Here is a 113514-nt window from a genome sequence, read left to right on the forward strand (position 1 = left end):
GCATCAGGGTGCCATAAACGAAAACCAGATCCGACATCGTGCCCTTCAAACTGTAAAACCCTGATCCGCAGGCGGATCGTATCGCCAAATGCGCGTCCACTGCACATTCATTTGCGCGATCCCTGCGCTATATTATGCGGGAATCATGATCGCGATCACGGGATATGTCATTGGACCACGCCGCCGCCGAACTGCGCCTGGATGCCGACGAGGTCGATCCGGTTCATGACCTGAACCCGGACAGCGCCTCGCCCTTCCTGTTCACCAGCGACCATTATGGCCGCATCATCCCGCGCATGCTCGGCGATCTCGGATTGCCTTCCAGCGAGCTCACCCGACACATCGCCTGGGACATCGGCATCGCCGGTGTGGCCGAGCGCGTGGCGACGGCGATGAACGCGCATCTCATCGCCCAGCGCTATTCGCGCCTGGTGATCGACTGCAACCGGCCGCCGGAGGCCGTCAGTTCCATCCCGCTGATCAGCGAGGCCACCACGATTCCCGGCAATGATGGCCTCACACAGGAGGCCAAAGTGCGCCGGCGCGAATTGTTCTTCGATCCGTATCACCAGCGTATCGATGCGGTGATCGATGCGCGGCTGGCGGCGGGGCAGCCAACGGTGCTGATGTCGCTGCACAGCTTTACGCCGGTCTATGCCGGCATCCAGCGCCCCTGGCACATCGGCACGCTGTATCAGCATGACCGCACGCTGCCGCCTTTATTGCTGCAGCATCTGCGCGCCGAGGGCGATCTGGTGGTGGGCGACAACGAGCCCTATGCGGTCTCCGATGCCACCGACTACACGATCCCCGTCCATGGCGAACAGCGCGGACTGATGAATACCGGCATCGAGATCCGGCAGGACCTGATCACGGATGAGAGCGGCCAAGTGGAATGGGCCGAGCGATTGGTCCGCATCTTCACCGAGATCGAGGCGACGCTGGTGACGCCGCGGGCATCGCACGCGTGATCAACGCGCCCGTGTGAGCGCCAGCCAGACGCCACCGCCGATCATGAAGCCGCCGGAGATGCGCGACAGCAATCGCGTGCGCCGCGCCGAGAAGAATTTTCGCGCACGGCCGGCGGCGACGGCGTAGATGACATCGGTGACGCCAGCGGCGACCATGAAGGTGGCGCCGAGAATGCCGACCTGCAGAAAGTGGTTCTGGTCGAGATCGACGAATTGCGGGATGAAGGCGCCGAAGAACACCAGCACTTTCGGATTGCTGAGCAGGACCGCCAGCCCCTGCAGGAAGAAGCCGCCACGTGGCGGTGCCGGCGGCGCATCGGTATCGATCCCTTCGATGGGCGCACGCACCAGCTTGATGCCGAGCCAGACGAGATAGGCCGCGCCAAGGAAGCGCACCCAATCGAACCAGTAGCCCATGGTGGCCATCATGGTGGTGAGGCCGAAGGCGACGATGGCGATGACCACAGCAAGACCAACCTGCGTCCCCGCGATGGTCACCAGCGCCGCGCGCGTGCCGTAGCGCAGGCCATTGGCGATCACCAGCGTGACATTCGGGCCGGGCAGCAAGGCCAGCGCGATACAGGCGACGACAAAAGTGAGATAGACTTGCAGGGACATCGGCGTTTCCGGTCGGCCTTGTTATCACCCAAGCGTAGCAGACCCTGAAGCCGACGCAAAACGCCTTGCGGTCCGCGCTTTCATTTGCTTGCCTGTCGCCGCGACCAGGGGATGGATGCCATGATCGATACCGCAAAGTTCACGCCCGCCATCGTCTATACCATCTATATCGCATCAACGCCGGAGCAGGTGTGGCAGGCGCTGACATCGGCCGAATTCAGCCGGGCCTATTTCCATGGCTTCGATGTTGTCGTGGACGAGACAGTCGGCGGCGCATTTCGCGTGCTGATGCCGGATGGCGCGCTGCATATCGGTGGCGAAGTGATTGAATATGATCCACCGCACAAGCTCACTGTGACGTTCGACGTCAACTGGCCCGGGCTCGTCGAGGCGCTGGGATCAACGCTGGTGAGTTATGAGATCGAGCCGGCCGGCGAGGCCGTGAAACTGACGCTCACGCAGTCGCAGGACCGCGCGCTCAGCGACGACATCCTATCCGGCGGACGCTCCGGCTGGCCGGCGATCCTATCGAACCTGAAGAGCCTGCTGGAAACAGGCCGTGTTGCGAGGATCGACATGGCTCCGCCAACACGCATGCTGGCCGCGTTGAAGGCGCTGGGGATCAAGCTGCCGGGCGAGTGAACCTATCCCCTCGCCCGCAATTCCCTGCGCAGCACCTTCCCTGTCGCGGTCATCGGCAGTGACTCAGCAAACGCCACGTGACGCGGATATTCATGGGCCGCGAGTTGCGATTTGACGTAATCCTGCAGCTCGCGGGCGAGCTTGTCGCCGGGCTCATAGCCCGGCCGCAGCACGATCCACGCTTTCACGGCCTCGGTCCGGATCGGATCGGGAATGCCGACCACCGCTGACAACGCGACGGCGGGATGTTTGAGCAGCGTGTGCTCGATCTCCGACGGACCGATGCGATAGCCGGCGGAGGTGATGACATCGTCCTCGCGCGAGACGTACCAGAAATAGCCGTCATCATCCTGGATGCCGAGATCACCAGTGAGCAGGAATTCGCCGGCATATTTCCTGGCGGTGCCTTCCTCATTCTGCCAATAGCGCAGCATAGTACAGGGATGGGGCTGGCGCACACCGACGATGCCGCGCTCGCCACGCGGCAATTCCTCGCCCTGCTCATTGACGATGCGGACATCGAAGCCCGGTGTCGGCTTGCCCATGGAGCCGGGCTTGATGGGAAACAGTTTTGCATTATTGCCCACCACGAGATTGCATTCGGTCTGGCCATAGATCTCATGCGCATCGATGCCAAATGTCTTGCGCACCCAGTCGAGCAATTCCGCACCGAGCGACTCGCCGCCGGTGAGGATGCTGCGCAGCTTGACGCCGGGATGTTTCACATCGGCCTGCCGCATCAGCTTCAGCGCGGTCGGCGGCAGGAAGACGTTGCGCACGCCGTGATCGGCCATCAGGCGCATGGCGGCATCCGGCTCGAATTTCTTCGCGCGATAACCGACCACGGGAACGCCGTGATACCAGGCCGGCAACAGCGCATCGAACAACCCGCCGATCCAGGCCCAGTCCGCCGGTGTCCAGTAGACATCGCCGGGCTTGGGGAAGAAGCCATGCACCATCTCCACATTGGGCAGATGGCCGAGCAGCACGCGATGCGCATGCAGCGCGCCTTTGGGATTTCCTGTGGTGCCCGATGTGTAGATGATGATGGCGGGATCGTCGCAGGACGTATCGACGGTCATGAAATCGTCGGATGCGGCTTCGATCGCCGACCAGAAGGATGTCGTTCCCTCTGGCGGCTTGTCGGCAATGACATAGATCGCTTCGAGCGCCGGCAGCCTGTCGCGAATTTTCTTCAGCTTCTCATAGCCGCCGGCATCGGTGACAACGGCCCGCGCGCCGGAATCGTTGAGGCGGAATTCCAGTGCGTCTTCGCCGAACAAAGTGAACAGCGGCACCGACACCAGGCCGGAGCGGAATGCGGCAAGATGTGCGACGGGAAGCTCGATGGACTGCGATAGAAACACCGCGACGCGGTCACCGCGCGCGAGGCCATCGGCCTTCAGCACATTGGCGAAGCGGCGCGAGAAAGAGGCGATCTCATCGAAGGAGAGTTTTCGCGTGCCAAGGTCCTCGTCCACATAGATCAACGCCAGGCGGCCGGAGCCATCGGCATGGCGATCGCAAGCGACGTCAGCGATATTGAAGCGCGCCGGGACATCCCAGCGGAAGTCCCGATAAAGGGCGTCGTAATCGGTGGTCTCGGTGAGCATTCGCACTCCCTGCCTCATGGTGAAGAGCGCGGCTTGCGCGTTTCGAACCATGAATGTGTTGCCCCCCTTCGAGACGCGGTCGAAGACGACCGCTCCTCAGGGTGAGGCCTTGGTTTTGACCGCGATTGTAGGAGTCAAACGGGAGGAACTGCAAACTCCGGCATCGTCCCGCGCCCAAAGTGCCTTGAATTTCGCGCCCCGGCATGGTCTTCAGGCGTCCAGGTTCCGCGCTCATTTCCCCGGTAGAAAAGATTCATGGCCCGCAGGTTTTCGTCCGCCTATCAGTCGGAGCCGATGTCCAGCCTGGCGCTGTGGGCGCGGCGGCTGGCGGTGTTCTCGGCCATCGCGGCACTTGTCTCCATCATCATCGTGCGGTTCGGGTTCCTCGAGGTGAAGCCGGCGCTGATGACCTTTTTTGGCGCGCTCGGGCTGGCCGGCCTGTCGATCCTGGTGGCGCTCGCCGGCTTTGCCGCGATCTGGCAGAACGGCTCGCGCGGCATGAGCGCGATCCTGGTGGCGCTGCTGCTCGATGCCGTGATCCTCGCTTATCCCGGCTATCTCGCTTACCAGTACAAGAAACTGCCGAAGATCCACGACATCACCACCGACCCCATCGATCCGCCGCACTTCGAGGCGCTGGCGCGGCTGCGCAGCGGCGACGGCACCAATTCCGCGGTCTATGCCGGCCTCTATTCGGCCGAGCAGCAGCGCAGCTTCTATCCGGATATCGAGCCGATTGAGCTGGAGGTGCCGGTGCAGCGTGCCTATGAGGTGACGCTGGCGCTGGTGAACAAGCGCAAATGGCTGGTCATCGATGAGCGCCCGCCGCAGCCGCCGCGCCGCATCGGCCGTATCGAGGCGGTAGCGCGCACCCCTATCATGGGTTTTCGCGAAGATGTCTCGATCCGTTTCGTGCCCGACGGCGAAGGCTCGCGCGTCGATATCCGCTCATCGTCGCGTTACTTCGAAGGCGATCTCGGCAGCAACGCATCGCGCGTGACGAAGCTGATCGAGGATATCAATACGGCCGTGGACAATGCGCCGAAGCCGAAGGCGACCCCGGCCGCGAAGGCGGCGGTGAAGGGGAAGAAATAGCGGGGCGGCGCCAGATACCGCTGGCCAATTTACGCAAGCAACCTTAAATTGCATTCATGGGGAAAGCTGCGAGAAACGAACAGAAAAAGCTCAAGGCCACATGGTGCAATTCAATTTCGGCCGCGTTGATATCGGTCGGACTGCTTGGCCCACTGGTCGCGCGCGTTCTTGGTGCCCTGGCTTCGCCGATCGATATTTCTCTGATAATATTGCTAGCAATGGGGTGCCTGACGGGAAGTGCCCTGCTTCATCTCGCCGGACAGATTCAACTCTGGGAGTTGGAAGATTGACACTTATTGATGTCGCCGTTGTTCTATGGCCACTAGTCGGCACGCTCCTCATTCTCGCATTCATGCGGTTTGACTCACGCAGGATGCGCGCTGAACACGACCGCGAGCGCCAAGCCGAAAAGCTGGCCGAGCAGCAAAAACCTCACGCCACCCGATAGCGTCCACCGATCACCGGATCGCCTTCCGTCGCGACCACGCCGCGGGAGACCAGATCCTCCAGATGCGCCAGCACGGAATAACCGGCAGCGCCTGAAAGCCGCGGATCCAGCCCGATATAGATCGCCCGCACGATGGTCGGGATATCCGCCTCGCCTTTGCCGAGTCGATGCAGGATCGACGCCTCGCGGGCCTTGCGGTGGCGGATCAGGAAACGGACGAAGCGCTGGGCATCGGGAATGTCCGGGCCGTGGCCGGAGAAATAGAGATCTTCCGGCCGCGCCGCGAGCTTTTCCAGCGACGCCATATAGTCGATCATCGATCCATCGGGTGGTGCGACGATGGACGTGGACCAGCCCATCACATGGTCCGCGACGAACAGCCAGTTCTTCTCGCGCCAGGAAAACGCCATGTGATTGGCGGTGTGGCCCGGCGTAGCCACGCCTTGCAGCGCCCAGCCATCGCCCTCGATGACATCGCCATCGCGCACGAGCACATCCGGCTTGAAGTCGCGATCCGCGCCGGATTCCGGCGAGTGCTTTTCGCTCTCGAAGCGCGGGCGCGAGGCGCGGTGCGGGCCTTCGGCATAGACGGTGGCGCCCGTCGCGGCCTTGATGCGCCTGGTGTTGGGCGAGTGGTCGCTATGGGTGTGGGTGACGATGATATGCGTCACCGTCTCGCCCTTCACGGCCTCGAGCAAGGCCTGCGCATGGGCCTCGTTGTCCGGGCCGGGATCGATGATGGCGACCTTGCCGGTGCCGACGATGTAGCTGTTGGTGCCGGTGAAGGTGAAGGGCGACGGATTGTTGCACAGGACACGGCGCACGCCGGGGCGAACATGATCGACCACGCCGGGCTTCAGCGGATAATCCCGGTTGAACGGGATGTCGTCGCTGGCACTGTTGTCCTTGTCGCTCATGGTCGGTCCTTCCCGGTGTTCTTGCCCATGATGACTAGCAAGACGGCATCGGAAAGCAAACGGCGCTGCAACGCGCCTGCCATGCGCGACGCTCAATCATGCACATGCGGCTTCCGTTTCCCGCCGGCCTTCTTGCCCGTCGGCATCATCACCACGCGGCCATATTTCACCCCACGCTCGGCGATGATGTGGTCCGCGAAATGCTGCACATCCTTGCCGGCGCCGCGCAGTGCCGTGATCTCCATGCAATTGTCGCTATCGAGATGCACATGCAGCGTCGCCAGTGAGAGATCGTGGTGATGATGATAGGTGTCCACCAGCCGGCGTGACAGGTCGCGCTGGGCGTGGTCATAGACATAGACCAGCGCCGCCACGCAGTCGCCGGACTTGCCCTTCTCCTGCGCGGCCTGCTGGATACCGGCACGGGCGAGATCGCGGATCGCCTCCGAGCGGTTCTGATAGCCGCGCTCGACGATCAGTGCATCAAGGTCGTCCATCAGGTCATCGTCGAGCGTGATCGTTATGCGTTGCATGCATCCCCCAGAAAGTATGACGAATCTTTGACTTCATCACACTCGCCATGTCAGTGTGTTCCGGTTGACACCAGCATAGCCCGGCCGACCGACCGATGCATCGCTCTCTCTTTCTATCGACGGGTACGGTGCTGGCCATCCTGCTGACCGTGCCGGCGATATCGCTGGCGCAACCGGCCATCACCCTGTCGCCCGTCGAGGTGGATGCCCCGAAGCCGCGCATTGCCTCCGCCGCAAGACAATCATGGTCGGCAGCCAAGGGCCGACGCAGTGCCCCGCGCACTGCCGCGCCTGCCGCTGCCGCCAGCGGCATCAATCCCGGCGCCAGTATCGCGCAGCTTCCCGTCGGCGCGGCTAGCGAAAAGAACGTGAGCGGCGATGAGGTCAATGCGCGGCCGCTGTCCCGCCCCGCCGAAGCGCTCGAAGTCGCGCCCGGCCTGATCATCACCCAGCATTCCGGCGACGGCAAAGCCAACCAGTATTTTCTGCGCGGCGTGAATCTCGATCACGGCACCGATCTCGCCATCTCCGTCGATGGCATGCCCGTGAATATGCGCACCCATGGCCATGGTCAGGGCTATGCCGACATGAATTTCCTGATCCCGGAACTGATCAACGTGGTCAATGTCCGCAAGGGTCCGTATTTCGCCGATGAAGGTGACTTCTCCTCGGTGGGCGCCATCCATGTCAGCCTGATCGACAGCGTGGCCAGGACCATGGCGTCGATCACCACCGGCAGCTTCGGCTACAATCGCGCGTTCGGTGTGACGTCCGGCAAAGCGGGCGACGGCAATCTGCTCGTGGCCGCCGAAGCGAATATCTATAACGGCCCGTGGGACGATCCCGACAAGCTCAAGAAGCTCAATGCAGTCGTGCGCTACAGCCAGGGCACGCCGGAAAGCGGCCTCTCGCTGACCGGCATGGCCTATGCCAATCGCTGGAACTCCACCGATCAGGTGCCGCTGCGTGCGATCACATCCGGCCAGATCGGGCTCTATGGCGCGCTCGATCCCACGGATGGCGGCAATGCCGAGCGGTTCTCGATTTCGGGTCGTTACCGCGACAGCGACAGCAGCAGCGCGACGAAGATCGATTTCTACGTCATCAAGAGCAAGCTCAATCTGTGGAACAATTTTACGTTTTTCCTGAGCGATCCCGAAAATGGCGACCAGTTTCACCAGCATGACGACCGCGTACTGGGCGGCATCAATGCGTCGCACATATTCAAAGGATATGTCGGCGGTTTGCGCACAGAAACCGAGATCGGCGTGCAGAGCCGCTACGACAATATCCGGGTCTCGCTCGGCAACACCGTACAGCGGCAGTATCTCTCGGCCACGCGCAGCGACCTCGTCAGGGAAGGCAGCGCCGGCATCTTCGTGCAGAACACCACATGGTGGACCGACTGGCTGCGCAGCAATGTCGGCTGGCGCGGCGACTATTACAATGCGAGCGTCACTTCGCTGTTCAATGTTGCCAATTCCGGCACCGCCAATGCGACCATCGGCAGCCCGAAAGCCGGTCTCGTCTTCGGACCGTTCGCGAAGACAGAGCTGTTCATCGATGCCGGCGAAGGCTTCCACAGCAATGACGCCCGCGGCGTGACTATCAAGGAGTCGCCCTCTGACCGTTCGCCTGTGGACTCATCGCCGTTCCTGGTGAAGACGCGCGGTGCCGAGATTGGCCTCCGCACAAAGCTCATTCCCGGCCTCACCAGTTCAATCGCGCTGTTCACGCTGGAGTCGGCGTCGGAAATCCTGTTTGTGGGCGATGCCGGCGACACCGAGGCCAGCCGGCCAAGCCGACGTGTCGGCTTCGAATGGACAAATGACTATCGCCCGGTCTCATGGCTGAGCGTCGAGGCCGACCTCGCGATGACCCGCGCGCGTTTTCGCGGCAGCAATGCGGATCAGGCCGCGGCCTATGCCGAGCTCGACGGCTATCCCGCCTCGCAGATCGGTAATGCCCCCGGCAATTTCATCCCCGGCGCGCCCAACATGATCGCCTCTGCCGGCATAAGGATTGGCGAGGCCAAAGGCTGGTTCGGCGCGTTGCGCTATCGCTATTTCGGCCCGCGTCCGCTCACCGAGGATGCCGCCTTCATTTCACCGGCCACCGGCCTGCTGAACGGCCAGGTCGGCTATCGCTTCGACAATGGTTGGCGCATCCAGCTCGATGCCTTCAACATCCTCGATAGCAAGTCGGACCAGATCACTTACGCCTATGGCTCGCTGTTGAAGACGGACTCGCTGTTCGCGGCCTGTTTTCCGACCGGCGGCGGCGCACCGACCGCGCCTGCAGCCGTCTGCCAGACCGGCATTATGGATCGCACCCTGCACCCAGTGGAGCCGCTGGCGCTGCGCCTCACCGTTGCCGGCGCATTCTGACTTTGCCGCAGCGCAGCTTGCGGATAGGCAGGTTGCGTATCATCATCGCCCCAATCAAAAATATCAGGGGGACAAAATGCATGCACGCAAGGCACGTCATCGGGTCGGCATTGTGGTTGGCATCCTCGCGGGATTCGCAATGAGTTCAGCCAGCGCCGCGACGTTCGTTTATGTGGGCAATGCCGATAGCCAGGATATCAGTGTCCTCGAGTTGAAGCCGAACGGAGATCTGTCGGCGGTCGAGACGGTGAAGGTGCCGGGACCAACGAAGCCGGGCGGCTCGCTGCCGCTGGCGATCAGCCCGGAGAAGCACAGGCTTTATGCGGGCCTGCGCAACGAGCCCTATACGGCCGTGACCTTCGACATCGATGTCAAGACGGGCAAGCTGAAGCTTGTGGGTCCGGGGCCGCTTGCGGACTCCATGGCCTATATCGCCGTGGATCGCACCGGCCGCTTCCTGCTCAGTGCCAGCTATGGCGGCAACAAGGTCACAGTGAATGCCATCGGCCCCAATGGCGTGATCGCAGCGCCGCAGCAGACCGTCGATACGCAACCCAATGCGCATGCCATCATCGTCGATCCCACCAATCGCTATGTGCTGCATACGAGCCTGGGCGGCGATGTCGTCTATCAGCAGAAATTCGATGCCAAGGCGGGCAAGCTGACGCCCAACGAACCGCCGACCGTGAGCGTGAAGGCCAAAGGCGGCCCGCGTCATCTGGTGTTCTCGCCGGACAAGAAGTTCGTCTATCTGCTCAATGAACTCGATGCGGCAATCTATGTATTCCCGTGGGATGCCACGACGGGAACGCTGAAGAAGGAGACGCAGGTCGCCAGCGCCTTGCCGAAGGAGTTTGACGGCAAGCCCTGGGCGGCGGATATCCATCTGACGCCGGACGGCAAATTTCTCTATGCCTCCGAACGCACCAGCAGCACGCTGGCTGTGTTCCGCGTGGATGCCAAGACCGGTGCGCTGACCTCGATCGGCTCTTACGCGACGGAGAAACAGCCGCGTGGTTTTGCGATCGATCCGTCGGGGCGTTATCTGCTGGCAGTCGGGCAGCTCTCCAACAGCATGACAAGCTACGCCATCGACAAGAAAACCGGTGCGCTGACCAAGCTGCAGGATATGCCGATGGGGAAGAATCCGAATTGGGTGGAGATTGTGAGTTTGCCGTAACTCCTGCGTCGTCCCCGCGAAGGCGGGGACCCATACACGCTGGAGAAGCCGTAAAACGCTGTGGTATTAACTCTGCGTTTTCACTGGCTCGACGGAGGCTATGGGTCCCCGCTTTCGCGGGGACGACATGCGCGTCAAGCTCGTTTCCCCACATTCGCGATCCGCTCCGGCACGCCGAATTCCTTCCGGCACACATCCGCCAGCACCGCAATGCCTTCGCGGATCTCCGCATGCGTCGGGCTCGCAAAACAGATGTGGCTGTGGGCATAGGCCTTGTCCACCGACCATTCCGGCCCCGGATTGATCGAGACGCCGGCCTTCAGCGCCGCCTGATAGAGCTGCATCGCGTCCACATTGGCGGGCAGTTTCACCCACAGGAAGATGCCGCCCTTGGGCTCTTCAAACTCTGCCGCCGTGCCGAACTGTTCGTTCAGCGCATCCATCAGTGTATCGAGCTTGGCGCGCAGTCCGCGTATGGCCTTCGGCACATGGGTGGCGAAATGTGGCACGCTGTATTCGGCGAGCACCATCTGCTCCAGCGCGCCTGATCCCGCATCGGTCTTCAGCGCCAGCATGCGCGACATGATTTCCCACGGCGCCACGATGTAGCCGACGCGCAGAGCCGGCGCGACCGACTTCGAGAACGAGCCGATATGGATCACGCACCCCGTCGTATCCAGCGCGTGGATCGCAGGCGGACGCTTGTGATCCCAGATCAGGTCCGCATAGCAATCGTCCTCGAACACCGGCACGCCATATTGCGCCGACAGCTTTAGCAATTCACGGCGATTGCTCTCGGGCATGATCGTCGCAGTCGGGTTCTGCACGGTGGGGATCGTGTAGATATATTTCGGCCGGATGCCTTTGGCTTTGAGGTCCGTCAACGCAGCCGCGAGCGCGTCGATCCGCATGCCGTCGCCATCGAGCGGAATGCCGACGATATTGACGCCCATCCGGGTCAGCCGGTTGATCGAGCCCTGATAGCAGTCGCGCTCGATGATCACGGTGTCGCCGCGGGCGAGCAATGCCTGATTGACCAGATCGAGTGCCTGCAGAGAGCCGGACACCATGAGGATATCGTCCGCCGTGCAGGCCATGCCGGCATCACGCTTGAGCTTGTCGGCGACAAAATTGCGGAGCGGGAGATAGCCCTGCGGCCCGCTCGCCAGCCCGTAGGTCGCGAGCGTATGCCCTTCGCGGGTCAGCACAGCGTCAGCCGCAGCCTTCAAGTCGGCCACCGGGACCTGCTCGGCATCGTTGTTGCCGCCGACAAAGCTGTATTTGGCGAGACCCGTCCATCTGGCCGCCGCCGCCGGCAGACCGGCGGGCAGAAGTGGTGCGTAATCGAACCGTGCGGATGTCATGGACGTCGTCTCCCTCGAGCAATGTTGTCATCTTCGGGCCGCCTCGTTGGACGGCCCGGTCGTGCAATGTCAGATAGCCGGATTTACCCCTTTGCCCGCACGCGCTGCACCATTACAGTGCCGCGCGAAAAGCTAGATTTGGCAGGGGCATGCACGACCTTATCCGCGATATCACCCTATGTATCCTGTTTGCATGGGCCATCGGGCTGGCTGCGCATTTCTTCCGGCAACCGCTGATTCTTGCTTATCTGGTCGCCGGCTTCATCATCGGACCCTACGGCAGCGGATGGGTCAAGTCGGACGAGTCCGTCGCCACGATCTCCGAACTCGGCCTGATTTTCATGCTGTTCATGATCGGGCTCGAGATCGATCTGAAGAAGATCATCCGTGCCGGTAAGGTCATCCTGATCGCGGCCGGGGCGCAGCTGGTTGCCGGCTGCGTGCTGGGGGCCGCGTTCTTCATGGCGCTCGGGCTCAAGCTCGGCGGCGGCGGTTTCGATGCGCTCTATCTCGCGGTGGCCTGCGCGCTGTCCTCGACGGTCGTGATCGTCAAGGTGCTGTACGAGAAGCGCGAGCTCGACACGCTGCCCGGCCGCATCACCCTCGGCGTCCTGGTGATCCAGGACATCTTCGCCATCATGTTTCTGGCGATCCAGCCCAGCCTCGACAATCTGCAGATCGGCGTCGTGCTGCTGTCGGTGGGGCGCGTCGGCGCGCTGGTGGCGATTGCATTCGTGCTGAGCCGCTATGTGCTGCCGCCGCTGTTTCACCAGATCGCGCGTCAGCCGGAACTGGTGATGCTGGGCGCCCTGGCCTGGTGCTTCCTGATCGGCGAGATCGCCGAGCGCCTGCATCTGTCGCGCGAAATGGGCTCGCTGGTGGCCGGCGTCGCGCTGTCGACTTTCCCTTACGCGCTCGACGTCACTGCCAAAGTGACGACATTGCGGGACTTCTTCATCACGCTGTTCTTTGTGGGCGTCGGCATGACAATTCCGGTGCCTGACCTGGCCACGGTCAAGCTCGCATTGGTGATCGCCATCTTCGCGGTGGTCAGCCGTCTCCTCACCACGTTCACGCCGCTCTACCTGATGAAGCAGGGCCTGCGCGCCAGCCTGCTGCCGGCGCTCAATCTGGCGCAGATCAGCGAATTCTCGCTGGTGGTGCTGCAGACCGGCATCGCGGCAAACCACATCACCAAGGAAACATCGAGCGCGGCATCCTTCGCCTTCGTGATGCTCGCAGTGCTCTCGACCTTCGCCATGATGCAGAGCGACCGGATCACCCGCTGGTTCATCCCGGTCTGCAAAGGCTTTGGCCTGCGCGATCTCGATCACGGGCAGCCCGGCGAAAGCGAGCATGCGGAGGGTCATGGTGCATGCCGCCGCATCGTCATCCTCGGCTTCTTCCGCACCGCCTCGGCACTGCTCAGCCAGATCGAGCAGGAGAACAAGGAGCTGCTCGACCAGATCAGCGTGGTGGACTTCAATCCGAACGTCTATCGCACCCTCGTGGCGCGCGGCCTGCATGTGGTTTATGGCGATATCAGCAATGTGGACACGCTGGTCCATGCCGGCGTCGGCCATGCCGAGATCATCATCCTCAGCGTGCCGGATTCCCTCCTCAAGGGCGCCAATAACGAGAAACTGGTGCGCCATGTCCGCTCGATCAATCCGACCGCGAAGATCATCTCGACGGCGGATCTGCTGCGGGACGTCGAGGATATCTACGCGGCCGGCGCGGATTACGTCACCGTCACCCGCCTGAGCGACGCCAAGGCGCTGTATGAGGTGATCGAGGCGGTGGACCAGGGCCTGCTCCAGGCCAAGCGGGCGGAAATGGATACGCAGCTGGCGGAACGACGGGAAGTACTGCCGTAGGCTTTCGCTGCCACTCTCTGTTGTCACCACCCGCGAAAGCGGGTGGTCCAGTAACCACCGGCAGTCCTGATGACCCACAGCCGCTGCCGTGGACTGGATCGCCCGGTCGAGCCGGGCGACGACAAGTTGTCCCCCATTCCGCACTGCGAACCCGCAGTTCCGGGCCCCATTTCCGCGGGTTGCACCGCCCCCCGCTCTGCGCCATATCACTGGCCACAACGAATGAGAGCATCCCGATGGCCGATCCGATTTCTGACGTTCTGAAGGCGTTCGCCGCTGGCGAAATGGTCGTGGTCACCGATGACGACGATCGCGAGGGCGAAGGCGATCTGATCGTCGCGGCACAGTTCTGCACCCCGGAGAAGATGGCCTTCATCATCCGACACACCTCCGGCATCGTCTGCGCGCCGATCACCGTCGAAGACGCGCGCCGCCTGCGGCTCGATCCGATGGTCGTCAACAATGACAGCAATCACACCACCGCCTTCACGGTGTCGATCGACTACAAGCCCGACAACGGCACCGGCATCTCCGCCGAAGAGCGCGCCTCCTGCTGCCGCGCGCTGACCAATCCCAATGCCGGCGCCAATGATTTTGCGCGCCCCGGCCACATCTTCCCGCTGATCGCCAAAGATGGCGGCGTGCTGATGCGCTCCGGCCATACCGAAGCGGCCGTCGATCTCTGCAAGCTGTCGAACCTGTCGCCGGTTGGCGTCATCAGCGAGCTGATGAATGACGACGGCTCGGTGATGAAGGGCCAGCAGGTTGTCGACTTCGCGGCCACGCACAAGCTCAAGCATGTCACCATCGCCGACATGATCGCCTATCGTCAGGCCCGCGAGAAGCTGATCGAGCGCGTCTCGACCTTCACCACCGAAAGCCCGATCGGCACCCTGCAGGGCTATTCCTACCGCTCGCCGTTCGACCCGATCCACCACGTCGCCTTCGTCTATGGCAGCGTCGGCGACGGCAAGAATGTGCTGACCCGCTTCCACAAGCCGAACATCGTGCGCGACACGTTTTTTGGGCCGGCGAAGATGAATGTCATCCTGGAGCGCTTCAAGAAGAACGGCAGCGGTGTGCTGGTATATCTGCGCGATGGTGCCGCCGGTGTTCCCGTCGAGCCGCTGGATACGCCGAAGTCGGCGGAAGCCGACCGCAACCGGCAGTGGCGCGAGATCGGCGTCGGCGCGCAGATCCTGCGCGATCTCGGCGTCACCTCGATCCGCCACCTCACCTCGTCGGCCCATGACTATAAGGGCCTGTCGGGTTTCGGCATCGAGATCGCCTGCAACGAACAGCTTGAAGGCTAAAGGTCCAAGACTTAAAGTACTGGACCTAAAATACCGCATTCCACATAGGCCAGAGCAGCTCCGGCGGCGATGGCCTATGTGAGACATCACGCATTGGCAAGGAAACAAAAAGCCTGCGTGCCATTCACCACGATATGAAAGGGACTTCGATGAGCGTTAAGGGTAAGGACAAGCCCGCTGCGAATTTTCAGTGGGACGATGCGTTCCTGCTCGATGGGCAGCTCACCGAAGATGAGCGCATGATCCGCGACACCGCGCGCGCTTATGCCCAGGACAAGCTGCTGCCGCGCGTCACCGACGCCTATCTCAACGAGCACACCGACCGCGAGATCTTCAACGAGATGGGCGAGCTCGGCCTGATCGGCGTGACGCTGCCCGAGGAATATGGCTGCGCCAATGCCAGCTATGTCGCCTATGGCCTCGTCAATCGCGAGATCGAGCGCATCGACAGCGGCTATCGCTCGATGAACTCGGTGCAGTCATCGCTGGTGATGTATCCGATCTATGCCTATGGCAGCGAAGAGCAGCGCAAGAAGTATCTGCCCAAGCTCGCCACCGGCGAGTGGGTCGGCTGTTTCGGCCTCACCGAACCCGATGCCGGTTCCGATCCCGGCGGCATGAAGACCCGCGCCGAGAAAGTGTCGGACGGCTACAAGCTCACCGGCTCGAAGATGTGGATCTCGAATGCGCCGATCGCCGACGTGTTCGTGGTGTGGGCGAAGTCCGCCGCCCATGACAACCAGATCCGCGGCTTCGTGCTCGAAAAGGGCATGAAGGGACTGTCGGCACCGAAGATCGGCGGCAAGCTGTCGCTGCGTGCCTCCATCACCGGCGAAATCGTCATGGATAACGTGATCGTGCCGGAAGAGAACCTGCTGCCCAACGTGTCGGGCCTCAAGGGTCCGTTCGGCTGCCTCAACCGCGCCCGCTATGGCATTTCGTGGGGCGTGCTCGGCGCTGCCGAAGACTGTATGTCCCGCGCCCGCCAGTACACGCTGGACCGCAAGCAGTTCAACCGTCCGCTCGCCGCCACCCAGCTGGTGCAGAAGAAGCTCGCCGACATGCTGACCGAAATCTCGCTCGGCCTGCAGGGCTCGCTCCGCGTCGGCCGCCTGATGGACGAAGGCAATTTCCACCCGGACATGATCTCGGTGGTGAAGCGCAACAATTGCGGCAAGGCCCTCGACATCGCCCGCGTCGCCCGCGACATGCATGGCGGCAACGGCATCCAGATCGAATATCAGGTGATGCGCCATGCGCAGAACCTGGAAACCGTGAACACCTATGAGGGCACGCATGACGTCCATGCGCTGATCCTCGGCCGTGCCATCACGGGGATCCAGGCGTTCGGTTAAGCGCCTGTATTTGGAATGCGAAATGCCCGGCTTAGGCCGGGCATTTTTGTTTTGTGCTCATGCGGATGACGTCCCTCGCCGGAGCGCAGCGAATGGGGAGGATCCGCCGCCAAGCGGGGGTCTCTCCCCACGTGGCGTCGGAGTCTGGGGAAGCACCCCGCCCGTCACTCGCCATAACGAAGCTTCGCTTCGTCAGGCTCGTGCCACCCTCCCCGCTGCGCGGCTTCGCCGCTTGGGAGAGGGAAAGAGATCAATCCCAATCGGGTGCGAAGGCGGGCTTCACCAGACGCTGATCCTTTGGCAATCCAGCAATCACCTTGCGATCCTCGTCATCCAGCGTGACCTTCCACGCATCGAGATTGGCCTGCTGGCTCTCCTTGCGCGATGCTTTCGGGATCGCCGCGACACCATCCTGATCGAGCAGCCATTTCAGGGCGACCTGCGCAGCGCTCACGCCGTGCTTCGATGCAATCTGCTTCATCGCGTCATTGTCGGCGAGACGGCCCTGCCCCAGCGGACAATAGGCCACCAGCGGGATCGACTTCGCGCGCAGATAGGTCAGCAGTTTCGTCTGGTCCAGCAGCGCGTGATATTCGACCTGATTGCAGGCGACGGGCGCACCGATCTCCTCCACCGCCTGCTTCATCAGCGCCACCGGGAAATTGGCGACGCCGAGTGCGCGAATGCGGCCCTCGTCCTTGAATTTCAGCAGCGTCTCGAAAATCGCCGGCAGGTTCATGCCTTTCGACGGCCAATGCACGAGATAGAGGTCGATGACGTCGAGGCCGAGCTTGGTCTGGCTGGCATCGAAGGCACGCTTGATGGCGTCCGGTGCGAGATTCTCGTGCCAGACCTTGGTCGTGACATGCAGCTCGCCACGCGGCAGGCCGGCGGCCTTGATGCCGGCGCCAACCTCGGCCTCGTTGCCGTACATTTCGGCGGTGTCGATATGGCGGTAACCGAGCTTGATCGCGCTTTCGACGCCGGCAATACAGGCGTCGCCGGTGAGCTTGAAGGTGCCGAGGCCGAGCTTCGGCACGGTGATGCCCTGGGTTTCGATCGATTGCATGAGATCTCCTGAATCTTGTTACGGAACATGACCAGATCCGGAGACCGGTCTGCACTTTCCGGGGTCATGCTCTGGGGCAGCCCGCCACAGGACGGCGCCTGCGCGATCTGATACGCTGCCCGCACATCAACAGGAACTCACATCCCGGGGAGATGTTCAAGGTGGAGAAAGCGCTTCGTGCATGGCTGGATTCGCACGGCCTGCTTGCCATTACGCTGACCGTTGGCGGCATTATCGTGACGCTGGCGGTCGCGCTGGTCCTCGGGGGATTCTGGCTGGCGCGATGACATGAGACGCGGATGTAGGATGGGTTGAGCGTTAGCGATACCCATCACCACATGCGCCCAGCCTGATGGGTATCGCTTACGCTCAACCCATCCTACGGCTTCGGCGACTAGTATCCCCTTGCCCGATCCACCGTATCTTTCGGCTTCAAGCCTGCCTGTACCGCCTCCGCCGTCGCGCGGATCGTACCGCCGACAGCAGCCATGGTGACGTCGCAGGCGTCGTGCGGCGTCAGCAGCACCTTCGGATGGCTCCAGAACGGGCTGTCCTTCGGCAGTGGCTCGATCGGGAAGACGTCGATGGACGCGCCGGACAACTGACCACTGTCGAGGGCCGCGAAAATGTCCTGCTCGACCATATGGGCGCCGCGGCCCACATGGATCAGATAGGCGCCGCGCCGCAGCTTGCCAAAAAGCGAGGCATTGAGCAGGCCGCGGGTCTCGGATGTCAGCGGCAGCAGGTTGATCAGCACCTCGGTGTCGTCGAGCATCCGGTCGAGGCCGTCGCCGCCATGGAATCCAGCGATGCCTGCGGAGGTCACCTTTGGGGTGCGGCTCCAGACCTTCACGGGAAAACCCAGCATCGACAGATCCGACGCCACGCGCGCGCCGATGGCACCGTAACCGAGGATGCCGACCGGCACCTCGCGCGCGGCGCGCTGTGGCAGGCGCTTCCAGACCTTGTCGCGCTGCTGCTGGCGATACACACCCATCCGGCGCTGATGATAGATCGCGTTCCAGATCACGAAGCCCGACATCATCTCGGCCTGGGCCGGTTCGATCACCCGCACGATATCGATATCATCGCGCATGCTCGGGCAATGCAGCAGACTATCGGCGCCCGCCGCGATCGAGCACGCAGCCTTGATGTTCGGATAATGCGTGAAGGCGTCCGCGTGCGGGAACCAGCCCACCGCCATCTCCACGTCAGCCGCATCGCTGCCATCGAGATGATCGACGAAACTCACGACGCCATCCAGCCGCGCGATCTCAGGCGCGAGATAATCGCGCAGGTCGATGGTGGTGCTGAGAAGGACGCAGCGCGTCGTCTTGTTCGGCATCGGGGATCAGGCGGCCTGTGATGGCGAGCTCTGGCCGGGAACGGCGCTGAGGAGCTCGCGGGTATAGGGATGTTCGGGCGATGCAAACAGCTGCGCGGTCGGCTTCAGCTCGACGATCTCGCCACGCTGCATCACCGCGATGCGATCGCAGATCTGGGCGGCGACGCGCAAGTCATGGGTGATGAACAGCATCGAGAGGCCAAGGCGGGCCTTGAGGTCCTCCAGCAGCTTCAGCACCTGTGCCTGCACCGACACGTCGAGGGCGGAGACGGCTTCGTCGGCGACGATGATTTCCGGGTCCATCGCAAGCGCACGGGCGATGCCGAGGCGCTGGCGCTGGCCGCCGGAGAATTCATGCGGATAGCGATCGAGCGAGCCGGCATCGAGACCGACCATGCCGAGCAATTCGCGCGCGCGCGCCATCGCGACCTTCGGATCGGTGCCGTGGGAGATCGGACCATCGGTGATGATCTGACCGACCTTGCGGCGGGGATTGAGCGAGGCGAACGGATCCTGGAAGATCATCTGGATGCGATGGCGCTGCTGACGCAGCGCCTTGCCCTTGAGCGCGGTGAGATCGACATCGCCGATCCGGACAGTACCACGATCGGCTTCGATCAGACGCATGACGAGACGGGCGACCGAGGACTTGCCGGAGCCGGACTCGCCGACGAGACCGACGGTCTCGCCCTTGAGGATCGAGAAAGTCACCTCGTTGGCAGCCTGCACACGGCGATCCGGCTTGAACCAGCCTTGCGGCGTCACATAGGTCTTGTCGAGGCCGATGACATCGACGGCCTTGTTGGCTTCGTCGAGCGGCACACGCGCGGGCGGATCCATCGACGGCACGGCGGCGAGCAGCGCCTTGGTGTAATCGTGCTGCGGATTCTTGAACACCGCATCGATCGACCCTTCTTCCACGATCTTGCCGTGCCGGAGCACGACGACGCGATCGGCGATATCGGCGACGACGCCGAAATCATGGGTGATGAACATCACAGCCATATTGCGGCTGCGCTGCAGGTTGCGGATCAGCTTGAGGATCTGCGCCTGGGTGGTGACGTCGAGCGCAGTGGTCGGCTCGTCGGCGACCAGCACCGATGGCTCAAGTGCCAGCGCCATGGCGATCATGGCGCGCTGGCGCTGGCCGCCGGAGAGCTGATGCGGATAGGCGCGGATGATGCGCTCGGGATCGGGCAGACCGACTTCCTTCGCCAGATTGAGCGCCTTGGCGCGGCGCTCCTTCGGCGTCAGCAGATTGTGCGCCTCGAACATCTCCATCATCTGGTCGCCGATGCGCATCAACGGATTGAGCGCAGTCATCGGCTCCTGGAACACCATGGCGATGTCGCGGCCGCGGACCTCGCGCCAGCCGTCTTCGCTGAGCTTCAGAAGGTTCTTGCCGTTGAAGGCGATTTCACCGGCCTCGGTCTTGACCGTATCGGGCAGCAGACCCATCAGCGCATGCGCGCACATGGACTTGCCCGAGCCGGACTCACCGACCAGACAGACGATCTCGCCGGGGATGAGATCGATAGACACGCCCTCAACGGCATAGGAGCGCTCACCGCTCTTCGGGAGTGCGATCTTGAGGTTCTTGATGGCAATGGCGGGCGCTTTGGACATCAGCGGCTATCCTTTGCCAGGCGCGGATTGAGCGCGTCGTTGAGGCCTTCGCCGATCAGGTTCATGGCGAGCACCGAGAGCAGAATGGCAATGCCGGGGAATACGGTGATCCACCAGGCCTGGCGGATCACCGTGCGACCGGCGCCGACCATGTAGCCCCAGGACATCAGATTGGGATCGCCGAGGCCAAGGAAGGACAGCGAGGATTCCAACAGGATCGCATTTGCGACCATGAGCGAGGCGAGCACAATGATGGGCGAGATCGTGTTGGGCAGGATCTCGCGCCAGATGATCCAGCCATTGCTCTGGCCGGTGACGACCGCGGCCTGCACATATTCGCGCGTGCGCAGCGACAGCACCTCGCCGCGGACGAGACGCGCCACCGGCGGCCACGACACGATGGCGATGGCGCCGACGATGGAATAGATCGAGGGCTGCAAGATCGCGACCAGCACGATGGCCAGCGCGAAGCTTGGAATGGTCTGGAAGAATTCGGTGCCGCGCATCATCGCGTCATCGACCTTGCCGCCGAAATAGCCGGCGATGGCGCCGACCGGCACGCCGATGGTCAGCGCCACCGTGGTGGAGACGAGACCGACCAGCAGCGACACCCGCGCGCCATAGATCAGGCCGGCGAACACGTCTCGGCCGAGCGCATCGGTGCCGAGCGTCACCATCGGATTGGTGAAGGGCGGCAGGAACGGCCGCTGCACCATGCGCCATGGCGAGGTGGGGAACATCATCGGGCCGAACACGGCGATGATGACGGCGACGGTCAAGAGGATCAGACCGATGACGCCGCCGGGATTGCGCAGCATCAATTTCCAGAACTTCTTCATTTGGCAAACTCGATGCGCGGATCGACCAGACGATAAACGAGGTCGGTGACGAGGTTGAAGATCAGCACCATGGCCGAGCAGACCGTGAAGACGCCGAGCAAGAGGTTGTAATCGCGTTGCAGCAGCGCCTCATACAGCAGACGGCCGATGCCGGGCCATGCGAACACCGTCTCGGTGAGCACGGCGCCGCCCACCAGCGTGCCGGAATGCACGCCGGCCAGCGTCACCACCGGCAGCAGCGCGTTGCGCAGCACGTGGCGGCGCTGGATGATGTTGTCGGCGAGGCCCTTCGCACGCGCCGTCTTGACGAAGTCGAGACGCTTCACCTCGAGCATCGAGGCGCGCGTCATGCGCGTATAGGTGGCCATGAAGAACAGGCCGATGGTCATCGCCGGCATGATCAGATGCAGGCCAACATCTTTCACATGCGCCCATCCGGTGTAATTGGCGCCGATGGTCTCGTAGCCGAAACTGGGCAGCCAGCCGAGATAGACGGAGAACAGCAGGATCGACATCAGCGCGACCCAGAAGATGGGCGTCGCATAGAACAGCAGTGCCGAGACAGTGATGGCGGTATCCGCCCATGTCCCCGCAAATCTTGTGGCCAGCGTGCCGAAAGTGATGCCGAGCGCCAGCGAGATGGCAAAGGCCGTCAGCGTCAGCAGCAGCGTCGCCGGCAGGCGCTCGGCGATCAGCTTCGACACCGGCATCTGCTGGCGGAACGAGAAGCCGAGATCGAGCTGAACGACGCCCTTGACGTAAGTGAAGAGCTGCTCGGGCAGCGGCTTGTCGAGCGAGAATTTTTCACGGAGCTGCTGGACGAACATCGGATCAGACGCGCCGGCCTCGCCGGCCATCACCGAGGCGGGATCGCCCGGCGCGAGGCGGATCAAAAAGAAATTCATCACGACGATCGCAAGCAGGACGAACACGCCCTTCACGATCCTCTGGGAAACGAATGACAGCATCGGCGATCCACCGCAGTCGGAGATAGAGCAAAAGAAAACCCGTGACGATCGTGTCGATCGTCACGGGCATTGAGCGGCGTTACTTACTTGTCGATCCAGGCGTCGCGGAAGCCGTCATTGACGCCGATACCGGTGGTGATCAGGTTCTTGACCTTGCAGTTCATGATGGTCGGGAACTGCAATTCGAGCAGCCACGCCACCGGAACGTCTTCGACCAGGATCTTCTGCACCTTGTCGTAGATCTCCTTGCGCTTCGAATCCGGCGTCGCAACGGCGCCGTCCGCGAACAGCTTGTCGACCTCGGGGTTCGAATAGCCTTCGAGATTGTTGAAGAGCTGGCCCTTCACGATCTGGCTCGAGACATAGTTACGACCGACGCCGAGGGCCGGATCACCGTACTGATAGAGATAGGTGAAGGAGATATCGAAATCCCATTCGCTGTTCTTCTGGTTCGAGCCCGGCACGTCGGTTGCAATCGTCTCGATATTGAAGCCGACATCGACAAGGTTCTGCTTCACAGCTTCACCCCAGCGCGACCATGTCTCGCCATAGGGCAGCGGCATGATGCGGATCTTCTCGCCCTTGTAACCGGCTTCCTTCAGCAGCGCCTTGGCCTTGGCCGGGTCATAGGGATATTTCGGCACGTCATCGGTGTAGAATTTGATGGTCGAGGCCGACGGGCCGGTCGCTACCTTGCCAAGGCCGTTCCAGATCACGTCCTTGGCGAATTCGCGGTCCACCGCGAACATGATGGCCTGACGGACCTTCTTGTTGGCGAGGATCGGGTTGCGGTTGTTCAGCCACATCCAGGCCAGCGGCGAGAAGAACTCCCAGCCTTCGCCAGTGACGCAGGTGTTCGGCAGCTTGCTGACGCGCGGCACGTCGAAGTTCTCGATCGAACCGCCGGGCAGCACATCGACCTTGCCGGTCTCATAGGCCACCGAGCGCGCAGCGGCGTCCGGAATGACCTGCCAGTAGATGCCGTCGATATAGGGCTTGCCCTTGACGTGGTAGTTCGGGTTCTTCACCAGCTGGATGAAAGAGCCCTTCTTCCACTCCTTGAGCATGAACGGACCGGTACCGATCGGCGTGTTGTTGGCCGGATTGGTCTTGACGTCGGTGCCTTCATAGATGTGCTTCGGGATCATCGGCATCGAGCCGACTTCGAAGATGCCGATGAAGGGACCGAACGGCTGCTTCAGCGTGAAGACGACGGTGTAATCGTCCGGGGCCTCGACCTTGTCGAGCTGGACGAGATTGCCGCGCGCGCGGGCGTGGGTCACCTTCAGCGTCTCGATGGAGAACAGCACGTCGGCCGAGGTGAACGGCTTGCCATCGTGCCAGGTGACGCCCTGCTTGAGCTTGAAGGTATAGGTCTTGGCATCCGGGCTGATGGTCCAGCTCTCGGCAAGACCTGGCTGCGGCTCCAACGTCTTCGAATAGCGCAGCAAGCCCTCATAGATATTGCCCGACACCATCTGGGTCGGACCGTTCTGAACCAGTGCGAGCATGAGGCCCGGCGGTTCAGGCTGAATCACGGCATTGATGGTGCCGCCGAGCTTCGGCTCCTGCGCCAAAGCGAATGTGCTCACACTGCTGAGCGCGAGAGCCAATACCAATTTTTTCAACATATCTTTCCCCTCAGTGCCGAACGGCACGTAACCCGGAACAGTTGACGACGTATGATGCAAATCGGATCAATTCTTGTAATCGGGATCGGTGCGATCGAGCATGCGCTTGAACGCATCCCATTCGCTGTCCGGCTTTCCTTCCGCATGCACCTTCGTATAGCCGCGGTCATACTGGCCAGCGGTGTGCGAGGCAATGGCATGCGACGGACGAATGACTTCGGCACCGGTTGAAAGAATCGCCAGCTGCGCGCGGCAGGAGCGCTCCATATTGAACATCAGCTTGAACGCCTCGCCGACCGAGCGGCCGCAGGTGAGCAGGCCGTGATTGCGCAGGATCAGGACCATCTTGTCGCCGAGATCGGCAACGAGGCGCTCGCGCTCGGAGAGATCCAGCGCGATGCCTTCGAAGTCATGATAGGCGATGCGATCCGTGAACTGCATCGACCACTGGTTCAGCGGCTGCAGACCATCCTTCAGACACGACACGGCAACACCGGCAACAGTGTGCGTGTGCAGAACGCAATTCGCATCATGACGCGCCATATGCACGGCGCTGTGGATGGTGAATCCGGCCGGGTTGATGCCGAGGCCAAGCGGATCGTCGATCACCTTGCCGTCGGTATCGACGGTGACGAGATTACCGGCGGTCACTTCCTCGAAGCGCATGCCATAGGGATTGATGAGGAAGCGATCCTGCGTGCCAGGGACGCGAACGGAGATATGCGTGTAGATGCTGTCGTCGAGGCCATGACGATGGATCAAACGATAGGCAGCGGCGAGATCGACACGGACCTGCTTGGCGGCATCGAGGTTCGGCGTCAGATTGGCGTGCATATTCACAGGCGTACTTCCCGGTTTTTACGATGCCGAAAGCAACCACAAACGCATGGCAGGCGGCAAGATTAAACTGTCGACAATCGACGCTTAATTCTTGTACACGGCATGAAACGGGTTTTTTCCCCTATGCGTTTGATGTCCCCCCCTGTTGGTTTGACGGCTCTCGCCGATACCGATCTCGTCGGTCAGGTGGCGCGCGTTCTGACTCAGGCCGTGGTTAACGGGCAGCTCGCACCCGGTGCGAAGGTCGTCGAGGCCGGTATCGCGCGCGAACTTGGCATCAGCCGCGCGCCGGTGCGCGAAGCCGCCCGGTTGCTCGAGCAGCAGGGGCTGCTGGTCTCGCATCCGCGCCGCGGCTTCTTCGTCCGCAAGCTCGAGGCGGGCGATATCGACGAGATCTACGATCTGCGGATTTGCGTCGAGTGTCACGCGGCTGTCCTTGCGGCAAAGAACCTCACCCCCGCCAATCGCGACGCACTGCGTCGACAGATCGATGTGCTGCACAAAACAGCAGAACTCGAAGATCACGCCCGGCAGGTCGAAGAGGATTATCGCTTCCATCGCATGATCGTCGAAATGGCAGGCAGCCAGCGCCTGTTGAAGGTCTTCGACGACCTGTCGTCCGAATTGCGCATGGTGATCGGCCTGATCGGCCGGCTGTATGATGATCCGCATCGCATCGCGCAGACGCATGAAGCATTGCTCGATGTGCTCGAACAGGGCGATCCCGACATCATCGCCGCGCGCTTCGATTATCACATCGGTGCTGCCTGGCGCGAAGTCGGCAAGCTCGTCCGCGAAATTCCAACATCAACCAACGGAGTCGCCACGTGAAGGCAGTTTATTCCGACAAGCACAGCGCACACGATCCGCAATTCTATCTCGTGCGTGGCCAGATCCGCAAAACGACGGAGCAGCCGGAGCGCGCGGTGCGCCTGCTCAAAGGCCTCAATGACGGCAAGCACACGATCGTGGCGCCGACGGAATTCGGACAAGGACCTCGCGCGCGGGTGCATTCGCCGGAATATCTGCGCTTCCTCGAAACCGCCTGGGACGAATGGATCAAGCTGCCGGACTACGGCACCGAGATGATCCCGAACATCCATCCGAACCGCGTGCCGGGCAGCTATCCCAGCCATATCGTCGGCAAGCTCGGCTGGCATACAGTCGATACGTCGGCACCGATCGGCCCTGGCACCTGGGCCGGCGCCTGCGTCTCCACCGATACGGCTGTGACGGCAGCACAGATGGTGATGGATGGCGAAGACGCCGTCTATGCGCTGTGCCGCCCGCCCGGCCATCACGCCTATCGCGATCTCGCCGGCGGCTTCTGCTTCATGAACAATTCGGCGATTGCCGCCGAGCATCTGCGCACCAAGCATGAGCGTGTCGCCATTCTTGATGTGGACGTGCATCACGGCAACGGCACCCAGGGCATCTTCTATTCGCGTCCGGATGTGCTGACAGTCTCGATCCATGCTGACCCGACCGGCTATTACCCCTTCGTGTGGGGCTATGCGGATGAGAAGGGCGAAGGCAACGGCCTTGGCACCAATCTCAATATCCCGCTTGCCATCGGCACCGGCGACGACGGCTTTGTCGACGCGCTTGCGCTGGCCGAGAAGACGATCAAGTCGTTTGCGCCCACTGCGCTTGTCCTGGCGCTTGGCCTCGATGCCTCCGAGCACGATCCGCTCGCGGCGCTGAAGGTCACCACGCCGGGCTTCAACCGCATCGGCCAGGCCGTTGCGCGCTTCGGCCTGCCCACCGTCATCGTTCAGGAAGGCGGATACCTGTCCGACATCCTGGGCGCCAATCTCACCTCCACGCTCGCTGGCTTTGAGCAAGCGCGCTGAACATCTTTCGTAGGATGGGTTGAGCGTCTTCGCGAAAACCCATCATCCCACGCGCGAAGGCGATGGGTTTTCGCTTCGCTCAACCCATCCTACGACCCTGTCTCCAACACCCAAGAAAAATCGAAGGACCAAACTCGAATGGCAACCAATGCAGAAATCTTCGCCCGCCGCGAAGCCGCCGTGCCCCGCGGAATCGGCCACTCCACCCCGATTTCCGCTCAGCGCGCGCTGAACGCGGAAGTCTGGGACGTCGAAGGCAAGCGCTATGTGGATTTCGCGGGCGGCATCGCCGTGCTGAACACCGGCCACTGCCATCCGCACATCATGGCCGCCGTCAGGGCGCAGATGGAAAACTTCACGCACACCTGCTTCCAGGTGCTGCTGTATGAATCCTATGTCACTCTCGCCGAGCGCCTCAACAAGCTCGCGCCGATCGACGGCGACACCAAGACCGCCTTCTTCACCACCGGCGCCGAAGCCACCGAGAACGCCATCAAGATGGCGCGCGCGGCCACCGGCCGTGCCGGTGTGATCGCCTTCACCGGCGGCTTCCATGGCCGCACCCACATGACCATGACCATGACCGGCAAGGTGTTCCCCTACAAGAAGGGCTTTGGCGCGTCGATGCCGGAAGTCTGGCACGTGCCCTTCCCGGCCGCGCCGCTCGACGTCACGGTTGAAGAATCGCTGAAGTATCTCAACTTCCTGTTCAAGGCCGATATCGATCCGGCGCGCGTTGCGGCGATCATCATCGAGCCCGTGCAGGGCGAAGGCGGCTTCCACCAGGCGCCGCCGGAGCTGATGCGTGCGCTGCGCAAGATCTGCGACGAGAACGGCATCGTCTTCATCGCCGACGAAGTGCAGACCGGCTATGGCCGCACCGGCAAGATGTTCGCGATGGAACATTACGACGTGAAGCCGGACCTGATCACCGTGGCCAAGAGCCTGGCCGGCGGTTTCCCGCTGTCGGGCGTGATCGGCAAGGCGAAGATCATGGATGCTGCCGATCCGGGCGGCCTCGGCGGCACCTATGCCGGCAACCCGCTGGCGATCGCCGCGGCGATGGCTGTGCTTGACGTGTTCGAGAAGGAGAAGCTGGTCGACCGCGCCAATCATGTCGGCGAGCGCATCACCACGCGCCTGAAGAAGATGCAACAGCGCAACGACCTGGTGCCGATTGAAAGCATCCGCAATGTCGGCGCGATGATCGCCTTCGACATCGTCAAGGAGCGTGGCTCGGACACGCCGGACGCGGAGCAGACCAAGAAGGTGACCCAGAAGGCCACCGAAGAAGGCCTGATCCTGCTCTCCTGCGGCGTCAACTTCAACACCATCCGCGTGCTGGTGCCGTTGACCGCCCAGGACGAGATCCTGGACGAAGGCATGGAAAAACTCGAGCGCGCGCTGACGGCTTGATCTTTTTCACCTCTCCCCGGTGGGGAGAGGTGACACACCGACCCAGCAAATTTTCAAGAAGGACACACCCATGGCTCTCGATCCCGCTCTCCGCGACAAGATCATCGCCGCCATCGACAAGGGCTTTGATGCCCAGGTCAAGTTCACCCAGGATATGGTTCGCCACGCCTCGACCCGTGGCAACGAACACACCATGCAGGACTTCATGTTCCGCGCCATGCGCGAGCGTGGCTACAAGATGGAACGCTTCGAGATGGACCGCGCCGCGCTCGGCCATCATCCCGGCGCCGGCGCCTGGGACGAGCTGCATTCGACCGCGCCGATCGTGGTCGGCACGCATTACCCGCGCGAGGAAAAAGGCCGCTCGCTGATCATGCAGGGCCATGTGGACGTGGTGCCGGAAGGCCCGCTCGATATGTGGAGCACCCCGCCTTACGATCCCGTCATCCAGGGCGACTGGATGCAGGGCCGCGGCGCCGGCGACATGAAGGCCGGCTGCGCCTCCAACATCTTCGCGCTCGACGCGCTGAAGAGCCTCGGCCTGCAGCCGGCGGCAACCGTCTATCTGCAGTCGGTGGTGGAAGAGGAATCCACCGGCGACGGCGCGCTGATGACGCATCTGCGCGGCTACAAGGCCGATGCCGTCGTCGTCTCCGAGCCGTCGCACGAGACCATCACCCGCGCCAATATCGGCGTGGTCTGGTTCCAGGTGGAAGTGCGCGGCGTTCCAGTGCATGTGCAGCGCATGGGCACCGGTGCCAATGCCATCGACGGCGCCTATCGCGTGGTCGGCGAGCTGCGCAAGCTGGAAGCCGAGTGGAATGCCACCAAGAGCGAGCATGAGCACTTCAAGAACATCGAGAAGCCGGTCAACCTGAACATCGGCAAGATCGCCGGCGGCGACTGGGCCTCGTCGGTCCCGGCCTGGTGCAAGATCGACTTCCGCATCTCGCTGCTGCCCGGCAAGACCGCGGAAGCTGCGAAGAAGGAGATCGTCGACCGCGTCGCCGCCTTCTCGCGCCAGGACTCGTTCCTGTCGAACATCCCGCCGACCGTGACCTTCAACGGCTTCCAGGCCGAAGGCTACGAGCTGAAGCCGGGTTCGGATGCCGAAGCCACGCTGGCCGCGGCGCATGAAGCGGTGTTTGGCCAGAAGCCGAAGCCGGAGATCTCGCTCGCCTATCTCGACAGCCGCGTCTATGCGCTGTTCGACAAGATCCCGACGCTGAACTACGGCTGCATCTCGCGCGGCGTCCACGGCTTCGACGAAGGCGTCAACCTGCCCTCGCTGAAGAAGACGACGACCGCGCTGGCGCTGTTCATCGCGGAATGGTGCGGCGTGGAAGAGATCAAGGCCTGATCCCCCTTTCCTGCAACCTGAACAAAGCAAAACGGCGACGCAGTGCGTCGCCGTTTTCATATGCGCGCGAGAGCTGGCTCACCGCTGCCAGTTACAGATGCCGCCGGTTCGGCACGGCCATGTCTGGATCCGCGTATCCGCCGCATTGGCGTCGAGCGGATTGCTGCGCGGGCGTGCGACGCGGGTACGTGCGGGCGGCTGTGGGCGCGCCGCGACATTGCGTTGTGGCTTCGCCACCGGCACGGCCTTCTGTGCCGCAGGCCTGTCGGCCGCCGCGTCGATCTCGTTCTTGGCATCGGCACGCGCCGTTATCGGGTAAACCTCGAACTGCGCGCCGGGCCCGAGCGGCTTCGGCGACAGCAATGCCTTCGACAGATCGAGGGTCAGGAATTCACTGGCCTTGTATGTCGTCGCGGCAGGTTCGGCCTGCGCAACCGCAGGTGCCGCCAGCAATGCAATGCCGACCATGCCCGAAATCAAATATCTGAACGTCATCTACGCCTCCCGAGGCCACGTTCCGGCTTCTGGAAATGACAATGTTTCCAATCTATGGACGAATAACCGGGAATCCACCCCGGCTGTTCCCCGGAAAGAGCTGCAAGACAGGCATTTCTGCCGGTAAGCCTAACTTTCCCCGCCGCAACCGCCGATTGATCCACAGCAATGCGGGACCGCCCGATCAGAACGACCCTGCAGACAACATTGGTCAACTGCAGGAGATCGCGATGACGCCCGCCCAACCCTATCCCGTGGTCAGCTATCTGATCGATCAGCTTGGCGACTGGCTCAAGCAGCGTCGCCAGCTGAACGAACTCAACGAGCTCGATCGCGGCGAATACCGGCGCATGGCTCATGAACTCGGCCTGACGCCGAGCGACCTCGACGCTCTGGTCCGCCGCGGCGTCGATGGCGCATCAGAACTTCCGCAGATGCTGCGGGCGCTCGGCTTCGATGAGGCGGCGATCAACAAGATTGCACCGCCGCAAATGATGGAGATGCGCCATGCCTGCGCCGGCTGCGCCCACAAGCATGCCTGCCACGTCGATCTCGCGGCCAAGACCGCAGCCGCGAACTATGAAGATTACTGCGCCAATGCCAACGAAATCACGCTGATGCGTACAAAGCGGGATCACGCAGCAAATTATTCTCCGACTCTGGCGGAATTGTTCAAAAAGCCGGCCTAGTAAGCCTAATCGGTTAGGTTAAGATTTGAACTAAGTTGCAGCGAACACAGCGTAATATACCGTCGATCCTGTGTCGTGCAGCGCGGATGTGGAAGTCGCTTTCCCCTCCACGAATTTCAATGCCCGGCACGGGACCGCCGTTTTTACCTGCGTCGGCGGTCCCACCCCTTGGGGCTTTTTCAAACAAACATTCAAACACCGTTCGCATGGACTGGAAGTGCGGACATGCTGCACATGCTTGCAAGTCGCTTCGCATGGATCGCTTGATCGAAATGCACCACGCGATCATCGCGTTGCAACAGAAGCTGCGAGCACAACGCATCGCGATTTAACGCTCAGCAATGTGTAGCTCACGCAATCATCCTTGACTTGCGTATAAAGCAATTGGCAGTCTGCTCTCATACAAAAAGCATCGGGCAATGACCCAGATGCAAGTCTAGGGAGAGATACCATGAGCTCATTTCTGAGGCCGCTTGCGGCTGCCAGTATGATCGTTGCTGGCGCCCTTGCTTCAACAGCGCCAGTGATGGCGCAACAGCCGATCAAGATCGGCCTTCCCACATCGATCCAGTTGCAAGTCGGCCGTGACACCCAGAACGCGGCGAAGATGGCGATCGAGGAGATCAACGCCAAGGGCGGACTGCTCGGTCGCAAGCTGGAAATCGTCGTTGCCGACGAGACCGAAAATCCCGAACAGGGCATCGCCGCGATCAAGAAGCTGACGGCCGATGAGAAAGTGGATGTGCTGATCGGCGGCTATACGTCGGGCGTGACGCTCGCACAGCTGCCGCATATCGTAAACGCCAAGACGATCTATCTCGGCGTCGGTGCGGCCTCCCCCGCCATCACCGCCAAGGTGAAGACGGATTACGAGAACTACAAATATATCTTCCGCGTCTCGCCGATCCATGCCGGCCATCAGGCCCGCGCGCTGGTGGACTTCATCAATGGCAAGCTCAAGGGCGAGATGGGCTTGAAGAAGGTTGCCATCGTCGGCGAGAATGCCAAATGGGTGCAGGATCTCGTTCCGATCCTGAAGAAGGGCGCCGTCGAAGGCGGCACCGAGGTGCCACTGTCGGAATTCTTCGACACGTCGACTTCAGACTTCTCGCCGCTCTTCGCCAAGGTGAAGAATTCCGGCGCGCAATATCTGATCGTCATCCTGTCGCATGCGTCGAGCGATATCTTCGTCAAGCAGTGGCATGACGCCCAGGTGCCGATCCCGATCGGCGGCATCGACGTCAAGAGCCAGGATGCGGACTTCTTCACCCGCGTGAGCGGCAAAGCTCTCGCCGAGACCGTGGGCCTGTTCGCCACCCGCGCCGAGCTGACGCCAAAGACCATTCCGTTCTGGGATGAGTTCGTGAAACGCTTTGGCACCGCCCCGGTCTATACCGGCGTTGGCACCTATGATGCGGTTCACGTCTATGCCGAAGCGGTGAAGCGCGCCAATTCGGTGGAGCCGGCGGCCGTCATCAAGGAACTGGAAAAGACCGACTATGTCGGCATCGCCGGCAAGATCCAGTTCGACGAAGTGCATGACGTGAAACAGGGGCCAGGCCTGCAGAACCTGCTATTCGCGCAGTGGCAGAAGGACGGCGCCCGCGTCGTCGTCTGGCCGAAGGACTCCGCAAAGGGCCCGATGATCCCGCCGCCGTGGATGAGCAACTGAGGTCAGCGCCTCACACGCTGGTTGTCATCCCCGCGCATGCGGGGATCCAGTAGACACTGCCGCTTCGGATTGAACCGCAGCACCTCCGTTTACTGGATCACCCGCTTTCGCGGGTGATGACAAGCGGCGAAGCTTCCACCGTCCTGCCCTCCACCAGCGGAATGTCATGCTCCAGATCCTGATCTACGGCGCCGTGTCGAGCGCTATCTATGCCATGCTGGCCGTCGGCTTCACGCTGATCTTCGGTGTTGCCCGCATCCTCAATCTCGCCCATGGCTCGTTTTATGCGCTCGGCGCCTATTCGGCTTATGTCTTCACCTCGCTGCTCGGCTTCCCGCTGCTGATTGCAGCGCCGCTCGCCGTGCTGCTGGTGGCAGGCTTCGGCGTCATGATGGAGCGCTTCCTGGTGCGCCCGCTGCGCTCGTCGCAACTCGCGGTGCTGATGATTACGCTCGCCGTGTCGCTCGCCGTCGAACAGGCGCTGTTCATCACCTTCGGCTCCGAATATCGCAACGTGCCCTCTTTTGTCGCCGACAAGCTGACCATCGGCGGCGTCGATATCGGCGGCCAGCGCCTGCTGGCGCTCGTAATGGGCGTGCTGGTCCTGCTGCTGCTGTGGCTGTTCATCCAGCGCACGCGCCTCGGCGCTGCGATCCTTGCGGTGTCGCAGGATCCGGAAGCCGCGCAGTATATGGGCATTCCGACCAACCGCATCTTCTCCATCGTAATGGCGATCTCGGCCGGCACAGCGGCGCTGGCAGGCATCCTGGTCTCGCCCTTTCTCACCGTGCAGCCGACCATGGGCCTGCTGCCGATGGTGAAAGCCTTTGCCATCGTCATCGTCGGCGGCCTCGGCTCCATCCCCGGCAGCATCATCGCTTCGCTGATCCTCGGCTATTCCGAGACCATCGTCGCCTATCTCATCTCCACCTCATGGACGGAGCTGGTGTCGCTCGTCGCCGTCGTGATCACGCTGATGATCCGCCCGGCAGGCATCCTCGGGCGGCGGGCGGCATTCTGACATGAAACGCATCGCCCCCATCGACATCATCGGCGGCCTCGTCGTCATAGGCATCCTCGCTGCCATCCCGGCCGTCACCGGCAGCAACTATCTCACCGGCGTCCTGACCGTGTGTGTGGTCTACGGCATCTGGGCCGCGAGCTGGGACTTCATGTCCGGCCTGACCGGCCGCGAGAATTTCGGCCACTCGCTGTTCATCGGCGCCGGCGCCTACACGGCCGGCTTCCTGTCATCGCTCTGGGCGGCAAATCCCTGGTACAGTCTGCCGCTGGGTGTGGTGGTCGCGGTCGCCTTCGCCGTCCTGGTCGGCTTCCCGACGTTGCGACTGCGCGGGCCCTATTTCGCGCTCGCGATGCTGTCGACCTCGGCGATCCTGCAGCGCCTCTGCCTGATTTTCTGGGAATATACCGGCGGCGAGGAAGGCATCTATGGCCTCGACCCGCTGATGAAATCACCGCTGCATTACTACTGGTTCGCACTCGGCATCCTGGTCGTCACCGTGATTGTGCTGACCTTGCTGGCGCAATCGCATTGGGGGCTGCTGCTGCGCGCCATCCGCGGCGATGAGGCCACCTGTCAGGCCGCCGGCATCAATGTCACTTTCTACAAGATCGTGTCGCTGATGATCTCCGCCGGCTTTGCGGGCCTCGGCGGCGCGCTTTACGCGCATTATCAGCTGCAGGTGTCGCCGCCGCTATTCTCCGTCGTCGTCTCCATTACCGTCATCATCATGGTCTATGTCGGCGGCATCGGCTCGATCTACGGTGCTGCCGTGGCTGCGATCCTGCTGACGCTGCTCACCGAGATGCTGCGCGGCTTCGGTGAATACCGGCTGTGGATCTACACGCTGACGCTGATGCTGATCCTGTTCTTCCTGCCCAATGGTTTGATCGCGCCGCTCTGGCGCCGGATGACGGAGCGCCTGCGATGAGCGATCTCCTCGAAGTCAACGGCGTGACAAAACGCTTCGGCGGGCTCACCGCCGTGAAGAATGCCAGTTTCACCCTCAAGAAGGGCGACTTCACCGGCATTCTCGGACCCAACGGCGCCGGCAAGACCACACTGTTCAACATCCTCACCGGCTTCATGCAGCCGACCACGGGCACCATTCACTTCAATGGCGAGCTGGTGCGTGAGCTCGCGCCATACAAGGTGGTCAATCGCGGCATGGCCCGCACCTTCCAGCTGACGCGGCCATTCATCGGCATGAACCTGCTTGAAAACGTGCTGGTGGCCTGCATGTCGCCCCGCGCGAGCCAGGATAAAGACAAGGAGGAGCGCGCGCGTCACTTGCTTGCCCAGGTCGGCCTCGGCGGTCGCGACAAGGAGCCGGTGGAGACGTTGCCTTATGGCGACCTCCGCCGCCTCGAAATCGCGCGTGCGCTGGCCACGCGGCCTGATCTCCTCCTGCTCGATGAGCCCTTCGCTGGCCTCGGCAGCAGCGAGATCGAACAGTTGGCGCAACTGATCCGTCGGCTCCATCGCGAGGAGAACCTGACCATTCTTCTGATCGAACACAAGCTGCGCGAATTCATGGCACTGGTCTCGCGCGTCATCGCGATGAACTTCGGCGAGATCATCGCCGTCGGGCCGCCCGAGGAGATCGTGAAGAACGAGAAAGTCATCGAGGCCTATATCGGCAAGACGGAGGACGCCCATGCCTCTGCTTGAAGTCAAAGACCTCAAGGTCAGCTATGGCAAGGCGCTGGCGATCGAATCTGTCTCCATCAGGGTCGAGAAAGGCGAGTTGGTCGGCGTGCTCGGCCCCAATGGCGCCGGCAAGACGACGTTGCTGAAGGCGATCTCACGCTCGATCGCAGCGCAAGGTACGCTGAATTTCAAGGATGCCTCGCTGCATTCCATCGAACCCTACAATGTCGTCGCCAAAGGCATCTGCCATTGTCCGGAGGGGCGAAAGCTGTTTTCCGAACTGTCGGTGCTGAAGAATCTTCAGCTCGGCGCTTATCTGCGGAAGAACAAGGGCGAAATCGATTCCGATCTCGAACGCGTGTTCACGCTCTTTCCAGTGCTGCGCGAGCGGCAGTGGCAGCAGTCCAGCACACTGTCCGGCGGCGAACAGCAGATGGTCGCAATCGGGCGTGCGTTGATGGGACGGCCGGAGTTGCTCTTGCTGGATGAACCCTCCGTCGGCATTGCACCGCGATTGAAGGGATTGATCTTCGATTCGATCACGCAAATCAGGAAAGACGGAACGGCGATCCTGATCGTCGAGCAGGATGCGACTTCGACGCTGCGGATTGCCGATCGCGTTTACGTGCTGGAGCATGGCCGCACCGTGCGTGAGGGCACCGCGCAGGAAATCGCGGGCGATAAATATATTCAGCAGATTTATCTGGGGGTGTAGTTTCTGCCTTCTCCCCGCTTGCGGGGAGAAGGTGGCCCGGCGTAGCGCAGCGAAGCCGGGTCGGATGAGGGGGACTCTCCGCGGTGACGGAGTTTGTGGAGAGTCCCCCTCACCCGCCTCCCACATGCTTCGCATGTGAAAGGCGACCTCTCCCCGCAAGCGGGGAGAGGTTAGAAATCACTGCTTCCGCGTATACAGATGGAACCCGCCATAAATCCCCGAGCGATCCTGCGCGAGTCCCTGAGCGCTGCGTTCGGGATCGCGCTGCCAAGTCTGGCGCAGCGGGGCGTGGATCTCTTCTTCCAGCGGCGATTCGGCGCCGGCGGTGCGGAAGATCACCCGGATGCCGTCATTGCCGGCGCGATCGATGGCGTCCCACAGCGCCCGGATTTCATCGGGCGCCATCCAGTCCTGCGAATCCAGCAGCACCACGGCGTCGATCGCGCGCGCCGGCAGGCTCTCGATGAACAGACGCAGATTCGCATGCACCGGCGTCACCAAAGCAGCACGGCTCGACGTATCGGCATAACGGCTCTGCTGCAGATAAGGGGGCAGGCAGGTGTCGCCGGGGCCAACATAGCTGCGACTCAAGGCCTGCCAGGCGAAGTAGTTGTTGGCATTCGGATGCACGTCGATCAGCGCCATGGTGCGCTGATACAGCACCTCGTTGAGCGGCTGGTCGCCGGCCAGCAGCGTGCGCTGTTGAGGCGGGATGCCGAGGCTGAACACCAGCGCCGGCGTGCGCGTCAGCAGCTTGGCGAACCAGGAGTGATAGACGCTGTGCAGCTTCTCCAGCGCCTGTTTGCGCGCGGGCGAGCCGGCCTCGCATTTCAGCAACGCATCGAGATCAACGCCTGTGACTTTCGCAATCATGTGGCCGAAGCCGATGAAGCGGCCGAGCGCACCATGGCGATAGAAGCCGTCGGTGAAATAGCCATAACGCGGGCGGCCGATACCAAAGAAGGTGCGCTCATCCCAATAGCCGCGTGCTTCTTCATCGAGATAAGGGCGCAGGCGCTCGCGATAGAGCTGGGCATTCGCCTTCGAATGACCTTCGCCAAAGAACGTCCAGAAGTCCTGATAGTTCGGCAGCGCGCGCAGGCCGGCAAGCTTCAGCTTCAGCAGCGACAGATGCGCCTCGTTGAGATCCACCGCATAGACATGCGCCGGTTTCGCCGCGAGATAGGACAGCGCATTGCAGCCGCCGCTGGAGATGGTGACGATCGAAGAACCGGGCTTCAGCTGAAGCGCAGCCATATCGGCTTCCGGATCTTCCCAGATCTGCGTATAGACGAGCCGTCGGAACCAGAAGGCGAAGAGAGAATCCCACACCGTTGCTTCGTCGCGGGAGCGGCTGTTGCGAACGGCGTCGGCGATCAGTTGGGTGTTCATAGCGGTCCTTTTGACGGCCCCAAATCGACAATCTGAAATTTTTATCAACCGCAGACTGCAGTTTTGCGACAGACCTTCTCCGAACCAGCCCTCTCGCATGACAAATCCACTGTCACATCGTCGTCGTCTTCGCCTGACAAGGGTGCGATTCAATCCGACATCCGACGAGGTGCATCGTGACGATTGTCTCCGAAGCCGAAACCACTCCTGCGACCTGGCCGAGCGACGCCACCCATCGCATGAACCGGATGTATCGCTGGCAGCGCTTCATCTATGATGCCACGCGCCGCTATTACCTGCTCGGCCGTGATCAGCTGATCCTGGACCTTAAACCGGCGGCAGGCGCACAGGTGCTGGAAATCGGCTGCGGTACCGGCCGCAATCTTATCCAGGCCGCGCGCCACTATCCGGCGGCGCAGTTCACGGGCATCGATGTCTCGACGGAGATGCTGACCACGGCGCTCGGCTCGATCAAGCGTCACGGCCTGGACGGACGGATTCGCGTTGCTCATGGCGATGCGACCGATTTCGATCCGATCAAGATTTTTGGCGTCGCGCCGGATCACATCGTGATTTCATACGCACTCTCCATGATCCCGGATTGGCAGGGCGTGCTCAATGAAGCGGTGATGCGGCTGAAACCGGGTGGCCGGCTGCATATCGTCGATTTCGGCAATCAGGAGCGCCTGCCCGCCAGCGCACGCCGCGTGTTGCAGCACTGGCTATCGCTGTTCGACGTGACTCCGCGGAGCGATCTGCAGAATGCGCTCGTCACGCTCGCCGAGCGTCATCAGGCCCAGCTCGACTTCAAGCGACCGTTTCGTGGTTATGCGCAATCGGCCGTGCTGAAGCTGAAGAAATAGAGGAAGCGTAGGGCGGATGAGCCGAAGGCGTCATCCGCCGGCCGAATTCATGGAGGAAACGCCGCGGCGGATGACGCTGCGCTCATCCGCCCTACGGCCGAGCTCTTATGCCAGCTTCTTCTGCTTCACCACATTCCGATACGCCTCCACTCCGCCGAACAGCGCGAGGGAGAGGATGAACGGGATCAGGTGATAGAACAGGCGGAACAGCAGCAGCACCGCGAGCAACTGCTCCGTATGCTCACCGCCAAGCCCGATCAGGATCGTCGCATCGAATACGCCGATGCCCGCAGGCGCGTGGCTGGCGAAGCCCAGCAATGTCGCGGCGATGAACACCACGATCACCTGCTCGATACCCACATTCATCGTCTCCGGAATCAACACATACATCGACAGCGCCGCAGCTCCGAGATCGACAAGGCCGATACCGATCTGCAGGAACACATTACGGCCGCTCGGAACCGGAACCGACCACTGGCCACCGCCGATGCTACGGGTACCGTTCCAGGTCCAGAATACATAGCCGACGATGCCAAGCAGGATCGCGATGGCAATGGCACGGTTCACCTCGGGTGCGAGTTGGTCGATCTTGCTGATGGCATCCGGCGCATGGATCGTGCTCAGCGCCAAGGCGGTGAGATTGCCGAGCCAGAACGTCAGCCCGGTGAGGAAGCAGATGCGCGCGACACCGCCGGGGCCGATCCCATACGGTGCATAGATACGATAGCGCACCGCAGACGAGACCAGCAGGACGGCGCCGGTTCCGTGAGAGATTGGATAGCTGGTGAAATTGGCGAGTGCAGCGATGCGATAAGGCAGATCCCCTCGCCCGATCATTTTTAGCGCCAGCCAGTCATAGAGCGTCAGGCTGCCATAGGAGATCGCAACAAAGGTCAGCGACAACGCGATGGCCATGGGTTCCACCATGCTCATCGCAGCGAGTACCTTGTCCGTATCGACACCCTTGAGCGCCTTGCTCAGCGCCAGGAACGCAATAACCGCAATCGCAAGGCTCACGGCGATGCCAAGCAAGCGCAAAGTGAGGCGATGGCGCATCACCGTGATGATATTTCGTAATACGGGTGGCACGCCGCTCCGCTTTTCTCTAGAGATGGGCGAGACGTGATTCGCGCCCGCAGTAAGCGCGCTTATGTGACACGTCCATATGACAGCCGCGCTAAACGAGCGCGAGGGCGTCAGACAACAAATAAACCAGTGAGCTCCAAATTCAGCCGCAAGGTTGTCGCAAGGGATTCATGCGAACGCCGTAAGCGGCCAACGCCAGTTCACTCACGCAAATATTACGAAGCAGAAGACCATGTTAACCGAGACCGATTTTCAACTCAGTGCCAATCAATGGGAGCTATTGCGCGCCCTCCGCCCCGGTGCACCCGCAATCCGGCTGAACCGCTATATCCTCGATCAATTGATCGCCCTCGACCTGGTGTCGCTGGTCGACGACGTACCCGCCTTGACCACAACCGGACGTACCGTCGTGCTGCGTGGTTGCCCGAAATTGTGGGATCTGGCCGCCTGACCGCCAAAGCCGCTTGGCTAGGCCTTATCTGGAGCCGATAGGTTGTCGTTTTGCGCGACCGGTTCGCCGTCAGTCCAGGAGGGGTCGATGCTCAAAATGGCCATGCCGATCAGGCTGGCCGTGGTCGCCGCCTCAAGCAGGTCTGCCTCCGCCTTGGCTGCCATCAGACGATTTAGCAGCAATCGTCTCGTCTGGTCCGGCGGCAGTTCCGCCATGGCAATCTCCCATCGACCTCGCGTCGCGCGGCTGATTGCGATCATGGTGCGGACTACGGCAGCAAGCGTCACCCATTTGGGTGATGGCTCATCTCGTGCAGTTAGGTCAGATAGCTTTATCAGCGAGTTACATCGCTGAGACATCAAGAAACTTGGCCCCGGATTCTCACCGTTCCCGGGGTTATTTTTTTGTGATGACACGTTTTAGTGGATACCGACGCCAACAAGGCGATCGATCAAGCCGTGATCACTCTTCAGTGTTTCGGGCGTGCCGGTCCAGCTGGCGCGGCCGCGCTCCATCACCATGACGCTGTTCGCGAAATCGAGCGCACGTTCGATCTGCTGTTCCACCAGAATAATGGTCATCTCACCGGTGGCGGCGAGTTGCACCAGCATGGCCATCAACTCGTCGCAAATCACAGGCGCCAGACCTTCAAGCGGCTCGTCAAGCAGCAGGATTTTCGGCTTGCCAAGCAGCGTGCGGGCCATGGAGAGCATCTGCTGCTCGCCGCCGGAGAGCTGCTTGCCGAAATTGCCGCGTCGCTCGCGCAAGCGCGGAAACATCGCATAGGCCTCGTCCAAGGCGGACGGAGGCCGACCCTTGAGGCCGGCACGCAGGTTCTCTTCGACCGTCAGCGAGGTGAAGATATCGCGCGTCTGCGGCACGTAGCCGATGCCGAGTTCGGCACGCGCCGAGGTTCGCCGGCCGGCGATATCCTGATCGCCCAGCCTGATTTCGCCACCGTGACGCGTCGTCAGCCCCATCAAGGTTGCCAGCAGTGTCGTCTTGCCCATGCCATTGCGGCCGAGCACAGCAAGGCGATCGCCCGCACCGACATTCAAGGAGATGTCTTCAATGATGCGCGTGGGCCCATAGCCGGCGCGCAGATTGCGGATCTCAAGCGCTGTGGCGGGCATCGGCATAACTCCCGAGATAGGCACGGCGCACTTCATGATCGGCGGTCACATCCGCCGGCGATCCCTCGAAGATCAACCGTCCAGCGGCCAGCACCAGCACGCGCTTGGCGAATTTGAACACAAGATCCATATCGTGCTCGATCATCAGCACGGCGATATCGGCCGGCAAGCGATTGATGGCATCGAGAATTTTCGGCGCTTCGTCATGGGGCACGCCGGCTGCAGGCTCGTCGAGCAGCAGCACCTTGGGGTGCAAGGCGAGGCCGATGGCGAGCTCGATCAGGCGTTGCTGGCCATAAGCGAGTTCGACCACCTTGCGATAAGCGAGACGATCGAGACCGAGATGCGCGAGAATCTCGCTCCATTCGGCTTTCACCTCGGGCAGTTCTGTGGAGCTGGTGAAAAAACGGCGGGTGATGCGTTTCCGCTGCATGATCGCCAGCGCAACATTGTCGGCAACGGTGAGATTGGCAAACAGCCGCGTGGTCTGGAACGTGCGCACCAGACCGCGACGGACTCGCTCGGGAATGCTGAGCCCGGTGATATCATCTCCGGTCATGAAGAACTGGCCTTCGCTCGGTGCGATATCGCCTGTGATCAGATTCACCAGCGTCGTCTTCCCGGCGCCGTTGGGGCCGATCAGCGCCACGCGATCGCCGGCTGCGAGCTTGAAATTCACGTCGCGGGTGACGTGCAGGCCACCGAATGACCGGGAGACGCCACGGGCTTCGAGGAGATCGGTCATGCCGCCTCTCCCCTGCGCGCGAACTTCACCCAGAGCGACATCACCGGCGCGATCAAGCCACGCGGCGCGAACACCACAATGAGAATGAGCAACAGGCCTACAAGGGTCATCCAGTGAAACGGATTGGCCGCAGCGACGATATGCTCGAAGATCATGAAGATGACCGTGCCGGCAAGCGCCCCCCAGAGATGCCCGGCGCCACCGAGCACCAGCATGACAAGCACTTCGGCCGAGCGTTCGAAGCTGACACTGTCGAGGCCGACCACGCCGGTGCTCATGGCCGTCAGCGCGCCGCCAAGGCCTGCGACGGCGCCTGAAATACCGAACATCAGCACCAGCCGCGGATAGATCGAAACGCCGATCATCTTGGCGCGGAGATCGTCGTCCTTGATGCCGCGGCACATCAGGCCGAATGGCGAATTCACCAGCCGCTGCAGCAGCACGAAGGTGATGACCAGAACACCGAGCGAAAACAGGAAGGCGGTGCGGCTATACATATCGAAGCCGAATATGCCGAACACCTTGCCGGGCGTGACACCCGACAATCCATCGCTGCCGCCGGTCAACCATTGCAGCTTGTTGGCGAGGCCCGCCACGAGCTGGCCGACCGCAATCGACAGCACCAGTTGCGGCAGCGCCCGGAACCGGGTGATCAGCGCACCCGAAATCAGGCCCATCATCGCGCCCGCCACCATACCGATGAGCAGCAGCGCGACCGGATCGGTGATGCCACGGACGCAGCAGATGCCGACGGCATAGGCGGCAACGCCGAACTGCGCCGCATGGCCGAGGGTCGCAACACCGCAATAGCCGGTGACGAGATCGAGCGAGAGCACCAGGAAGGCAATTCCGATCAGGCGGGTGAGAAATGCGAGATCGTCCGGAAACATGAAATACCCGAGCGCGCCGATCGCAAGAATTGCCAGCGCGCTGGCGAACTCACGCGCAAATGGGACAGCGCGCTTCGTGGCTACCTGCGGAAAAGCGAGATCGCTCATGCGTGCGCCTTTCCGAACAGGCCATGGGGGAACAGGAACACGATGACGATAACCGCAAGATAGAAGAAGAACTCGCCAAATTCCGGCGCCAGATATTTGCCGGTCGTATCGGCAAGGCCGAGCAGCATGGACGCCGAGAGCGCGCCGAAAATGGAGCCGGCGCCGCCGACCGAGACCACCACAAGGAACGTCACCATATAGCGCAGCGCATAGAATGGCTCGATCGGAAGGATCTCAGCGCCCACCACACCGCCGAACGCACCGAGGCCGATCGCCAGCGCGAAGGTCGCCGCATAGATGATCTCGGTGCGGATGCCGAGCGCATCGGCCATGCCGCTGTGATCGACCGAGGCGCGCAGCTTGATGCCGAATTCGGTTTTCTCCACCAGCCACCACAGTGACAGCGCAGTGACGACCCCGCAGGCGACGACGAACAGACGATGGGTCGGGATCGACCGGAAGCCGATATCGAGCGGCCCATTGAGCAGCGGTGGCAGCGGGATGGGCTTCAGCGTGGGACCGAACACGAAATTGACGATGCCGATGATGAAGAAGGTGATGCCAATGGTCATCAACACCTGGATCAGCGGATCGGCATTGCGATAGATCCGGCGATAGAGCAGCAGTTCGAACGGGATCGATACGATGATGGCACCGACCACCGCGATCAGGATTGCCACGCCGTAATGCACGCCGAGATCGCGCAGCGCATAGGAGGCCAGATAGCCGCCGATCATGGCGAAAGCGCCGTGGGCGAGATTCACGACACGCATCAGGCCCATCATGATGGACAGGCCGATGGAGATGATGAACAGCACCATGCCATAGGCCAGGGCATCGGACAGGATGCTGAAGATGATGCTCATGCCGTTTCCCTTGCCGAACCCGTAAGCGCGTCCGGCACTTGCTGCGCCAGAGCGTCATGGACGATCTGGCCGCGCACGATCGTGAGCAGAACCTGCATGCCCTTGAGTGCCGGCCCATCGGCCACGAAAGGATCGCGGTCGAGCGCGATGAGATCGGCAGCCATTCCCGGCATCAGCGTGCCACGCCAGCTCTCCTGCTTCATCGCGATCGCACCGCCGACCGTATAACTGTGAATGGCTTCGCGAATATCGATCGTCTCCGCAGGCCCGATCGCCGGGCCGCTGTCAGACGCCCGATTGACCGCATCCGCAATGCCATCCCATGGCGACCACGATCCGGTTGGCGCATCCGAGCTTGCAATATAGGTCACGCCGGCATCGATCACCGAACGTCCGGGATAGCAGCGCTCCGCGCGCGGACCGAAGGCGCCGGCGATCGAGCGGCGCATGCGGGTCAGAAAACTGGGCTGCGTAACGACCAGCGCCCCCAGCACCTTCATGCGTTCGAGGCCGCCCTTGGGCGGCACGAAATAATGCTCGATTCGATGCCGCGCATCGTCGCGCGACGATGCCGCCTGCGCCATCTCATAAGCTTCGATGATACATTCGATGCCGCGATCCCCGGTGCAATGCACGGCGACCTGCCAGCCGGCGGCATGCGCGTCAACGATCACGCGCTGCAGCTCGGCCTCGTCGCGCATGAACATGCCGCGCGAGGGTGTATCGAAAAAGTCTTCGCTCACGGCCGATGTCCGCGCACCGACAATGCCATCAGCGAAATATTTCAACGTCATCGATTGCCAGTCGGCATCCCGCATCGGCGTCAGACCGCGCTCGGCTGCTTCGACCGGATCGAGCTGGTTCATGAAGCCAAGCCGCATCGGCGATGCGCCACCCTGCTTCAGTTCGTTCCAGATGGCGTATTCGTCGTCGAAGCCCACCGTAAATCCGACAGCCGCTTCGACCGCGGCAACCAATCCCATCGTCGTGCTCTCAGCGATACTGGCGCGCAGTGCGGCGACCAGATCGGCGCGATCAAGCGGCGGCACCGCGCGAAAAATCTGCTCGGCGGCACTTTCCAGCGCGCCGCCATCGAGGCGCCCCGCAGCATCGCGGCCGAAACTGCCGCCCTCGGGATCGCTGACGGAATCGTCGATCCCAAGCAGCCGCAGCGCCGCACTGTTGACCACGGCGACATGGCCGCAGAAGCGGCGAATGAGAACGGGGTGATGGGGAATGACCGTATCGATCTCTGCGCGTGTCGGCAGGCGACGCTCGGTCAGGCCGTTCTCATCGAGGCCGGCAGCATAGACCCATTTGCCCGATGCAATGGCGCCCGCTCGCGCGACGATCAGATCCAGCACCGCAGCGATCGTCGTCGCATCGCGCGGCGTGACCGGCACCTGCAGCCGCGCATGGGCAATGGCGAACAAATGGATATGAGCGTCTGTCAGGCCGGGAATAACCGTGCGGCCACCGAGATCGATGACGTCGTCGGCTGTCAACGCGTCAAGGCTGGTGCCCAGCGCAGCGACCTTGCCATCGCGAAGCAGGACGCACTCCGCAGGCGTGGTGTCCCACGCCGAACGATAAATTCGACCATTGGTGAGAAGAAGGGAGCGTGTGGACGGATTCATCGACAATCATTTCGGGTGTCCCGTTCGCATGCGGCCAATGCCGCACGCGAACGAGAACGACGCGGGGTTTTCTTACTGCTTGCTCAGCGCCCAGTCGGGCTGATCGGCGAAGACCTCACCGGTCTCCTTGTTGATCAGCTTGCCATCGACTTTCTCGACGGTGCGCAGATAAACATTCTGACGAATGTGACGCGTGTCGGGATCGATCGACACCGGACCGCGGGGGCTTGTCCACTTCATGCCCTTCACTGCATCCACCGCCTTGGCCGGATCGCGCTGGCCGTTGGTGGCCTCGATCATCTTGTAGATGACGCGCGCACCGTCATAGGCGGCAATGCCGGTCATACCCACATCGTCCGGACCTGCGCCCGCTTTGGTCATCGCCTCGAGGAACGCCTTGTTTTCCGGCGACTGATGCGACACCGCATAATGATAGGTCGAGAGCACGCCGAGGCTCGATTCACCGATGCTCGGCAGATCGATTTCGGTGACGATGTCGCCCGTCGACATCAGCTTGACGCCGGCGGCCTTCAGGCCGTTATCGATATAGGCCTTGAAGAAGCCGAAGGTCGGCGGGCCGGACGGCAGGAAGCAGAAGATAGTGTCGGCACCGGCCGCCTTGATCCGCTGCATGATCGGGCTGAAATCGGTGGTGTTGAGCGGGATGCGGATCGCTTCGACCACCGCGCCGCCATCGGCCTCGAAAGTCTTCTTGAATGCGGCTTCGGCATCGATGCCCGGACCGTAGTCGCTGACGGCGATCGCCACCTTCTTCGATCCGTTCTTGATCGCGGTCTTCGCGGCCGGCACGGTGTTCTGCCACATGGTGAACGAGGTGCGGACGATATAGGGGCTTTTCTCGACAATGGCCGAGGTCGCGGCGTTCATCACGATGAGCGGCGTCTTCGACTCTTCGAGCAGCGGCGCAACGGCCATCGCGTTCGGCGTGAAATAGATGCCGGCGAGATACTGCACCTTGTCCTTGACTAGCAATTCCTGCGCAAGCGCTTTCGACTTGGCAGGGTTCGGGCCTTCCTCGTCCTTGTAGACGAATTCGACGGTGTGATTGCCGACCTTGTTGCCGTTCTGCGCAACCCAGGCATCAATGCCCATTTTGAAATTCTTGCCGAACAGTGCGTAGGGACCGGAGAAGGTGCCGATCACACCGACCTTGATGACGTCGGCGGAAGCTGCCCCGGTCATCAGGCCGAGAACGGCCAGTGCCAGGATCGATGATGAGCGTTTGGTCATGTCGTTGTCCCCGTTACGAAGTTAAAAAGCTATGCGGCAAACCTGTATTCAATAAACGTGCCGAGTTCCGATATGCGACCGCGGGTGTGCGCTATCGCCACGGCACATCGAGAATCAGAACATCTCGAAATATTCGCGCTGCTCCCAATCAGAGACCTCCGCCTGGAAGCGGTCGATCTCGGCATTCTTGATGTGGGTGTAATAGTCGACCATGGTCGCGCCCATCTTCTCGCGGAAGAACGGATCTTCCTTCAGCGCGAAGGTGGCCTCGCGCAGAGACTTCGGCAGCAAATCGGCGTTGGTCTCATACGGCGTATCGGCGGATGGCCCGGGATCGAGCTTGCGATCGACGCCATCAAGGCCCGAGAGAATCTGCGACGCCATATAGAGATACGGATTTGCCGCGGGCTCACCGACGCGGTTCTCGATGCGCGTGGCCGAGTCGTTCAGGCCGCCCAGGACACGGAGCATCGCACCGCGATTGTCGCGGCCCCAGATCGCGCGGTCCGGCGCCAGCGAATAGGAGCGGTAGCGCTTGTAGCCATTGATGGTCGGCGTGGTGAACACGGTCGCCGCGCGCGCATGCGCCAGCAAGCCGGCGAGATAGCCCTGCCCAAACGGCGACAGCGGCTGCGTACCTTCGGTCGGCATGAACGCGTTAGCGCCGGTGGCGCGCGATACGATCGATTGATGCAGATGCCAGCCTGACGACACGACATTGGGAATCTTCGGCCGGCACATGAAGGTGGCGTGATAGCCGTGGCGATGCGCGATCTGCTTCACGGCGCTGCGGAACAGTACCATGCTATCGGCGGGCGTCAGGCCGACCGTCGGCTGAAAGGTGAATTCGCACTGGCTCGGGCCGTATTCGACCTCCACAGAACGCAGCGGCAGATTGAGCGCCAGCACATCACGCCGGATGATTTCCAGCACCGGCTCCATCTGGTCGTAGCGCTGCTCGGTCAGATAGTTGTAGCCATGCGAGAGCAGGCTCACGTCCGGCGGATTACCAGGTTGGCCCGCATCCTCCGGCTTCATCCTCTCGTTCTCGACGCGGAAGATATGAAACTCGACTTCGAGGCCGGCGATGAAATCGTAGCCGCGCGTTTCCAGCTCGCCGAGCACCTTCTTGAACAGGTTGCGCGTGGCGAACGGCACCGGACGGCCATCGGCGAAATGCACGTCGCACAGGACCCAGCCGGTTTCCGGCGCCCATGGCAGCACGCGGAATGTGGAGGGATCAGGGATCATCAGGACGTCAGCGGCGCCCTGCATTTCCGGGATGCCAAACCCACCGCCCGCGGTGAACACCGGAAACACCGTCTTGTGCGACGTATCCTTGGCAAACATCGTCGTGGTGATGGAGCAGCCGCTTTCGAGGCAGCGCAGTGCCTCGCTCGCGATCAGCGTCTTGCCGCGCAGGATGCCGTGCTGGTCGGGGAACGAGAGCCGGATCACCTCCAGCTTCTGCTCCTCGACAATGGCGCGAAGCCGCTTCGCTGCGTCCTTCTGCTCTGCGGACCACAAACCGTGACGTTCAACGAAGCTCAACGCACTCTCCCGCGAATTTCTGGAAACTTACTCTGCCGCCGGCAGATGAACGACATTCGAGCCGGGCTCGGTCTGATCGAGCGGCACCTTCGCCATCCATGGCGCGCCGCGGCGACGGGCAACATCGACCTCCATCCAGTAGGTTTCCCAGCCCTTGCTCGGCCCGATGCCGTCCATGGTGCCGGGGCCCTGGATACTCCGCGCGCTGTCCGCATCGAGGAACAGCAACGGCTTCTGGCCGCCGGCGACTTTCTCGATCTCGGCGCGCAACAGCTTGCGATAGGCGATGATGGCCTTGTCGCTCTGGCCGAGATGCTCGCGGGTGCGATCCTGGATCTTGCCCATGGATTCCACGGCCCACTGGTCGTGCACGTTGATATCCGCACCCATGCCCGTATAGGTCTCGTGCTTCTGCTCGTGCGGATCGAAGCCATAATCGTTGCGCTTGTTCTTGCGCGAGGTGTAGTTCGGCAGCTCGTAGAGTTCGAGCCGCTGGTCCGTCATCTTCTTCTTGTCCACCGGCTTGGTGTAGCTGGTGAAGATTGCATACCAGTAGCAATTCTCGTCATCGACCGGCACATGCCACTGGGTGATCGTCATTTCCGCGCTCATGGGAATGACAAAACCATGCGGGAACAGCTGGTTGGTGACGCGCACATGGGTGCGCTCCTCGTCCAGCTCGCGCAGCGCGATCAGGCGCAGGCCGTATTCGGTGGATTCCACATTGATGATCGGGCGATCATATTCGCGCAGGATCTTGGTCATCGGCACTTCCGTGCCGGCCGAGGCGCCACGGAACTGCTTGCCATAGGACGCCTTGACGTCCTCGTCCTCGAAGAAGCGATGCAGGAACGAGGCATGGGCCGGATCGATGCCGACCTCCAGCGCCTGCAGCCAGTTGCATTCGAACAGGCCCTTGAAGGCGAAGGTGTATTGTTCGGGCGCTGCGAAACAATCGATTTCCGGGAAGGCCGGCGGCTCGCCTTCGCCGAGATAGGTCCAGAGGATGCCGCCTTTCTCCATCACAGGATAAGCGCGTTGCTTGATGCCCTGGCACAGGCGCGAATTCTTCGGCTCCGCCGGCGTCTCCAGGCACTTGCCTTCGACGTCGAACAGCCAGCCATGAAACGCGCAACGCACGCCGCCGCCTTCGAGGCGGCCGAAAGCGAGATCGGCGCCACGATGCGGGCAATCGCGATCCAGCAGGCCGTAGCGGCCCTGCTCATCGCGGAAGAGCACAAAATCTTCGCCCAGGAGACGCACCGGGCGGATCGGTCGCTCGCCTTCCAACTCGGCGGTGAGCGCGGCGGGCTGCCAGTACATGCGCATCAGCTTGCCGGCGGGCGCCTTGGGTCCGATTCGAGTGATCAGGTCGTTTTGCTCTTGGCTCATCATGGCAAGATTTCCTTTGTGACTCTGGCGATGCGCCGCTTAACGCTGAAATACAATCTTGCCGCCGACCATCGTCATATCGGCGGTGATGTCCTTGATCTGGTCGTCTGGCACCGTCATGAAGTCGGCGGAGAGCACCACGAGATCAGCAAGCTTGCCAGCCTCCAGCGTCCCCTTCCGCGTTTCCTCGAACATGTAGCGCGATGCCGCGCTGGTATAGAGGCGAAGCGCCTCCTCACGCCCGATTGCTTCGGACGCGCCGTATACCTGGCCGGTGGGGTCCTTCCGTGTCACCATGATATACATCGTGAGAAACGGGTTCAGTGGATTGACCGGAAAGTCGGTGCCGGCACCGAGATTGTCCAGTCCCATTTTCTCGATCAGGGTGCGCGTCGGCACCGCACGATCCGCTGTTGGCCTGCCGAGAAAACGCGCCACCGTGGCCGCCTTGTCCCACATGAAGGCATTCTGGAAATCGATCCGCGCGCCGACGCGGCGCGCTCGCTCCATCTGTTCGGGGCGGATCAGGCTGGCATGGATCAGAATGAAACGGCGATCCTTGATCGACTTTTCTTTGTCGGCGGCTTCGAACGCATCCAGCACCTGATCGACGCCGAGATCGCCGACGACATGAACGCCGACTCGCCAGCCACGAAGATTGGCGATCGACACCAGTTGCTTCAGCCGCTCGGGCGTGACCTGCGCAATACCATGATAATCGTCATGCGAGTCCGGATAGGCGTCGCGCATCATGGCCGTCTTCAGGGTCATGCCGCCATCGTAGAAGATCTTGATGCCGCCGAGCTTCAGCCAATCGTCGCCAAATCCCGAGGTGGCGCCGTTGCCGCTCATGATGGCATCCCAACCGGCGGAATCCGCGGGAGGCTCCGGTCGAAACATCGTTCCGACCCGCACGGTGGCCTCCCCCGCTACAGCGAGCTTCTGCAGGATCTGCGTGTCGCGTGAACTTGTCGCCCCCTCGACGACGCTGGTGATGCCGAGGCGGTTGAGCGCGGCTTCGGCAAGACGATACTGCCGCAACTCTTCTTCTTCGGTGTAGGGCGGCACGATATTCTCGACCAGCGGGATCGCCGTCTCGACCAGCACGCCATTAATGTCGCCGCTGGCGTCCCGCTCAAACGCGCCGCCGGCTGGATCCGGCGTGCTCTTGCCGATGCCCGCCTTCTGCAACGCCAGTGAATTGGCCATCGCAAAGTGACCGACGGTCCGCAGATAGACCGGATTGTTCGGAGAAACGCTGTCCAGCTCTTGCCGGGTCAAATAGCGCTTTTCCGCAAGCTGCGACGGCGGATGCCAGCCGCCGGTCGTGATCCATGCGCCGGGCTGCTTCTTCGCGACGAACGCCCTGATCAGCTCAAGCGCGCCGGCCACGTCCTTGGCGCCGCCGAGATTCACCACGTAGTCGCCGAGGCCAGCCGCCTTGAAGTGAGCGCGGGTGTCGATCAGGCCGGGGACGACCGATTTCCCGGCGAGGTCGATCACCCGCGTCTGCGATCCCGCCAGCAGCTTGATCGCGGCGTCGCTGCCGACCGCGAGGATCTTGCCGTCGCGAATGGCCAGCGCTTGCGCAACGGTCGATTGGCCGTCGAGGGTGAGGATCTTGCCGCCCATCAGGACGACCTGGGGAGCGTTCGGGTCAGACTGCTGTGCCACGGCCGGCAAGGCCGAGACAGCAATGGCAAATGCGCCCGCAAGGATGGATGTCGCAACCAAATGCATTTCGCCACTCCGCCCAAATTGTTCAATAGACGAACGTATGTGCGAATATTATCGTTAGACTAATTCCAAGCAAGCGAAATTTTGCAGCAGCAGGTGCTGTGCGAGTGAGCAACTGCAGCAACTATCGCTTAAAGCATTGGCTTGCGGCTAGCGAACACTTGTTCAATATACGATGCCAGCCAGGAGGTTGTGATGCTGAAGATCTTGAACCTGTTCGCCAATTCAATCGCCGGAATCCGCGCGTGAGCGGCCTTGTCATTGTCGGCGCCTCTTATGCGGGCGTCCAGGCCGGCATCAGCGCACGCGAAAAAGGCTATCAGGGCCCGATCCGCATTGTCGCCGATGAAATCCACCTGCCCTATCAGCGGCCGCCGCTCTCGAAGGCGTTCCTGTCCAGCGACTTCGCCCACAACAGCCTCTTCCTTCGCGGCGACGACTACTTCAAGGGCCAGGGCATCGACATGGTGCTGGGTCATCGTGCCGTCGCACTCGATCGCGCGGCAAGCCGCATCACACTGGAAGGCGGCGACAGCCTGCCCTTTGAGTCTCTCGTCATCGCCACCGGCTCGCGCGCGCGGCGCCTGACGATCCCTGGCCATGAGCGTGACGGTATCGTCTATCTGCGGACGCTCGACGATGCGCTGACGCTGAAGCCGCGCCTGGAAGCCGCGCATGATGTCGTCATCGTCGGCGGCGGTTTCATCGGTCTCGAAGTCGCCTCCACCGCTGCCAAGACCGGCAAGAAAGTGACGCTGATCGAAGCGCAATCGCGGCTGCTGGAGCGCGCGGTGTCGCCGCTGATCTCGCAATTCCTGCTCGACATCCATCGATCCCATGGCGTCGATATCCGCTTCAATGAGTCCGTCGTCGCTATCGAAGGCAGCGATGCCGTGCATGAGGTGGTCACATCGAGCGGTCTTCGCGTGCGCGCCGATCTCATCGTCGCCGGTATCGGAGGCATCGCGAATGATGAGTTGGCTGCGCAGGCCGGCATCGCTTGCGCCAATGGCATCGATGTGGATGAGCATGGTCGCACCTCAGCGCCGAACATCTATGCGGCGGGCGATGTCAGCAATCATCACAACAGTTTTGCCGGCCGCCGCGTGCGTCTCGAAGCCGTGCAGAACGCCACCGATCAGGGCAAGGCTGTGGGCTCCATGATTGCCGGCAAGCCGGAAGCCTATGATGCCGTGCCGCGCTTCTGGTCCGATCAGTATGACGCCAAGCTGCAGATCGTCGGCCTCTCGGCGCCAACCGATACGGCTGTCGTGCGCGGTGATATGACAGAGGGCAAGTTCTCCGTCTTCTATTATCGCGATGGGAAGCTCACCGCCGTGGACAGCATCAACAAACCCGGCGACCAGATGATCGCACGTCGCCTGATCACTGCCTCACTGTCGCCGACGCCGGAACAGGCCGCCGATCTCGCTTTCGACCTCAAGAAATTTGAAGCGGGCACATAGCTCGGGACAGGCGCCATGCCGAAAATCAAGCGCCCCGACGACGAGCGCGGCAATACTGACTTCATCGAAAGTCTTGATCGCGGCTTGCGCGTCTTCGAACTGTTCGGCGCGCAGTCGCGGCCGATGACGCTCAGCGATGTCGCGAAGGCAGCAGACCTGCCGCGGGCCACCGCGCGGCGCATTTTGTTCACGCTTGAACATCGCGGCTATGTGGTGAGCGACGGAAAACTGTTCGCACTGACGCCGCAGGTGCTGGCGCTGGCCGGCTCCTATATGACGTCGAACCAGGTCGTCACGATCCTGCAGCCGGTGCTCGACCAGATCTCGAGCGATGCGCAGGAGATTTCCTCGCTCGCAGTGCTGCAGGGCCATGACGTGATCTTCGTCGCACGGGCGAGCCCGGCGCGGGTGTTTTCCGCCGGCATCGATCTCGGCTATCGCCTGCCCGCTTATTGCTCCTCGGTCGGCCGTGCCATGCTCGGCAAATATACGAATGACGACCTGACGGATGTTCTCGACAACATGACGCTGACCGCGATGACGCCGTTCACGGTGACCGATAAGGAATCGCTCAAGGCTGCCATTATCACCGACCGCGAAAAAGGCTATTCGCTCGTGGACCGCGAAGCCGAGCCGGGTTTCCGCTCGATCTCGGTGCCGGTGCGGCGTTATGATGATGTCATCGTTGCCGCGATCAATATGGGCGCCCATGTGGACCGCGTCTCCACCGGCGAAATGATCGATCGCTTCCTGCCGTTGTTGCGCGACGCCGCAGCAACCGTGAAGCCATTGCTGCTCTGATCAACTAGGGACCGCACCATGCCGCATCTCGTCATCGAATATTCCAGCGACGGCCATGGCGGCCTGCTCGACATCGCCAAACTGATGGAAGCCGTGCACGACACTGCAGCCGACACCGGCGCGATGAAAGCTGCTGATATCAAAGTCCGCGCGACGGCCTATTCCGAATATCTGGTGGCGCGGCAGAAGGACGGTTTCTGCCATGTGTCGGTCTATCTGCTCGAAGGCCGCACCTATGCGCAGAAGATCAATATCAGCGAGTCGCTGCGCGAAACCCTGGCGGGTCTGCTGCCGCACACAAAGAGCCTGAGCGTCGATATCCGCGACATGGATCCGACCGCCTATCGCAAGCGCCTCAAGGATTGAGGCCATCCGATACGTTGCACTGCACCATCATTACCATCTAGACACGCAGCCTCCCATGGTTACCATTTGCTTGAAGCGCCGCCCTCAGATGCGGTGCAAGCAAACGATTGGGAGAGACGATTGACCGTTCAAGGAAAGACCGCGCGCAAGGGCCCGGACGAAGCAACCATCATCGGCTGGAGCCTGTTCGGGTTCGTACTGGTATCGGCCGTGACGATGATGGGCCTGTATCTCGGATTTCGGCATTGAACCCGCCGCGCGTGATCTGACGATCCCCCGCAAAAGCCCGCCTGGATCATCCGGCGGGCTTTTTCTTGGGCTGAGCGGTTCCGAAATTGGCAAGAGGCCGCCCGGTGTCCGCCGAGCGACCTCTCTATCGGATACCGGCCAGGAAGGCTCCGGTGCCACCGCATGTGCGAGAGGCTGGGCCGACGTGGTTAACAGGGGGTTAATGGCGATGCAGACGCCGAGCTGAGCCAACCACAATCCTGAGCAGAATGGTGTCCAAAAACCTTCGGATCACGAATGCATCAGCCGAGCAGGGTGGGATTAAGAGTCCTCAGTGCTCGTTGACCGCAACGCCGAGCTTGATCAGGCTCAGCGTGCGGTTCGCGGTCTCGCGCAGGCGGCAGTAGCTCGCGCTGCCCCGGTAAATGCCGGGCTCGATCTTATCGAAGACCGCGCAGAAACGATCTCGCGACGCGGCGAAAGTTTCCTGCGAATCCTTGACCGCCTTGATCACGTCGGCGAACCCACCGGCCTGAACCTTCTTGAGCGCCTTGTCGGTTTTCTGCGTCCAGATGGCGAGTTCGCGCGCCGCGCAGGCCTTCCAATTGTCGATGTCGCCATTCACGCCCGCTGCCGCTTTGATGCATGGGTCGGCGACGAGTCCGACGCATGCGCCACCGAAACCACCGGTTTTCTCCGCGGTCTTCAAGCAGGCATCGATCACCGTAACGTCGGCGGGTGCGGGGCCTTGTGCGAAAGCCATCGATGCGAGCGACAGGTTTGCAGCGAGCATCACAGCGGCGAGTGTCAGCTTCATGGGAGACCTCCGTTCGCAACCTTGGTCTTCGAAGGCTCAGCGTTGGTTCACCTGAACGCGGACTATGACGACGGCCTCGATCAAGGCGCGCGCCTGCGCGCCATCAGCAACGCTGACTTCATGCGACTTAGAAGTTGAACAAAAGCCCCGTTAGGATCGACCAAGGTGACATGAAACGTTTTGTCATTTTCCCGGCTCTCTTTCCGCCTCTCGCGTTCTTGAAAGCCGCAGCCACAGCAGCACTCGCTGCAATGTTGGTTATGCGTTTCATGTGGGGAGGATTCGGCGAGCTATGGCCGGTCTTGATGGTTGGGCTTGTCGTGGGCGTCCCGGCCGCCGTGTGTTCGTGGCTCTCAGATACACGACGATCACGCGTGGACTCGCAAGCACAACCAGAAACACGTTGATGGCCGATTTCAGAGATTGATGAGCCCGCCCCATGCAGTTTTTCTTGTATGACATCGTCGCCCGCACCATTGCTGCCTATTTGTGCTTCGACACTTGTCGCACGCTTCACCGCGGTCTTAGCCACGGCAGGTTCGTGCCCTTCGAACCCGACGCAGTGAACTGGATTCTAGACTCATTCAGGGACACAGCTGGACTGACGGTCCATCGGGACATCTCACCGATGCGGTTTTGGATATCTGTCGGGCTAGAAGCGCTGCTTCTCCTCGCCTGTATCTATGTCGCTGTGTTCGGTTGGCCGCAGAGCGGCATTTCATAAAATGCCGCTCGTCGAACAGGATCGCGCCACTCGCGACGGCGTTCATGACCCCAAAACCCGACGCAATCGGCTGCGACCTGAAAGCCGCCATCCACATTAGGAGGTTTTACGGGGAGACCTTACGACGGATCGGGATAAGACGCCAAAAAGGTCAATGATTTCATGGTCGGAGTGGCAGGATTCGAACCTGCGACCCCTGCGTCCCGAACGCAGTGCTCTACCGGGCTGAGCCACACTCCGACAAGAGCCGGCTGTATAGCGACGGGTTTCGCAGACCGCAAGAACCCCTGTATCAAGCAGGCGACATTTTTATTAAGAACCTGCCATGCAAACCGCCCTCACCACCCGGACCATCGACGCCACAGATATCGCGCGGGCAGCTGCCTGTCTGCGCGCGGGCGGGCTGGTGGCGTTTCCGACCGAGACGGTTTACGGGCTCGGCGCCGATGCGGCCAATCCGCGGGCCGTGGCGGGGATCTATGAGGCCAAGGGCCGGCCGTCGTTCAATCCGCTGATCGCCCATGTGGCCGATCTCGAAGCCGCGAAACGGATCGCGCGGTTCGATTCGCGCGCGCTGGCGCTGGCCGAAGCATTCTGGCCGGGGCCGCTGACGCTGGTGCTGCCCAAGGCTGAGGGCTGCCTAGTCTCCGATCTCGCCACCGCAGGGCTGGATACAGTCGCGATCCGGGTGCCGGATCATCCCGTCGCACAGGCGCTGCTGACGGCCTTTGGGGGCGCTGTGGTGGCGCCCTCGGCCAATATTTCCGGCCATGTGTCGCCAACCACCGCCGCCCATGTGAAGGCCGATCTGGATAGCCGTATCGACATGATCGTCGATGGCGGACCGGTGCACGTCGGCGTCGAATCCACGATCGTTGCCTGCTTCGAGCAGCCACTGCTGCTGCGACCAGGCGGACTGCCACGCGAGGCGATCGAGCGCGTGCTCGGCATGGCGCTGGCGCGACCGCCGGAAGATCCCGCAACTGACAATCATCAACCGCTGGCGCCAGGCATGCTGGCCTCGCACTACGCGCCACGCACGCCGGTCAGGTTGATGGCGAGCGATGTGCAGCCCGGCGAGGCACTGCTTGCTTTCGGTCCGTCCTTGCTGCCGGGTATCGAGGACGCAAAGGCCGTTCTGAACCTGTCGAAAGACGGCGATCTCGGGGAAGCCGCCGCCAATCTTTTCGGCTATCTTCGCGCCCTTGACGGCGCAGGCGCCACGGGCATCGCCGTGATGCCGGTGCCGGCTCACGGCCTCGGCGAAGCCATCAACGACCGGCTGCGCCGCGCTGCCGTCTAATCGGATTCAAGATCAAGAAACGCGTTAGGGACTTTCCATGAACTTCATCCCGCCGAAGCCGCAACCGCTCTCGCCCGACATCATTGCCCGCTTCGCCGCTATCGTCGGCGACAAGCAGGCCCTCACCGATCCCGCCGACGTGCATTCCTATGTCACTGAAGAGCGCAACCTGTTCACCGGCACCTCGCCGCTGGTGCTGCGACCGGGCTCGACCGCCGAAGTCGCGGCCATCTGCAAGCTCGCCACCGAGACCCGCACCGCGATTGTGCCTCAAGGTGGCAATACCGGCCTTGTCGGCGGCCAGACGCCCTATGGCGGCGAAGTCGTGCTGTCGCTGAAGCGCATGGACAAGATCCGCGATCTCGACACTTCCTCCAACACCATGACCGCCGAAGCCGGCCTCGTGCTGCAGATCGCCCAGCAACGCGCGGCCGATGCAGACCGCCTGTTCCCGCTGTCGCTCGGCTCCGAGGGCAGCTGCACCATCGGCGGCAACCTTTCCAGCAATGCGGGCGGCACGACCGCACTGGCCTATGGCGTCGCCCGCGAAATGGCGCTCGGGCTCGAAGTCGTGCTCGCCGATGGCCGCATCCTCAACGGCCTGTCCAAGCTGAAAAAGGACAATACCGGCTACGACCTGCGCAACATCTTTATAGGCGCTGAAGGCACACTCGGCATCATCACTGCGGCAACGCTCAAACTATTTCCGAAGCCGCGCGCGGTGGAGACGGCTTTCGTCGGCCTCAAATCGCCGGCCGATGCGCTCAAGCTGCTCGATATCTCGCGCAGTGCCGCGGGTGGCAATCTCACCAGCTTCGAGCTGATCGCGCATATCGCGGTGGATTTCAGTGTCCGCCATGGCATCGGCATCCGTGATCCGCTCACCAGCAAGCATGACTGGTACGTGCTGATGGAGCTGTCGTCCGGCCGCGACGATGCACGCGCCACGCTGGAGTCCATTCTGGAACGTGGCTTCGAAGAGGGGATCGTCGATGACGCCGCCATCGCCGAGAACATGACCCAGCGCCAGGCCTTCTGGAAACTGCGCGAGGAAATCTCGCCGGCGCAGAAGCCTGAGGGTGGCTCCATCAAGCATGATATCTCGGTGCCGGTCGCTGCCGTGCCGGCTTTCATCGCCGAAGCCAGCGCGGCCGTGGTGAAGGTCCTGCCGGGTGCACGCGTGGTACCATTCGGCCATCTCGGCGACGGCAATATCCACTACAATGTCAGTCAACCCGCGGAGACGCTGGGCGACAAGAACGGGCGCGAAGCATTCCTCGCGCGCTGGCACGATGTCAGCGACGTCGTGTTCGAAGTCGTGCTGCGCATGGGTGGCTCGATCTCGGCCGAACACGGCATCGGCCAGCTTAAGGCTGCTGACTTGCCGGCGGTAAAAGATCCCGTCGCCATGGAACTGATGCGCAGCTTCAAGGCGATGCTCGATCCCCTGAACATCCTCAATCCCGGCAAGGTGCTGCTGCCGGTGCAGCCATGAACATCACACCGATTACAGATGCGGATGTCCCTGTCGTCATCGATCTCTGGCAGCGCTGCAATCTCGCGCGGCCGTGGAACGACAGCGGTGCCGATATCGCGCTCGCGCGTCGCGACGAGAATTCCGACATTCTGATCGGCCGCGACGGCGACAGCATCGTCGCCTCGGTGCTGGTCGGCCATGACGGCCATCGTGGCTGGGTCTATTACGTCGCCGTCGATCCCGATCATCAGGGCAAGGATCTCGGCCGCGGCATCATGGCGGCGGCCGAAGATTGGCTGCGCACGCGCGGCATCGAGAAGCTGATGCTGCTGGTGCGCTCCGACAATACGCAGGTGCAGAAGTTTTACGAGAAGCTGGACTATGTCGAGCAGGATCGCGTGCTCTATGCGAAGTGGCTCGATGGACGGCCGATGACGCCTTAACCCGCTCCGCCCCTCATGGTGAGGAGGCGCGTAGCGCCGTCTCGAACATGAGTTGGCCTGGCTCAGAGCCGTGTGGCCATCCCTCGCGACGCCGCTATGCGGCTCCTCAGGATGAGGGCCGGAACAGGCAAAAGCCCGCTCAGAACAACGATCCCTGCCCGTCATCCTCCGGCGGCGCCACGGCCTTGCGAACCTTCTTCCGCTCTGGCTGCTCCGCTTCGCGCATCTCGTCGTCCGAGATCGGCAAAATCAATTGCGGCTCGTCCACCGCAACCCGGCCCACAACCGGTGACACCGGATGCCATGCAAAGGCGCCGTCCGCCGGCGGCACCAGAAACTCCATCACCTCGTCGGCGCGGTCGCTGCGGCAATCCAGCCATTGGTCAAAGTGGTCCGCCGCGATCGTCACCGGCACGCGATGATGCAATACCGACATGCCGGTGGACGCTTCCGCCGTGATGATGGCGACGCTGTCCATCTCCTCGCCATTCGGCCCCATCCAGGTTTCGGCGAGGCCCGCAAAGCCGATCGGGCCGCCCGCGCGCGGATAGATAAAATACGGCTGTTTGCGTCCACCGATGCTTTGCCATTCATAGTAGCCATCGGCCGGAATCAGGCAGCGCCGGCGCCGAATTGCGTGTTTGAACGCTGGCTTTTCTTGCACGGTTTCGGAACGTGCATTAATCAGCAGCGTAAACTTGCGCGGGTCCTTCACCCAGGATGGGACGAAGCCCCAGCGCATCAATCGAAAATGGCGGGCGCCGTTGTCGTGGATGACGACAGGCACAGGTTGGGTTGGGGCAATATTATAGCGCGCCGGGAAATTCGGCTGTTCAAGATAGCCAAATACCTGTCGAAACGCTTCCGGCGCCGATGTAATGACGAACCGTCCACACATTCAGATCGCAATACCTCGACTCTTCAGGTCGTTTTAACCCGAAACGCCAACAGTGGCGACTATGAGCATGACGGCCCTGCAACCCGCCCAAGACGATCGCCTCGATTGGGAGAGCGCCAGCACGGGCCTGCCGGCATCCGCTGAGGTGCTGGCTGCCGCCAATATCAATCCACGCACCGGCCTCGCCACCGATTACCTGAATCACTTCAACGAAGCGATCATGCTGCTCGAGCTGATTCCGGACATGCCGGATTGCTATGAGCTATTCCTGGAATGGCAGCCGCTCAGCTATGCCGAACACTTCATCAAGTCGAATTTCAAGGGCCGCGATCTCGCCATCGCCGCCTATGAAGCCGCCCGCCCCGCTATCCGCAGCGAATTCGATGCGCTGGTCGCGAAGATGACGCAGATCCTGTCCACGGTCGGCGACGCCATGCGCACCGTGCAGCAGGATGCCACGCGCGCCAAACTGGCCGAACAGGCGGCCGGCTGGGTCAAGCCGATGATCGGAACCGCCGGCGGCATCATCAATGGCCGCGACGAGCAATCTGACGTCGATAGCATCATGGCGCAGTAAGGCCGTTCCCGTGTCCCAGCCCACCCATCCGCAGCTCGCCACCAGTGCCGCGATTTTTCGCGACGGCAAAGTTCTGCTGGTCCGCCGCGCCCGCGCGCCCGGCAAAGGCCTGTATTCCCTGCCCGGCGGCCGGGTCGAATTCGGAGAATCGCTGGCCGAAGCGCTGGCGCGGGAGGTGATGGAGGAAACCAACCTCGTGATCGACCTCATCGGCCTGTCGGGCTTTCGCGAGATCCTGCCTCAAAACGGCGTCGGCGGGCATTACCTCGTCATGTCCTTTGCCGCCCGCTGGGTGGAAGGCGAGCCCGAACTGAATGACGAGCTGGACGATTTTGCGTGGGTCGATCCCGCGGATCTCGGCCAATACAAGACCACCGACGGCCTGGCCGCGATCCTCGCCATGGCGCAGGATCTCGCCGGGGGCTGACAGGCTTTACCACCTCTGCGGCTTCGCCTTGCTTCGGCCTCCTCCAGCGGGCATATCAGCCGGGTTCCCGGACCCATCATGCGCAAGCCGTTCCTCACCCTTCTGATGATTGCCGCCCTCGGCGCCACGCCTGCGCTAGCGCAGGACGGCGCGGCGCCGTTCGATGGCGAGTTGCAGCGCATGTCCGAAATTCTCGGCGCTCTGCATTATCTGCGCGGCATCTGCGGCAATAACGAAGGCAACAAGTGGCGCAGCGAGATGCAGGCGCTGGTCGATGCCGAGACCCCCTCCGGCGAGCGCCGCGCCCGCATAATCGCGGCGTTCAATCGCGGCTATAATGGTTTCCAGCAGACCTATCGCAGCTGCACACCGGCGGCGAATACAGCGATCCGCCGCCATGTCGAGGAAGGCGCGCGGATCTCGCGTGACCTGACCGCGAGATATGCCAATTGATGCGCAACATCGACACCATCTTCTTCGATCTCGACGGGACGCTGAGCGATCCCAAACCCGGCATCACGGGCTCAATTCAATATGCGCTCGAAAAGCTGAACATCCCCGTCCCGACGCAGGATGAACTGACCTGGTGCATCGGCCCGCCGCTGCGTGCGAGCTTCGTGGCATTGCTCGGCGGTGAGCAACACGCCGATCGCGGCGTCGAGCTCTATCGCGAGCGTTTTGGCACCATCGGCCTGTTCGAGAACACGCTGTATGACGGCATCGTCCCGTTACTGGCGGCGCTGCATGGGTCTGGCCGCAAACTCTATGTCGCCACCAGCAAGCCGCATGTGTTTGCCGATCGCATCATCGATCACTTCGCACTGCGTCAATATTTTACCCGCGTGTTCGGCTCGGAGCTGGATGGCACGCGTGTCGATAAAAGCGATCTGCTGCGTTTTGCGCTGGATGAAACGGACACCGATCCGGCCCGCGCGATCATGATCGGCGACCGCAAGCATGACGTGATCGGCGCTGCGAACAATGGTATCCCGGCGATCGGCGTGATCTACGGCTATGGCGGACGCAGCGAGCTGACCGAGGCCGGTGCGAAGCATCTGGCAACGACGCCGGCGGAGATTGCGGGATTTATCGACTGAGCTGCTGCCTACCCCGCCCCTCATCCTGAGGAGCGCACATCGCGCGCGTCTCGAAGGATGGCCAAGAGCTCATTCTGAGCCTTGCCAACTCATGGTTCGAGACGGCGCTTCGCGCCTCCTCACCATGAGGGCGGGGATAGCCTAATGCTTCCCCGCGCCCATATATCCGAACAGGAAGCCCGCCACCTTGCGCTTCTGGATTTCCTCGCTGCCTTCGGTGATGCGATAGCGGCGATGATGGCGATAGATGTGCTCGAACGGCTTGTGGCGCGAATAGCCCATGCCGCCATGGACTTGCATCGCGCGATCGGCGGACTCGCAGCACAGCCGGTTGGCCCAGTAGTTACACATGGACACCTTGTCCGACAGCGTATGCTCGACCTGCGCCTGCGTCAGCTGATCCATCTCCCACGCCGTCTTGCGGATCAGGAGACGGAGCATCTCGGCCTGCGTGGCCAGTTCGACCAGCGGAAACTGGATACCCTGATTGCGCGCCAGCTCCTCGCCGAACGGTTTTCGCTCGCGCGCATACTTTACGCTCTCATTGATGCAATAGACCGCGGCGCCGAGTGAGCTGGCTGCCTGCCGAATGCGGTTCTCATGCACGAAGCATTGCGCCAGTGAGAGGCCCCGCCCGATCTCGCCGAACAGCGCATCCTCCGGCACGAACACATCGGTGAACGACACCCGCGGATGATCCGTCGGCATGTTGAAGGTCCACATATATTCCTCGACCTTCACGCCCGGAGTCTTCGCCGGGACCAGGAAACAGGTGATGCCGCGTGCGTCGCCATCGTTGCCCGAAGTGCGTGCGAACACCGAGCAATGCGTGGCCACATGCATGCCCGTGGTCCACATCTTCTCGCCATTGATGAGCCAGCCCTTGACGCCATCGCGCGTGGTCTCAACCGCCGTGGTCTCCATATGCGTGGCATCGGAGCCATGCTCGGGTTCTGTGAGGCCAAAGGTGATGCGATATTTGCCTGTGATGGAGCCTTCGATCATCTCCTTCTGATCATCGCGCCCGTAGCGATCCAGCATTGTCACCAGCGGCAGATTGCCGACGATGGAGTGCTCGTTCTGCAGATCGTTGTGCAGGCCAAGCCCCTTCGCAGCAAAGTGCTCGCGAATGACAGCCATCCAGAGATTGCTGCCATCCTTGCCGCCATAGCGTTTCGGGATCGCGAAGCGCAGATGCCCGGCTGCATCGGCCCGGTTCTTGGCTTCGCGCAGCAGCTTCTCCCATTCATGACGCGGCAGGCCACCATTGTCGAAATCGGTGCGCGCCCATTCCCGGCGGTGATCGAAGAAACGGATATTGTCATCCTGCGCTTCGAGCGGCTTGATCTCGCGCACGATGAAAGCATCGAGTTCGGCGAGATAGGCGACCAGATCGGCCGGCAAGGAGAAATCCACGGCGCTGCTCCCGATGTTTTTGTCGAGCTTTGTTGCTCTTGTTAATCGAGCGATTAAGATGGCATCGCCCGGTCAAGTCAAGCGCGGCAACTCCACGCTTATTCTGCGCAACGAAAAACACTGCAACAATGGGAGGCCACAATGGCCCTGCAATTCTCCACCGTCACCCGCAAGGGCCCGATCACCATCGTCACGCTGTCGCGCCCGGAAGTGTACAACGCACTGCACACTGACGCGCATAACGAGTTGCATGAGGTGTTCAACGATTTCGCCAATGATCCCGAGCAGTGGGTGGCCGTCGTCACCGGCGCCGGCGACAAAGCGTTTTGCGCCGGCAACGATCTGAAATGGCAGGCCGCCGGCGGCAAGCGCGGCTGGAATACGTCGGGCTTCGCCGGCCTCACCGCGCGTTTCGATTGCGACAAGCCGATTATCGCCGCCGTGAACGGCGTCGCCATGGGCGGCGGGTTCGAGATCGCGCTGGCCTGCGACCTCATCATCGCTGCGGACAACGCGACTTTCGCACTGCCTGAGCCGCGCGTTGGCCTCGCGGCACTCGCTGGCGGCCTGCAGCGCCTGCCGCGCCAGATCGGCATGAAGCGTGCCATGGGCATGATCCTCACGGCGCGCCATGTGAAGGCGCAGGAAGGCTATGAACTCGGCTTCGTGAATGAAGTGGTGCCGCAGGGTGAAGCGTTGAACGCTGCTTTGCGCTGGGCCGAGACGATCTGCCAGAACTCGCCGATGTCGATCCGCGCCTCGAAACAGGCGATCCAGAAGGGCATGGCGGTATCGCTCGAACAGGCGATCACCGAACAGCGCGAGTATCCGGCCGTGAAGGCGATGGCGGCTTCGGAGGACTATGTGGAAGGCCCGAAGGCATTTTCGGAGAAGCGCAAGCCGAACTGGAAGGGGAAGTAGTTTCCTCCGTCATTGCGAGAAGCAAAGCGACGAAGCAATCCAGCGCTTGGCTTTCTGGATTGCTTCGCTGCGCTCGCAATGACGAGCTATTCCGTCTCTCTCTTGTACGCCGCGTAACCAGGCTGATCGACTTCGAGCTTTGCCAGCGTCGTCTGCCAGAGATGGTCTTTGAGACCAGCGGACGCCAGATCGAGATTGCCGCTGCGAATGCCATCGGCGAGGTCGCGGTTCAGCTCACCCAGCTCGCCATGGACACCGAGCAGCATCGTGAGACTGTGCAGTTCGGCTGCGTCGCTATCGCCCGACAGCGTCAATTGCCGCGTCACGAGATCCAGCGCATTGATCGCCACGCGCAGCTTGAAGCCGGCATGCCCGGAAATCTGCGGCGCGATGTCATTGCGCAGAAAATCCGCGACGGCCTTCACGAGTTCATCGGGCCTCGGTTCGTCCTGCATGATTCAGCTCCTCGGCGCCAGCAAACGTAACAGATCAATCTCGGTCTCCGACGACCGCCGCCCGATCATCGCACGCTCCATCGAATGATCCGGCCCGAGCCGAAACCGCTGCATCATGCCGACGCACATCACGCCCCAGCGTAGCGTGCCCATCACTTCCCAAAACTTTACACGCGCCGCATCGACCTTGATGCCGCTCGCACTCTCATAGCCCGCGAACAAATCCTGATAGGTACCGAAGCCGCCAACGGGTTTATCGATTCCGCCGAAGCGCCAGGAGTTGACGCAGATCCAGCCGAGATCCTCCATGGGATCGCCGAGATGGGCGAGTTCCCAGTCAAGCACCGCGCGCACGCCGTCTGCGCCGATCATCAGATTGCCGTGGCGGAAGTCGCCATGCACCAGCGTGGTGCGCGCGGATGGGCCGGGGTCGTTGTCGCGCAGCCAGCGCAAAGCTAATTCGAAAACGGGCCGCGGCCAGCCGAAATTATCGATCTCCTGCTGGAGTTCAGCGATTTCCGTTGCGGCATCCATGCGCCGGAGTTGCGGCAATGCAGAGGCAGGCAATCCGTGGATGCCGGCAAGAATTTCTCCACATTGCCGGGCCAGTCTTGGTCGCGCTGACGCGAATTCATCATCGCGGAGAATCTTGCGCGGAATCGTTTCACCAGCGACTCGCTGCATGATGAAACCGGTGCCGAGTTCATCGGCTGCATCCAGAACATGCAGCACCCTTGGCGACGGCACGCCTGCGTCATAGGCCAGTTGCATCAGCACGGCTTCGGCATCGAGCCCCGCGGCCCGGCCCGGTGCTGCGCCATAGCCCGGCGGCGCGCGGCGCACGATCGCGCCAATAACGCCATTGGGATGCGTGATGTCGAATGACCACGTCTCCTGGCTGGCGCCGCCGGACAAACGCGTCGCATCCGCCACGCCGGTGGCGCCTTGGCACCATGACGTGACGCTGCGCGACAGCAGCTCAGCGACTGATGCTGAGCTCAAGGCTTACTTGCCCGTGAATTTTGCGGGCCGCTTTTCCAGGAAGGCCGCAACGCCTTCCTTGAAGTCCGGTGAATTGCCGGCGATGCGCTGCGACTTCACTTCGAGATTGATCTGATCCTCGAACGAATTCTGCGGGCTCTCCCAATACAGGGTGCGGATCAGCGACAACGCCACCGTCGGACCATTGGCGAGATCGTGGGCGAGCTTCATGGCTTCTTCCATCAGTACCGCATCGTCATAGACGCGGTTGACGAGGCCCCATTCCAGCGCTTTCTCAGCCGGCAGCTTTTCGCCGAGCAGCGACAGTTCGACCGAACGCGCCTTGCCGATCAGGCGCGGCAGGATCCAGGTCGAGCCGCAATCCGGCACCAGGCCGATGCGGCGGAACGCCTGCAGGAAGTAAGACGACTTCGCACACAGAATGAGATCGCCCATCAGCGCGAAGCTCATGCCGGCGCCGGCGGCGGGGCCGTTCACCGCGGTGATGATGGGGCAATGCAAGCCTTGCAGTTTGCGCAGGAACGGATGGAAGGCGGTCTCCAGCGAGGCGCCGGCGCCATTGCGTTTCGTCACGCTGTTGTTGCGGCCCTGCAGATTGGCGCCGGTGCAGAAGGCACGGCCAGCGCCGGTGATGACCAGGCAGCGCACATCGTCGCGGCGTTCGTCGATTTCCGCCAGCGCCTCGGCAAGACCGCCGAGCATGTCCATGGACACGGCATTCATCACCTCCTGATGATCGAGCTTCAGGATGGCGACATTGCCGTCGAAATCGAGCGTGACGTGTTTGAACTGCATGGTTTCCTCGCGAGGTGGTCCGCGTGTTTATTCCGCGGTGTGGGCGCTATCAGATGTCGGCCGGCATATTTGATTTTTCAGGCGCGCTTGTCCATGCTTCCGATTGGAAAGCTGATCAACCAAGGATGCAGGCATAACCTGCGCCACACGAGGAAATACCCATGAGCAACATCTTCGATCTCTCGGGCCGCGTGGCGGTCGTCACCGGCGGCAATGGCGGTATCGGCCTCGGCATCGCGCAGGCGCTGGCCGCCGCCGGCTGCAATGTCGCGATCTGGAGCCGCAATGCCGAAAAGAACAAGGCCGCAGCCGCAAGCCTCGATGGCCTTGCTGGCAAGGTACAGACGCAGATCTGCGACGTCACCGACACCGCCTCGGTGAAGGCCGCGATGGATGCGACGCTAAAAACCTTCGGCCGCGTCGATGGCTGTTTCGCAAATGCCGGCATCGGCGGCGGCGGTCGGCACAATTTTATCGATCGCACCGAGGAACAGTGGCGGACCATGTTCGCGACCAATCTGGATGGCGTCTTCCATGCCTTCCAGGTTGCGGCGCGGCACATGACCGAACGCGCGGAGGCGGGCGACAAATTCGGCCGGCTGGTGGCGACGTCGAGCCTCGCCTCGATCTTCGGTACCGCGCGCAACGAGCATTATGCGGCGACCAAGGCGGCGATCAATGCGCTGGTGCGTGCGCTGGCTGTCGAGCTGGCGCGTCAGGGCGTGACGGCCAATGCGATCCTGCCCGGCTGGATCAAGAGCGACATGACGGCGGGCATCATGGGCAATGACAAGTTCGTCGCCAATGTAATGCCGCGCATCCCGACACGCCGCTTCGGCGAACCGTCCGATTTCGGCGGCATCGCGGTGTATCTGATGAGCAAGGCGTCGTCGTATCACACCGCGGATACGTTCGTGATCGATGGCGGGTATACGGCGTTTTGATACACACCGTCATGCCCGGCCCTGTGCCGGGCATCCACGCCTTTGGTGCTCGGGAAAAACGACGTGGATGGCCGGGACAAGCCCGGCCATGACGGAGTTTATAGTGCGTCGGCTGCGACTTTAGGCGCTGCTACAGCTCCCATCTCAAATCCCTCATATCCCTTCGCCGCCACCTCGTCGCAGATCTTTCGATAGACGCCGACGCCGCCGATATAGGGCATGAAGATGCGGGGCTTGCCGGGGACATTGGCACCCATGTACCAGCTATTGGCCTGCGGATAGAGCGTCGCCGACGCCACCTCATTGACGTGATCGACCCATTTGTCTTCGGCCGCGCGCGTCGCTTCGATGGTCTCGGCACCGCGCTTGCGCATGGATGCGAGGCAATCGGTGATCCAGTCCACATGCTGCTCGATGGAGACCAGCATGTTCGACAGCACCGATGGCGAGCCTGGACCTGTGATGATGAACAGGTTCGGGAAGCCCGCGCTCATCAGGCCGAGATAGGTGCGCGGGCCTTCCGCCCATTTGTCGTTCAGCGCCTGACCATGGCGGCCGCGGATGTCGATCTTGGCGACGGAGCCCGTCATCGCATCGAAGCCCGTGGCGAGAACGAGTGCATCCACTTCATAATCCTTGCCGCCAGAGCGCACGGCATGCGGCAGGATCTCCTCGATGGGATGGGTCTTGATATCGACCAGCTTCACATTCGGCCGATTGAAGGTCGCGTAGTAGTCGGTATCGACGCAGATGCGCTTGGTGCCGACAGGATGGCTGTTGGGCTGCAGCAGCCGGGCCGTCTCGGGATCCTCGACGATATCGGCGATCTTGTCGCGGATGAAACCGGCGGCGGTGTCATTGGCTGACAGATCGAGGCCGAGATTGTTATAGACGCCCATGAATGTGAGACCGCCCGACGTCCAGCGCGCCTGATATTTTTCGCGTCGCGTGTCCTCGGGATCATCCAGCGCGCCACGATCGGGCACCGGCTGATAGATGCCGTTCTTCATCTCCTCGCGCGCAACACGGCGGATCTCCGCGTAGTTGTCGCGAAACTTCTGCCGCTCGGCATCGGTGAGTTTTGCGTTGCGCGCTGGCACGCTGAAATTGGCGGTGCGCTGGAACACATAAAGCTGTTCGGCCTGATCGGCGATGATGGGAATCGACTGGATCGCCGACGAACCGGTGCCGATCACGCCGACACGCAGGCCGGTGAAATCCACCGGCTCATGCGGCCAGCTCCCGGTGTGATAGACCTTGCCCTTGAAATCCTTCAGGCCCTTGAAATCCGGCGAACGCGCATTGGACAGGCAGCCGGTGGCGAGCACGACATGTTGCGCGACGATGCTCGCGCCATCTGATGTTTTCACCGTCCAGCGATTGCTGTGCTCATCGAAGTCAGCGGATTCGACGCGGGTGTTGAAGGTGATGTCGCGGCGCAGATCGTAGCGCTCGGCGACATGGCTGGCATAGCTGAGAATCTCGGGCTGCGGTGCGTAGCGCTCGCTCCAGTCCCAGCTTTGTTGCAGGTCGTCATCAAACGAGAACGAATACTGCATGCTTTCGACGTCACAGCGCGCGCCGGGATACCTGTTCCAGTACCAGGTGCCACCGACATCGCCGCCCTGCTCGAACACTTTCACGGTGAGACCGAGGCCACGGAGCTTGTGCAGCAGATAGAGACCGGAGAAACCGGCACCGACGACCACGACATCAGTCTGTGCTACGTGGGCTCTGCGGGTTTGGACGGATTGCGGCTGCGCTGCGGCCATCATTTCACTCCCGGATTTTTTGCTTTGCTTGTTGTCCGCAGCATTTCCCGTGAGACGCGAAAGCGCAAGGATGAAATGGGAAGGGTATTTTGCGAGGCGGAATGCATGGACTGGATGGCGCCTTATGTTCCAACTGTCATCCCCGCGAAAGCGGGGATCCAGTAGACACTGCAGGATGAGCTTCGTCTCAACTGACGCCGTTTACTGGATCACCCGCTTTCGCGGGTGATGACAAGAGAGTTTGCGTCATCCCTCTCATCCGCTAGCCTCCCCATCAACGCCGCCATATCAAGCGGCCATTCGGGAGACGCCCATGAAATCCCTCATCTGCGACATGCTCGGGATCGATTTCCCCCTGCTCGCTTTCAGCCATTGCCGCGATGTCGTCGCCGCCGTCAGCCGCGCTGGTGGCTTCGGTGTGCTCGGCGCCACCGCACATTCGCCGGAAACGCTGGAGCAGGAGTTGAAATGGATCGACGATCATGTCGATGGCAAGCCTTACGGCATCGATGTGCTGATCCCGGAAAACATCTCCACATCGGGCGAGAAACACGTTACCTGGAAATCGCTGGAAAGCCGCATCACGCCCGCGCATCGCGATTTCACCAAAGGCCTGCTGAAGAAATACGGCGTCGATCTCAGGATCACCGATGTCTCTGCCGATCAGCCGCAGCCTTTCGATGGCGAGACGGCACTGCGCCTGCTCGATGTCTCGTTCCGGCATCCGATCCGCCTGATCGCCAATGCGCTCGGCGTGCCGCCGAAGGCAATGATCGAGATGGGCAAGGCGCATGGCGTTCCGGTGGCGGCGCTGGTGGGCGCCAAGGAACATGCGATCCGGCAGGTCGCCGCGGGCGTGGATATTCTCGTCGCGCAAGGCACCGAGGCCGGTGGTCATTGCGGCGAGGTCTCGACCATGGTGCTGGTGCCGGAGGTGATCAAGGTGATCAAGCCGATCCGCGATGTGCCGGTGCTGGCAGCCGGCGGCATCATGACGGGCAGGCAGATGGCCGCCTGCATGGCCATGGGCGCGGCCGGCGCGTGGACCGGCTCGGTGTGGCTGGCGACCACGGAATCGGAGACATCCGAGATTTTCCGCGAGAAGATGATTGCTGCGTCCTCGCGCGATGCGATCCGCTCCAAGGGACGCACGGGCAAGCCGGCGCGGCAGCTACGCTCGGTATGGACCGACGCCTGGGATCGCGGGCCGGACAGCCCCGGCCCACTGCCGATGCCGCTGCAGAGCCTGATCAGCCGTGATGCCTTTGCGTCGATCGATCGATCCGCCGCAGCCGGCAATGCGCAGGCGCGCGATCTGGTCAGCTATTTCGTCGGCCAGGGCGTCGGGCTGATTGACAGCGTCAAGTCTGCGGGGGCAGTTGTGCAGGAGTTCAAGGAGGACTTTGCCGAGGCGGCGGAGTGCTTGAATGGGCTGGTGAGTGAATAAACGCAGCCCTCATGGTGAGGAGCGCGCCTCTTGCGCGCGTCTCGAACCATGGCGACGGAGCTCCATTGTCATCCTTCGAGACGCGGCCAAGAGGCCGCTCCTCAGGATGAGGGGCAGAGTTGGAACGAGAGAGAGAACAAGAAAATGACCGTGCAACCTGAAGATCGCATTCCCGTCATCGTCGGAGTCGGTGAATTCTCCGACCATCCGAAGGAGCTCGTGCAAGGGCTTGAGCCGCTCGATTTGATGATCGAGGCGCTGAAGCGTGCCGAGCAGGATTCGGGTGGCAAGCTGCTTGCGGACATCGACTCCCTCGACATCGTGAATTTTCTCAGCTGGCGCTACACCGCACCGGAGAAACAGCTCAGCGACAAGCTCGGCATCAGCCCGAAACATTCCTATTACGGCCCGGTCGGCGGCGAGAGCCCGATCCGCTACATTCACGAAGCAGCGCAGCGCATCGCGCGCGGCGAATCCCAGGTGGCGGCGATCACGGGTGCGGAGTCACAGGGCACGGCCACCAAGGCCGAGCGCGCGAAGATCGACCTGCCCTGGACGCCGTTTGCGCATGATGCGCCGGAGCCGTTGCGCGGCTCCAACTATCAGAAGCCGATGGCCGTGAAGCTCGGCGTCAACAAGCCGGTCACGGTCTATCCGTTCTATGAGGCCGCCTCCGCGGCGCATTGGGGACAGACGCCGCGCGAGGCGCATCGCGAAAGCGGCGAGCTGTGGTCGCGCTATGCCGGCGTGGCCGCCACCAATCCGGAAGCGTGGAACAAGAAGGCGTTCACGCCGGATGAGATCACCACGCCGACGGCCGACAACCGGCTGATCGCCTGGCCCTATACCAAGCTGATGGTGGCCAATCCGATGGTGAACCAGTCATCGGCGATTCTTGTCACCAGCCTCGCCAGAGCGCGTGCCGCGGGCGTGCCGGAGGATCGCATGGTGCATATCGTCGGCGGCGCCTCGGCGGAAGAGCCGCGCGATTATCTCGACCGCGACCAGTATGTGGAGAGCCACGCGCAGAATGCGGTGCTGAAATCCGTGATGGCGCTGGTGGGTGGCTCGGGCAAGGCATTCGATGCGATCGAACTCTATAGCTGCTTCCCCTGCGTGCCGAAGATGGCGCGCCGCACGCTCGGCCTCGGCGATGACGTGATGCCGACCGTGACGGGCGGCCTCACCTTCTTCGGTGCGCCGCTGAACGATTATATGGCCCATGCGGCCGTGGCGATGGTGCGGAAGATCCGCGCGGGGACCAAGACGGGCCTGCTCTATGCGCAGGGCGGTTTTGTCACCAAACATCATGCGCTGGTGGTGGCGAAGGATGCGCCTGGCGCACCGATCGCGCAAAGCATCAGCGTGCAGGCGGAAGCGGACCGCCATCGTGGGCCGGTGCCGGTTTATGTCACCGAGGCGTCAGGTGTTGGCACGGTGGAGAGCTTCACGGTGATCTATGGCCGCGGCGGCGAGATCGAGCATGGCGTGGTGATTTTGCGGACGGCCGCGAATGAGCGAGCCCTGGCGCGGGTGCCGGCGAATGATGCCGGCACGCTGGCGATGCTGATGGATCAGGACCGGACGCCGGTCGGGGCGAAGGGGCCGATCAGCACGGCGGGGGATGGGGTGCTGGAGTGGAAGGTAGGCTGAGGAGTTTGTGGCTTCCCCCACCCCGGCCCTCCCCCGCAAGCGGGAGAGGGAGAAGAGGAGCGTCGCTGTTCGTTAGTCGCAACGATCCGTCATCATCGCGCTCACGGTTCTAGCGCCCCCTCTCCCGCTTGCGGGGGAGGGCCGGGGTGGGGGCCCGCCACACACTCAAACGAGTGCAGCGACGCTACCCCTTCACTTCCTTCTTCTCCGTCTCCGCCGTCGGCTTGCCGCTCTTCGCTGCCGGGCCGCTCACGCGCACCTTGTCGCCGTCGTTCAGGCCATCCGGCGGCGCCGTGACGATGCGATCATCGGCGGTGATGCCACTGCCGATCTCGATCTCGCGGCCGAGATCGCGCGCGATGGTCACCGTCTTGAATGCGATCTTGTCATCCGGCGTCACCGTTGCGACCCGCAGCCCCTTCTCGCCAAAGATCAGCGCGCTGGCCGGAACATGCAGCGGTGCCGCATTGCCCGTCAGTGCCAGTTTCACATTGGCAAAACCGCCCGGCATCAGCTTGCCGTCGGAATTGTCGAGGCCGAGCTGCATGCGCGTGGTGCCGGAGCCGACATCCACCGACTTCGAGGAGGCTTCCACCGTGGCCTGGAACACCTCGTTGGGATGATCCGGCACCGTGATGGTCGCCTTGTTGCCGATCTGCACCGAGGGCGCGAAATTCTGCGGGACTTCCACATAGACGCGCAGCTTCTTGATGTCCGAGATCACGAACATCGCGGCACCCGTGCCGGTGCCGCCCGAAATCAGCGCGCCGACATCGGTGTTGCGCTGGGTGACGATGCCGTCGAACGGCACGGTGATCTTCTTGTAGTCGGCCAGCGCCTCGAGGCGTTGCACATTGGCCTCGCCGGATTTCACCGCGGCACGCTTGTTGTTGAGGTCGGCGGTGCGCTCGTCGATTTCCTGGGCGGAGACGAAATTCGACGCCACCAGGGTCTTGCGGCGGTTCAGCGTCGCTTCCGAGAGTTTTGCGCTGGACTGCTGGCTGACCAGATCGGCGCGGGCCTGCAACAGCTGCTGGTCGAGATCCGGCGCATCGATTTCCGCGATGACCTGCCCGGCTTTGACCTGGGCGCCCATATCGGCGTCCCAGCTCTTCAGATAGCCGGAGACGCGGCCGAAGATCGGCGCGCGCGCATAGGCCTCCAGGCGGCCAGGAAGGTCCAGCGTGGGCTTCAAAGGCCGGCTGCCGGGCAAGGCCACAGCGACGGAAGGCACCGCCTGTTCGGCCGTCCAGCTCTTGAGTTCCGTTTCAGTCTTGGCGCGGGCCATGATGCCGGTGACGACAACGCTGCCGGCGACGACGAGGCCGACCACACCGGCTACGCCGAGTTTGCGGCGGGAGACCTGGGATGTCTGCTCAGTGGGCATGTGAAGGCTCCGAAGCGGCCGGATGGGCCGGCATAGGCGAGTGATCGGACTGCTGTTTCTTGTGCACGAGGCTGAACACGACCGGCACGAACATCAATGTGGCGATGGTAGCAAAAATCAAGCCGCCAATGACCGCGCGACCAAGCGGCGCATTCTGCTCGCCGCCCTCGCCGAGGCCGAAGGCCATGGGCGCCATGCCGATGATCATGGCCAGCGCCGTCATCAGGACCGGGCGGAACCGGGTGAAGCCGGCTTCCAGCGCCGCCTTGATGGGATCACCATGCACCGCATAGCGCTCGCGGGCGAATGAAATCACCAGCACGGAATTCGCCGTGGCAACGCCCATGCACATGATGGCGCCCGTCAGGGCTGGAACCGACAGCGTGGTCTGGGTGGTGAACAGCATCCAGACAATGCCGGCAAGCGCCGCCGGCAGCGCCGTGATGATCACGAACGGATCCGACCACGACTGGAAGTTCACCACGATCAGAAGATAGATCAGCACCACGGCACCGAGCAGGCCGAACAGCAGGCCGGCAAAGGACGAGTTCATGGTCTCGACCTGGCCGAGCAGCGCCACCGTGGAACCGCGCGGCAATTCGGCCTTGGTGTCCGCGATGGCCTTGTAGATGTCGTTCGAGACCGAGCCGAGATCGCGGCCCTGGGTGGTGGCGTAGATCTGCACCATGGTCTGGATGTCGTATTGCGACACCACGGCATTGGTAGCGGTGCGCTTGATATTGGCGATGCCGCCGAGAATCGGCGAGCCCTGCGCGCTGGCCGAGGTGATCGGCAGCGTCTGCAGCGCGTTCAGCGAGTCCATCTTGTATTGCGGCGTCTGCATCACGATGGAATAGGAGATGCCGTTGTCCGGATTGAGATAATAGGTCGGCGCCACCTGCGAGGAGCCGGCGAGATTGACCACGAGGCTGTTGGTGACGTCGCGCTCGGTGAGGCCGACGAATTGCGCGCGGGTTCGATCGACATCGATATTGAAGCCCGGATTGTTGGGCGACTGCTGGATGCGCGCGTCCGCAATGCCGGGGATCTGCTTCACTTTGGCGAGTAGCTTGTTGGCATAGGCAAAGTTCTCGGCCGTGCGATTACCGCGGATCTGCAGATCGATCGGCGCCGGCGCACCGAAATTCAGGATCTGGCTGACGATATCGGCCGGCAGGAAGGCGAAGCTGGTGCCGGGGAATTCGCGCGGCAGTTTTTCACGCAACTGCTTCACATAGTCTTCGGTCGGCTTGTGGCCGTCACGCAGCTTGATCTGGATGTCGCCATCGGCGCTGCCGAGCACGCCGGTGTTGTTATAGGTGAGATTGATGCCCGAGACAGGCAGACCGATATTGTCGGTCATGGTCTCGATCTCAGCGGCCGGGATGATGTTGCGGATCGACTTCTGGATGTCGGCGAGCTGATTGGCGGTTTCCTCGACGCGGGTGCCGACCTGCACGCGGACGTGCATCAGGATGCTGCCGGCATCGACCTGCGGGAAGAAGTTGCGACCAAGGAACGGCACCAGCGCGAAGGATGCACCGACGAACAGCAGGAAGCCGATCACGAAGATGGGCCGGCGCGTCAGCGCCAGATCGAGCAGGCTGTAATAGACGGCACGGAATTTCTCGAACCGGTTTTCGAAGCCGCGCTGGAACTTGACCAGCGGATTGCGCGTCGGCGGCTTTTCGCCGTCGTGATGCACATGCGGCTTGAGCAGATATTTCGCCATGGTCGGCACCAGCGTGCGCGACAGGATGAACGACCAGATCATGGCGAACATCACCGACATGGCCATCGGCACGAACAGGAACTTTGCGATGCCGTTGAGGAAGAACATCGGCACGAAGACGATGCAGATACACAGCAGCGACACGAAAGCCGGCGTCACGATCTGCGCCGCGCCGTCCATGATGGATGTCTCGACATCCTTGCCCTGTTCGAGATGGTAATTGATGTTCTCGATGGTCACTGTCGCGTCATCGACGAGGATGCCGACGGCGAGTGCGAGGCCGCCCAGCGTCATGATGTTCAGCGTCTCGCCGAACATCGACAGCATGATGATGGCACCTAACACAGCGAGCGGAATCGAGACCGCGATGATCACCGTGGAGCGCCAGCTGCCGAGGAACAGCAGGATCATGATCGAGGTCAGCGCCGCCGCGATGACGCCTTCGTGCGCCACGCCGGAGATCGCGCCGGCGACGAACATGGACTGGTCGCCGATATAGGCGATCCGAAGCGCATCCGGCAGCGCGGGGCGCACCTCTTCCACCTTCTTCTTCAGCCCGGCAATGATGTCGAGTGTGGAGACCGAGCCCGCCTTCAGCACCTGCATCAGCACCGAGCGATTGCCGTCCACATGCACGATATTGGTTTGCGGCGAGTTGCCGTCGCGCACCGTGGCGACGTCGCCGACATAGACCATGGCGCCATTGACCAGCCGGATCGGCAGATTGGCGAGCTCCTCGATCTTCAGCGGCGAGTTGTTGAGATTGATCGTGTATTCGAACTGGCCGATCTTCTGCGAGCCGACCGGCGTGATCAGGTTCTGTGCGGCCAATGCATTGGCGACATCCTGCCCCGACAGCCCGCGCGCCTGCAGGGCGCCGGGGTTGAGATCGATTGTCACCTGACGCTGCTTGCCGCCGAACGGGAACGGAATTGCCGCGCCGGGCACCGTCACCAGCGAGGTGCGCAGCTGGTTGAAGCCGATATCCTGCAGCTGCTGTTCGTTGAGGCCGTCACCTGACAGAGCGACGTTGATGATCGGCACCGTGGAGGCCGAGTAGTTCATGATCAGCGGCGGCGTTGCCCCCGGCGGCAGCTGCCGCAGCAGGGTCTGCGAGATCGCCGTGACCTGCGCATTGGCGGTGCGGATATCGACATTGGGCTGGAAGAAGATCTTGACGATGCCGAAGCCGTTATAGGAATTGGCGACGATGTGCTCGATGTCGTTCACCGTCGTCGTCAGCGAGCGCTGGAACGGGGTGGTGATACGGCCGGCCATCTGGTCCGGCGGCAGGCCGGTATAGCTCCACACCACGCCGATGACGGGGATGCGGATTTCCGGGAAGATATCCGTAGGCGTGCGCAGTGCGGCGAGCGGTCCGACGATCAGAAGCAGCAAGGCCAACACGACGAAGGTGTAGGGCCTGGTCAGAGCAATACGCACCAACGAGATCATGTAACGACGGTCTCCGGGCCAACCGCTGCTGCGATGCAGCGTAAATAGAGGCGCGCGATGATGTAGCTCAACTTCAAGGGTTTAGCTATGGAACGAAGGCTCATGGGCCTTCACTTCGTCGCTATTGTTAATCGTTTAGTAGCTCGCCGTGGCGCCGCGACAACAGTTTTATGCTTAAAAAGACGAGGTTTCTGCAATCGTCACTGCGCCGTCATGACGGCGGCAAGATGAACGATTTGTAATGCATAATGCAACGGCAAATGCCTGCTCATTCAGGCAGCCTTCCGCCCGTTACATAAGCCGGAGCCGCGAGCAGCTAAGGCATCAGCTTCAAGGCATCCGCGAAGAAATCCGGGCCGCCGAAATTGCCGGACTTCAGCGCGAGAAGCATCTCGCCATCCCTTGCGCCGACGGCGCGCAGCACGGGGACACCCGCCGCGATCTCCGCGCCCACCAGAAAGCCGGGAATGCCCAGCCGATCGACCACTGCGCCCGCCGTCTCGCCGCCGGCGACCACCAGCCGCCGGACGCCGGCGCCGACCAGTGCTTCGGCGAGGTCGGCCATGGCCTGTTCGATGGCGTGACCGGCCGCCTCGCGGCCATGGCGCTTCTGAAGCTGCGCAACTTGGTCAGGCGATGAGCTGCTCGCAATCAGGATCGGGCCCTTGACGAGATACTCCTTGGCCCAGGCGATGGCACGCTGGACCTCATCCTTGCCGGCGACCACTTTATCGGAATCAAGATGCAGCACAGGCATCGCCTGCCCCGCCTTTGCGATCTGCTGCAAGGTTGCCTGCGAGCAACTGCCGGCAAGACATGCAGCTAAGCCGCCGACAGGCTTTTCGGCCAATGATGTCGCAACTGCCGTCTTCACACGTCCCGATGCAATGAGCCCGCGCGCGAGGCCAAGACCGAGACCGGAGGCGCCGACGGAGACGCGATGATCGAGCGCGACAATACCGATGGTTTCAAGATCCTTTGCGAACACGGCATCGATGATGGCGGCGCCAAAGCCGTTCTCCGACAATCCATCGAGATGCGAACGCACCACATCCGCGCCGCTTGCAACGATGCCGAGATCGACAAGGCCGATATTGGTCTCGCTCTGCCGTGCCAGCACGCGCACCAGACTGGAATCATGCATCGGATTGAGTGGATGATCTTTCAGGGGACTTTCATTGAGCGGCACGGTGCCGACGAACAGATTGCCCTGATAGACTGTGCGCCCGGTCTCCGGGAAAGCCGGCGTGACCAGCACGATATTGTCACCGGCATCCTCGCGCAGCGCGTCCATCACCGGGCCAATATTGCCTTTGTCGGTGGAGTCGAAGGTCGAACAAATCTTGAACAGCACATGCGATGCGCCGCGGCTACGCAGCCACCTGTCGGCGGCGCGCGATTTCTCGACGGCGACGCTCGCCTCAATGGAGCGGCTCTTCAGCGATACCACGACAGCATCGACATCGGGCAGTTTCAGATCATCGGCGGGAATGCCGATGGTCTGCACGGTGCGCAGCCCGTTGCGCGTCAGCGTGTTGGCGAGATCGGACGCGCCGGTATAGTCGTCGGCGATGCAGCCCAGTGCGAGCGTCATACCTTCACTCCCGCATAGGGCTTGAACCAGTCGAGGCCCGCTACCGTGTCACCGGCGGGACGATACTCGCAGCCGACGTAATTGTCGTAGCCGAGGCGATCGAGTTCGGCGAACAGGAACGGGTAGTTCAGCTCCTCGCCCGCCGGCTCGTTACGCGACGGCACGCTGGCGATCTGGATGTGACCGATATGCGGCAGCATTTCGCGCAGGCGCATGGTGACGTCGCCATGCAGGATCTGGCAGTGATAGATGTCGAATTGCAGCCCGACATTGGGAATGCCGAGATCGACGATGATGTCGCGGGCGAACATGAAATCGTTGAGGAAGTAACCGGGCACGTCGCGGCCATTGATCGGCTCGATCACCACATCGATGCCGTGATCGCCAAGGAAATCCGCGGCCCATTCCACCGACTTCCTGAATGCATCGACAGCCTTGGGATCATGGCGATCGGCAAGGCCGGCCATCATATGCAGGCGCCGCACGCCAGTGGCTTCGGCATAAGGCAGCGCCGTGTGCAGGCTCTGGCGCAGATCGTCGAACTTTTCGGGGCGCGCAGCAAAGCCCTTTTCGCCCGCATTCCAATCGCCGGGCGGGAGATTGAACAGCACTTGCTTCAGACCGTTGCGCTGGAGACGAGTGGCGATCTCTTCCGGGGCGTGTTCGTAGGGGAAGAGGAATTCGACGGCCGTGAAGCCGGCCTTGGCAGCGGCATCGAATCGATCGAGGAACGGGTGTTCGTTGAACATCATGCTGAGATTGGCGGCGAAACGGGGCATTGATGGTCTCCGGCTTACTTCTTGTCGCCCGGGAGCGTCGTCCCGGTCACTTGCGCATACATGCGCGCCACCGATGCGTCGTCGTCGCGGCCCATGCCTGCAGCAGATGTCATCAGGAACATCTGCAACGCCGCCGCCGAGACCGGCACCGGGAATTTCGCCGTACGCGCCATGTCCTGGATGATGCCGAGATCCTTGACGAAAATATCCACCGCGCTGCGTGGCGTGTAATCGCCATCGAGCACATGCGGCATGCGGTTCTCGAACATCCACGAATTGCCCGCGGAGGCGGTGATCACCTCATAGACCTTGCGGATATCGAGCCCCTGCTTCGCAGCGAATGCGATGGCTTCGGAGGCCGCGGCGATATGCACGCCGGCGAGGAGCTGGTTGATCATCTTGAACGCCGCGCCCTGCCCGGCGGCATCGCCGAGTTCATAAAGCTTTGCGGCCATGGCATCGAGTGCGGGACGAGCCTTGGCGAAGGCCGCATCGCTGCCCGAGGCGAGAATGGTGAGCTCGCCCTGGGCCGCGCGCTGCGCGCCGCCGGAGATGGGTGCATCGAGATAATGGCGGCCGGTGGCTTCGAGCTCGCCAGAGAGGCGGCGCGCCACATCGGGATCCATGGTGGCGGAGGAGATGAACACCGCGCCTTTTGCAAGCGTCCCGGCAACGCCATCCTTCCCGAACAGGATCGCCTCGGTCTGCGCCGCATTGACCACCACGCTGACGACGATATCGGCGGACTTGGCGGCTTCAGCCGGGGTCGCGGCGCCCTTTCCGCCTTCGCCGACAAAGCGTTTCACGGCCTCGGCGCTGACGTCGCATCCAGTGACGGTAAAGCCTGATCGCTGGAGCGACAGGGCCATTCCATAGCCCATGGAGCCCAGACCGATGACAGCAATATCGGGTTTGTCGGGTGCAGATGACATCGGGCAGTTCCTCGGACGTTCCAGCTGGCCGCTCTGATCGGGCCTTGTCCTCTCGGTAACACGGCTTGGCCTTGCTGCCAAAGCATGGGACAACGCGGCGGCGAGGAAATGGCAGGGATAGCCAGTGACTGACACACGGTTGCGTGACGATATCTGCCGGCTCGGCCGCTCGCTGTTCGAGCGCGGCCTGACGCCGGGCTCTTCGGGCAATATCAGCGTGCGCTGCGACGATGGCGGCTGGCTGGTGACGCCGACCAATGCTTCGCTCGGCTGGCTCGATCCGGCAAAGCTGTCGCGGCTGGATGCGCAGGGGCGCCTGATCTCCGGCGACAAGCCGACGAAGGAAGTGCCGCTGCATACGGCGCTGTATGAGACACGCGGCACGGCGCAGGCCATCGTCCATCTGCATTCGACCCATTCGGTCGCGGTCTCGATGCTGCCCGAGGTCAATCCGCGCGCGGTACTGCCGCCGATGACGCCCTATTACATGATGAAATGCGGCGCGACGGCGCTGGTGCCCTATTATCGGCCGGGCGACCCCGCGGTGGCGGATGCCATCAAGGGACTGGCTGGGAAGTATTCGTCAGTGCTGCTTGCCAATCACGGCCCGGTGGTGGCGGGCGACAGCCTGGAGGCCGCGGTCTATGCGATGGAGGAACTGGAGGAGACGGCGAAGCTTTATCTGCTGCTGCGCGGGCTGAACCCGCGGCATCTGTCGCCGGAGCAGGTGAGCGATCTGGTTGACGTGTTTGGGCTGACAGTGCCGGAGCATGGGCACGACCACTAGCAGCCGTCATTGCGAGGAGCGAAGCGACAATGACGGCTGCGATTCACAGCCCCAGATACGCCTTTCGCACATCCGGATTGCTCGCGATCTCCGAGGCCTTGCCCTGCATCAGCACGCGGCCGGTCTGCAGAATGTAGGCGCGATCGGCGATCTCCAGCACTTCGGCCATGCGTTGCTCAACGATCAGCACGGTCATGCCGGTATCGCGGATTTTCTTCACCGCCTGGAAGATCTCGTCCACCAGTTTTGGCATGATGCCCTGAGAAGGCTCATCCAGCATCAATAACCGTGGACGCGTCATCAACGCGCGGCCGATGGCCAACATCTGCTGCTCGCCGCCGGATAATGTCTCGGCGCGCTGCTCCAGCCGTTCGGACAGCCGCGGGAACAGTTCGAACACAAATTCCAGCGGCTTCTCGCGGTCGGCCTGGCTGCGATACATGTAGCTGCCGAGCTTGAGATTGTCCTCGACCGACAGCCGCGGGAACAGGCGGCGGTTCTCCGGCACATAGGCGATACCGCGCGCGGTGATGAGATGCTGCGCCATGCCGTTGATCTGCTGGCCGTCGAAAGTCACCGTGCCCGAACGCGGGCGCTCGGCGCCGGCGATGGATTTTATCAGCGTCGATTTCCCCGCGCCATTGGCGCCGCAGACGGCGACGACCTCGCCCTTGGCGACATCGATCGTCACGTCCGAAATCGCGACCAGCCCCTGATAGGCGGTGGTGACGTCACGCACCGACAGCATGGCGATCCCCGAGATATGCACTGATGACTTCTGGATGCCGGACGACATCCGCGGGTTTGCCCTCGACGAGCTTCTTGCCGAGATTGAGCACGATGGCGCGATCGACCAGCGGCATCACGATTTCCATGACATGTTCGACCATCAACACGGTGACGCCGGTGTCGCGCACCTTGCGCACAAGTGCGACGCCGGACTGCGCTTCGAGCGGCGTAAGGCCTGTGAGACATTCATCGAGCATCAACAGCTTCGGCTCGGTGGCAAGCGCGCGGGCCACTTCGAGGCGGCGCTTCTCGGACGGGATGAGTTCGCGCGCCAGCTTATCGGCACGCGGAGCGAGGCCGCAGAATTCGAGGACGTCATGGGCCTTGCGGCGCGCGTCCTTCATCTTGTCGTTGCGGATCAGCGCACCGACAATGACATTGTCGATAACGGTCATCGTCTCGAAGCTCTTCACGACCTGGAAAGTGCGCGCGATGCCGAGCGCACAGCGCTCGGCGGCGGGCATGTGGGTGACATCCTTGCCGTCGAACCAGATCGAGCCTTGAGTGGGCGGCAGCACGCCGGCGATGAGATTGAACAGCGTCGACTTGCCGGCGCCATTGGGGCCGATCAAGCCGACGATCTCGCCCCTGCCGACCGAGATCGAGACATCGCTATTGGCGATCAGGCCGCCGAAACGTTGCCAGACGCCACGGGTTTCCAACAGAGGCGCGCTCATTGCGGCACTCCTTTCGAGGCCGGACGGCGCGAGAACAGACCGATCAGGCCATCCGGCCGTGCCAGCGAGATCAGCACGATGACAGCGCCATAGAGAATGAGATCGACGCCGCGGCCGGAGCCGCCGATGAAGGACCGGGTCAGTTCGGTCATCGGGATCAGGATGACGGCGCCGAGCACTGGCCCCCACAGCGTGCCGATGCCGCCAAGCACCGCCGGCAGCGCCATCAGTAGCGAGAACTGGAAGGTCATGACGCTTTCAGGATCGATATAGGACACGAACTGCGCATAGAACGCGCCACCAATGGCGGTGAGAAACGCAGAGACGGCGGCCGCGCCCATCTTGGAATTGAACACGACCACGCCGAGGCTCTCGGCCGCGTCGGGATTGTCCTTCACCGCGCGCCACCAATAGCCCCACTTGGAATCTTCAAGCCACCAGGTGATGAACCAGGCGACGCAGCAGAACACGAGTGCGAAGTAATAGAACGGCAGCTTGCTGCGGGTGAACTGGAATTTGGCCCAGCTGTCGCCGCGCACGGGGATGTCGATGCCGAGTGCAGCACCTGCGTAGTCCCAATTGTGGAACAACAGGAAGCCGATTTCGGCGATGACGATGGTGGCGATGACGAAATAGTGGCCGCGCAGGCGGAAGGTGGGATAGCCGAGCGCCAATGCGATCACCGAGGAGATGGCCCCGCCCGCCAGCATGCCGAACCAGGGCAGCACACCGAATTTGGTGAACAGCAATGCCGTCGTATAGGCGCCGAGGCCGAAATACAGTGCATGGCCGAGGGAGATCTGGCCGCAATAGCCGCCAAGGATATTCCAGGCCTGCGACAGCGCCGCATACATCAAGGTGAGCACCATGATGTTTTGCACATAGACATCCTTGACGAAGAACGGCACGCAGGCGGCGATCGCCGCGAGCACGGCGGCAAGGATGAGGTCGCGGCGGCGGCGTTGGGTGAAGCTGTCCATCAGATCGATCCGAACAGGCCGCGCGGGCGGATGAAGACGACGAGGAGATAGACGGCATAGATGCCGACCGATTTCAGCGACGGCGGCAGGATCATTGCCGTGGTCGCCTCGACCAAGCCGACGATGATGCCGCCGGCAAAGGCGCCGAACACGCTGCCAAAGCCGCCGAGTGCCACAGTGACGTAAGCGATCAGCGCGAAGGACGCGCCGACATCGGGATAGATGTAGAAGAAGATCGCCATCACGCCGCCGGCAAGGCCGATCAGCGCCGAGCCGAGACCCCAGCCGAGCGCAAAGACTTTGTTCTTGTCGATGCCGACCAACGCGACCGCACCTGCATCCTCGCGCGTCGCTTCCAGTGCACGGCCGAAATCGGTCTTCTTCATGAAGAAGTAGAGCGCGCCGAAGGCGGCGATCGAGATCAGCGCGCCGACCAGCTGCGGCACCGGCAGGAAGACGCCGAAGAACGAGACGGTCTTGCCGCCCAACATAGAGGCCGGAATGCTGCGATAGTCCGGTGTGAAGAAATACTGGGCGAGGCCGCGCATCAGGATGGCGAGGCCGAAGGTCGCAAAGATCTGCACCATGCCGATATTGGCTTTGGCGCGCATGGCGAAGCGGATGATGATCAGATAGATCACCGCGCCGAACACGAACATGCCGGCCGCGACGATGGGAATCGACAGCAAGGGATCGACCGCCCAGAACATGAAGAGGAAGAAAGTAAGGTACATCGCCAACATCAGGAATTCGCCATGGGCGAAGTTGGTGACGTCCATCAGGCCGAAGATCAGCGCGAGGCCGACGGCGAGCAAGCCGTAAAGCAGCCCCATCAGCAATCCGCTGGCAAGGCTCTGGATGATGGTCGCGGCGGTCAAAGGCGATGCTCCCTAAAAACGCGATGATAGTAGCCGTCATTGCGAGGAGCGTAGCGACGAAGCAATCCAGCTTTTGGCTTTCTGGATTGCTTCGCTTCGCTCGCAATGACGGCTGAGAGGACGGCGCGCCGCCCTTACGGCATCGGCCAGACGGCCTCGGCCACCGCAGCCTGCGGCGGGAAGATGGTGACGAACTTGCCGCCGTTATATTGCAGCAGCACCGGATCGGCGTTGTTGTTCTGCCCCATCTCGTCGAACTTGACCCTGGCCCACGGCATGATCGTGCTCTCGCCCGGCATGTCGGTGGCGACCAGCGCTTCGCGGATCTTGTCGCCATCGGTGGATTTGGCGCGGTTGATCGCATCGGCCATCACGATCAGGCCCATGAACTGGCGCGACGAGTAGTCGTTGAAGTCCTTGCCGGACTTCTCCTTGAACATGTCATTGATCTTGCCGACCATCGGACGCTTGGCCGCGAGATCGATGGAGAACGAACCGCGCGAGATCACGCCCGGGATCTTGTCGCCGACGGCGTCATACAGCGCCTTTTCGGAGAATCCGGCGTCCTGGGCCACGATGTTCTTGGCCTTGTAGCCGAGCTCGCCCATCGTCTTGATGAGCAGGATGCCGTCGGTGGTGTAGCTCGACGGCATCAGCACGTCGGCATTCGCTGCCTTGAGCTGCTGCACTTCGGCGGTGAGCGACGGCGAATTGGCGCGATATTTGATGTCGGCGACGATCTTGTAACCGCGATCGGCGGCCAGCTTGAGTTGGGCATTCGCCGAGTCGGTGCCGAAGATCGTGTCTTCGTGGAACAGCGCCAGCGTCTCGATCTTCTGGCCCTTCTTCTTCAAGGCATCGAAGAAGTCGAACATCGCGGTGGAGAACATTTCGTCATGCGGTGCTGCGCGGAAGTAATATTTCAGGCCGCGGCGATGCAGGCTGGGCGACGAGTTGTCGGCCGACAGGAACGGGATCTGGTAGCGTTCGCAGATCTGGCTGACGGTGACGGCCACGGCGCTCTGATAGGTGCCGACGATGGCAGACACCTTTTCCTGGGTAATCAGGCGTTCGGCTTCGGCGCGCCCCTTTTGCGGATCGGCCTGATGGTCTGCAAAAACGAGGCGCACCTTGGCGCCACCGAGCCCCGAGAAACCCTCGCCGCGCGCCATCGGCAGATCGAAATCGTAGTTCTTGTTGATGATGTCAGCAGCGGTCTCGAACGCCTTCTGTGCATCGACGCCGATCTGCGCGCTGGCGCCGGACAGCGGATAAATCACGCCGATCACCACTTCCTTGGCTTGTGCGCGAACCGGCGTCGCAAGCGGGAGCAGCGCGGCGGAGGCAGCGCCTCCAAGCAGAACATCACGGCGAGAGATCGTCATCTGGGTGTCCTTTGTGATCGGCAGCTATCGATAGGAACTAATCGAGGTTACGGTAAAGCTCGAAAGATCGGCAAGCTGCTTCTTATAAAACAGCAAGTTGCTTATTCTTGAGGTCGGTGATGAGCATCACACCCGGCGCATGCGTGATCGCGAATGGCACTTTCGCAGCTGCGATGACGGCTTGCGGTGTCACTCCGCACGCCCAGAATACCGGGATCTCGTCATCATTGATGTGCACTGCATCACCGTAATCGGGCTTGTTGATATCCGCGATGCCGATCGACTGCGGCAGCCCAAGATGCACGGGCGCACCATGTACGGAAGGAAATCGTGAAGTGATCTGTACGGCGCGGATCGCGTCGGCCGGCTTCAGCGGCCGCATCGAGACAACCATCGGACCGGCGAAGGGGCCGGCAGATTTGCAGGCGATGTTGGTGCGATACATTGGCACCAAGGTATCTTGCTCGATGTGACGGATCGGAAGATCTTCCGCCATCATCGGCTCTTCGAACGAATAGGAGCAACCGATGACAAAAGACACGAGATCATCAAGCCAGTATTTGTTCACCTCATAAGGGCGGTCGATCGCCTCGCCGTCCTTCCAGACCACATATTGCGGAATGTCAGTTCGGATATCGAGATCGAGACCCAGCGCGGGAATGCGGGGATCGCCGGGATCGGACATGCCGATGATCGGACACGGCTTCGGATTGAGCTGGCAGAAGCGATGGAAGGCGGAGGCCTGGGCTTCCGGCAGGATGACGAGATTGCCCTGGACGTAACCGGGCGCGACCCCGGCGGTGCTGGCATATTTGCCGGCGCGATATTCGCGGCGGGCGACTGCACTGGGCAGGTCACCGCTGTCGGCTTCGTCACGATCACGCTTCGCCAGAGTGCCCATAGCCACCTGCCTCAATTATCGCCCTGCCTGCGTTTTGGCCTCGACTTAATGGGGCATAGGGATAACATAATGTCTAATCGTGTTTTTTGATCGCATCCGATAAGCCAAACTTATCTAAAGAGAAGATCCTACCCCATGGCGGACTTCAAGGCGCTGGAGACCTTCCTGTGGGTGGTCAATCTCGGAAGCTTCCGTGGCGCCGCCCAGAAGCTGAATACGACCCAGCCCGCCATCTCCCAGCGCATTGCACAGCTCGAACATGAGGTCGGCGTCCGACTGTTGCAGCGTGACCGGCGCATCGCCTCCCCCACCCCCGCCGGCCGGGAGATGCTGGTCTATGCCGAAAAGCTGATCGGGCTGCGCTCCGAGATGATGGCGGCGGTCGGCGATCGCTCCGCAATGCGCGGCGTGCTCAGGCTCGGCGTGGCAGAGACGATCGTGCACACCTGGCTGTCGAAGCTGATCAAGCAGGTGAACGAGGCCTATCCCAATCTGTCTCTCGAAATCGAGGTCGATATCACACCGAACCTGCGCGCACGTTTGCTGGCACAGGAAATCGAACTCGCATTCGTCGTGGGGCCGCTCGCTGCATCCGACGTGCAGAACAAGGTGCTGTGCGACTATCAGATCGGCTTCCTCGCCAGCCCGTCGCTCGGACTGGGTCGTGAGATGCTGTCGGTGGAAGATCTGGCCAAGCATCCGATCATCACCTTCCCGCGCAAGACGCGGCCTTATGAGATCGTGCGCTCGATCTTCAACCGACCATCGCTGCCCCCGATCCGGCTGCATGCCAGCGCATCGCTCGCCACCGTGATCCATATGGCGATCGAGGGCCTCGGCATCGCGGTCATCCCCACCGCCATCGTGCAGAGCGAACTCGCCGATGGCCGGCTGCAGCTGCTCAATACCAATGTGCCGATCCAACCACTGACTTTTGCGGCAAGCTGGCTGTCGTCGCCCGACACCGTTGCCATCGAGCTCGTCGCCGGCCTTGCCGCGCAGCTTGCGCAAGAAAGTGCGGCATCAAGCATCGCACCGCATAGCAGCCCTTTGGTTGACGTGCTGGCGACGGCGGGTCATTGAAATACACCACATTCCACCAAGCGAAACTCCCAGGACGAACGGCATGACCAAGCTCGGCGACAATCTGAAGATCAACTCTGAACGTCTGTGGGGCGCGATCAATGAGACGGCGAAATTCGGCGGCACACCGAAAGGCGGCGTGCGTCGCCTGACGCTCGGGCCCGAGGACAAGCAGGTGCGCGACTGGTTTCGCAAGGCATGCGAAGCGGCCGGTCTTGAGGTGAAGGTCGATGCGCTCGGCTCGATGTTCGCGCTGCGCAAGGGCCGCGACATGTCCAAGGCGCCGATCGGCATCGGCTCGCATCTCGACACCCAGCCGACCGGAGGCAAGTTCGACGGCATTCTGGGCGTGCTCGGCGCGCTCGAAGTCGTACGCACGCTAAACGACGCCGGCATCGAGACCGATGCGCCGATCTGCATCGCCAACTGGACCAATGAAGAGGGTTCGCGCTTCGCACCCGCCATGATGGCCTCGGCCGCCTATGTCGGCGACTTCACCACCGACGATATTCTGTCGCGTAAGGATATCGCCGGCGTGACCGTCGGCGAAGCCCTCGACTCCATCGGCTATCGCGGCGATGTCGCGGTCGGCACGCAGAAATTCTCCGGCTTCGTCGAACTGCATATCGAACAGGGCCCGATCCTTGAGGCCGAAGGCAAGACCATCGGCGTGGTCGATTCCGGCCAGGGCGTGCTGTGGTTCGACGGCAAGATCACCGGTTTTGAAAGCCATGCCGGCTCGACACCGATGCCGCTGCGCAAGGATGCGCTTGGTACGCTGTCGGAGATCGTGCTGGCGACTGAGCGCGTGGTTACCGAGATCGGTGCGCTCGGCACCATCGGTGAGGCTGTGATCGCCAATCCGTCACGTAACGTGATCCCCGGCGAGATCGCCTTCACCATGGATCTGCGCAGCGCCGATGCTGGCAAGCTGGACGCAATCGAAAAGGGCGTGCGCGAAGCGATCACGGCAATTGCCGCGAAGCGCAAGGTCGAGGTCGCCTTCGACAAGGTCTGGCACAAGCCGCCGACGCACTTCAACAAGGACTTTGTCAACGCCGTCGAGAGCGCGGCCGAAGAGCTGGGCTACTCGCATCGCCGCATCACTTCAGGCGCCGGCCACGATGCCTGCAATCTCAACAACATCATGCCGACCGCGATGGTGTTCATCCCAAGCAAGGACGGCATCAGCCATAACGAGCTGGAATCCTCCACCCAGGACGATTGCGCCGCTGGCGCGAATGTCTTGATGCATACGGTGCTGGCGCTCGCCGGCGTGTCATCGAAGTAAGTAAGGGGCACAATCAATGCGCGGCGTATTCGTCGATGCCAGCGAAGAGCTGGCACTCATCATGGAGCGGCTCACGCAGCCGGGCGACATCACGGTCAGGATCAACCGCAACGAGGACATCACCTCGGCCGACCTGCCCACAGTGCTGGATGGCGCCGAAATCGCCATCGTCGACCACACTTATGTGCCCACCGATATCGCGAAACAGTGCACCGGGCTCAAGCACATCGTGTTTCTCGGCACCGGCGCGCGCAGCTACATGAATGTCGACGAGCTGGAAGCGCTCGGCATCGCGGTACATCTGATCCGCGGCTATGGCGACACCGCGGTTGCCGAAATGGCCATCGCACATATGTGGGCGGCTGCGCGCGGTATTGCCGAGCAGGACCGCGAAATGCGCGCCGGCAACTGGCTGCGCGATGAAGGTATGGAGCTGACCGGCAAGACCATCGGCCTGATCGGTTTTGGCGGCATCGCCGCGGAAGTCGCGCGCATCACGCTGGGTACAGGCATGAAGGTGCTGGCCTGGAATCGCTCGCCGAAGAGTTATCCTGGCGTCGAATTCACCGACATGGAAACGGTGCTGTCGCAGAGCGACGTGGTCTCTCTCCATCTGCTGCTGAACGACGAGACGCGCGGCATGATCACGCGCGAGCGTATCGGCCAGATGAAGAAGGGGGCGATCCTGATCAACACCGCCCGCGGCGCGATTGTGGATCAGGCCGCGATGATCGAGGCGCTGCGCTCCGGCCATCTGCGCCATGCCGGCCTCGACGTGTTCGAGATCGAGCCGCTGCCGGCCGGCCATGTGCTGACGACGATCCCGAACGTGACGCTGTCATCGCATTCGGCATTCCGGACGCCGGAGGCGAGCATCAATCTGATCGATGCGGCGTGGAAGCACTGCCGAAGGATTGCGGGTTAAACCGCAATCTCAGCCCTCATCCTGAGGAGCCGCGCTCTTGCGCGGCGTCTCGAAGGATGGCCGCGCGCCCCCATGGTTCGAGACGGCGCAAGAGCGCCTCCTCACCATGAGGGCTTTACGGAGCGTGTTACTTACTCAATCATCTCCGCAACAGCCTTGCCACACGCCGTCGTATCCGCCTGACCGCCGAGATCCCGCGTGCGCAGCGTGCGCTCCGCCAGCGTGCGCTCGATCGCCTTCACGATCGAATCCGCCGCTTCCTTCTCGCCGAGATGCTCGAGCATCATGGCGCCCGACCAGATCATGCCGATCGGATTGGCAATCCCCTGCCCCGCGATATCCGGCGCCGAACCATGCACGGGCTCGAACACCGACGGGAAATCACCGGCCGGGTTGATGTTGCCCGACGGCGCGATGCCGATGGTGCCGGTGCAGGCCGGACCGAGATCCGACAGAATGTCACCGAACAGGTTGGACGCCACCACGACGTCGAAGCGGTCGGGGTTCATGACAAAATGCGCGGTGAGAATGTCGATGTGATACTGGTCCCACCTCACGTCGGGATAGTTCTCGCCCATCGCGTTCACGCGCTCGTCCCAATACGGCATGGTGATCGCAATGCCGTTCGACTTGGTCGCCGAGGTCAGGTGCTTCTTCGGCCGCGACTGGGCGAGATCGAAAGCGAACTTGAGAATACGGTCGACGCCGGTGCGGGTCATCACCGTCTGCTGGGTGACGAATTCGCGATCCGTATCCGGGAAGCTGCGGCCGCCGACCGCCGAATATTCGCCCTCGGTGTTTTCACGGACGACCCAGAAATCGATATCGCCAGGCTTCCGACCGACCAGCGGGCACGGCACGCCGGGCATCAAGCGCACCGGGCGCAGGTTCACATATTGATCGAATTCGCGGCGGAACTTGATCAGCGAGCCCCACAGCGAAATGTGATCCGGAATCTTGGCCGGCAGGCCGACGGCGCCGAAATAGATGGCGTCATGCTGGCCGATCTGGGCCTTCCAGTCGTCGGGCATCATCTGGCCGTGCTTCTCGTAATAGTCGTAGGACGAGAAGTCGTAATGATCGAATTTCACCTTCACGCGGTGCTTCTTGGCCACCGCCTCGAGCACGCGCAGGCCTTCCGGCATCACTTCCTTGCCGATGCCGTCGCCGGGGATGACTGCAATCCGATATTCTTTGCTCACCGTGAGGTTTCCTTCGCCAGTTTGGATTGTCGGCAGGTTTGGACCAAAGCCGGCGCGCGATCAACGCTGCAGTGCAATGTTGACCGCTTTTGCCGCAGCAGCCTAACTCGGACGTCAATGCGAACCGGAGGCATTCCATGGATCTTCATCTGCGCGGCAAACGCGTCCTCATCACCGGCGCCTCCAAAGGGATCGGCGCGGCTGCCGCGGAAGCCTTTGCCGAGGAAGGCGCGAACCTCCGCCTCGCTGCCCGCAATGTCGAAAAGATGGAGGCGCTGGCCGACAGCCTGCGCGCGCGTCACCAGATCGACGTCGCCATTCACGGGACCGATCTGCGCAATGCCGAGGACCTTGCAACCCTCGCCGCCGCGGCCGGCGATATCGACATTCTGGTGAACAATGCCGGCGACATTCCCGGCGGTGCCATCGACATGATCGACGAGGCCGCCTGGCGCCATGCCTGGGAGCTGAAAGTGTTCGGCTTCATCAACCTGACACGGCAGGTCTATGCGCAGATGAAGGCGCGCGGTGGCGGCGTCATCATCAACGATATCGGCGCGGCCGGCGAGAAATTCGATGCCAATTACATCTGCGGCAGCGCCGGCAATGCCGCGCTGATGGCCTTTACGCGGGCGCTCGGTGGCAAGAGCCTGAAGGACAATATCCGCGTGGTCGGCATCAATCCCGGCCCGGTCGGGACCGACCGTCACGAGACCCTGATGAAGACCCGTGCCAAAACGCAGTTCGGCGACGAGAGCCGGTTTCGCGAGTTGCAGCAGGGTTTTCCGCTCGGCCGCCCCGCCAAGCCGCGCGAGATCGCCGACCTGATGGCGTTCCTCGCCTCGGACCGCGCCGGCTACACGTCCGGCGTGATCTACACGGTGGATGGCGGCTATAGCGCCGGCTGGTAGCCAGCCGTCATTGCGAGGAGCGCAGCGACGAAGCAATCAAGTTCCTGGCTTTCCGGATGGCTTCGCTCCGCTCGCAATGACTGAGGCGTTAGCTCAGTGCGCCCGCATGGACCCACCACAGCGGATGCGCGAGCTGGATCGCATGCGCGGCACGCTGCGCATCGGTGTCATTGTCGAACAACGCAAAACATGTCGCGCCCGAGCCCGACATGCGGGCCAGGCGAACGCCTTCGGTGGCGCCCAGCGCGGCCAGCACATCGCCGATAATCGGCTCGACCTTCAGGGCCGGCGCTTCGAGATCATTGGTGCCGGCACTGACGGCAGCGATCCAGTCATCCACCGATGCGCCTTCCGCCGGCCATGAGCGGGCCTTCAGCACATCGGCCGGGCCGACGCGTAGCTGGCCGTTCTTCAGCCCAAGCTCCTGAAACACATCCTTGGTCGCCACCGGCACGCGCGGATTGACCATCACGCAAGGCAAACGCGGCAGGCTGAGCTGCAGCAGGTTTTCTCCGACGCCTGTCATCACGCAGGCATGCGACTGCACGCAGACCGGCACATCGGCACCGGTGAGGCGCGCGACATCCATCACGCGGGGATCGTCGAGTTCGAGATTGTTGGAACGCACCAGAAGCCGCAGCGCCGCCGCGGCATCCGCTGAACCGCCACCGATGCCGGCAGCCACTGGCAAATGCTTGTCGAGCGCGAAGGTACCGAAGGTCAGGCCGTCGACTTGCTCACCGAGCAAGCGCGCCGCCTTGATCACCAGATTGTCGTTGTTGTCACCGCACTCCGCAGCCCGTGGCCCGGTCGCTGTGAGCGCGAGATCGCCGCCCGGCGACAGCGTCAGCAGGTCAGCGCAATCAGCGAACACGACCACGCTTTCAAGATCGTGATAGCCGTCGGCCCGCCGCCCGATGACGCGGAGGGTCAGATTGACCTTCGCACGCGCGCTTTCTTTCAGAGAAGACCCGTCTTCCCGAGCAGGCTGCCCAATGCCCGCCGATGCCCCCGTCATAAGCCTAGCCGCCTTTATCACTGTCTTTCTTCACCTCGGGCTTGTCAGCCGAAGCCGCAGCCGGGGTGGTCTCGTTCAATGCGCAGCCTTCCGGCTTGTCGCCGCTATCCAGCGGCACGCATTTCTGCATCTTCGCTTCGATCTTCGGCAGCTCTTCAGCTTCCGGCTTCAGATCCTTGGCGTGCTGCCACTGGAAGCGTGCTTCCAGCTTGCGACCGACGCGCCAATAGGCATCGCCGAGATGGTCGTTGATGGTCGGATCTTCCGGCTTCAGATCAATGGCACGTTCGAGATGCTTGGTGGCGTCCTCGTAATTGCCGATGCGATAATAGGCCCAGCCGAGGGAGTCGACGATGTAGCCGTCATCCGGGCGCTGCTCGACCGCGCGCTTGATCATCTTCATGGCGTCGTCGAGATTGATGCCCTGGTCGATCCAGGAATAGCCGAGATAGTTCAGCACATGCGGCTGCTCCGGCTGCAGTTCCAGCGCCTTCTTCATGTCGACTTCCGCCTTCGCCCACTGCTTGGAGCGCTCGAGGCAGATGCCGCGGAAATAATGATAGACCCAGTTCGGCTTGTCCTGGTTGGCGGCGACGACGTCGATGCCCTTGGTATAGGTGTCGGCGCAATCGGCGAACTTCTTGCGGGCGCGCTCGATATTGCCGAGCGCCATGATCGCTTCGAGATCCTTCGGATCGCTTGCGGTCACGTCCTTCAGGATCTTGATGCCCTCGTCGCTGCGATCAGCAGCGTCGAGATTGGTCGCCTGCTGGATCATCGCATTACGCTTCAGGGCCGAGTTGGCCGGCATGCGCTCATAAACCTTGATGGCCATGGCTGGCTTCTTCACGGACTCATAAAGATCCGCGAGTGACAACAGCGCCAGCGAGTGATCCGGCTTGAGGTACAGCGCGAGCTGCAGATAAACGAGTGCGAGGTCTTCGCCGCCGCGGCGGGTCAGCGAAGCGCCGATGCCATAGAGGGCTTCGGCGGCGCCGGCCTGCGGGTTGTCCACCAGCGCCGGCAGCTTCTTGCCAGCTTTGGTCTCGCGGATGCCTTCCAGCACCAGCGGATGGCGGGCGAGCTTCTTGTTGAATGTCTCGTAGACGGTAAGTGCCGCCGCATCGTCCTTGTTGCGCGACGTCCAGCGGCCATAGGCATCGACCACGCGCAACGCGGAATCATCGAGCTTGAAGGCGCGCTCATAGCGCGCGCCGGCGTCTTTCTGCTTGCCCGCAAGATCGAAGATCAGGCCGGCATGCAGGTCCTTGAAGATTGGATACCATTCCGGGCCGGCCAGCTTGTCGATATTGGCAATGGCCTGCTTGGTGTCACCGGCGCCGTAGCTTGCCCATGCGCCAAGCAGTGTGGCGACGAGATCGGTAATCGGGCCGCGCACCGACTGATTGATGTTGGTCTGCGCAGCCGCGTATTTCTTCGCCTTGAGATCGCGCACGCCGACCACGAGGCGGGCCACGCGATTCGACTTGTCGATGATCAGGATGCGCTCGGCGAGCTTCACCGCCTCGTCGATATCGCCATCGGCGAGCGAGGAGATGAAGGCGCGATCGAGCAGTTCGTTGTTCTTCGGGTCGGTGCGCAGCGCGGAGCGGTAAAACGCCGCAGCCGAGGTGGCATCGCGTTCCACGCTGGCGTGACGCGCGGCCAGATAGCTGCCGGCGGTCGTCATCTGCCGCAGGTCCTTCGCAGTCGGGAACTGCGCGGCGCTATCGCCGGCATGATCCGGGGTCTGGGCGAAGGTCTGCGCCGGCAGCGCCAGAACGGCGAGCGTGGCGGCAGCGAGCGTCAAGCGGTTGAAACGGGAGGACAACATCAAGTTCGCCTAGCTCCGAAGATTATTGGGCAGTTGCGGGCGGAAGTTCGAGCACAAACGCGATCAGAATGGCGAGACAGGCCCGAATGCGCTGCCGACCCAGCAACAGTGCGCAGCGCGACAATGCCGCTTTTGGCCGGCATTCGCAAGGATCGGGGGCGCAGATGCACCAAGGGAGCCTGTCAGGTTCGGGCGACCGGATTGCGCCAATATGCCTGCAAACGCTTTCAGTGTGGCGGGATCGTGACGGGACGGGTCACGCCGGGGTGATGCTTCTAACTTCGCCCCGCTTGCGGGGGAGGTCGCCGCGGCTGAGCGCAGCGAAGCAGTGGCGGGTCAGGGGGTCCTCCAAGCACTCCGAGCCCGCGGAGAGTCCCCTCACCCGACCGCGCTTCGCGCGGCCACCCTCTCCCCGCAAGCGGGGCGAGGGAAACTACATCGCCTCGTAATTCGGACCACCGCCGCCTTCGGGCAAGGTCCAGGTGATGTTTCCGTTCGGGTCCTTGATGTCGCAGGTTTTGCAGTGAACGCAGTTCTGCGCATTGATCTGGAAGCGCGGTTCGGCGCCTTCCTCGACCCACTCATAAACACCGGCCGGACAATAGCGATTCGACGGGCCCGCGAAGACGTCATGTTCCGACGACTTCTGCAGCGCCATGTCGGCGACCTTCAGATGGATCGGCTGGTCTTCCTCGTGATTGGTGTTCGACATGAACACAGAGGACAGACGATCAAAGGTGATCTTGCCGTCGGGTTTCGGATACGGGATCGGCTTGTAATCTTTCGCCGGCTTCAGCGTCTTGCGATCCGGCTTGGCATGCGACTGGGTGCCGAACAGCGAGAAGCCGAGCGTGTTGCACCACATGTCGAAGCCGGCGAACAGCATGCCGATGCGGTTACCGAACTTCGAGAGGAAGGGCTTGACGTTGCGGACCTTGTAGAGGTCCTGGCCGACCGACGAACTGCGCCAGCCGTTTTCGTAGTCGGTGAGTTCGTCATTGGCGCGGCCAGCGGCCAGGGCGGCAACCACATGCTCGGCGGCCTGCATGCCGGTGCCCATCGCATTATGCACGCCCTTGATGCGCGGCACGTTGACGAAGCCCGCGGCGCAGCCAATCAGCGCACCGCCGGGGAACACCAGCTTCGGCACGGACTGATAACCGCCCTCGGTGATCGCGCGCGAGCCATAGGCCAGGCGCTTGGCGCCGACGAAAGTATCGCGGATCATCGGATGGGTTTTCATCCGCTGGAATTCTTCGAACGGATAGAGATACGGGTTCTGATAGTTCAGATGCACCACGAAGCCGACAGCCACGAGGTTGTCGTCATAGTGATACAGGAACGAGCCACCACCGGTCTGGTCGTCGAGCGGCCAGCCCAGCGTGTGCTGCACCAGGCCCTTCTTGTGCTTGGCCGGATCGATCTGCCAGATTTCCTTGAGACCGATGCCGAACTTGCCGGGCTCGCAATCCTTGTCGAGCTGGAACTTGGCGATGATTTCCTTGGTCAGCGAACCACGCGCGCCTTCGGCGAACAGCGTGTATTTGCCGAGCAGTTCCATGCCGCGGGTGAATGAATCCTTCGGCTTGCCATCGCGCCCGATGCCCATGTCGCCGGTGGCGATACCGCGCACGGCGCCATTGTCGTCGTACAGAGTCTCGGCAGCGGCGAAGCCCGGATAGATCTCAACGCCGAGCGCTTCGGCCTTGGCGCCGAGCCAGCGACACACCATGCCGAGCGAGGTGATGTAGCAGTGATGATTGTTCATCAATGGCGGGTTGATGAAGTTCGGCAGACGAATGCCGCCGGTCTCGCTGGTCAGGATGAACTGGTCGTCCTTGACCTGGGTCTTGAGCGGGCAATCGGGATCTTCGCGCCAATCCGGGATCAGCTTGTCGAGATTGACGGGATCGATCACCGCGCCCGACAGGATGTGGGCACCGACCTCGGAACCCTTCTCGACCACGACGATGGTCAGATCCGCATTGAGCTGCTTCAGCCGGATCGCAGCCGACAGGCCGGACGGCCCCGCGCCGACGATCACGACGTCGAATTCCATACTCTCGCGCGGCGGAAGTTCTTCAGTGCTCATAATCTTGATCTCAGACCCGTTTCCAACCCGTTCAGAACGCTTCTAAGGGCTGTTGTTTCCGATTTTTGACGGAAGAACAACCACCGAAATGCACAGGGGCCGTTGCCGCGGGTGGCGGTCCGGCCCAGATGCTGGCATACCCGTGGGCATCGCCATGATGCCAGAGCCCGCCCCCACCGTCGCGCAGCTGCTCGCCTTCTATCTGGAGGCCGGGGTCGATTGCGCCCTCATGGATGAGCCGGTCAACCGGCTGCTGGACGACGATATCGGGCTGCATGCCCCTGTCCAGGCAGCGCCCAAGCGTCCGCCATTGACTGGCATGCCAACGACGGCACCGCGACCGGCGCCGCCGATCAAGACCGAAGTGGCGCCCGACGTCGCCGTGGCCGCCGCCCGCGAGGCGGCGCGCACCGCCCCGACGCTGGAGGCCTTGCGCGGGATGCTGGAAGCTTTTGACGGTTGTGCGCTGAAAGGCACCGCAACCCGACTGGTGTTTTCGGATGGCAATCCGCAGGCGCGCATCATGTTTGTCGGCGAAGCCCCCGGCCGCGACGAGGATATCGAGGGCCTGCCCTTCGTCGGTCGTTCCGGCAAATTGCTCGATTTGATGCTGAAGGCGATCGGGCTGGATCGCACCGCGGTCTACATCGCCAATGTGATTCCATGGCGCCCGCCGGGCAACCGCACCCCGACGCCGCAGGAGACGCAGATCTGCCTGCCCTTCATCCAGCGCCAGATCGAACTGGTGAATCCGGATATCCTGGTGACGCTGGGCAATCCCTCGACCCAGACGCTGCTGCAGACCCGCGACGGCATCATGAAATCGCGCGGGCGCTGGGTGGATTACGATACAGGCACGCGCAAGATCAAAGCGATCGCGACTTTCCACCCGGCCTATCTGCTGCGTTCGCCGTCTTACAAGCGGCTGACCTGGATGGATCTGCGGTCGGTGGCGAAGGCACTGGAGACGGCGAAATAACACTCCGCCCTCACCTGAGGAGCCGCAGAGCGGCGTCTCGAAGGATGGCCGCAATCTCAGAGCCCGGCGATCTCATGGTTCGAGACGGCGCTGCGCGCATCCTGACCATGAGGGACGGAGCTACTTCGGCCGCACGATTGCCCAGCCTACCCGCAGCACTGGCCGACTGCCATTGATCAGCCGATCAAATGCCCTCGGCACTTCCGCCACCAGGCCCGGAAAGCGCGCAGCCAGATCCGCAGGCGGCGTGCCGACCGTGTCCGTCGCGCGCCAGATCACGACGCCGCCGGTTTCCATGAACTTCGCTTGAGTGGTCCAAGGCGTGCGTTCGGGCTGCGCGTCGTTCAGCACATGTGGCCGCGACGCGCTCATGCCGATGAGCGCTGCGAGTTGCTGATCGCCGGCCACGGCGACCAGCTTCTGCCCCGTGCGGCGCTCAAAGTTCTCGCCAAAGAATCGACCGATCTCGCGCGCCGGCAATGCCGTGCGATCTTCCGGGCCATCGACCCATGGAAACACCACGATATTGGCGAGCACCGCAAGCGCTGGCGCGACGATAGCTACAGCCCACACCTTGCGCAGCACGCGCTGGCGCCGCAGCGCAATCAGATTGCCGGAAGCGACAACCACCGCGAGGCCGGACATGACCAGAGCAATGCCCGTGCCGCCGACGATATTGCTTCGATCATAGAGAGCAGCGAACAGGCTGCCGAGCAGCGCCGGCGCGAGCGCGAAGAAATAGACATAGCCCCGCGCTGTCGCATCGACCGGCGGCCGGAAGATTGTCGGAGCATCCTCACCGGGTGGGACGAGGCGGCGCCAGTTCATGGCCGTCAGCACCAAGACGCCGGCGGTAGCCGCCACGAGCCAGGCCAGTCGCACGCCCCATTGCTCGGCCTTGCCGACGAGATCGGTGAGCACCGGCACGGGCGGCAAAACGCTGACGCCGGAGCGGATCACCCATGCCGCATAAGGCAGCGCCAGCACGGCGATGACGACCACCGCGAAAAACGGATCGAGCGAGGTGAGATTGCGCCGGCCGCGCGTGGTGGCAAGGCCGAACAGCAATGGCAGCGGCAACAGCCACATGGCCTGTGGCGTAGTCAGCAACAGCAGGCCGGCTTCGATGGACAAAGCAAACCAAGCACTACGGCGCCCCTGCCCGATGGCCAGCCAGGCGTGCAGGAGAAACATCGCCCAGAGCGGACGGGCCAGCACCAGCGGACCGAATTCGATGCCCGGCGTGCTGAAGGCCGTGACCGTCATGGTCAGCAGCACCGCGATCACGGCCTGCGGCCCGCCGACGATATGGCGGCCGAGCTGGTAGACCGCGCGGAACATGAGGACGGCGCAGATCTGCGCCAGCAGATAGACGCCAAAGATGTGATTGCCGGCCGCGCGGAAGGCGATATCGGCGAGCCAATAGGCCAGCGGCGGGCCGAATTCGGTGCCGACCTGATATTCCCGGCCATAGGCGAGCACGGTGGCGAGATCGCCGGGCGGGCCGCGATAGAGCAGCAGCGGCACCACCAGCCAGAGCAGCGCCTGGCACAGCACCACGATCCAGAACACCAGCCGCGGCCGGGCGCGGATCAGTTCGACGATCAGGGAAGTGAAGCGCATGAACGTCCGGACCGGCCCGCGAATGACAGTAGCCACAGGTGATACGGCGGGCGGCCCGTTCAGGCAACCACGGCCGATCAGGCGGAGAGGTCGAGGGTCGCTTGCACCGTGACGATTTCGGTCTCGACGACGATCGTTTCGCGGCGCAGGCGGGCGGCGACCACCGGGGCGAACAGGCTGCGATGGTGAAGACTGGGGCCGAGCTCGTTCAGCGCTTTGAGGTGCTGCGGGACGCCATAGCCCTTATGAACCTCGAAACCGTAGCCTGGGCACTCTTCTGCCAGCCGGCACATCAACCGGTCGCGCGAGACCTTTGCGATGATCGAGGCAGCAGCGATGGATAGCACCAGCGCATCACCGCCGATTACGGCTTCGCAGGCCGCCGTGGTGTCAATCTTGTCGCGCCCGTCGACAAAGACATGCTTCGGCGCTTCCGGCAGTGAGGCGACGGCGCGCGCCAGCGCCCAGAGCGATGCGCGCAGAATATTGTCGCGGTCGATCCGGGCCGGCGAGGCATAAGCGACGGCAAAGGACGACGTCGCGCAGATTTCCTCGAACAGCTCCTCGCGTTTGGCTTCAGTCAGTTTCTTGGAATCGTCGAGGCCCTTGGGAATGCGCTTGGGGTCAAGAATCACCGCAGCGGCCACCACCGGCCCGGCCAATGGCCCGCGGCCGGCTTCATCGCAGCCAGCGACGGGCCAGATGCCCTGCTTCAGCAGCGCGCGCTCGCGCTTGAAGCTGGGTGGCCCAACGACGATTGGCTTGCGCGGCTTGGCGGCTGCCGCCTTTGGCGACGCCTTTTTGGCCGGCTTGGTCTTGATATCCCGAATCATGAAGGGATCGTGCGCATCTGGCTCCACTGGCGCAACCGGGAACCAGAAACCTTGCCCGCTATCCAAGCCGTCTAATCGGACAGATGTACCCGCCGGTCGTCGCCGACCTCGATGCCTGGTGCCACAACCACGTCCCAGGCATGCCCGTCGGGATCGGCGAAATAGCCGGAATAACCACCGTAATCCGTCTTGTGCGCCGGCTTGATCAGCGTTGCGCCGCAGGAGACGGCAAATGCAAGCACCTCATCAACTTCCTCGGGCGAGCGGCAGTTCCAGCCCATGGTCGTGCCGCGAAACGCCTGCGGGCGCGGCTGGTCGGGCATTTTGGCATCGTCGGCCAGTTGATCCCATGGAAACAGCGCCAGCAGGCTGGCGCCGGTGTCGAAAAAGGCGATGGCCTCCCCGGTCTCCTTGGCCTTTCGGGCGAAGCCGAGCGCCTGGTAGAAGGCGATGCTACGGCGAATGTCGTAGACGCCAAGCGTGACCACGGTCAGGCGCGGCACCAGTTTGGGACGATCATTGTTCGTCATCTCGGTCCTCCGTCACACTCGACGCAAAAAGCGGAGAAGGGGTCGCAGGCCGGCTCTGGTTTCCGGTCTGCGCCCCTCCCCCGAGTTGCTCCCAAGATTGCGAGACCTTCAGGAGTAAACTTCCAAGCACCTAGAACAAATTCAGTTGCTGGCCGGCGCCGGCTGGCTTCGCGAAATGATCGAGCGTCAGCTTCACGCGCTTCTTGTTGAGGCCGAGCTTGGCGCAGGCGACCTCGAAGCGGCGGCCGATCATCCAGGCCATCGGACCGGTGCCCTTCATGCGTGTGCCCCATTGCGAGTCGTAATCGCGGCCATCGCGCATCTCACGGATCAGCGTGAAGACATGGCGGTAGCGATCCGGATAATTGGCCATCAGCCACTCCCGGAAGAGATCGCGCACTTCCAGCGGCAGGCGCAGCAGCACATAGCTCGCTTCCTTCACGCCGGCATGGGCGGCGGCATCGAGGATGCGTTCGATCTCGCTGTCATTCAGCGCCGGGATCACCGGCGCCACCATCACGGTGGTCGGGATGCCAGCTTCCGAGAGCTGCCGCAGCGCCTCCAGCCGTTTCGGCGGCGTCGAGGCGCGCGGCTCCATGGTACGCGCCAGCTTCGGATCCAGCGATGTCACCGACAGCGCCACCTTCGCGAGATTACGCTTGGCCATCCGTGCAAGAATGTCGATGTCGCGCACCACCAATGCCGATTTGGTGACAATGCCGACGGGATGTCCCGTCTTTTCCAGCACTTCGAGAATGCCGCGCATGATCTGCCGTTCGCGCTCGATCGGCTGATACGGATCGGTATTGGTGCCGATCGCGATCATCTTCGGTTCATATTCTGCCGCCGCCAGCTCCTTCTCGAGCAATGCCGGCGCATCGGGTTTCACGAACAGTTTGGATTCGAAATCCAGCCCCGGCGACAGGCCGAGATAGGCATGGGTCGGCCGCGCGAAGCAGTAGACGCAGCCATGTTCGCAGCCACGATAGGGATTGATCGAACGGTCGAAGCCGATATCCGGCGATTCGTTGCGCGTGATCACCTTGCGCGCCGTATCCACCGCCACCGTCGTTTTGAACGGCGGCAGATCGTCGAGGCTTTGCCACCCATCGTCGAAGGCGACGCGAGCCTCCTTCTCAAAACGGCCGCTGTCATTGGTCTGGGCGCCGCGACCGCGCCGCCGCTGGCGGTCGATCGCAATCTCGATCGCCGGAAACGGCGATGGCAGTCCCGCGATTTCGGACACGGGAGCAGTCGGCATCTGGGCTGCGGCGTTCTGATTCATGCAGCTAGGCTAGCACCTCTTCAGAACATATCAAGAACAAACCCGCAGGAAAATCGTTTGCCCACATGCGCCGTCTTAGCCATGACTAGCATCAGTGGCTGCTTTCACTATGACGAAATGATAACGCTGCCGCACTGGCTTTGAGGTAATATCCACATCCATGCTGAGCGTGATCATCCCAACCGACGGTGTCGAACAGCCCGCGGTCGCCACTCTGGCGGCGCTGGTGCCGGGCGCCGCTGCCGGCGTGATCCGCGAGGTGCTGCTGGTCGATCGCGCCAGCACCGATGTGATCGAGCGCGTCGCCGATGTGGCCGGCTGCGGCTACCTCACCTCAACGGGCTCACGCGCCGCGGCGATGGCCGCCGGTGCCAAGGCTGCACGCTCGCCCTGGCTGATGTTTCTTCATGCCGGTGCGGTGCTGGACAGCGGCTGGATCGAGGAGACCCAGCAATTCATCCAGCGTATCAGCGCCAGCGATCGCCCGCGCGCCGGCATCTTCCGTTATGCCCGCTCGCCTTACGACGAGACCGGCTTTCGTGATGAGGTAAAGCATTTCATCCGCAAGGTCTCGGGCCCCAAGGCGGATCAGGGCCTGCTCATTGCGCGCGACCATTATGAGCGCCTCGGCGGCCATGCCGATGCCAGCCGGGCCGAGGCGAAGCTGCTGCGCCAGCTCGGGCGGGCATCACGCACGATGTTGCGCAGCCGGATCATGATGGTGGTATAGGCCACAAACTCCACTGTCATTGCCCGGCTTGACCGGGACAACCCCAGTAAACACTGGCTTCCCGACTGATCGTTGACATCTGAGTTTACCGGATCCCCCCACTTGCGCGGGGATGACAAATAAGAAGGCACCGCGAACATACTTGCCAAAGTCAACCAATTGATTGACACTGGCAACCATGTCCCAGCCCCCCGATCCCGTCGCCGCCGTCCGCGCCTTCAACCGCTTCTACACGCGGCATCTTGGCGTGCTGGATCAGCAATTGCTGGAAAGCCCCTATTCGCTCACCGAAGCCCGCGTGCTTTACGAGCTCGCCAACAAGGACGGCCAATCGGCCAAGGAGATCGGCACCGGGCTCAAGCTCGACGCCGGCTATCTCAGCCGCATCCTGAAGGCGTTCGACGACAAGGGCCTCGTCGTGCGAAAGCCGTCGCCGGTCGATCGGCGGCAATACAGGCTCAGCCTGACTGCCAAGGGCCGCCTCGCCTTCGGACGGCTCAATCGCGGCTCGCATGATCAGGCGGCCGTGATGCTCGATGCACTCGGCAACCACGCGCCACGCGTGGTGCAGGCGATGACAACCATCGAGACACTGCTCGGCGGGAACGAAGCATCGCAGGCAACGCTGCGCAGCCCGCGCCCCGGCGACATGGGCTGGGTGGTGCAAAGCCACGGCGCGCTCTATGCAGCCGAATACGGTTACGACGCCTCCTTCGAGGGGCTGGTGGCCGATATCGTCGCGAAGTATCTCGCGGCCCTTGATCCATCGCGCGAGCGTTGCTGGATCGCGGAGATGGACGGTGCGCCGGTCGGCTCTATCTTCCTGGTCAAGGCATCGGACGATGTCGCGAAAATCCGGCTCTTGATCATCGATCCCGTCGCACGCGGACAAAACCTCGGGCGTCGACTGACCGCAGAAGCGGTCGGGTTTGCGCGGCAGTGCGGCTATCGAAAAATCACGTTATGGACGCAGAGCAATTTGTTTGCCGCGCGAAAAATTTATGAGCAGTCGGGATTCAAGCTGGTCGCGAGCGAGCCGCATCGCAGTTTCGGGCAGAATCTGGTGGGCGAGACGTGGGAGTTGGCGCTCTAGCCACCAATATCACTTGTCGGCGCCCGGCTTGACCGGGCGATCCAGTCAACACTCATTTAGATGATCAATACGACCGCCGGTGTCTACTGGATCTCCCGCGTTCGCGGGATGACAAACGGCGCCTTGTCTTACGCTGACGCGCCCTTCGCCTTCGGCCGGCGCAAATGCTCGTCCAGCCGCGGCATGATCTCGACGAAATTGCACGGCCGCGTGCGATAATCGAGCTGCGCATTCAGGATGCCATCCCAGCCGTCTCGGCAGGCGCCCGGCGATCCCGGCAGGCAGAAGATGAAAGTCGCACCCGCGGTGCCCGCCGTAGCGCGGCTCTGAATCGTCGAGGCGCCGATCTTCGCGTGGCTCAGCATGTGGAAGGCGATGGAGAAACCATCCATCCGTTTCTCGAACAAAGGCTCGATCGCCTCCGGCGTCATATCGCGGCCGGTGAAGCCGGTGCCACCCGTCGTGATGATCGCATCGACGCCGGGATCGGCGATCCATGATTTCACCACGGCGCGGATCGCCTCGACATCGTCGGTGACGATCTCGCGCTTGGCCAGCACATGCCCCGCAGATGTCAGCCGGTCCGCCAGCGTCGTGCCGGATTTGTCGTCATCGAGCGAACGCGTGTCCGAAATCGTCAGCACAGCGATGTTGAGCGGGACGAAAGCCTTGGCGTCATCAAGAGACATGAAAGCAACTCCGGTTTCGGATCCTCCATGCAAGAAGCGCCGGATCAGCGCCTCATGCATGGACCTGGATCGGATCAGGCTGAATTAGAGCTGATTCGTCCCGAACGTATTGCAGGCCTGGATCGTCCCCTGCTGATACCCGACCATGAACCAGCGCTTGCGCTGTGCGGCCGAGCCGTGAGTGAAGGAGTCCGGCACCACGCGGCCCTGCGCCTGACGCTGCAGCGTATCATCGCCAATGGCGGCTGCGGTCTGCAGCGCGGCGTCGATGTCGCCGGCTTCAAGGAAGCCGGGACGCTTCTTCTCTTCGCGATTGACCCAGACGCCGGACAGGCAATCCGCCTGCAGCTCGACACGCACCTGCAGGTTATTTGCTTCCGCCTTGCTGCCGGCGCGCTCCTGCGCCTGCGTCACTTTCGGAATGATACCAAGCAGGTTCTGTACGTGATGGCCGGCTTCATGCGCAATGATATAGGCCGTGGTGAACTTGCACGCATTGCCCGAGCAACCGCGGAATTTGGTTTCGACCTGACGGAAGAAGCTGGTGTCGAGATAGATCTTCCTGTCCGGCGGGCAATAGAAAGGCCCCATTGCTGACTGCGCGCGTCCGCAACGCCCGCCATTGGTGGCGTTGCGAAACAGCACGATCTGCGGGCCGACATATTTCTGGCCGCTCTCGCGGAAAATCTCGGTCCAGCGATCATCGATCTCGCCGAGAATGCCGGAAATCATGCTGCCCACTTCATCCGTCGGTGCGCCCGACTTCGGTGGCGATGAGCGGCGATCGGTCTGATAGGTCGGCGCCTGCCCGCCGCCGGTGAAAATCTCTGCGCCTGATATGAGCAAGCGCGGATCGATGCCGAGCGCCCAGCCGACAAGGCCGAGCACGAGCACCGTGCCGATACCGAGACCGCCCCCACCGCCGGGAATGCCAAAACCGCCACCACCGCCGCCGCCATAACCACCGCCATCATCGTCGCGACGGTCGTCGATATTGTCGCTGCGACGGAAGTCATCGTAACGCATCGGGTAATTCCTTCATTTCAATTCGCAGCGTTTGAACCAATTGCGGGACACAATTGAAAGAGACCGCAGCATAACGCGCAAACAGCGCAATCTTTCCATCACGTTAAGCATAAGCATTAGCCTGCCCGGCAAAACTTGCCTAGCGCGATTCCATTACCAGTTAAGTCGATTTTTACTTTGCCCGTTCACATTACCGGTCAGTCGGTTGTTTAGTCCCGCGTCGCCGACAGCGTCGCCTGAGTCAGAGTAATTGAGTCATGGTTGGTTCGCGTAGCGGGGCGTCCCTGAGGACGTCCCGCACACAACTAGAGTCTGCCCTCGAGCATCGTATCGTCGTTGGCGATTGCGTCGCCGAGATGTCAAAACTGCCGGCTGGTTCGGTGGATCTGGTGTTTGCAGATCCGCCCTACAACCTGCAACTGAAGGGCGATCTGAAACGCCCTGACGATTCCCATGTGGATGCCGTCACCGATGACTGGGACAAGTTCTCGTCATTCGCGGCCTATGACGACTTTACGCGTGCCTGGCTGCTTGCTGCCCGGCGCGCCATGAAGCCGTCCGCCACTCTGTGGGTGATCGGCTCCTATCACAATATTTTCCGCGTCGGCGCGATCATGCAGGACCTCGGCTTCTGGGTCCTCAACGATATCGTCTGGCGCAAGTCGAATCCGATGCCGAATTTTCGTGGCCGGCGCTTCACCAATGCGCATGAGACCATGATCTGGGCCGCACGCGACGAGAAAGCGAAGGGTTACACCTTCAATTACGAAGCGCTGAAAGCCGCCAATGACGACGTGCAGGCACGCTCCGACTGGCTGATCCCGCTCTGCACCGGCGACGAACGCCTGAAAGGCGGCGACGGCAAGAAAGTGCATCCGACCCAGAAGCCGGAAGGCCTGCTCGCCCGCGTGCTGCTGTCATCGTCCAAGCCCGGCGATCTCGTGATCGATCCGTTCAACGGCACCGGCACCACCGGCGCTGTCGCCAAGCGGCTCGGCCGCTCCTATATCGGCTTCGAACGCGACCGCGTCTATGCCAAGGCCGCCGAAGCGCGGATCGCTGCGATCGAACCGCTGCCGGAAGCGACACTCGCCCCGTTCATGACGGCCCGCAGTGCGCCGCGTGTTGCCTTCGCCGAACTGGTCGAACGCGGGTTGATCTCGCCCGGCACCAAGCTCGTCGATGCCAAGAAGCGCCACGGCGCTCTGGTTCGTGCGGATGGTGCCATCATGTTCGGCGACAAGGTCGGCTCGATCCACCGCATGGGCGCCATGGCCCAGGGTGCCGCCGCCTGCAATGGCTGGACGTTCTGGCATGTGGAGACCAAGAAGGGCCTGCGTCTGATCGACGAACTCCGCGCCGAGATCCGCAGCGAGATGGGCGCAAGCTAAGCGCTGCATATCGCGATATCATCGCAAGAGCCGGGCCTGATTTGGTCCGGCTCTTTTTGTTTTGATGGACGCTCAGCCCTACGGCATCGCTCCAACAAAAAAGCCGGCGCACAGGGTGCCGGCGTTTTCAGTCGATCCTCACGACGATCAGGCCACTGCCGCCTGATGCACAAGGCTTTCGCGCGCCTGGCCGAGATAGCCGCGAATCTTTCGCGTCAGCAGTCCCGATTGCGACGACAGGTCGTCCGAGGCCTCCATGGTCGAGGTGGCGAGTTGTTCGGTGCTCTTGGCGGTCTCGGCCAGCGACTGGATGTTGGCCGAGATCTCGCGGACCACCGCAAAGGCTTCATCGATATTGCGCGCGATATCTGCCGTCGCCGATGACTGCGCCTCCGAGGCTCCGGCGACCTTGCTTGTGATCTCGTTGACCTCGGCGATCACGGTGCCGATCTCGTTGATCGACGCACTCACCTTGTCGGTGGCCGACTGCACCTGGCCGATTTCCTTTTCGATCTCGGCCGTGAAATTCGCCGTCTGCGTCGCCAGCGCCTTCACTTCATGCGCCACGACAGCAAAGCCGCGGCCAGCATCGCCGGCGCGCGCGGCCTCGATGGTCGCATTCAGCGCCAGCAGATTGGTCTGGCTGGCGATGGCATTGATCGAGGTGACCACCTCGCTGATGCGCGCTGCCACATGGCGCAGCACGTCCACATTGCCTGCGGCATCCGCCACGCGCTCCACGGCGCGGCCGGCAATGGCGGCCGAACGATTGACGTCGGCACCGACTTCGCTGGCGCTCGACGACAACCGCGCCGTCGCCGAGGCCACCGACTGCATATTCGCCGCGGCCTGCTCGGATGCCGCAGCCACCGACGTGACGCGCGACAATGACGAGGATGCGCCGGTGCGCAGATTGCCGGCAGTGCCGTTCATCTCGGCCGCGCCGCTATCGAGTGCGGAAACGATGCCGCCCACCGCAGCTTCCAGCTCTGCGGTCTGCTTCTCGAACTGCACGATGCGATCGGCGATCTTGTCGGTGGCTGCGTTCATTGCCCTGGCGCCCTGCAGGAGGCCGCCATGCAGCCCGCCCGGCAGGATCCGGCGATAATATTTGTTGTCGTTGAGGGCAGCCATCGCAGCCGTCGACTCACGAACAAAGGCATCGCAGCCGTCGATCATGTCGTTGATGCTGTGCAGCAGCTCGCCGGTGACGCCGCGCACGGGAATATCCAGGATGCGCGCTTCGAAATCGCCCTGCGCGATGCGCTCGCAAGCGATGCGCCCTTTCTCAATCAGTTTCGCGGTCTTGCCCATCAGTACCAGAGCCAGCACAGCCGCCGCGAGCGCAATGCCTTGCGTGACCATGGCGACGGTCGAGAAGCCAGCGAATTGCAACACCAGCCCGAGCACCAGGCCGGCGATGACGACGAGCGTGCTAAGCTGCGCGCGGGAAAGAAAACATAAGTTCGTCATAGCTGACTTTCTGGGATGCAACGAAATCAGTGAGGGCCTTGAAGCCTGCGGCAAGCGATTCCTTGCCGTTGACATGCCGTTTCTCGATGGCGAGCACCTCGGCATAGAGCGGCGCGATCGTGGTCCTGATCAGATCGGGCGACGGCACGCGGCGATTGGAATGATAGCCGATGAGCTTGCCCTGCAGATCGTAGGACGGCGTCACATGCGCAAACACCCAGTAGTGGTCACCCGTGGCCGCCATATTCTTCACGAAAGCGAAGATTTCGCGTTTCGCCTCGACGGTGTCCCACAGCAGCTTGAAGACGCTGCGCGGCATATCCGGATGGCGGATCATGCTGTGTGGCTGGCCGATCAGATCGGCCTCGCTATAGCAGGCCATCTTGCAGAACAAACGGTTCACATAGGTCATGCGACCTTTGAGATCCGTCTTCGATACAATCAACTCGGACGCCGGAAAAAACGTCTCGCGGCCGGTCGGTTTGATCTGATGGGACATCTTTGGCCCTGAACCACTTCACCTAAATGACAATGCTAACGGTATTAGGGGAGTGCGCCTGAATTTTGCGTTAAGGCTTCATCCACCATGCCAGCCACGCGTCAGCCCGATCGGGCGCCCGTTCGCTACGCGGCAATCCGGTTGCCCCCGCCGGCGGTCCCATGCGATGACCTCACGCAAATCAAGGGGGAGGCAACATCATGACCGTTCTCATCGCTGGCGGTGGCATCGGCGGCCTGACATTGGCACTCAGCCTGCATCAGATCGGCATTCCCTGCCGCGTGTTCGAAAGCGTGTCCGCCTTGAAGCCTCTCGGTGTCGGCATCAATGTGCTGCCCCATGCGGTGCGCGAGCTCATGGAGCTCGGTCTGCACGACAAGCTTGATGCCGCCGGCGTACGCACCCGCGAACTCGCTTACTTCTCCAAGACCGGCAAACCGATCTGGAGCGAACCGCGCGGCATGGAGGCTGGCTATAAATGGCCGCAATTTTCGATTCATCGCGGCACGCTGCAGCAGATCCTGCTCGATACCGCGATCGAACGCCTTGGCGCCGACAATGTTCTGACCAGCCATCACATCACCGGCTGGACCGAAACCGATGACGGCATCCGCGCCGATTTCATCGATCGCGCCACCGGCGAGCCTGCCGGCAGCCATGAGGGCACGCTGCTGATCGCCGCCGATGGCATCCATTCCGCGATACGGCAAAAACTCTACCCACAAGAGGGCGCACCGATCTGGAACGGTCGCATTCTCTGGCGCGGCGTCACCAAGAGCAGACCCTTCCTCACCGGCCGCACCATGATCATGGCCGGCCACGAGATCCTGAAATTTGTCTGCTACCCGATCTCGAACACGCCGGATGCCAACGGCGATTACGACGTCAACTGGATCGCAGAGCGGCATATGCCGCCGACTTATCAGTGGCGCCGTGAGGACTACAACCGCACGGCCAAGCTCGACGAGTTTCTGCCCTGGTTCGAGAACTGGACATTCGACTGGCTCGACGTGCCCGGCCTGATCCGCAATTGCCCGCATGCCTATGAATATCCGCTGGTCGATCGCGATCCCGTCGATCGCTGGACCTTCGGCCGCGTCACGCTGATGGGTGATGCCGCACATCCGATGTATCCGATCGGATCGAATGGTGCCTCGCAGGCCATCCTCGACGCCCGCGTGCTGACGCGCGAAACTCTCGCAAATGGCGAAGTCCCTGCTGCGCTCGAGGCCTACGAAGCCGAGCGCCGGCCGGCCACCACCGACCTCGTGATGCTCAACCGCAAGAATGGTCCGGAACAGGTGATGCAGATCGTCGAGGAACGCGCGCCCAATGGCTATGGCGTCGTGACCGAGGTGCTTTCTCAACAGGAACTGGAGGATATCGCGGCCAATTACAAGCGCGTCGCCGGATTTCAGGTCGAGGGGCTCAACGCGAAGCCGCCCATCGTGCCGGCGCCGCCGGTCTCACAACTATCCAGCGCAGGATGATGGAACTCGCGCGTTAAGGCGTATTCAACCGTCTCGATTCATCAGGGATTCAACATGATCCCATGGCAGGTTTGTACCGTTAGGGATTGGCAATTCGCATCTGTCAGGACTCGGCTATTCGTTAGTCCAAGGCTTGGTTATGCGTCACCTACTCAGTAAAGTTGCCGAGCGCATCCGCGCCATCGAGGATCACTTCACGGTCCGCGCGCATATTACGATTGCATTTGCAGTCATGATCGTGGCGCTGGTCGGCGCATTGGCCACGGGTGCTGCTCTTGTCAGCTATCGCAACACGGCCGAACTCGTGAATACGCGCCTCGCAGCTGTCGCCTCCATCACAGCCGAGCGGCTCGATCGCTACATGGCAGTCCGTCAGCAAGAGGTACACCTGTTCTCGAAGCTCGAATTGTTGCAAGGCCTATGGCAGGGCGATCATTCCACCTTGCGCAAGACGCTTGAGCAACTACAGAGTTCGTTCAGCGATTTCGCCTGGATCGGCTTTGCCCAGCCGGATGGCAAGGTCGTCGCTGCGACCAAAGGCATGCTCGAAGGAGCATCCGTCGCGCAACGTCCATGGTTTCGCACCGGGCTGAACGATCCCATGGTTGGTGACGTCCACGAGGCCGCATTACTGGCATCGCTTCTGGCCAAGCGTGCCGACGGTGAACCGCATCGCTTCGTCGATATTGCACTCCCCATTCGCAACGCGGACGGCGTTCTGATCGGTGTGCTCGGCGCGCATCTCGATTGGCAATGGGCCCAAACCGTCATCGCACGTTCGGAAGCGACCGATCAGGAATCCGATACGACATTGACGGTCGTCTCGAAGACCGGCACGGTCCTGGTCGGCAACGGCATGAACACAACACGCTTTGCCGGCGATAAGCTGGCCACGATCCTGCAAACACGCGCCGGCACTTTCGCTGAGAAAGTGGGCGAGCAGAACAGCCTGACCGCGTATTTCGTCGGTAACGGACATCGCGAATATCAGGGCCTGAACTGGATCGTCACGGCGAGCCAGCCGGCCGATGTGGCCCTCGCTGCAGCCGTTCACTCGGCGAAGAACATCCTGTTTATCGGCGCAGCCGTTGGCCTGTTCGGCATGGCCCTCGCCTTCCTGATCGCGCAACGGATTTCGAATCCGATCCACGCGATAACATTGGAGGCAGACCGTATCGGCCGCTCCTCTGGCCCATCCATGCTGCCGCGTCAGCGCGGCTCGCTTGAAGTGGTGCAACTGACACAGGCGTTGCGCTCCCTGCTTCGTCGCATCGGCTTTGCCGAAGAGCGCACCAAGGAGGCCGAACTGCGCGCCACCGAGAACGCGCTGCAATTCAAGGACGACCTCAGCAAGCTGCGGCGGCTCGCCGATACCGATTATCTCACCGAGCTGATGAACCGCCGCTCCTTCATCGTCGCGGCGAATGACGCGATGGAATTCGCCGTGCGATACAAGCGCAGCATCGCGACGCTGATGATCGATATCGATCATTTCAAGGTCATCAACGACACCTACGGCCACCATGTCGGTGATATCGCCATCAAGAAGATCGCCGAGATCGTCCAGAGCAACATCAAGAGCACCGACCGCGCCGCGCGCTTCGGTGGCGAGGAATTCGTCGTCCTGCTGCGTGAGGCGGATGAGCGTACTGCGCAGGCGCTCGGTGACCGCATCCGCCGCGCCGTCGAACTCGCCATCATCGGCGAAGGTGAGATACGTCTTTCGGCCACGGTTTCTGTGGGTGTGTCTCTGATCGCCGATAGCGACCGCGACGTGCAGGACATGATCGAACGCGCCGACCAGGGCCTCTATGTCGCCAAGAACACCGGCCGCAATCGCTGCTTCGTCATGCCGGCAACCGAAGAACGCGGCATTCGCGCCGCCTAATCATCCAGTCCTTGCGCAACGACCTTGCGCATGAGATTGGGGAACGCTTCACCGTCGAGCGTCGCAATCGGCACCCAGCGCATTCCTTCCGGCGCCTTCGCGCGCGCTGGCACACTTGCGGTATAGACCACGAGCTCGAGCGGAAAATGCGTGAAGACGTGCGACACGACACCGACCTTGCGGTGCCACGGTGTCGCGCTTTTCAGCACCGGCGCCTGAGCCAGCGCATCTGCATCGTCGTGGCCGGCGAGCCAGTCCGACGTCGGCACTTCCGTCATGCCACCGAGCAAGCCCTTCTCGGCGCGGGTACGCACAAGCAATTCACCTTGACGCGTGACGACGAAAGCCGCGCCGCGGCGGAGCAACCCGCTCTTCTTCGGCGCCTTGCGCGGAAACGTCTCTTGATCGCCTCGCTCCCTCGCCGCGCAATTGTCATTGACCGGGCAGAGCGAACAAGCCGGCTTTTTCGGCGTGCAAATAGTGGCGCCGAGATCCATCAACGCCTGCGCACTGTCGCCGGCGCGTGAGGGCCCAAGCAGTGTCGCGGCCAGCGCCACGATCGTCGGCTTCGATTTCGGCAGCGCCTCCTCGACAGCATAGAGCCGCGACGTGACGCGCTCGATATTGCCATCCACCGGCATGCATTGGCGCTCGAAAGCGATCGCCGCGATGGCGGACGCCGTATAGGGCCCGATGCCAGGCAGCGCCCGGAGGCCTTCCTCGGTGTCGGGAAATACACCGCCATGGTCACGCAACACGGCGACCGCGCAGGCGTGCAGGTTGCGCGCACGGGAGTAATAGCCGAGCCCGGCCCACATCCGCAGCACGTCATCCTGCGATGCCCGGCCGAGATCGCCGACGGTCGGCCACCGATCCAGGAATTTCATGAAATAGGGCCCCACCGCCTGCACGGTGGTCTGCTGCAGCATGATCTCGGACAGCCAGACCCGATAGGGATCGACGCTTTCCCCGGGGAGCGCCCGCCACGGCAGCCGGCGGCGATGGCGGTCATACCAGGCAAGGATTTGCGCGGGACGCTGCGTGGCGGCGGCTTCCCCGCTATCCAACGGCCCGACGTCCGGGATCGCGGATTTCTTTCGTCTGCTGGCAGAGGCTGATAGACTCATGCCGACATGTACCCAAATCGGCCGTTCATGAACAAGCCCGGCTTCATCTCCGCAAAACCGCTCTCCGCCTTGCTCGGCGGCGTGTTTGCGGATGCCTATGCCAAACAGGGCTTTGCCTCACGTGAACTGGTGACCCGCTGGGCCGAGATCGCCGGCACCCAGGTGGCGCAATTCTCCGAGCCACTGAAGATCCAGTGGCCAAGGCCGGTGGATGGCCAGCCGCAGCAGGCCGCGACCCTGATCCTGCGCGTGGAAGGTCCGATGGCGCTGGAAATCCAGCATATGTCGGACATTATCCTGGAAAAGGTGAACCGCTTCTTTGGCTGGAACGCAGTCGGCAAACTGGCGCTCCGCCAGGCCCCGCTGTCGCGGGCATCGACCAGCCGCAAGATCAAGCCGATCGACCCGAATGCCATTGCAAGGGTGGCCGAGACCTTGCCGGAGGTCGAGGATGAGGCGCTGAAAGAAGCCCTGGCGCGGCTTGGAGCCGCCATCAAGCGAAGTTGAGGGATTCCAGCCCTATCGGGTTCCGGCATCCGCTTGCCACATTTGCGGTTTCAAGTTAGCGAAGCGAACCTTTCTCGCGCCAAATC

106 protein-coding genes and 1 tRNA gene (1 of these 107 running past the window's edge) are annotated in these 113514 nt (G+C 62.2%); 48 read left to right on the forward strand and 59 right to left on the reverse strand.

The features are described from left to right. Positions 1-37 carry the start of a gamma-glutamylcyclotransferase family protein gene (locus tag AC1RQ5_RS24915; RefSeq protein WP_493202552.1) on the reverse strand. The gene continues 359 nt to the left of window position 1, outside the view, so the window shows 37 of its 396 coding nt (coding positions 1-37); its start codon is at positions 35-37; its stop codon lies off the left edge, out of view. A 127-nt stretch (positions 38-164) separates the two neighbouring features. Here AC1RQ5_RS24915 and AC1RQ5_RS24920 point away from each other — a divergent pair, with 127 nt between their 5' ends. After that, positions 165-971: an N-formylglutamate amidohydrolase gene (locus AC1RQ5_RS24920; protein ID WP_493202554.1), complete on the forward strand. Its 807-nt coding sequence runs from the start codon at positions 165-167 to the stop codon at positions 969-971. On the opposite strand, the gene AC1RQ5_RS24925 is transcribed toward AC1RQ5_RS24920, so the two are convergent. Next, complete coding sequence (locus tag AC1RQ5_RS24925) at positions 972-1589, reverse strand: LysE family translocator (protein ID WP_398483251.1); 618 nt, start codon at positions 1587-1589, stop codon at positions 972-974. It lies immediately after the preceding gene. A 120-nt stretch (positions 1590-1709) separates the two neighbouring features. Here AC1RQ5_RS24925 and AC1RQ5_RS24930 point away from each other — a divergent pair, with 120 nt between their 5' ends. Then, on the forward strand, positions 1710-2231 hold the full coding sequence (locus tag AC1RQ5_RS24930) for an SRPBCC family protein (protein ID WP_493202557.1): 522 nt from the start codon (positions 1710-1712) through the stop codon (positions 2229-2231). Between the two features lie 2 nt (positions 2232-2233). Here AC1RQ5_RS24930 and AC1RQ5_RS24935 read toward each other — a convergent pair whose 3' ends face one another. After that, entirely contained in the window at positions 2234-3844 is a 1611-nt protein-coding gene (locus AC1RQ5_RS24935; protein WP_493202559.1) for an acyl-CoA synthetase, read from the reverse strand. A gap of 255 nt (positions 3845-4099) precedes the next feature. Here AC1RQ5_RS24935 and AC1RQ5_RS24940 point away from each other — a divergent pair, with 255 nt between their 5' ends. Continuing rightward, positions 4100-4939: a DUF1499 domain-containing protein gene (locus AC1RQ5_RS24940; protein WP_493202561.1), complete on the forward strand. Its 840-nt coding sequence runs from the start codon at positions 4100-4102 to the stop codon at positions 4937-4939. Positions 4940-5371: 432 nt separating this feature from the next. On the opposite strand, the gene AC1RQ5_RS24945 is transcribed toward AC1RQ5_RS24940, so the two are convergent. Next, entirely contained in the window at positions 5372-6304 is a 933-nt protein-coding gene (locus AC1RQ5_RS24945; protein ID WP_493202562.1) for an MBL fold metallo-hydrolase, read from the reverse strand. Positions 6305-6396: 92 nt separating this feature from the next. Beyond that, positions 6397-6837, reverse strand: coding sequence for a nickel-responsive transcriptional regulator NikR (nikR, locus tag AC1RQ5_RS24950; RefSeq protein ID WP_493202564.1), 441 nt, complete (start codon positions 6835-6837; stop codon positions 6397-6399). A gap of 95 nt (positions 6838-6932) precedes the next feature. Between nikR and AC1RQ5_RS24955 the strand changes: the two genes are divergently transcribed. Both AC1RQ5_RS24955 and AC1RQ5_RS24960 read left to right on the forward strand, forming a co-directional pair. Then, the gene (locus tag AC1RQ5_RS24955; RefSeq protein WP_493202566.1) at positions 6933-9224 is read left to right on the forward strand and encodes a TonB-dependent receptor; all 2292 of its coding nucleotides are present in this window, start codon (positions 6933-6935) and stop codon (positions 9222-9224) included. Between the two features lie 139 nt (positions 9225-9363). Beyond that, positions 9364-10404, forward strand: a complete 1041-nt coding sequence (locus tag AC1RQ5_RS24960; RefSeq protein ID WP_493202567.1) for a lactonase family protein — start codon at positions 9364-9366, stop codon at positions 10402-10404. 134 nt (positions 10405-10538) lie between these two features. Here the strand turns inward: AC1RQ5_RS24960 and AC1RQ5_RS24965 are convergent, their stop codons facing one another. Further along, the gene (locus AC1RQ5_RS24965) at positions 10539-11768 is read right to left on the reverse strand and encodes an aminotransferase-like domain-containing protein (protein WP_493202568.1); all 1230 of its coding nucleotides are present in this window, start codon (positions 11766-11768) and stop codon (positions 10539-10541) included. A gap of 149 nt (positions 11769-11917) precedes the next feature. On the opposite strand from AC1RQ5_RS24965, the gene AC1RQ5_RS24970 reads away from it, so the two are divergent. The 3 genes from AC1RQ5_RS24970 (at position 11918) to AC1RQ5_RS24980 (ending at position 16313) form a co-directional block, all read left to right on the forward strand. Continuing rightward, positions 11918-13645: a cation:proton antiporter gene (locus tag AC1RQ5_RS24970; protein WP_493202570.1), complete on the forward strand. Its 1728-nt coding sequence runs from the start codon at positions 11918-11920 to the stop codon at positions 13643-13645. A gap of 236 nt (positions 13646-13881) precedes the next feature. Beyond that, positions 13882-14958 carry a 3,4-dihydroxy-2-butanone-4-phosphate synthase gene (gene ribB, locus AC1RQ5_RS24975; RefSeq protein ID WP_493202571.1) on the forward strand — a complete coding sequence of 359 codons (1077 nt, stop codon included), beginning with the start codon at positions 13882-13884 and terminating at the stop codon, positions 14956-14958. A 149-nt stretch (positions 14959-15107) separates the two neighbouring features. Further along, entirely contained in the window at positions 15108-16313 is a 1206-nt protein-coding gene (locus AC1RQ5_RS24980) for an acyl-CoA dehydrogenase (RefSeq protein WP_398483310.1), read from the forward strand. A 250-nt stretch (positions 16314-16563) separates the two neighbouring features. Here AC1RQ5_RS24980 and AC1RQ5_RS24985 read toward each other — a convergent pair whose 3' ends face one another. Next, entirely contained in the window at positions 16564-17382 is an 819-nt protein-coding gene (locus tag AC1RQ5_RS24985; protein ID WP_493202573.1) for an aldo/keto reductase, read from the reverse strand. Between the two features lie 161 nt (positions 17383-17543). On the opposite strand from AC1RQ5_RS24985, the gene AC1RQ5_RS24990 reads away from it, so the two are divergent. Beyond that, positions 17544-17669 (forward strand): hypothetical protein, encoded by a 126-nt coding sequence (locus AC1RQ5_RS24990; RefSeq protein ID WP_398483314.1) that lies wholly within the window; start codon positions 17544-17546, stop codon positions 17667-17669. Positions 17670-17776: 107 nt separating this feature from the next. Here AC1RQ5_RS24990 and AC1RQ5_RS24995 read toward each other — a convergent pair whose 3' ends face one another. The 6 genes from AC1RQ5_RS24995 to AC1RQ5_RS25020 form a co-directional block, all read right to left on the reverse strand. Next, positions 17777-18727: a 2-hydroxyacid dehydrogenase gene (locus AC1RQ5_RS24995; protein WP_493202574.1), complete on the reverse strand. Its 951-nt coding sequence runs from the start codon at positions 18725-18727 to the stop codon at positions 17777-17779. A gap of 6 nt (positions 18728-18733) precedes the next feature. Then, positions 18734-20353 (reverse strand): ABC transporter ATP-binding protein, encoded by a 1620-nt coding sequence (locus tag AC1RQ5_RS25000; protein ID WP_493202576.1) that lies wholly within the window; start codon positions 20351-20353, stop codon positions 18734-18736. Next, positions 20353-21192 carry an ABC transporter permease gene (locus tag AC1RQ5_RS25005; protein WP_398483320.1) on the reverse strand — a complete coding sequence of 280 codons (840 nt, stop codon included), beginning with the start codon at positions 21190-21192 and terminating at the stop codon, positions 20353-20355. The genes AC1RQ5_RS25000 and AC1RQ5_RS25005 overlap by 1 nt, the downstream gene beginning before the upstream one ends. Further along, positions 21189-22160: an ABC transporter permease gene (locus AC1RQ5_RS25010; protein ID WP_493202578.1), complete on the reverse strand. Its 972-nt coding sequence runs from the start codon at positions 22158-22160 to the stop codon at positions 21189-21191. Before AC1RQ5_RS25010 ends, AC1RQ5_RS25005 begins: the two co-directional genes overlap by 4 nt. 83 nt (positions 22161-22243) lie before the next feature. After that, positions 22244-23791: an ABC transporter substrate-binding protein gene (locus AC1RQ5_RS25015; RefSeq protein ID WP_398483324.1), complete on the reverse strand. Its 1548-nt coding sequence runs from the start codon at positions 23789-23791 to the stop codon at positions 22244-22246. Between the two features lie 66 nt (positions 23792-23857). Next, a complete protein-coding gene (locus AC1RQ5_RS25020; protein WP_493203558.1) occupies positions 23858-24625 on the reverse strand; it encodes a class II aldolase/adducin family protein in 768 nt (255 codons plus the stop codon). A gap of 138 nt (positions 24626-24763) precedes the next feature. Here AC1RQ5_RS25020 and AC1RQ5_RS25025 point away from each other — a divergent pair, with 138 nt between their 5' ends. The 4 genes from AC1RQ5_RS25025 to AC1RQ5_RS25040 all read left to right on the forward strand — a co-directional run bounded on the left by AC1RQ5_RS25025 (position 24764) and on the right by AC1RQ5_RS25040 (position 29260). Then, positions 24764-25462 (forward strand): GntR family transcriptional regulator, encoded by a 699-nt coding sequence (locus AC1RQ5_RS25025; protein ID WP_398483326.1) that lies wholly within the window; start codon positions 24764-24766, stop codon positions 25460-25462. Then, positions 25459-26484, forward strand: coding sequence for a histone deacetylase family protein (locus AC1RQ5_RS25030; RefSeq protein WP_398483328.1), 1026 nt, complete (start codon positions 25459-25461; stop codon positions 26482-26484). Before AC1RQ5_RS25025 ends, AC1RQ5_RS25030 begins: the two co-directional genes overlap by 4 nt. A 138-nt stretch (positions 26485-26622) precedes the next feature. Next, positions 26623-27900, forward strand: a complete 1278-nt coding sequence (gene gabT, locus AC1RQ5_RS25035; protein ID WP_493202580.1) for a 4-aminobutyrate--2-oxoglutarate transaminase — start codon at positions 26623-26625, stop codon at positions 27898-27900. Between the two features lie 70 nt (positions 27901-27970). Continuing rightward, positions 27971-29260, forward strand: a complete 1290-nt coding sequence (locus tag AC1RQ5_RS25040) for an ArgE/DapE family deacylase (protein WP_493202582.1) — start codon at positions 27971-27973, stop codon at positions 29258-29260. A gap of 78 nt (positions 29261-29338) precedes the next feature. Here AC1RQ5_RS25040 and AC1RQ5_RS25045 read toward each other — a convergent pair whose 3' ends face one another. After that, positions 29339-29755 carry a hypothetical protein gene (locus tag AC1RQ5_RS25045; RefSeq protein WP_493202583.1) on the reverse strand — a complete coding sequence of 139 codons (417 nt, stop codon included), beginning with the start codon at positions 29753-29755 and terminating at the stop codon, positions 29339-29341. Between the two features lie 230 nt (positions 29756-29985). Between AC1RQ5_RS25045 and AC1RQ5_RS25050 the strand changes: the two genes are divergently transcribed. From AC1RQ5_RS25050 to AC1RQ5_RS25075, 6 genes are all read left to right on the forward strand, one after another. Then, positions 29986-30444 carry a DUF6455 family protein gene (locus AC1RQ5_RS25050; RefSeq protein ID WP_493202585.1) on the forward strand — a complete coding sequence of 153 codons (459 nt, stop codon included), beginning with the start codon at positions 29986-29988 and terminating at the stop codon, positions 30442-30444. 451 nt (positions 30445-30895) lie between these two features. Continuing rightward, positions 30896-32116, forward strand: a complete 1221-nt coding sequence (locus tag AC1RQ5_RS25055; RefSeq protein WP_398484649.1) for an ABC transporter substrate-binding protein — start codon at positions 30896-30898, stop codon at positions 32114-32116. A gap of 166 nt (positions 32117-32282) precedes the next feature. Further along, positions 32283-33137 (forward strand): branched-chain amino acid ABC transporter permease, encoded by an 855-nt coding sequence (locus AC1RQ5_RS25060; RefSeq protein WP_398484647.1) that lies wholly within the window; start codon positions 32283-32285, stop codon positions 33135-33137. 1 nt (position 33138) lies between these two features. Further along, positions 33139-34068: a branched-chain amino acid ABC transporter permease gene (locus AC1RQ5_RS25065; RefSeq protein ID WP_493202587.1), complete on the forward strand. Its 930-nt coding sequence runs from the start codon at positions 33139-33141 to the stop codon at positions 34066-34068. Then, positions 34065-34808, forward strand: coding sequence for an ABC transporter ATP-binding protein (locus AC1RQ5_RS25070; RefSeq protein ID WP_398484643.1), 744 nt, complete (start codon positions 34065-34067; stop codon positions 34806-34808). Before AC1RQ5_RS25065 ends, AC1RQ5_RS25070 begins: the two co-directional genes overlap by 4 nt. Next, positions 34795-35502, forward strand: coding sequence for an ABC transporter ATP-binding protein (locus AC1RQ5_RS25075; RefSeq protein ID WP_398484640.1), 708 nt, complete (start codon positions 34795-34797; stop codon positions 35500-35502). Before AC1RQ5_RS25070 ends, AC1RQ5_RS25075 begins: the two co-directional genes overlap by 14 nt. 177 nt (positions 35503-35679) lie before the next feature. Here the strand turns inward: AC1RQ5_RS25075 and AC1RQ5_RS25080 are convergent, their stop codons facing one another. Continuing rightward, entirely contained in the window at positions 35680-36894 is a 1215-nt protein-coding gene (locus AC1RQ5_RS25080; RefSeq protein WP_493202589.1) for a BtaA family protein, read from the reverse strand. 173 nt (positions 36895-37067) lie between these two features. Here AC1RQ5_RS25080 and AC1RQ5_RS25085 point away from each other — a divergent pair, with 173 nt between their 5' ends. Further along, positions 37068-37757: a class I SAM-dependent methyltransferase gene (locus AC1RQ5_RS25085; RefSeq protein WP_493203560.1), complete on the forward strand. Its 690-nt coding sequence runs from the start codon at positions 37068-37070 to the stop codon at positions 37755-37757. Between the two features lie 105 nt (positions 37758-37862). On the opposite strand, the gene AC1RQ5_RS25090 is transcribed toward AC1RQ5_RS25085, so the two are convergent. Next, complete coding sequence (locus AC1RQ5_RS25090) at positions 37863-38846, reverse strand: putative bifunctional lysylphosphatidylglycerol flippase/synthetase (protein ID WP_493202591.1); 984 nt, start codon at positions 38844-38846, stop codon at positions 37863-37865. A 229-nt stretch (positions 38847-39075) separates the two neighbouring features. On the opposite strand from AC1RQ5_RS25090, the gene AC1RQ5_RS25095 reads away from it, so the two are divergent. Next, positions 39076-39294 carry a hypothetical protein gene (locus tag AC1RQ5_RS25095; protein ID WP_493202592.1) on the forward strand — a complete coding sequence of 73 codons (219 nt, stop codon included), beginning with the start codon at positions 39076-39078 and terminating at the stop codon, positions 39292-39294. 17 nt (positions 39295-39311) lie between these two features. Here AC1RQ5_RS25095 and AC1RQ5_RS25100 read toward each other — a convergent pair whose 3' ends face one another. The 10 genes from AC1RQ5_RS25100 to AC1RQ5_RS25145 form a co-directional block, all read right to left on the reverse strand. Further along, positions 39312-39509 (reverse strand): hypothetical protein, encoded by a 198-nt coding sequence (locus AC1RQ5_RS25100; RefSeq protein ID WP_493202593.1) that lies wholly within the window; start codon positions 39507-39509, stop codon positions 39312-39314. Between the two features lie 204 nt (positions 39510-39713). Next, positions 39714-40427 carry an ABC transporter ATP-binding protein gene (locus tag AC1RQ5_RS25105; RefSeq protein WP_493202595.1) on the reverse strand — a complete coding sequence of 238 codons (714 nt, stop codon included), beginning with the start codon at positions 40425-40427 and terminating at the stop codon, positions 39714-39716. Then, complete coding sequence (locus AC1RQ5_RS25110; protein ID WP_493202597.1) at positions 40408-41172, reverse strand: ABC transporter ATP-binding protein; 765 nt, start codon at positions 41170-41172, stop codon at positions 40408-40410. The genes AC1RQ5_RS25105 and AC1RQ5_RS25110 overlap by 20 nt, the downstream gene beginning before the upstream one ends. Next, on the reverse strand, positions 41169-42170 hold the full coding sequence (locus AC1RQ5_RS25115) for a branched-chain amino acid ABC transporter permease (protein ID WP_493202598.1): 1002 nt from the start codon (positions 42168-42170) through the stop codon (positions 41169-41171). Before AC1RQ5_RS25115 ends, AC1RQ5_RS25110 begins: the two co-directional genes overlap by 4 nt. Beyond that, a complete protein-coding gene (locus AC1RQ5_RS25120; RefSeq protein ID WP_493202599.1) occupies positions 42167-43036 on the reverse strand; it encodes a branched-chain amino acid ABC transporter permease in 870 nt (289 codons plus the stop codon). Before AC1RQ5_RS25120 ends, AC1RQ5_RS25115 begins: the two co-directional genes overlap by 4 nt. Next, complete coding sequence (locus AC1RQ5_RS25125; RefSeq protein WP_493202600.1) at positions 43033-44673, reverse strand: amidohydrolase; 1641 nt, start codon at positions 44671-44673, stop codon at positions 43033-43035. The genes AC1RQ5_RS25120 and AC1RQ5_RS25125 overlap by 4 nt, the downstream gene beginning before the upstream one ends. A gap of 72 nt (positions 44674-44745) precedes the next feature. Next, complete coding sequence (locus AC1RQ5_RS25130; protein ID WP_493202602.1) at positions 44746-45924, reverse strand: ABC transporter substrate-binding protein; 1179 nt, start codon at positions 45922-45924, stop codon at positions 44746-44748. 114 nt (positions 45925-46038) lie between these two features. Next, positions 46039-47475 carry a glutamine synthetase family protein gene (locus AC1RQ5_RS25135; RefSeq protein ID WP_493202604.1) on the reverse strand — a complete coding sequence of 479 codons (1437 nt, stop codon included), beginning with the start codon at positions 47473-47475 and terminating at the stop codon, positions 46039-46041. Between the two features lie 27 nt (positions 47476-47502). Further along, entirely contained in the window at positions 47503-48870 is a 1368-nt protein-coding gene (locus AC1RQ5_RS25140) for an aromatic ring-hydroxylating dioxygenase subunit alpha (protein ID WP_398479869.1), read from the reverse strand. A gap of 36 nt (positions 48871-48906) precedes the next feature. Then, a complete protein-coding gene (locus AC1RQ5_RS25145; RefSeq protein WP_493202606.1) occupies positions 48907-50607 on the reverse strand; it encodes an amidohydrolase in 1701 nt (566 codons plus the stop codon). A 242-nt stretch (positions 50608-50849) separates the two neighbouring features. Between AC1RQ5_RS25145 and AC1RQ5_RS25150 the strand changes: the two genes are divergently transcribed. The 4 genes from AC1RQ5_RS25150 (at position 50850) to AC1RQ5_RS25165 (ending at position 53486) form a co-directional block, all read left to right on the forward strand. After that, a complete protein-coding gene (locus AC1RQ5_RS25150) occupies positions 50850-52070 on the forward strand; it encodes an NAD(P)/FAD-dependent oxidoreductase (protein WP_493202608.1) in 1221 nt (406 codons plus the stop codon). Between the two features lie 15 nt (positions 52071-52085). Beyond that, positions 52086-52871 carry an IclR family transcriptional regulator domain-containing protein gene (locus AC1RQ5_RS25155; protein ID WP_493202609.1) on the forward strand — a complete coding sequence of 262 codons (786 nt, stop codon included), beginning with the start codon at positions 52086-52088 and terminating at the stop codon, positions 52869-52871. An 18-nt stretch (positions 52872-52889) separates the two neighbouring features. Then, positions 52890-53237 (forward strand): 5-carboxymethyl-2-hydroxymuconate Delta-isomerase, encoded by a 348-nt coding sequence (locus AC1RQ5_RS25160; protein ID WP_398479861.1) that lies wholly within the window; start codon positions 52890-52892, stop codon positions 53235-53237. Between the two features lie 120 nt (positions 53238-53357). After that, positions 53358-53486 (forward strand): hypothetical protein, encoded by a 129-nt coding sequence (locus tag AC1RQ5_RS25165; protein WP_398479859.1) that lies wholly within the window; start codon positions 53358-53360, stop codon positions 53484-53486. A 310-nt stretch (positions 53487-53796) separates the two neighbouring features. Here AC1RQ5_RS25165 and AC1RQ5_RS25170 read toward each other — a convergent pair whose 3' ends face one another. The 3 genes from AC1RQ5_RS25170 to AC1RQ5_RS25180 all read right to left on the reverse strand — a co-directional run bounded on the left by AC1RQ5_RS25170 (position 53797) and on the right by AC1RQ5_RS25180 (position 55246). After that, the gene (locus AC1RQ5_RS25170; RefSeq protein ID WP_493202611.1) at positions 53797-54174 is read right to left on the reverse strand and encodes a lysozyme inhibitor LprI family protein; all 378 of its coding nucleotides are present in this window, start codon (positions 54172-54174) and stop codon (positions 53797-53799) included. A 235-nt stretch (positions 54175-54409) separates the two neighbouring features. Beyond that, positions 54410-54814 carry a hypothetical protein gene (locus tag AC1RQ5_RS25175; protein ID WP_493202612.1) on the reverse strand — a complete coding sequence of 135 codons (405 nt, stop codon included), beginning with the start codon at positions 54812-54814 and terminating at the stop codon, positions 54410-54412. Positions 54815-55169: 355 nt separating this feature from the next. Then, a tRNA-Pro gene (locus tag AC1RQ5_RS25180) sits at positions 55170-55246 on the reverse strand. Between the two features lie 85 nt (positions 55247-55331). Between AC1RQ5_RS25180 and AC1RQ5_RS25185 the strand changes: the two genes are divergently transcribed. From AC1RQ5_RS25185 to AC1RQ5_RS25195, 3 genes are read left to right on the forward strand one after another with little or no spacing between them, the layout of a single operon-like run. Beyond that, complete coding sequence (locus AC1RQ5_RS25185) at positions 55332-56309, forward strand: L-threonylcarbamoyladenylate synthase (protein ID WP_493202614.1); 978 nt, start codon at positions 55332-55334, stop codon at positions 56307-56309. A 37-nt stretch (positions 56310-56346) separates the two neighbouring features. After that, positions 56347-57804 carry an FAD-binding oxidoreductase gene (locus AC1RQ5_RS25190; RefSeq protein ID WP_493202616.1) on the forward strand — a complete coding sequence of 486 codons (1458 nt, stop codon included), beginning with the start codon at positions 56347-56349 and terminating at the stop codon, positions 57802-57804. Beyond that, complete coding sequence (locus tag AC1RQ5_RS25195) at positions 57801-58229, forward strand: GNAT family acetyltransferase (RefSeq protein ID WP_398479851.1); 429 nt, start codon at positions 57801-57803, stop codon at positions 58227-58229. The genes AC1RQ5_RS25190 and AC1RQ5_RS25195 overlap by 4 nt, the downstream gene beginning before the upstream one ends. A 139-nt stretch (positions 58230-58368) precedes the next feature. Here AC1RQ5_RS25195 and AC1RQ5_RS25200 read toward each other — a convergent pair whose 3' ends face one another. Beyond that, positions 58369-59127, reverse strand: a complete 759-nt coding sequence (locus tag AC1RQ5_RS25200) for an SOS response-associated peptidase (protein WP_493202618.1) — start codon at positions 59125-59127, stop codon at positions 58369-58371. Positions 59128-59188: 61 nt separating this feature from the next. On the opposite strand from AC1RQ5_RS25200, the gene AC1RQ5_RS25205 reads away from it, so the two are divergent. The 4 genes from AC1RQ5_RS25205 to AC1RQ5_RS25220 all read left to right on the forward strand — a co-directional run bounded on the left by AC1RQ5_RS25205 (position 59189) and on the right by AC1RQ5_RS25220 (position 61228). Beyond that, the gene (locus AC1RQ5_RS25205; protein ID WP_398479847.1) at positions 59189-59704 is read left to right on the forward strand and encodes a hypothetical protein; all 516 of its coding nucleotides are present in this window, start codon (positions 59189-59191) and stop codon (positions 59702-59704) included. After that, positions 59658-60131 (forward strand): NUDIX hydrolase, encoded by a 474-nt coding sequence (locus AC1RQ5_RS25210; RefSeq protein WP_493202621.1) that lies wholly within the window; start codon positions 59658-59660, stop codon positions 60129-60131. Before AC1RQ5_RS25205 ends, AC1RQ5_RS25210 begins: the two co-directional genes overlap by 47 nt. A gap of 78 nt (positions 60132-60209) precedes the next feature. Then, positions 60210-60584, forward strand: a complete 375-nt coding sequence (locus AC1RQ5_RS25215; RefSeq protein ID WP_493202622.1) for a TIGR02301 family protein — start codon at positions 60210-60212, stop codon at positions 60582-60584. 8 nt (positions 60585-60592) lie between these two features. Next, positions 60593-61228, forward strand: coding sequence for an HAD family hydrolase (locus AC1RQ5_RS25220; RefSeq protein WP_493203562.1), 636 nt, complete (start codon positions 60593-60595; stop codon positions 61226-61228). Between the two features lie 141 nt (positions 61229-61369). On the opposite strand, the gene AC1RQ5_RS25225 is transcribed toward AC1RQ5_RS25220, so the two are convergent. Next, a complete protein-coding gene (locus tag AC1RQ5_RS25225; RefSeq protein ID WP_493202624.1) occupies positions 61370-62644 on the reverse strand; it encodes an acyl-CoA dehydrogenase family protein in 1275 nt (424 codons plus the stop codon). A gap of 141 nt (positions 62645-62785) precedes the next feature. Between AC1RQ5_RS25225 and AC1RQ5_RS25230 the strand changes: the two genes are divergently transcribed. Further along, a complete protein-coding gene (locus tag AC1RQ5_RS25230; protein WP_398479839.1) occupies positions 62786-63565 on the forward strand; it encodes an enoyl-CoA hydratase-related protein in 780 nt (259 codons plus the stop codon). An 86-nt stretch (positions 63566-63651) separates the two neighbouring features. Here the strand turns inward: AC1RQ5_RS25230 and AC1RQ5_RS25235 are convergent, their stop codons facing one another. From AC1RQ5_RS25235 to AC1RQ5_RS25245, 3 genes are read right to left on the reverse strand one after another with little or no spacing between them, the layout of a single operon-like run. Continuing rightward, on the reverse strand, positions 63652-64020 hold the full coding sequence (locus AC1RQ5_RS25235; protein WP_493202626.1) for a DUF6285 domain-containing protein: 369 nt from the start codon (positions 64018-64020) through the stop codon (positions 63652-63654). Positions 64021-64023: 3 nt separating this feature from the next. Then, a complete protein-coding gene (locus AC1RQ5_RS25240; RefSeq protein WP_493202628.1) occupies positions 64024-65022 on the reverse strand; it encodes a phosphotransferase family protein in 999 nt (332 codons plus the stop codon). A 3-nt stretch (positions 65023-65025) separates the two neighbouring features. Further along, positions 65026-65817, reverse strand: coding sequence for an enoyl-CoA hydratase/isomerase (locus tag AC1RQ5_RS25245; protein WP_398479833.1), 792 nt, complete (start codon positions 65815-65817; stop codon positions 65026-65028). 161 nt (positions 65818-65978) lie between these two features. Between AC1RQ5_RS25245 and AC1RQ5_RS25250 the strand changes: the two genes are divergently transcribed. Next, positions 65979-66761, forward strand: coding sequence for an SDR family NAD(P)-dependent oxidoreductase (locus AC1RQ5_RS25250; protein WP_398479831.1), 783 nt, complete (start codon positions 65979-65981; stop codon positions 66759-66761). Positions 66762-66859: 98 nt separating this feature from the next. Here the strand turns inward: AC1RQ5_RS25250 and AC1RQ5_RS25255 are convergent, their stop codons facing one another. After that, complete coding sequence (locus AC1RQ5_RS25255) at positions 66860-68533, reverse strand: flavin-containing monooxygenase (RefSeq protein WP_493202630.1); 1674 nt, start codon at positions 68531-68533, stop codon at positions 66860-66862. 313 nt (positions 68534-68846) lie between these two features. Between AC1RQ5_RS25255 and AC1RQ5_RS25260 the strand changes: the two genes are divergently transcribed. Then, complete coding sequence (locus tag AC1RQ5_RS25260; protein WP_493202632.1) at positions 68847-69980, forward strand: nitronate monooxygenase; 1134 nt, start codon at positions 68847-68849, stop codon at positions 69978-69980. A 144-nt stretch (positions 69981-70124) separates the two neighbouring features. Further along, positions 70125-71633: an acetyl-CoA acetyltransferase gene (locus AC1RQ5_RS25265; RefSeq protein ID WP_493202634.1), complete on the forward strand. Its 1509-nt coding sequence runs from the start codon at positions 70125-70127 to the stop codon at positions 71631-71633. 184 nt (positions 71634-71817) lie between these two features. On the opposite strand, the gene AC1RQ5_RS25270 is transcribed toward AC1RQ5_RS25265, so the two are convergent. The 5 genes from AC1RQ5_RS25270 to ltnD all read right to left on the reverse strand — a co-directional run bounded on the left by AC1RQ5_RS25270 (position 71818) and on the right by ltnD (position 79512). Continuing rightward, positions 71818-73020, reverse strand: a complete 1203-nt coding sequence (locus tag AC1RQ5_RS25270; RefSeq protein WP_493202635.1) for an efflux RND transporter periplasmic adaptor subunit — start codon at positions 73018-73020, stop codon at positions 71818-71820. Continuing rightward, the gene (locus AC1RQ5_RS25275; RefSeq protein ID WP_493202637.1) at positions 73010-76207 is read right to left on the reverse strand and encodes an efflux RND transporter permease subunit; all 3198 of its coding nucleotides are present in this window, start codon (positions 76205-76207) and stop codon (positions 73010-73012) included. Before AC1RQ5_RS25275 ends, AC1RQ5_RS25270 begins: the two co-directional genes overlap by 11 nt. Before the next feature lie 316 nt (positions 76208-76523). Further along, entirely contained in the window at positions 76524-77801 is a 1278-nt protein-coding gene (otnK, locus tag AC1RQ5_RS25280) for a 3-oxo-tetronate kinase (protein ID WP_493202639.1), read from the reverse strand. Further along, entirely contained in the window at positions 77798-78580 is a 783-nt protein-coding gene (gene otnI / locus AC1RQ5_RS25285) for a 2-oxo-tetronate isomerase (protein ID WP_493202640.1), read from the reverse strand. Before otnI ends, otnK begins: the two co-directional genes overlap by 4 nt. Positions 78581-78594: 14 nt before the next feature. After that, positions 78595-79512: an L-threonate dehydrogenase gene (ltnD, locus tag AC1RQ5_RS25290; RefSeq protein WP_493202642.1), complete on the reverse strand. Its 918-nt coding sequence runs from the start codon at positions 79510-79512 to the stop codon at positions 78595-78597. A 124-nt stretch (positions 79513-79636) separates the two neighbouring features. Between ltnD and otnC the strand changes: the two genes are divergently transcribed. Then, positions 79637-80299 (forward strand): 3-oxo-tetronate 4-phosphate decarboxylase, encoded by a 663-nt coding sequence (gene otnC, locus AC1RQ5_RS25295; protein ID WP_398479812.1) that lies wholly within the window; start codon positions 79637-79639, stop codon positions 80297-80299. Between the two features lie 43 nt (positions 80300-80342). On the opposite strand, the gene AC1RQ5_RS25300 is transcribed toward otnC, so the two are convergent. From AC1RQ5_RS25300 to AC1RQ5_RS25325, 6 genes are all read right to left on the reverse strand, one after another. Then, entirely contained in the window at positions 80343-81047 is a 705-nt protein-coding gene (locus AC1RQ5_RS25300) for an ABC transporter ATP-binding protein (protein WP_398479885.1), read from the reverse strand. Further along, on the reverse strand, positions 81031-81765 hold the full coding sequence (locus AC1RQ5_RS25305) for an ABC transporter ATP-binding protein (RefSeq protein ID WP_398479808.1): 735 nt from the start codon (positions 81763-81765) through the stop codon (positions 81031-81033). Before AC1RQ5_RS25305 ends, AC1RQ5_RS25300 begins: the two co-directional genes overlap by 17 nt. Next, positions 81762-82745: a branched-chain amino acid ABC transporter permease gene (locus AC1RQ5_RS25310; protein ID WP_398479806.1), complete on the reverse strand. Its 984-nt coding sequence runs from the start codon at positions 82743-82745 to the stop codon at positions 81762-81764. The genes AC1RQ5_RS25305 and AC1RQ5_RS25310 overlap by 4 nt, the downstream gene beginning before the upstream one ends. Continuing rightward, entirely contained in the window at positions 82745-83578 is an 834-nt protein-coding gene (locus AC1RQ5_RS25315) for a branched-chain amino acid ABC transporter permease (protein WP_493203564.1), read from the reverse strand. The genes AC1RQ5_RS25310 and AC1RQ5_RS25315 overlap by 1 nt, the downstream gene beginning before the upstream one ends. Positions 83579-83757: 179 nt before the next feature. Further along, positions 83758-85008, reverse strand: a complete 1251-nt coding sequence (locus AC1RQ5_RS25320) for an ABC transporter substrate-binding protein (RefSeq protein WP_493202645.1) — start codon at positions 85006-85008, stop codon at positions 83758-83760. Between the two features lie 82 nt (positions 85009-85090). After that, positions 85091-85909 (reverse strand): putative hydro-lyase, encoded by an 819-nt coding sequence (locus AC1RQ5_RS25325; protein ID WP_493203566.1) that lies wholly within the window; start codon positions 85907-85909, stop codon positions 85091-85093. A gap of 135 nt (positions 85910-86044) precedes the next feature. Here AC1RQ5_RS25325 and AC1RQ5_RS25330 point away from each other — a divergent pair, with 135 nt between their 5' ends. Genes AC1RQ5_RS25330 through AC1RQ5_RS25340 form a run of 3 tightly spaced genes read left to right on the forward strand, consistent with a single transcriptional unit; the run spans position 86045 to position 89208 of the window. Then, positions 86045-86992, forward strand: a complete 948-nt coding sequence (locus tag AC1RQ5_RS25330) for a LysR family transcriptional regulator (RefSeq protein ID WP_493202647.1) — start codon at positions 86045-86047, stop codon at positions 86990-86992. Between the two features lie 43 nt (positions 86993-87035). Next, a complete protein-coding gene (locus AC1RQ5_RS25335) occupies positions 87036-88283 on the forward strand; it encodes a Zn-dependent hydrolase (protein ID WP_493202649.1) in 1248 nt (415 codons plus the stop codon). Between the two features lie 16 nt (positions 88284-88299). Then, positions 88300-89208 carry an NAD(P)-dependent oxidoreductase gene (locus tag AC1RQ5_RS25340; protein WP_493202651.1) on the forward strand — a complete coding sequence of 303 codons (909 nt, stop codon included), beginning with the start codon at positions 88300-88302 and terminating at the stop codon, positions 89206-89208. A 131-nt stretch (positions 89209-89339) separates the two neighbouring features. On the opposite strand, the gene AC1RQ5_RS25345 is transcribed toward AC1RQ5_RS25340, so the two are convergent. Beyond that, positions 89340-90410: a tartrate dehydrogenase gene (locus AC1RQ5_RS25345; RefSeq protein ID WP_493202652.1), complete on the reverse strand. Its 1071-nt coding sequence runs from the start codon at positions 90408-90410 to the stop codon at positions 89340-89342. Between the two features lie 137 nt (positions 90411-90547). On the opposite strand from AC1RQ5_RS25345, the gene AC1RQ5_RS25350 reads away from it, so the two are divergent. Then, on the forward strand, positions 90548-91321 hold the full coding sequence (locus tag AC1RQ5_RS25350; protein WP_493202654.1) for an SDR family oxidoreductase: 774 nt from the start codon (positions 90548-90550) through the stop codon (positions 91319-91321). Positions 91322-91409: 88 nt separating this feature from the next. On the opposite strand, the gene AC1RQ5_RS25355 is transcribed toward AC1RQ5_RS25350, so the two are convergent. From AC1RQ5_RS25355 to AC1RQ5_RS25365, 3 genes are all read right to left on the reverse strand, one after another. Then, positions 91410-92339, reverse strand: coding sequence for a 4-(cytidine 5'-diphospho)-2-C-methyl-D-erythritol kinase (locus tag AC1RQ5_RS25355; protein WP_493202656.1), 930 nt, complete (start codon positions 92337-92339; stop codon positions 91410-91412). Between the two features lie 4 nt (positions 92340-92343). Then, on the reverse strand, positions 92344-94173 hold the full coding sequence (locus AC1RQ5_RS25360; RefSeq protein ID WP_493202658.1) for a tetratricopeptide repeat protein: 1830 nt from the start codon (positions 94171-94173) through the stop codon (positions 92344-92346). A 433-nt stretch (positions 94174-94606) separates the two neighbouring features. Next, positions 94607-96265 (reverse strand): electron transfer flavoprotein-ubiquinone oxidoreductase, encoded by a 1659-nt coding sequence (locus AC1RQ5_RS25365; protein WP_398481162.1) that lies wholly within the window; start codon positions 96263-96265, stop codon positions 94607-94609. A gap of 154 nt (positions 96266-96419) precedes the next feature. On the opposite strand from AC1RQ5_RS25365, the gene AC1RQ5_RS25370 reads away from it, so the two are divergent. Continuing rightward, on the forward strand, positions 96420-97244 hold the full coding sequence (locus AC1RQ5_RS25370) for a uracil-DNA glycosylase (RefSeq protein ID WP_493202660.1): 825 nt from the start codon (positions 96420-96422) through the stop codon (positions 97242-97244). A 120-nt stretch (positions 97245-97364) separates the two neighbouring features. On the opposite strand, the gene AC1RQ5_RS25375 is transcribed toward AC1RQ5_RS25370, so the two are convergent. From AC1RQ5_RS25375 to AC1RQ5_RS25390, 4 genes are all read right to left on the reverse strand, one after another. After that, positions 97365-98867 (reverse strand): glycosyltransferase family 39 protein, encoded by a 1503-nt coding sequence (locus AC1RQ5_RS25375; RefSeq protein WP_493202662.1) that lies wholly within the window; start codon positions 98865-98867, stop codon positions 97365-97367. A 77-nt stretch (positions 98868-98944) separates the two neighbouring features. Next, positions 98945-99700, reverse strand: a complete 756-nt coding sequence (gene rnhB, locus AC1RQ5_RS25380) for a ribonuclease HII (RefSeq protein WP_493202663.1) — start codon at positions 99698-99700, stop codon at positions 98945-98947. A 71-nt stretch (positions 99701-99771) separates the two neighbouring features. Beyond that, complete coding sequence (locus AC1RQ5_RS25385) at positions 99772-100230, reverse strand: VOC family protein (RefSeq protein ID WP_493202665.1); 459 nt, start codon at positions 100228-100230, stop codon at positions 99772-99774. A 130-nt stretch (positions 100231-100360) separates the two neighbouring features. Beyond that, the gene (locus AC1RQ5_RS25390; RefSeq protein ID WP_398481152.1) at positions 100361-101515 is read right to left on the reverse strand and encodes a PA0069 family radical SAM protein; all 1155 of its coding nucleotides are present in this window, start codon (positions 101513-101515) and stop codon (positions 100361-100363) included. Between the two features lie 160 nt (positions 101516-101675). On the opposite strand from AC1RQ5_RS25390, the gene AC1RQ5_RS25395 reads away from it, so the two are divergent. Both AC1RQ5_RS25395 and AC1RQ5_RS25400 read left to right on the forward strand, forming a co-directional pair. Next, a complete protein-coding gene (locus tag AC1RQ5_RS25395) occupies positions 101676-102245 on the forward strand; it encodes a glycosyltransferase (protein WP_493202667.1) in 570 nt (189 codons plus the stop codon). A gap of 178 nt (positions 102246-102423) precedes the next feature. Beyond that, complete coding sequence (locus AC1RQ5_RS25400; RefSeq protein WP_493202669.1) at positions 102424-103338, forward strand: bifunctional helix-turn-helix transcriptional regulator/GNAT family N-acetyltransferase; 915 nt, start codon at positions 102424-102426, stop codon at positions 103336-103338. Between the two features lie 128 nt (positions 103339-103466). Here AC1RQ5_RS25400 and moaB read toward each other — a convergent pair whose 3' ends face one another. Then, positions 103467-104027, reverse strand: a complete 561-nt coding sequence (moaB, locus tag AC1RQ5_RS25405; protein ID WP_493202671.1) for a molybdenum cofactor biosynthesis protein B — start codon at positions 104025-104027, stop codon at positions 103467-103469. Positions 104028-104111: 84 nt separating this feature from the next. Further along, positions 104112-105053 (reverse strand): KPN_02809 family neutral zinc metallopeptidase, encoded by a 942-nt coding sequence (gene ypfJ, locus AC1RQ5_RS25410; RefSeq protein WP_493202673.1) that lies wholly within the window; start codon positions 105051-105053, stop codon positions 104112-104114. A gap of 257 nt (positions 105054-105310) precedes the next feature. Here ypfJ and AC1RQ5_RS25415 point away from each other — a divergent pair, with 257 nt between their 5' ends. After that, entirely contained in the window at positions 105311-106444 is a 1134-nt protein-coding gene (locus tag AC1RQ5_RS25415; RefSeq protein WP_398481142.1) for a site-specific DNA-methyltransferase, read from the forward strand. Between the two features lie 147 nt (positions 106445-106591). Here the strand turns inward: AC1RQ5_RS25415 and AC1RQ5_RS25420 are convergent, their stop codons facing one another. Both AC1RQ5_RS25420 and AC1RQ5_RS25425 read right to left on the reverse strand, forming a co-directional pair. Beyond that, positions 106592-107917: a methyl-accepting chemotaxis protein gene (locus AC1RQ5_RS25420; protein WP_493202675.1), complete on the reverse strand. Its 1326-nt coding sequence runs from the start codon at positions 107915-107917 to the stop codon at positions 106592-106594. Continuing rightward, positions 107880-108416: a PAS domain-containing protein gene (locus tag AC1RQ5_RS25425; protein WP_398481138.1), complete on the reverse strand. Its 537-nt coding sequence runs from the start codon at positions 108414-108416 to the stop codon at positions 107880-107882. Before AC1RQ5_RS25425 ends, AC1RQ5_RS25420 begins: the two co-directional genes overlap by 38 nt. Before the next feature lie 200 nt (positions 108417-108616). Here AC1RQ5_RS25425 and AC1RQ5_RS25430 point away from each other — a divergent pair, with 200 nt between their 5' ends. Together AC1RQ5_RS25430 and AC1RQ5_RS25435 are read left to right on the forward strand one after the other, a co-directional pair. After that, positions 108617-109906: a flavin-dependent oxidoreductase gene (locus tag AC1RQ5_RS25430; protein WP_493202677.1), complete on the forward strand. Its 1290-nt coding sequence runs from the start codon at positions 108617-108619 to the stop codon at positions 109904-109906. 139 nt (positions 109907-110045) lie between these two features. Beyond that, positions 110046-111794, forward strand: coding sequence for a sensor domain-containing diguanylate cyclase (locus AC1RQ5_RS25435; protein ID WP_398481134.1), 1749 nt, complete (start codon positions 110046-110048; stop codon positions 111792-111794). Here the strand turns inward: AC1RQ5_RS25435 and mutY are convergent. Beyond that, the gene (gene mutY / locus AC1RQ5_RS25440) at positions 111791-112921 is read right to left on the reverse strand and encodes an A/G-specific adenine glycosylase (protein ID WP_493202680.1); all 1131 of its coding nucleotides are present in this window, start codon (positions 112919-112921) and stop codon (positions 111791-111793) included. The two genes, AC1RQ5_RS25435 and mutY, sit on opposite strands and share 4 nt — an antisense overlap. Positions 112922-112948: 27 nt before the next feature. Between mutY and AC1RQ5_RS25445 the strand changes: the two genes are divergently transcribed. Further along, on the forward strand, positions 112949-113428 hold the full coding sequence (locus tag AC1RQ5_RS25445) for a DUF721 domain-containing protein (RefSeq protein ID WP_493203568.1): 480 nt from the start codon (positions 112949-112951) through the stop codon (positions 113426-113428). Positions 113429-113514: the final 86 nt, after the last annotated feature.

This window comes from Tardiphaga sp. GW821-FHT12E02 (genome assembly GCF_058807155.1).

Bases quoted from the DNA above. Each gene is read 5' to 3' on its own strand.
- AC1RQ5_RS24920 (WP_493202554.1), top strand. From the start codon at position 165: ATGTCATTGGACCACGCCGCCGCCGAACTGCGCCTGGATGCCGACGAG.
- AC1RQ5_RS24925 (WP_398483251.1), bottom strand. From the start codon at position 1,589: ATGTCCCTGCAAGTCTATCTCACTTTTGTCGTCGCCTGTATCGCGCTG.
- AC1RQ5_RS24930 (WP_493202557.1), top strand. From the start codon at position 1,710: ATGATCGATACCGCAAAGTTCACGCCCGCCATCGTCTATACCATCTAT.
- AC1RQ5_RS24935 (WP_493202559.1), bottom strand. From the start codon at position 3,844: ATGCTCACCGAGACCACCGATTACGACGCCCTTTATCGGGACTTCCGC.
- AC1RQ5_RS24940 (WP_493202561.1), top strand. From the start codon at position 4,100: ATGGCCCGCAGGTTTTCGTCCGCCTATCAGTCGGAGCCGATGTCCAGC.
- AC1RQ5_RS24945 (WP_493202562.1), bottom strand. From the start codon at position 6,304: ATGAGCGACAAGGACAACAGTGCCAGCGACGACATCCCGTTCAACCGG.
- nikR (WP_493202564.1), bottom strand. From the start codon at position 6,837: ATGCAACGCATAACGATCACGCTCGACGATGACCTGATGGACGACCTT.
- AC1RQ5_RS24955 (WP_493202566.1), top strand. From the start codon at position 6,933: ATGCATCGCTCTCTCTTTCTATCGACGGGTACGGTGCTGGCCATCCTG.
- AC1RQ5_RS24960 (WP_493202567.1), top strand. From the start codon at position 9,364: ATGAGTTCAGCCAGCGCCGCGACGTTCGTTTATGTGGGCAATGCCGAT.
- AC1RQ5_RS24965 (WP_493202568.1), bottom strand. From the start codon at position 11,768: ATGACATCCGCACGGTTCGATTACGCACCACTTCTGCCCGCCGGTCTG.
- AC1RQ5_RS24970 (WP_493202570.1), top strand. From the start codon at position 11,918: ATGCACGACCTTATCCGCGATATCACCCTATGTATCCTGTTTGCATGG.
- ribB (WP_493202571.1), top strand. From the start codon at position 13,882: ATGGCCGATCCGATTTCTGACGTTCTGAAGGCGTTCGCCGCTGGCGAA.
- AC1RQ5_RS24980 (WP_398483310.1), top strand. From the start codon at position 15,108: ATGAGCGTTAAGGGTAAGGACAAGCCCGCTGCGAATTTTCAGTGGGAC.
- AC1RQ5_RS24985 (WP_493202573.1), bottom strand. From the start codon at position 17,382: ATGCAATCGATCGAAACCCAGGGCATCACCGTGCCGAAGCTCGGCCTC.
- AC1RQ5_RS24995 (WP_493202574.1), bottom strand. From the start codon at position 18,727: ATGCCGAACAAGACGACGCGCTGCGTCCTTCTCAGCACCACCATCGAC.
- AC1RQ5_RS25000 (WP_493202576.1), bottom strand. From the start codon at position 20,353: ATGTCCAAAGCGCCCGCCATTGCCATCAAGAACCTCAAGATCGCACTC.
- AC1RQ5_RS25005 (WP_398483320.1), bottom strand. From the start codon at position 21,192: ATGAAGAAGTTCTGGAAATTGATGCTGCGCAATCCCGGCGGCGTCATC.
- AC1RQ5_RS25010 (WP_493202578.1), bottom strand. From the start codon at position 22,160: ATGCTGTCATTCGTTTCCCAGAGGATCGTGAAGGGCGTGTTCGTCCTG.
- AC1RQ5_RS25015 (WP_398483324.1), bottom strand. From the start codon at position 23,791: ATGTTGAAAAAATTGGTATTGGCTCTCGCGCTCAGCAGTGTGAGCACA.
- AC1RQ5_RS25020 (WP_493203558.1), bottom strand. From the start codon at position 24,625: ATGCACGCCAATCTGACGCCGAACCTCGATGCCGCCAAGCAGGTCCGT.
- AC1RQ5_RS25025 (WP_398483326.1), top strand. From the start codon at position 24,764: ATGTCCCCCCCTGTTGGTTTGACGGCTCTCGCCGATACCGATCTCGTC.
- gabT (WP_493202580.1), top strand. From the start codon at position 26,623: ATGGCAACCAATGCAGAAATCTTCGCCCGCCGCGAAGCCGCCGTGCCC.
- AC1RQ5_RS25040 (WP_493202582.1), top strand. From the start codon at position 27,971: ATGGCTCTCGATCCCGCTCTCCGCGACAAGATCATCGCCGCCATCGAC.
- AC1RQ5_RS25045 (WP_493202583.1), bottom strand. From the start codon at position 29,755: ATGACGTTCAGATATTTGATTTCGGGCATGGTCGGCATTGCATTGCTG.
- AC1RQ5_RS25050 (WP_493202585.1), top strand. From the start codon at position 29,986: ATGACGCCCGCCCAACCCTATCCCGTGGTCAGCTATCTGATCGATCAG.
- AC1RQ5_RS25055 (WP_398484649.1), top strand. From the start codon at position 30,896: ATGAGCTCATTTCTGAGGCCGCTTGCGGCTGCCAGTATGATCGTTGCT.
- AC1RQ5_RS25060 (WP_398484647.1), top strand. From the start codon at position 32,283: ATGCTCCAGATCCTGATCTACGGCGCCGTGTCGAGCGCTATCTATGCC.
- AC1RQ5_RS25065 (WP_493202587.1), top strand. From the start codon at position 33,139: ATGAAACGCATCGCCCCCATCGACATCATCGGCGGCCTCGTCGTCATA.
- AC1RQ5_RS25070 (WP_398484643.1), top strand. From the start codon at position 34,065: ATGAGCGATCTCCTCGAAGTCAACGGCGTGACAAAACGCTTCGGCGGG.
- AC1RQ5_RS25075 (WP_398484640.1), top strand. From the start codon at position 34,795: ATGCCTCTGCTTGAAGTCAAAGACCTCAAGGTCAGCTATGGCAAGGCG.
- AC1RQ5_RS25080 (WP_493202589.1), bottom strand. From the start codon at position 36,894: ATGAACACCCAACTGATCGCCGACGCCGTTCGCAACAGCCGCTCCCGC.
- AC1RQ5_RS25095 (WP_493202592.1), top strand. From the start codon at position 39,076: ATGTTAACCGAGACCGATTTTCAACTCAGTGCCAATCAATGGGAGCTA.
- AC1RQ5_RS25100 (WP_493202593.1), bottom strand. From the start codon at position 39,509: ATGGCGGAACTGCCGCCGGACCAGACGAGACGATTGCTGCTAAATCGT.
- AC1RQ5_RS25105 (WP_493202595.1), bottom strand. From the start codon at position 40,427: ATGCCCGCCACAGCGCTTGAGATCCGCAATCTGCGCGCCGGCTATGGG.
- AC1RQ5_RS25110 (WP_493202597.1), bottom strand. From the start codon at position 41,172: ATGACCGATCTCCTCGAAGCCCGTGGCGTCTCCCGGTCATTCGGTGGC.
- AC1RQ5_RS25115 (WP_493202598.1), bottom strand. From the start codon at position 42,170: ATGAGCGATCTCGCTTTTCCGCAGGTAGCCACGAAGCGCGCTGTCCCA.
- AC1RQ5_RS25120 (WP_493202599.1), bottom strand. From the start codon at position 43,036: ATGAGCATCATCTTCAGCATCCTGTCCGATGCCCTGGCCTATGGCATG.
- AC1RQ5_RS25125 (WP_493202600.1), bottom strand. From the start codon at position 44,673: ATGAATCCGTCCACACGCTCCCTTCTTCTCACCAATGGTCGAATTTAT.
- AC1RQ5_RS25130 (WP_493202602.1), bottom strand. From the start codon at position 45,924: ATGACCAAACGCTCATCATCGATCCTGGCACTGGCCGTTCTCGGCCTG.
- AC1RQ5_RS25140 (WP_398479869.1), bottom strand. From the start codon at position 48,870: ATGATGAGCCAAGAGCAAAACGACCTGATCACTCGAATCGGACCCAAG.
- AC1RQ5_RS25145 (WP_493202606.1), bottom strand. From the start codon at position 50,607: ATGCATTTGGTTGCGACATCCATCCTTGCGGGCGCATTTGCCATTGCT.
- AC1RQ5_RS25155 (WP_493202609.1), top strand. From the start codon at position 52,086: ATGCCGAAAATCAAGCGCCCCGACGACGAGCGCGGCAATACTGACTTC.
- AC1RQ5_RS25160 (WP_398479861.1), top strand. From the start codon at position 52,890: ATGCCGCATCTCGTCATCGAATATTCCAGCGACGGCCATGGCGGCCTG.
- AC1RQ5_RS25185 (WP_493202614.1), top strand. From the start codon at position 55,332: ATGCAAACCGCCCTCACCACCCGGACCATCGACGCCACAGATATCGCG.
- AC1RQ5_RS25190 (WP_493202616.1), top strand. From the start codon at position 56,347: ATGAACTTCATCCCGCCGAAGCCGCAACCGCTCTCGCCCGACATCATT.
- AC1RQ5_RS25195 (WP_398479851.1), top strand. From the start codon at position 57,801: ATGAACATCACACCGATTACAGATGCGGATGTCCCTGTCGTCATCGAT.
- AC1RQ5_RS25200 (WP_493202618.1), bottom strand. From the start codon at position 59,127: ATGTGTGGACGGTTCGTCATTACATCGGCGCCGGAAGCGTTTCGACAG.
- AC1RQ5_RS25205 (WP_398479847.1), top strand. From the start codon at position 59,189: ATGAGCATGACGGCCCTGCAACCCGCCCAAGACGATCGCCTCGATTGG.
- AC1RQ5_RS25210 (WP_493202621.1), top strand. From the start codon at position 59,658: ATGGCCGCGACGAGCAATCTGACGTCGATAGCATCATGGCGCAGTAAG.
- AC1RQ5_RS25215 (WP_493202622.1), top strand. From the start codon at position 60,210: ATGCGCAAGCCGTTCCTCACCCTTCTGATGATTGCCGCCCTCGGCGCC.
- AC1RQ5_RS25230 (WP_398479839.1), top strand. From the start codon at position 62,786: ATGGCCCTGCAATTCTCCACCGTCACCCGCAAGGGCCCGATCACCATC.
- AC1RQ5_RS25235 (WP_493202626.1), bottom strand. From the start codon at position 64,020: ATGCAGGACGAACCGAGGCCCGATGAACTCGTGAAGGCCGTCGCGGAT.
- AC1RQ5_RS25245 (WP_398479833.1), bottom strand. From the start codon at position 65,817: ATGCAGTTCAAACACGTCACGCTCGATTTCGACGGCAATGTCGCCATC.
- AC1RQ5_RS25250 (WP_398479831.1), top strand. From the start codon at position 65,979: ATGAGCAACATCTTCGATCTCTCGGGCCGCGTGGCGGTCGTCACCGGC.
- AC1RQ5_RS25255 (WP_493202630.1), bottom strand. From the start codon at position 68,533: ATGGCCGCAGCGCAGCCGCAATCCGTCCAAACCCGCAGAGCCCACGTA.
- AC1RQ5_RS25260 (WP_493202632.1), top strand. From the start codon at position 68,847: ATGAAATCCCTCATCTGCGACATGCTCGGGATCGATTTCCCCCTGCTC.
- AC1RQ5_RS25265 (WP_493202634.1), top strand. From the start codon at position 70,125: ATGACCGTGCAACCTGAAGATCGCATTCCCGTCATCGTCGGAGTCGGT.
- AC1RQ5_RS25270 (WP_493202635.1), bottom strand. From the start codon at position 73,020: ATGCCCACTGAGCAGACATCCCAGGTCTCCCGCCGCAAACTCGGCGTA.
- AC1RQ5_RS25275 (WP_493202637.1), bottom strand. From the start codon at position 76,207: ATGATCTCGTTGGTGCGTATTGCTCTGACCAGGCCCTACACCTTCGTC.
- otnK (WP_493202639.1), bottom strand. From the start codon at position 77,801: ATGACGCTCGCACTGGGCTGCATCGCCGACGACTATACCGGCGCGTCC.
- otnI (WP_493202640.1), bottom strand. From the start codon at position 78,580: ATGCCCCGTTTCGCCGCCAATCTCAGCATGATGTTCAACGAACACCCG.
- ltnD (WP_493202642.1), bottom strand. From the start codon at position 79,512: ATGTCATCTGCACCCGACAAACCCGATATTGCTGTCATCGGTCTGGGC.
- AC1RQ5_RS25300 (WP_398479885.1), bottom strand. From the start codon at position 81,047: ATGCTGTCGGTGCGTGACGTCACCACCGCCTATCAGGGGCTGGTCGCG.
- AC1RQ5_RS25305 (WP_398479808.1), bottom strand. From the start codon at position 81,765: ATGAGCGCGCCTCTGTTGGAAACCCGTGGCGTCTGGCAACGTTTCGGC.
- AC1RQ5_RS25310 (WP_398479806.1), bottom strand. From the start codon at position 82,745: ATGGACAGCTTCACCCAACGCCGCCGCCGCGACCTCATCCTTGCCGCC.
- AC1RQ5_RS25315 (WP_493203564.1), bottom strand. From the start codon at position 83,578: ATGGGGCTGCTTTACGGCTTGCTCGCCGTCGGCCTCGCGCTGATCTTC.
- AC1RQ5_RS25320 (WP_493202645.1), bottom strand. From the start codon at position 85,008: ATGACGATCTCTCGCCGTGATGTTCTGCTTGGAGGCGCTGCCTCCGCC.
- AC1RQ5_RS25325 (WP_493203566.1), bottom strand. From the start codon at position 85,909: ATGGGCACTCTGGCGAAGCGTGATCGTGACGAAGCCGACAGCGGTGAC.
- AC1RQ5_RS25330 (WP_493202647.1), top strand. From the start codon at position 86,045: ATGGCGGACTTCAAGGCGCTGGAGACCTTCCTGTGGGTGGTCAATCTC.
- AC1RQ5_RS25335 (WP_493202649.1), top strand. From the start codon at position 87,036: ATGACCAAGCTCGGCGACAATCTGAAGATCAACTCTGAACGTCTGTGG.
- AC1RQ5_RS25340 (WP_493202651.1), top strand. From the start codon at position 88,300: ATGCGCGGCGTATTCGTCGATGCCAGCGAAGAGCTGGCACTCATCATG.
- AC1RQ5_RS25350 (WP_493202654.1), top strand. From the start codon at position 90,548: ATGGATCTTCATCTGCGCGGCAAACGCGTCCTCATCACCGGCGCCTCC.
- AC1RQ5_RS25355 (WP_493202656.1), bottom strand. From the start codon at position 92,339: ATGACGGGGGCATCGGCGGGCATTGGGCAGCCTGCTCGGGAAGACGGG.
- AC1RQ5_RS25360 (WP_493202658.1), bottom strand. From the start codon at position 94,173: ATGTTGTCCTCCCGTTTCAACCGCTTGACGCTCGCTGCCGCCACGCTC.
- AC1RQ5_RS25365 (WP_398481162.1), bottom strand. From the start codon at position 96,265: ATGAGCACTGAAGAACTTCCGCCGCGCGAGAGTATGGAATTCGACGTC.
- AC1RQ5_RS25370 (WP_493202660.1), top strand. From the start codon at position 96,420: ATGATGCCAGAGCCCGCCCCCACCGTCGCGCAGCTGCTCGCCTTCTAT.
- AC1RQ5_RS25375 (WP_493202662.1), bottom strand. From the start codon at position 98,867: ATGCGCTTCACTTCCCTGATCGTCGAACTGATCCGCGCCCGGCCGCGG.
- rnhB (WP_493202663.1), bottom strand. From the start codon at position 99,700: ATGATTCGGGATATCAAGACCAAGCCGGCCAAAAAGGCGTCGCCAAAG.
- AC1RQ5_RS25385 (WP_493202665.1), bottom strand. From the start codon at position 100,230: ATGACGAACAATGATCGTCCCAAACTGGTGCCGCGCCTGACCGTGGTC.
- AC1RQ5_RS25390 (WP_398481152.1), bottom strand. From the start codon at position 101,515: ATGAATCAGAACGCCGCAGCCCAGATGCCGACTGCTCCCGTGTCCGAA.
- AC1RQ5_RS25395 (WP_493202667.1), top strand. From the start codon at position 101,676: ATGCTGAGCGTGATCATCCCAACCGACGGTGTCGAACAGCCCGCGGTC.
- AC1RQ5_RS25400 (WP_493202669.1), top strand. From the start codon at position 102,424: ATGTCCCAGCCCCCCGATCCCGTCGCCGCCGTCCGCGCCTTCAACCGC.
- moaB (WP_493202671.1), bottom strand. From the start codon at position 104,027: ATGTCTCTTGATGACGCCAAGGCTTTCGTCCCGCTCAACATCGCTGTG.
- ypfJ (WP_493202673.1), bottom strand. From the start codon at position 105,053: ATGCGTTACGATGACTTCCGTCGCAGCGACAATATCGACGACCGTCGC.
- AC1RQ5_RS25415 (WP_398481142.1), top strand. From the start codon at position 105,311: ATGGTTGGTTCGCGTAGCGGGGCGTCCCTGAGGACGTCCCGCACACAA.
- AC1RQ5_RS25420 (WP_493202675.1), bottom strand. From the start codon at position 107,917: ATGACGAACTTATGTTTTCTTTCCCGCGCGCAGCTTAGCACGCTCGTC.
- AC1RQ5_RS25425 (WP_398481138.1), bottom strand. From the start codon at position 108,416: ATGTCCCATCAGATCAAACCGACCGGCCGCGAGACGTTTTTTCCGGCG.
- AC1RQ5_RS25430 (WP_493202677.1), top strand. From the start codon at position 108,617: ATGACCGTTCTCATCGCTGGCGGTGGCATCGGCGGCCTGACATTGGCA.
- AC1RQ5_RS25435 (WP_398481134.1), top strand. From the start codon at position 110,046: ATGCGTCACCTACTCAGTAAAGTTGCCGAGCGCATCCGCGCCATCGAG.
- mutY (WP_493202680.1), bottom strand. From the start codon at position 112,921: ATGAGTCTATCAGCCTCTGCCAGCAGACGAAAGAAATCCGCGATCCCG.
- AC1RQ5_RS25445 (WP_493203568.1), top strand. From the start codon at position 112,949: ATGAACAAGCCCGGCTTCATCTCCGCAAAACCGCTCTCCGCCTTGCTC.